Source organism: Haloferax sp. S2CR25, assembly GCF_031624535.1.
GTDB lineage: Archaea > Halobacteriota > Halobacteria > Halobacteriales > Haloferacaceae > Haloferax > Haloferax massiliensis.
The window spans coordinates 1-115,343 of sequence record NZ_JAMQOO010000003.1 but is presented as its reverse complement, the minus strand read 5'-3'; the positions used below and the strand labels follow the sequence as shown (position 1 = coordinate 115,343).

Genomic DNA, 115,343 nt, shown 5'->3' with positions numbered 1-115,343 from the left:
AGAAGCCGACGTTGGTGACTTGTCCGAACAGGAGCAACGCGAGCAGGTATTTGCTGACCTGCGAGAGCGCGGCGAGCGCGAAGGCCGCCGCGAGCAGGATAGCCAGCGGGAGCGTGTCGTAGAACAGCCACGGGATAATCATGAACAGCACGGTCCACAGCAGGACGACCCGCGGGTCGAAGCTGTTCAACAGCGCGTCCTCGTTGTCGTAGGCGGTCCGCATCAAGTCGACCTTGACGTCGGCGACAGAGATGTCGGTGAGCGCGTCGACGTACTTCATCGCGCCCCTCCGTTCGGCTCGGCGTCGCCACCCACGTCGCCGACACCGCCGTCGGCGAACGCGTCGTCCTCGAACGAACGAGCCAGCGTCTCGCACATCGCGTCGGTGCTGAGCGCGGGGGATTCCAGCCCGAGTCGCCGGCTCAGTTCGACCACCTGCGGCTGTCGCAAACCGGTCTCCGCGAGGAGGTCCGGGTCGGAGAACACGGCCGCCGGCGGCGCGTCCGCGAGCACCTCGCCCTCGCCCATGACGAGGACGCGGTTGGCCCACGCCGCGACCAGTTGCAGGTCGTGCGAGGCGACGACGACGGTCTCGACGCGGCTCTCCGCCTTTCGGAGCATTCCGGTCACCTCGCGGCGGCTCTGGAGGTCGAGGCTGCCCGTGGGTTCGTCCAGGAGGACGACCGTCGGGTCGGTCGCGAGGCCGATGCCGAGCGACGCGCGGCGCTGTTGGCCGAGGCTCATCAGGCGGCCGTCGCGGTCGGCGAGGTGTTCGAGGTCCAGATACGCGAGAATCTCGTCGACGCGTTCGTCAACGTTCGGGGCGTCGCGGTTTTCGAGGTAGTAGGCGACGTCCTTGCGGACGGTGTCCTCGACGAACATCTCCTCGGGGTTCTGGTGGATGTAGACGGTGTCGTCGGCCAGTTGCTCGGGGAGCGTCTCGCTCGTGTCGCGGCCGAGGACCGTCACCCTCCCTTCGTCCGGGGACTCCAATCCCGTCATCAACCGCAACAGCGTCGACTTGCCGGAGCCGTTGGCACCGACGAGCGCGACCCGGTCGCCCGCGTGCAGTTCGAGGTCCAGCCCATCGAGGACGCGGTTGTACCCCTCTCGAAGCGTGGGGTAGCCGTGGCCGACACCGCGCATCGTCACCAGCGCGTCCCCGTCCCGCTCGCGCCCGGTCAGCCCGGCCGCGGCGTCTGTACCTGTTGCCACCGCGCCACCGTCGACGGCGGCCCGCGACTCGCGCGTCGTGGCGGGCTGAAACGCCGTCGCCGCCTCGTCGACGGTCACGGGGTACCGTCCGTCGGGCAGGGTCCCCACCTCGGGCGGCAGGCCGTCGGCGATTTGCGTGACCTGCGGGGGGTGGATGTCGTGTGCGAGTAAGTCGTCGAGCCTGTTGAGTCCGACCTCGACCGGTTCCTTCCAGGCGACTCCGCCGTCGGAGACGAGCACCATCTCGTCGCAGTAGTCGGCGATGAACTCGGAGTGGTGTTCGATGACGATTATCGTCTTGTCGCGCTCCTCGTTGAGTCGTCGGAGCTGTTCGTACGTCTCGCGGGCGTTTCGGGGGTCGAGCTGTGCGGCCGGCTCGTCGACGAAGATGAACTCGGGGTCCATCGCGAGCACCCCCGCGAGGGCGACGAGGTGTTGCTGGCCGCCGCTCAGCTCCCAGATGAATCGGTCTTCGAGATGATCGAGACCGAGGGTTTCGAGCGCTCGCGTCGCCCGTTCGGCGTAGTCGTCGAGCCCGTGGTTGAGGGGCGCGAACTCCACGTCGTCGCGGACCGTCTCCTGGACGAGTTGGTTCTCGAAGTCCTGGAAGACGTAGCCGACCGTCTTCGAGAGCTCGGCGACGTCCGACTCGCGGGTGTCGGTGCCGGCGACGGTGACTCGCCCGTCGAACGTCCCCTCGAAGAAGTGCGGGATGAGGCCGTTAAACGTCTTACACAGGGTCGTCTTTCCGCTTCCGTTGCCGCCGACGACGGCCGTGAACTCGCCCGGCTCTATCGTCACGCTCGCATCGCGCAATACCGCCTCGTCGCCGCCGGGGTACTGAAACGTCAGGTTCTCGACGACGATGTTGTTGCTGCTCATAAAATCAAAGCGATGGGGTTCAGTCCTGTAGGCCGTCGACCTTGCGCTGGCGGTAGGCGACGAGCCCGAACGAGACGACCGCCGCGATGACGATGGGCACGAACAGGAACGCTTGGCCGTACGTTTCGACGAACTCCGGCGTGAACGTGATGAGCCCGCCGCTGGTCTCGCTCAGCGTCTCGAACGCGAACGCGACGGGAATCAGCGCCACCCACGCGATGAGTCGCTTCAGAGACGTCCGCGTGAACATCGGACCGTCGCGGCCCTCGACGGGACTCATTCCGAGCAGCGGCTCGATTTTCCCGCGGAGTCGCGGGTAGAGGAACAGCGTCGGAATCGCCCCGAAGACGACGCCGGCGATGATAATCTGCAGCAGGGCACCGATTCCCTCGGTGGCCCACACGGTCTCGGGGAGCCACGAAATCGCTTCGAGCTCTTCGACGCCGACGTAGAACTTCCCGACGTCGATGAACCACGCCGCGGTCTCCTCCATCGCCTTCGCGAGGAAGCCCAGCGCCGCGATTTGTTTGACGTCTTTCGGGTCCGTGATGAGCGACATCACGAAGAACCACGACAGCGTGACGACGATGAGCCCCTCGACCGCCCCGAGGGCGCTGAAGTCGCCGATGAGAATCTCTCCGAAGACGATGCCGCCGACCGGAATCGCGAGACAGGCCCAAAACGAGCGGAACAGAAGGACGACCGACATCGCAACGAACCAGAACGGTCCGATAGAGACGCCTAACCCGCCTATCGAGAACTCCGGAAGGAGTTCCGTAATCATACTCTGCAGACCGTGTAGCGACATGACGAGGATGAACGCCATCATGTCCCGATGGTCGAAACTGAACGCACTACCCGAGTTGTTGGACGTTGTCACCATCCGGGTGGTGGTGGTTAAGCAACCTGTTTAATCGTTGGTATGAGTATAGCGTACGACTGTATATCGAACTATACTCTGCGTATCGATCGGTGGACGTACATAGAAATCGCGGTGGTATGTTCCGCTCCGGATACTACCCGGTCGCGGCGCTCGCGGACCGATTCGGACGCTACTGAGCGTGACTGCCGGTCTCGAAAAAACCGAGCGACGGCGACGCCGACGTCGACGCCGACCGTCAGGCGTCGCTCGCGCCCACGCAGCGTTCGACGTCCGCGCGGGACTTCATCTCCAAGACGTTGTACGGGGCGTCGATGTCCGCGGCGACCGACCGGAACGACGGAAGCGGTTCGTGTGCGTCTTCGGTGCCGTCGTTGTCGTGGAGGTGCGCGACCCGAATGCGGTCGCCGAACCGCTCGACGAACCGCCGGTAGTCGACGCCCGTCGCCTTCGCGTGGCCCACGTCGAGCGTCAGCTTCAGGAACTCGTCGCCGACGCCGACGTCGTCGAGGAACGCGGCGAGTCGGTCGGGAGTCGCCGTGTGCCGACGCGTCTCCCGTTTGTCGCGCTGGTTTTCGAGGCAGACCGGAACGCCCGCCTCGGCGGCGAACTCGGCGCACTCGCGGAGCGTCTGGACCGCCTGCTCGCGGGTGTGCTCGCGGACGTGGTCGGGATAGCGGGTCCGAACCGACCCCCCGTGGACGATGACGCCGCCGGCGTCGATTGCCGCGGCGAGTTCGATTGCCTCTTTGGTCGCCGCGACCGTGGCCTCTCGAAGTCGCTCGTTGACGTTCCCGGGCGCGACATCGAGGTGTGGGCCGTGGACCGTGTACGTCACGTCGAACTCCTCGGCGACCGCCCGCAGGCGCTCGGCGTCTCGCTCGTTCGCCCGAACGTCCAGATAGCCCGCGCGGAGTTCGACGTGGTTCAGGTCGAATCCGCGGAGGAACTCGGCGAACGAGGCGACCTCGTCGGCGTAGCGGATGTCCATCGACGCGCCGAACCGCGGTCGCTGGACGGGCGTCGCCTCAGACATCGACCCGGCTCGCGGGGACGAGGCGGTCGCCACGGAGGACGGGCACGACCGACCGGGAGTCGATTGCCGTCTCGAACTCGTGGAGGTCGCGCCGCCGAATCTCGTGTTTCTCCTCGTATCGCGGTCCCTTCGCGGTCACGAGGAGGCGCGCGTAGCGCTCGCGCTCGCGGTCGGTGAGACCGTCGCCGTGGAGGTAGTCGTCGATGAGCGCCGCGCCGAGCGTGTCGTCGGGCGTCGGCTGGCCGCTCGACCCGCTGGCGACGATGGTGACCGGCCGCCCGCGGTCGTCGAGCAGGTCCGCGACCGCCGCGGCGTTCGTGTAGCCGCCGACGAACACCTCGACGTCGGACCCGCCGCGCTCGCGGAGCGTCGAGACTGCCCGCCCGCCGTTCGTGGAGGTCATCGCGGTCGGCCGCCCGTCGAGGTCCAGTCGCTGGACGTAGCTCGGCGAGTTGAAGAAGTCGTAGCCGGGGTTCGGTTCGTAGTCGTCGGTCTTGCCGCCGCCGATGAGGCACTCGGGGTGGTCCTCCCGATACGCCGGTTCGTCGCCGCGCTCGTCGGTCACGTGAACGTACTCCGCGCCGAGCGCGAGCAGTTCCGCCACGGTCGCCGAGAAGTGAGTCACGTCCACTACCACGTAGTCGCCCGGTGTCGGCTCCGGCGGGATGTTCTCACAGCCCTCTATCAACGTCTCTGCGAACGCCGCTGTCTGTCGTCCATCTGCGGACATGGCCCACGGTCTCGACAACACCTACAAGTCGATTGCTAGTAGCGATATATATCGGGGCGTACTATCCGTAGTTCGCTTCGCCCGCTGGCGGGCTCTCGACTATCGCCTTCGATGGAGAAATAGTCAGAGAGAGATACTAAAATAAAACTGGAGAATTACATAGCTAACTCACCAGTTCCATCTCGAAATCAGGTGCCGAACGCGCCGTCGGTCGCGAGGAAATCGAGCCGTCTTGACCGCGTTCTCGAACCACGACTACGAGTTCGACTCGTTCGGCATATCCCCGGAAAACGGAGTAGCTCTGGCATGAGAACACGTTTTCAGGTGCGAGCGGCGTCGGCGGATTGCTCGCACTCGGGAGCACGGTTCTCTGGGACGGGTGTGACGGGTACGCTCCTTCGAACGCCTGGAGACGCCGAAAAGAGCGGTTGCGACGAATGGAACGAGCCCGACTGCGAAGTTTCGCGCCCGTCGCGGTCGCCCGGGGAGCACGCCCGAGTGGAACCGCAATCGCACAGCGGGAGTCCTCAGATTCGGTGACGGATATGATGGAATTTCTACATCAGTACTGTACGACTATTGATTTTCGAATACGCGGTCTCGGCTCCCGGTTCAGTACCGACCGCCGCTTCGCCGAAACCGACGCCGACAGCGTCTTTGACCGCCGGTCCAACGTCGAGTCGAGATGGCCTTCGCCGCCGAACGACTCACTCGACTCAAGACGCCGCTCCGGTACGCGATGGGTGCGCTCTACGTCCTCGCCGGCGTGATGCACTTCGTCGTACCCGACGCGTACGCGCAGGTCGTCCCGCCGGTCTTCCCGGCGGCGCTCGCGCTCGTCTACGTCTCGGGCGTCGCCGAAATCGCTCTCGGCGTCGGCGTCGTCTTCCGCCGCACCCAACGCATCGCCGCGTGGGGGCTCATCGCGCTGCTGGTCGCGGTCTTCCCCGCGAACGTCTACATGGCGACGAGCGATATCGCCCTCGAAGGCGTTCCGTCGGCGCTTCGGGAGCCCTCCGACGCCGCCCTGTGGCTCCGACTGCCGCTTCAGGGCGTGCTCGTCGCGTGGGCGTGGTGGTACACGCGACCGGAGTCCGACGGCGTCGACCCGTCTCCGAGCCGGTGACCGTCACCGAGTGAATCGGTGTCGAGCCCCACGCTGTCCGGCTGTTTTCGGGACCGAACGGAACTGATTCAAGCGCGCCGGTGCGAGCCGTACCCGATGACCGAAGACGACACTCACGACCACGTCGTCCCCGGAAGCGACGAGGCCATCAATTCGGCCGACGTTCGGGGCTACGACTTCGACGGCCCGTTCGACTTCGACGAGTTCCTCGACGCGTACGCGACGACCGGCTTTCAGGCGACGCAGCTCGCCGAGGCCATCGACATCGCCGAGGAGATGCAGGAGGCGGACGCGACCGTCTATCTGACGTTCACCTCGAACATCGTCTCGTCGGGCCTGCGCGAGGCCGTCGCCTACCTCGTCCGCGAGGGGTTCGTCGACGTGCTCATCACCACCTCCGGCTCGCTGACCGAGGACGTCATCAAGACCGCCAAGCCGTTCAAGATGGGCTCGTGGGACGCCGACGAAGGCGCGCTCCGCGAGCGCGGCATCAACCGCCTCGGGAATATCTACGTCCCCTCCGACCGGTACGTCTGGCTCGAAGAGTACCTCTACGACTTCTTCGAGGACTTCTTCGCGGAGGAGAAGGTGCGGACGCCGACGGCGTTCGCCCGCGAGCTGGGCGAGACGCTCGACGACGAACATTCGGTGTTGAAGCAGGCGGCCGACAACGACGTGCCGGTCTACTGCCCGGCGCTCACCGACGCCGAGGTGGGTAACTTCCTCTACTACTACCGACAGGGCTACGACAAGGACGTCGGCATCGAGATTCTCGACGACTACGACTCGCTCATCCAAAACGGCCTCCTCGCGGACGAAACCGGTCTTATCGCCGTCGGCGGCGGCGTCCCCAAACACCACGCAATCATGACGAACCTCTTCCGCGGCGGCGCGGACTACGTCGTCTACATCTCGACGGGGATGGAGGGCGACGGCTCGCTGTCCGGCGCGCCCCCGAACGAAGCCGTGTCGTGGGGGAAAATCAAGGACCACGACACGAACTACACGCAGATCGAAGCCGAGGCGACGCTCGTCTTCCCGCTCCTCGTTGCGGGCGCGTTCAAGAGCTAGCGCGCCGCCGCGCCCTATTGTCCCCTTTGTAGCGGTATGTGGGTGTCCCAACCGTCGAAACGGCTACGTTAGGCTCATAGCAATCCCCTTTAGGGGTCGGTCGTGTTGCCCGAGTGATGGTATCAACGAGGCGAAGTTTCATCGGGGGTTCTGCCGCTGCGGTGGCGGGTCTCGCCGGCTGTCTGACGACGAGCAGTTCCGAGAGTGACGCCGACGCGACGGGTTCCGGTGGCGGCGACGCGGAGACGTACGAGGTCGGGTATCAGGACTTCCAGACGAACATCGAGGCCACCGCGTTCCCCGATATGCTGTACTTCTACTGCGTGCAGTCCGGGTGGATGAACTGGCCGTCGCTGATGCAGTCGTTCGAGGATTCCTACGGCGTGGCCGTCCACGACGACGACCGCTCGTCGGGCGAGGCGCTCCAGCACATGCGCTCGCACTCGAACAACATGACGCACTCCGGGTACAACGGCGGCTACACCTACGGCATCGTCGCCCGGAACGAGGGCTTCACGCAGGCGTACAAGCCACAGGGGTGGGACAAGGTTCCTGACTCGCTCAAGACCGACGACGGCCACGTCACGGCGACCCGCCGGGTGACGACGGCCGTGACCTACCGGAAGGACATCTACGAGGAACGCGGCCTCGACGAGCCGACCACGTGGGAGGACCTGCTCCAGCCCGAAATCATGCAGGACCTCGCGCTCCAGACCCCGCAGGCGGCGGTCGGGCTCGCGGCGGCGCTGTCGGTCAACAACGCCCGCGGCGGCAGCATGGACGACCTCCAGCCCGTCATCGACTACTACGAGCGGATTCAGGAGGGCGGCGCTGAGTTCACCGACAACTTCCTCGCGCAGTTCTCCCGCGGCGAGTACGCGACGTTCATCCGGTACGACTACTCCGGGCTCGACCTCAAGTACAACAACGACGAGGTCGCAGAAGAGAACGTCGGCGTCGCGCTCTTGGGCGGCGAGAACGGCGATAAGGGCGCGCTCAACATGCCGTACGGCTACGCGCTCTTGGAGGGCGCGCCGAACCCGGCGGCGGGGAAGCTGTTCATGGACTACGTCCTCTCGCTGGAGGGCCAACAGCAGTTCCTCGACGCCTACGTCAGGCCGATTCGCTCCTCGGAGCTGGAGCTTCCCGACGAGTTCATCGACCCGAGCGAGTACGACCGGACCGAATTTCAAGTCGACTACGGTCAGTTGGTCGAGAAACAGGAGGGCATCATCCGAGAGATAACGCGCGGCGCGAACATCTGAGGATGTCCGACCGACACGCCGGGAACAGTCCGCTCTCGACGCTCCGGGCGCTCGCGGCGCGGGTGGTCGGCGCGTCGAGAGCGTCGCGAACCCCGTCACCGAACGAGAGCGCGAGTACCGCCGCATCGTCGCGCTGTGCGCGCCGTTTTCGGTGCTGTTGCTCGTCGCGGGGCTGTACCCCCTCTCGGAAGTCGTTCGCATCAGCGTCTCGACGGCCCAGTACCGGTCGGTCGGGTTCTCGCTCGACGCCTACGCGACGCTGTTCGGCGACCCCTACTACCGCCGGGTGGCGTTCAACTCCCTGTGGCTGACCACGGGAACGACGCTCGTCTCGGTCGGGCTCGCCGTCCCCATCGCGCACGCCCTCGAAAAGTACGACCTGCCCGGCGAGGACCTCCTCGTCACGCTCGTCTCGTTTCCCATCAGCCTCCCCGGCATCGTCGCCGCGTTCATGATTCTGGTGCTGTTCGGGAACAACGGCGTCGTCACGGCGCTCGCGGCCGCCCTCACCGGGAGTCGGCCCACCGACCTCGCCTTTGCGGTCAGCGTCCCGGGGCTGTTCGTCGCCTTCGTGTACTCGATGGTGCCGCGCGCGACGCTCATCCTCCGCGGGACGTACGCCGAGGTCGACTCGGCCGCCGAGGAGGCCGCGCAAGCCCTCGGCGCGACGCCGTTCGAGACGTTCCGGTACGTCACCCTCCCGCAGATTCGACCGGGCATCACCGGGGCGCTGATTCTCACGTTCCGGACGGGACTGGCGATTTTCGGGACGCTCGTCGTCATCCAGACGCTCGTCGTCTGGACGCTCCAACTCTCGCGGGAACTCGGCGTCGGCTACGACGTGCAGGTCGCCGGCGCGATGGCGACCGTCTACTTCGCGTTCACGTTCCTGTTCACCGTCCTCGGGCTTCGGTACACCAGCGCGGAGGTCGGGATATGACGCCGTCCCTCTCGCGTCGGTTCGGACGGTCGGCCGTGACGCTGGCCCTGTTTTCGACGGTCGCGTTCCTCATCGCGCCCATCGTACTCACGATCGTCGCCTCGTTCGCCGCGAGTTGGACCGGCGTCCTCCCTTCCGGGTTCGTCACCTTCGAGAACTGGCGGGCGGTGCTGGGGCTCGCGGATACGATTGGCTCACAGCGCAGTATGGGATGGGACCCCCTGTTCAGCCTCCCGCTCGGCGGCGAGACGCTTTCGGTGTTGGTCCCGGCGGAGCTGGCGTTCAGCATCGGATTGGCGCTCGGCGGCGTTCTCATCAACCTCGTCGTCGGCGTGCCCATCGCGTACGCAGTCTCTCGCTACGAGTTCCCGGGGAAAGAGTGGGTCAACGCCGTCTCGGTGCTCCCGCTCGTTCCGGGCGTCATCTTGGGCGTCGCGTTCCTCCGGGCCTACCCGGACCTCTCGGCGACGAGCTTCGGGCTCATCGTCGGTTACTCGCTTTTGAAAGCGCCGTTCATGGTGATGGCCGCCCAAAGCGAGTTCGAGTCGATGCCGCTGCGACAACTGGAGGAATCGGCCCGCTCGCTGGGGGCGTCGTGGCCGCGGACGTTCCTGACGGTCATCGTGCCGAACGCCCGCTCGGGCATCGTCTCGGGAGCCATCATCTGTTGGGCGCTCGCGGCCGCGGAGTTCAACTTCTCGTACATCGTCTGGGCGAAAGGCACCCAGCCGCTGGCGCTCTTCTTGCAGCGACACATCTCGAACAGTTCGTTCACCAAGGCGGCGGCCGCCGTGTCGATGTTCTTTTTCATCATCGTCGCGGTCACCCTCTTCCTACAGCGGGTCGGTCGCCGCGGATTCGACACCAGAGGTAGCTAATGGCAGACGTGACACTAGACGCGGTCCGAAAGGACTACCACGACACGACGGCGCTGAACGGCGTTTCACTGACTGTCTCGGACGGCGAGATTCTGGGCGTGCTCGGCCCCTCGGGGTGCGGGAAGACGACGACGCTTCGAACCGTCGCCGGCTTCGAGACGCCGACCGACGGCGCGGTCAGGTTCGACGGCGAGGACGTGACGAACGTCCCCCCGGAGAACCGAAACGTCGGATTGGTCTTCCAGGAGTACGCCCTGTTCGACAACATGACGGTCGCCGAGAACGTCGCGTTCGGGCTGAAGATGCGGGGCGTCGGGAAGCGCGAGCGACGGAACCGAGCCGAGGAGCTGCTCGAAATGCTCGACATCGGCGAGATGGGCGACCGCGACCCGACGACGCTCTCCGGCGGCCAACAACAGCGCGTCGGGCTGGCTCGCGCGCTCGCCATCGAGCCGAACGTCCTTCTCTTGGACGAGCCGATGACGGGGCTCGACGCCCAACTGAAGGCGCGCCTGCGGACCGAAATCGGCGCGCTCCTCGCCGAGTTGGACGTCACCGGCCTCTACGTCACCCACGACCAGGAGGAGGCGATGGTGATGTGCGACCGCGTCGCGGTGCTGAACGAGGGTCGCGTCGAACAGGTCGGCACGCCCCGAGAGATCTACGAATCGCCGGCGAACGAGTTCGTCTCGGAGTTCGTCGCGCTCGACGCGCCCGACCTCCCGTTCGTCAGCTGGTGATTCGACCGTGGCGACGCGATATCGACGGCGTCCGAGGAGAGGTGCGGCAGTCGGTACACGCGGTCATCGCGTTCGAGCCGAAGCGTCTCGGTTCCGAACAGTCGGTCGGTGGCGCTCCGGACGCGCTCTAGTTCGGACCGCGGCTCGGAAGCGAGTCGCCACTGCGGCCCGAACAGCCGGTCGTAGCCGACGAGTCGCCCGTTCCCGCCGTCCTCGTCGTCGACGCGGTACTCCATCGCCAGATACCGGAACGACCAGTCGAAGACGCCCAGTGCGGCGAATCCCACCGCAATCACCACGGCTCCCCCGAGCAGTTCGACCGCGACCCCGTCGGTCGTCGCGGTGCTGAACAGGCCAATCAGCGTCAATCCGGCCACCAGCAGGACCGAAAGCGGGGAGCGAAGCCCGCGGACGACTCCGCCAACGACGACCGCCGACGGCCTCGGTCGGACGAGGTCTGAGCCGTCCCGCGTGCTCTCGATTCGCTCCCACTCGGGGAGGTCGGGAGCGAGTCCGAGTTCGACCGACGTGCGCTCGTCGTACGCTTCCAGTTGGTCGCGGTAGACGTCGACGATATCGGCGAGCAGTTTCACCGCGAGGACGAACGCCAGCACGAACGGCGGCGGGGCACCCGCGATGACGAATCCCCCGCCGATGAGGAGCGCCGAGCCGGTTCCCGCCATCGACACGAGCGCCGACTGAAGCGGTTGCTGCGGCGGGACCGACGCGTAGGTTCCGCTGAGGACGTACCGACCCACGTCGACGGCGCGGCCGAAGATAACGGCGAGCACGCCCAAGCCGACAGAGAGCGATTCGGCGTCGGTCATCGTCGTGCCCGTGGTCTCCCCGACGCCGCCGACACCGATTGCACCGAAGAGGGCCCAGCCCACGCTTCCGATGGCGAGGGCCACCAGGATGGCCGGGAGATTCGCGACCTGAATCGACAGCGGCAGGACGGGGAGACCGATTCGCCCGCGCTTTTCCGACAGAGCACCGAACACGAGCCACGAAAAGCCGTTCGCGTCGTAGGTCGGCTTGCCCTCCGCGAACAGCGCCTCCACCGCGGCACCGACGAGGCACGCGCCGAGTTCGACCCAGTAGACCGCCAACAGCGCCACGAGCGACCAGTCAAGCGCGAGCACGCCGACGAGGGGCACGGCGTTGACCGCCATCAACACCGCCACTTTCGCTCGCCGCCTCTCGCTGGGAGTGAGCATTGTTAGTGCAGAGACATTTCGCTCGGAACAGTTAGGTGGTCTGACTCGCGTCGGGCGGTCGGAACCGCGCCTCCGCGACCGGAAAACAAGATTGATACTGTCAACTAATCATCTAGAATGCGTGCGTCCCTTCATTCGATACCTCGCCTCGCTCGTCGTCGGTCTCGTTGTCGCCGGTGTGGCCGTCTCGGCCGCCGACGCGCCGGGGTTGCTTCCCGTGGCAATCGCTCCGCTGTACGCGGCGACGACCGCACTCGTCCTCCGCCACCGCGACGGTTGGGGGCGACTCTTTCGGTTCGGAGACCAACGCTGGAGCGACCGGAAGCGGGGTGCGCTCGGGGGCGGCATCTGTGCGATCAGTTTCTCGCTGCTGCTCTCCCTCTCGGTCCCGGCTGGCATCACCGGAATCGGGCTGATGCTCTTCGGACAGGCGCTGACGGTCGCCGACTACGAATCGCTCCCCGGGTAGTCGCGCGCCGTCGAGACCGGTCGAGAGCGTTTTATCAGATATATGATTGGATGGGCGAAACGGCGCGTACGATGGCCCCTCCACGGTGGTCGGCGTCGTCCCCACGCTCCGGGAGCTCGCGCACCCGTGAGGCGGGCTTCGGACCTGTCGCTTCAGGGTTGACGACGAGTGAACGATGTTAGTCACGAGTGAGCGATGAATGAGCGACGAGTGAGGAGAGAGTGCGAGGTGAACGTGAGTGGGGAGTAGCCCCGGTGGGACCGCCGCGACGGCCCGCGAACGGACTACCCTCGCGAATGTAACGAGTAGGCGATGAGGAGGACGCCGCAGAACTGGAACAGCCGCGTGACGAGCGTGAGCGGCTGCTGGTACTGGAGGCCGATGTAGCCCTGACGCAGGAGCACCGAGCCGACGAAGGCGACGCCGAACGCGACGGCCGTGAGGAGGAACAGCCCCGCGGAGAGCGCCCGCATCGTCCGGCTGTCGTGACGGCGGTAGCCGCGGTAGGCCTGATAGCCGACGTAGCTCCCGACGAGCGTCGACCCGAGGGCGAGCGCGACGATGAGCCAGTCGAGGACGGCCGACGGGGTCGCCATCTCAGAGGTCCTCCCACATCCGTTTGAAGCGGTCGGCGGTGTCGGGTTCCCCCTCGCCGGGGAACGACTCGTCGCCGGTGCGCGTCAGGGACGCCTCGAACGACCCGTCGTCTAATTCGACGGCGAACTCCGAGAGCGTGGCGGTGTAGACGCTGTAGTGGTTATTACTGGTTCGAATCTCGGTCTGTTCGTCGAGGAGTCCGTACGCCTGTAATCGTTCCACTCGGCGGTAGACCGTCGGTTTGGACATCTCACACTCGTCGGCAAGCTCTTGTGCGGACATTGGTCTGGTACTCGTTGCTGCGAGGATGTCCCGGGCGTACTCGTCACTGAGGAGATCGAGAACATCACCCAACGCCGGATCCTCACTCACGGTGGTCGAATGACTGCTCGGCGGATTAATAGGCCCACGGGTTTCCACCCCTGTTGGTCGCGGCGACCGGCTCGGGACGGGGGTGCGGTGGGGCTGTCGGGATAGCACGGTGGTTCGGATTACTGCGACGGTACTGCGGGGCAGTACGGCGATGCCGTGGAGGGACTGCCGCGTCAGCGATGACCGCGATGGGTGCCGGAGTGCTGTCAGAGGGCACAGTACGGTACTGCTCGGGAGGGCAGCCCGATATCAGTTCGGCGGGGCCCATCGCAGTTCGACCGACGCGACGTGAGATTATATAAAAAGGGGGCCAGTTTCTGACCCAGAAACTCGCGCGATTTCAGGCCGGACAGCCGACGGAGCGACCGACTTCGACGAGGCGGTCCGTCTCGACGCCGGTCCCCCGGACGGTGTAGCCGTAGCCGTCGCAGTTCCACGACAGCGACGTGGTCGGCCCGTAGTCGAGCGTCGCCGGCCGCCCGCCGACCGTCGCGTCGCGCTCGTCGGCGTCGATATCGAGGGTGTAGTTGAACTTCGCGACCGTGAGTTCGCGGCTGCCGGCGGCGTAGCGGAGTCCGACCCCCTCGATGCGGCCGGTGGTCCGCGTGGCGTAGACCAGTTCGTACGCGGGCGGGACCGTCGGCTCCGGAACAGAAATCGAACTCCGCGCTTCCAAGTCGGCTCTGTTCCGGAACCACTCCGTGTTCGGTGTCCGCTTGCGCTCTACGGTCGTGTTAGCGTCGATGTCAGGTCGGAACGCGTCGGCCGACAGCGACGCGTCGAACGTCACGTTCGTATACGTCGTCGTCACCGACCGCCGAGTCCCGTCGGCCGTCCACGCGGTCTGTTTGCGAAGCGGGTAGAACCGCTCGGTGTCGAGCCACAACCGCTGGTGGTAGCCCGCCTCGCTCCGATTCGTCTCGGGCGCGATGTCGAGGACGTACGCCTCGCGCCCGCCGACGGTATCGGTCTCGACGAACTCGACGGCGTAGCTGCGGTTCGCGTCGGCTCGCGGGGCGGCACCGGCGTGCCGCGGCACGACGGGGAGCGGTGACACGCCGATGGACTGCGGGCGACCGGCGTCGTCGGTCAGCCCCGCGGCCGCGACGAGCAGTTGGAGCCGTTCGGCCGTCCGCGACTCGGCCGGCGGGCCCGTCAGTTCGATGACGGTGACCTCAGCACCGTCTGTGTCGTGAAGCCAGAGCGTCGACCCGTTCGAGACCTGCCGGTCGTACTGTCGATTCGCGGCGCTCCGGAAGTCCACGCGCTTCCGCTCGGTCTCCGGGACGAGCGTCACGTCGGCGACGGTCCGGGACGTCGTCGTGCCGTTGGCTCGAACTTCGACCGTCTGCGTTCCGGTGAGCGTGTCGATGCCGCGGTAGCGCTCGGTCACGTTCGCGTCGACCGAGGGGTTCGCGTCACCTATCGCGCCCCCCGTCGTCCAGAGGACCGCGGAGAGCGCGACGGCGAGAAGCACGAACGCGGCGAGCGTGCGTCGGTTGAGGCGGAGTGGAGGGCGGGTCATGCTGGTTGCACCCTGACAGGGAGTTCGACTGCGTGTCTGGGAGCCGACGGCTAAATACTTCTGGACGACGGGGACGGTCGAACCGACACCGACCGACAGCGATAGCTCCGTCGCGGGGGTCAGTTCGGCCATCCCATCCACTCGCTTTCGCGGGATATCCGGCGTTCGGTCCGAAACGACGTTCGTGACGCAGTTTCCCGGCGACAAGCACTCGACGTCCGTGAACGAACAGGCATCCGAGTGGTTCACCCGCCGAGTCTCGGGTAGATTAATGCACGCCTAGGAGGTATACAAACAGTAATGTCAGACGAGCCGGTTGGATTGTTCGAACACGTCGAAGCCGACCTCATTCTCCGAGAGTTCTTTCAGGAGGTGACCGAATACGCGATATTTCTCCTCGACGCGGACGGGTTCGTGGCGACGTGGAACGAGGGTGCGAAGCGGATCAAAGGCTACGAGCGCGACGAGATTATCGGTCGCCACCTCTCCGTGTTTTACCCCGACGAGGGCGACGGCACGTCCCCCGAGACGGTGCTCTCAATCGCCGAATCCGAGGGGAGTTACGAGGAGAAGGGGTGGCGCGTCCGGAAAGACGGGTCGCGCATCCTCGCGCACGTGACCGTCCGCGCGCTGAACGACGACGCCGGGGAACTCAAGGGCTTCACGAAGATCGTCCGGGACGTCACAGAGACCTACGAGTACCGACAAGAGTTGGAGCGAAGCCGAGACCGACTCGAACGCACCGAGCAACTGGCCGATATCGGCGGGTGGGAAGTCGACTACGAGACCGACGACCTACAGCTGACCGATGGAACCAAACGGCTGGTGGATATCCCGCCCGACGCGGAACTGACGCTCGACGAACTCAGAGACCACTTTCACGAAGACGACCACGAGATTATCGACGGGGCTATCGAGGGCGCGCGAACCGACGGCGAGCCGTTCGACATCGAGATGCGAGTGGTAACGGCGACGGGGCGAACGCGGTGGGTCCAAGTCCGCGGCGAGCCGACGGGCGACCGGATGAACGTCCGCGGCGCGGTGCGCGATATCTCGGACAGAAAGGAGCGCGAAGAGCGACTCATGGTGCTGAATCGAGTGCTTCGCCACAACCTTCGGAACAACCTCAACATCGTCAGCGGCTACGCGCGGGAGCTTCGTCGGGACCTCGACGGGGTCGATATCCCGGCGCTGGGCGATGACGACCACAAACGGTTACACGAAACGCTGGAGAACATCAGCGAGACGACCAAGGGCATCGACACGGAACTGCGGACGCTCGACAAGTTGGTCGACGCGGCGAGCAAGTTCTCGGCGGACGCGATGGTGTCGAAGACGAACCGAATCATCGAGAACGCCGACGGGCTCATGGCGACCGGCGAGAAGGCTCGTCGATTCGAGAGCGTCGTGAAGGAGGACGCCGACAGACGCCCGGTTCGCGTCGACGACGTGTTCACCGACCTCAAACAGATCTACGAGCGGAAATACCCCGAGGTAGAGATTCGACTCGAACCGGGCGAACAGACCGTACTCGCGGGCGAACACTCGCTGTACCTCGCGCTCGACGAACTCGTACAGAACGCCATCGTCCACAACGACGAGGACTGTCCCGTGGTTGCGGTCGCGTCGCGCCGACTCTCCGGCGAGCGAGTCGCAATCACGGTCGAGGACAACGGCCCCGGCATCCCGCGGATCGAACGCGAGATTCTGAAACGCGGGAAAGAGACCCAGCTGGCACACGGGAGCGGGATGGGGCTGTGGACCGTCCACTGGTTCGTCACGCAGTTCGACGGCGAAGTCTCTATCGCGGATCGCGACGAACGCGGGTCGTCGGTCGAAGTGAGGCTCCCCACGCCGGAGAACTGACGACCGATTCGGACCGTGCACCACGTTCTGCACGGACGGAGAACTCGGGTCGACAACGACGGCGTTCTGGATTACGGTGGGATGATGAGGCAGACGACGTTCCCCAGATACGCTCAATTATTTAGATTATCCGGGAGTTTCTGAATTTCTGAACGATGTGGATTATGCGGATATTTCATACTATTTCGATAGCGTCGATTCCGTAGATTCGGTGCCCACGATTGAAGAGATACGTAACCAGGAACACCCCAATTATTCACATACCTCAAATAATTTGCAATATCCACTGAACTTGGATTACCCACATAATCACCGATTCAGCCGCGTCGAATCTGTGTCCGAACGCGAATCGCGGGGAGGCGCTCGATTTTCCAGAGTATCCGAATTATCCAGATACTATCGCTTATCGGGGTTGCGTAACTCGTCCGCCGTCGCCAAGAAATCTCTCCGAGAGAGATTATGAACGCAGTCTGGGAAATATACATAATTCGGATTACTTGGCTTTGTCAGATAATCCATATAGCGATGACTAGTCACGGGTGCGGAACTCGGATAACGCATTATATCTGAGTGTCGTGGATTATTCAGATTACCAAAAGTAGGTGAGTGACTCAGATACTTCTTCTAGTCGAGAAATCTATCGACTGTCGATTCTCCAGAGAACTCGGGAGCCTCGAATAACCGAGGAAATCTGCTAAATCCACGCTCTCTAGATAATCTGAAGTATTCAGATTGTTCGAGCGCCGTTCGATTTAACTCGCGTTCGAGCGTGGCAGTAGGCGACTGTGACGACTCACTTCGACGACTTCGACCACGAGACACACATGCGCGAGAGTTTCGAGCTCGCTCGGGAGGCCGCCGCTCGCGGCGACGAGCCGTTCGGGTCCGTGCTCGTCCGCGACGACGAGGTCATCATGCGCGACTCGAACCGCATCGTGACGGAGTCCGACATCCGACGCCATCCCGAGTTTCACCTCGCCTACCGAGCGTGCCGGGAGTACGACGCTGACGAGCGAGCGGCGATGGTGATGTACACCAGTACTGAGCCCTGTCCCATGTGCGCCGGCGGAATGGCGACCGCCGGGTTCGCACGCGTCGTGTACGGCGTCGGCGGCGACGAAATCGGAGAGTTCGTCGGGTCGGCTCCGGGCGTTCGGTCGGCCGCGGTTCTCGACGGCGTCACCGAAGTCGTCGGCCCTGTGCTGAACGAGGAGGCCCGGCGAGTTCACCGAGCGTACGAGTGGTAGGAATCTGCCCGGCTTTCACTGCGACTAAACACCGACTCGGCCGGAGCGCGAACGCCCGAAACCCGGGAGCTTCGAACAATAGAAAATCCGATATTATTTTCGAATACCTTGGTCTAGAACCTATTCTTACTTCACCCACAGGTTGATCCCGGATGGACGGACGTTCGGGCCCACCTGTCGAGATATTTATTCCAATAGAGGCCTGTTCTATCCCTGAAATTCACGTTCTGCCGACAAAACTGTATTTGAACTGAACGAGCCATTCGCTTTCTCACGTCGGTCTCCGAATAGCTCTCTTTTTCACGCTTAACGGGTGTTTGAGGGCTATTGTGGGTGCTTTACCGGTTCGACGATAGACGAGATGCGTTCGACAACAGTAGTCGTTCGGAAATCTGTGGTAGCTATTTGACTAGTCTCTTAGTAGTATTTGAAATTGATATGACTGGGTGACACGGAGGGGTTGGTGTCGAATTACGGACCGACCCGTAGTCGGTTGGTATCGAGATGCTCACTCGACCGAGAGGCGACGAACCGATGCCGATTAACGAGAGCTTGTTCCGAATCGCAGAATGATTTTCGGAGACGGGCCTACATCCCTCTGTGGGCCCTTTACGGCTAATAATGAGTTTGAGTGAGAAATTCATTACACCACTATATCCGTAATTTCAGGTGCGAGAATGGGGACCTTCAGACCAAATAATCAGAGTGGTACAGAGGAGTTCGCGCGGATGGGTTCTGAAAACGAGAACTAGATATCAACGTACTAACACCGCCATACGGCTCGAACAGTAGGTCAACTCAAAGATAGCTCGAACGTCTAACAACGGATAGCTCTACTGTCACCCGACGAGAGCGGCGAGGTGTCCTGCTTAGTCTCAGTTACGCACCCGGACCCGCACTCACGCACAACGGAGCCACCAGTATTCTGTAACTCAGAACGAGTGCGCTTATCTCCCGGACTGCGGAGACGACGCGTGGTACGAGTCCCACAGAACAGAAGTTCAGTAGATTCGATTATAAGCGAGGTTTTGAATGGAGTACCACCAGCTTGAGGTGTCGAGAGAGCGCCGACGCCGACCTTCGGACGTTCGGGGACGTGGCTCAGGTGGCGAGTCCCTCCCACAGGCGAAGGTCTACCACCGCTGTTGTTCTATCGGCCCGTCCGTGGTCACGTCCGAAGGTGTGGATGGCCCGCACGGATTAGCCACGAACACGAGCGAGATGGTCCGGGGCTGTGAGGAACTCGTGTCGTATGTCACGCGCCACAACGCGGTCCCCGAACTGGCGGTCATCCTCACGGGTACCTCGCTCGACCCCGAACAGCCGTTCGACCTCCAAGCGGGCGACCGCGCCGATATCACCGTCGAAGGAGTCGGGGCCCTCTCGAACTCCGTCATCACCGTATGAGTTCCACACCGACAGCTATCACGGGGGCCCAGTCTTCCGCCGGGTTGAACACACGGGGCCCACGGGACCGTCGATAGGGTCACCGCGCCCGGTCGTGTGCGCTGAATACCGACGACAGGTCGTTTGGCGACGAGTCAGGCCCGCCTCACTTGCGTCTCGCTCGGGGGAAACGCTGGTTTCAGTCGGTCATCTTCGCTGGCGCGCTGAATCGTCGAGTTGACAGGACTGCTATCGGCCTATTGGCCCGCCGCCGCCTCTAACGGCTGTTCGCCGCGAGAGAGAATGTTAATGCCGTCCGAGCGCCGAAAGAGATGCAGTCGCTCCTCGTCGAAGGCCAACGAGAGTTCCTGATTCGTGTCGGGTTTGACGTCCCCGGGCACGCGGACCCAACACTCGTCGCCGTTGATGTCGAAATGGAGGTAGTTGTCCGAACCCACCGGCTCGCGGACGTCGAGGTACGCGCGAACCGCGTTCGGCTCGCCGCCGTCTGTGAGCGTGATGTTCTCGGGGCGGATACCGAGCACGAACTCGTCGATACCGTCCGCGTATCGGTCGATGCGTTCGAGGACCCGCTCGGGGAGGTCGTAACTGAAGCCGTCGGCGACCAGCGACGACCCGGACAACTGCACCTCGAACTGGTTCATCGGCGGGTTCCCGACGAAGTCGCCCACGAACAGGTTCCGCGGTTCGTTGTATATCTCCTCCGGCGTCCCTATCTGCTGGAGTTCGCCGCCGTCGACGACCGCGATGCGGTCGGACATCGTCATCGCCTCCTCTTGGTCGTGGGTAACGTACACCGTCGTCGTCCCGAGCGTGTCCTGTAGCTGCTGAAGCTCCGTCCGCATGTGCAGTCTGAGTTTGGCGTCCAGATTCGAGAGCGGTTCGTCGAACAGGAAGACCGACGGCTCGCGCACGATGGCGCGGCCCGTGGCGATGCGCTGTTGCTGCCCCCCCGAGAGGTTCCCGGGATACTTGTCGAGTTGGTCCGTGACGCCCATCATCTCCGCCGCCTCCGTCACCCGCTTGTCGATCTCCTCTTCCGGGAGGTCGGTCGTCAACTGCAACCCGTAGCTCATGTTCTTCCGCGCGGTCATGTGCGGGTACAGCGCGTAGTTCTGAAACACCATTGCGACGTCGCGGTCCTGCGGCTGTACCCCGTTGACGACCCTGTCTCCGATTCGTATCGTCCCGTCCGTGATATCTTCCAGACCCGCAATCATCCGGAGCAACGTCGACTTACCCGACCCAGAGGGACCGACAATCGTCAGAAACTCCCCGTCTGCTATCTCGAAGCTGATGTCGTCGACGGCGACGATGTCCGAGTCGCCGCCGTAGACTTTCCGCACGCTTTCGATGCTAACAGTACTCATACTGCGTGGGTTGCCAAGAGAACTAATAATAGTTGTGGTTACGCTTTTCAGACCGAATCAATCGGGAGCAGAATGTGTTCTGAGCTCCGTCCGCTCCCGTACGTCCGCGGCGGACTACCGACGGGGACGAGTCCGACCACATCTACCGGCAGTATTAGTCACGGAAAATAGTTTAATCCATACCCCTACACGTAGGTACGACACATGGTTCGAGAAGCCTTCACTAGTAGCACCCGTCGAAAGTTTATCAAGTCGGCAGGAGTCACAGGGACCGTCGCACTCGCAGGCTGCGCCGGTAACGGCGACAACGGCGACGGCAGTGGCAGTGACGGCGATAGCAGCGGCGGCGATAACACCGACGGCGGCAGTTCCGGCGACACGAGAAGCGAATCCTACGAGATCACGTTCTGGGAACTGTTCAGCGGTGGCGAAGGGCCGATCATGGAGAGCATCGTCAACAAGTTCAACGAGGAACAGCCGCTCGACACCGACGCGGAGGTGACCATCAATCGGCAACGAACACCGTGGAACGAGTACTACAACAAGCTGTTCACCGCGCTCTCGGGAGGGCAAGCGCCCGACATGGCGGTCATGCACGCGGCGTATCTTCGAGCGTGGGACGGCGGTATCGACGCGATGGGAACCTACACCGACACGGCCTCCATCGAGAGCGATTACACCGCGAGCCACTGGGACCTCGTCACGGTCGACGGCAACGTCAACGCGCTGCCGATGGACATGCACCCCATCGGCGTGTACTACAACAAAGACCTATTCGAGCAGGCCGGACTGGACCCGGAGAGCCCGCCGACGAACTGGTCTGAGTTCCAGCAAGCGGGCAACGCAGTCGCCGAGAACACCGACGCGGCGGCGTTCACCCAGTCGCCGTACAACGACGGGTTCGGGTCGTTCCGGACGTGGAGCACGTGGGTCAAACAGCAGGGTGGGAACCTCTACGACGACGAGTGGAACCCGACTTTCGACAACGAGGCCGGCACGAACATCGCCCAACTGTTCTCAGACATGACCGGCGACATGGGCTGGGCCCCCGCCACGAGCGAGGACACGTGGGGGAACAACGCGTTCCAGAACGGGACGTGCGCGATGGCGATGAACGGAACGTGGTACGTCGCGGCACTCTCCGGTGTCGAGGACCTCAACTGGGGCTTCTTCGAGCCGACCGTCGGACCGAACAAACAGCAGGATAAGGTCTGGGCCGACGGCCACTCCATCGTCCTCCCGAAGAAGGAGGGCCGGAGCGACGCTAAGTCGGAGATCGCCGCCGAGGTCGCCCACTGGATGACCACGCAGAACCCCTCGTGGGGTGCCGAGGCCGGTCACCTGCCCGCCGCGAACAGCATCTACGAGTCCGACGCCTTCCAGAACAGCCCGTACTACGACAAGACGCTCAACAAGTACGTCGAGATGGCCGAGAACGGCGACTACTTCTACCACCCGAAGGTCCCGAACGGCGACCCGAACGCGCAGAACTGGTACACCTGGCTCGTCGACATCTGGGCGCACAACACCGACCCGCAGTCGGGTATTCAGTCCGGCATCGAGACGGTCTCCAACGGCATCTCGGAGTAAGTACACATGGGGATAGCAGAACGCATCACGGGAGGTGAGACCGCGGCGAACAGCAAGACAATCATGGGCTTCCGCAAGGAGACCATCGAGGGTGCCCTCTGGTCGCTTCCGTACCTCGCCGTATTCACGGTGTTCCTCGTCTGGCCCGCGGTGAGAGGCCTCTACATGAGCCTCCACACCTACCCGAACAAGTTCGACCTCACACAGACGGAGTGGGTCGGCCTCCAGAACTACGTCGAACTGTTTCAGGACCCGGTGTTCTACAACGCCATGGAGGGAACGCTCCTCTTCGTCGCCGTCTCGGTCCCGGCGCTCGTACTCCTCGGACTGGTGATGGCGCTCGGCGTGAACCGAGACGTCGCCGGTAAGCGGACGCTCCGTGCCATCTACTTCAGCCCGTACGTTCTGACCGTCGCGGTCGTGGCGCTGGTCTGGGGACAGGTGTACTCCCAGAGCTACGGGCTCATCAACTACTACCTCGGCTTCGTCATGGAGAACCCGCCGGGGTGGCTCACCTCGTCTGACCTCGTGATGGCGTCGCTCGCGTTCATGACGGTGTGGTGGCTCGTCGGCTTCAACTTCGTCATCTTCCTCGCCGCCCGGCAGAGCATCCCCGAACGGCTCTACGAGGCCGCCCGGCTCGACGGCGCGACCGGCTGGCGCGCGTTCAAGGACATCACGCTCCCGCAGATGCGAAACTCGGTCGTGTTCGTCGTCATGGTCCAGTTCATCCTCCAGTTCCAGGTGTTCGCACAGCCCTACATCATGACGCAGGGCGGCCCGAGCGACTCCTCGGACACGCTGGTCTACTACCTCTACCGGAGCGCGTTCTCCCAACAGCAGTTCGGCTACGGCGCGGCAATGGGGTACGTGCTGGTCGCCATCCTCATCCTCATCGCAATCGTGAACTTCAAAGTAATCGGTGATTCAAATGACTGAAACGACGCAATCGCGCTCGGTCAGCTCCTACCTGACCGAGGACGCCGTTCGAAACGCCCTGTTGCACGTGTTCCTCTACGGGCTCGCGTTCCTCATGTCGGTCCCGTACCTGTACACGCTTTCACGGTCGTTCCAGCCGAACGAGCTGTTGCGCGACCCGCAGCCCTACTGGATTCCGCCGCTCGTGGGAGAACCCATCACGCTCGAACACTACCAGTACCTGCTGAACAACACGCTCGTCGTGGAGTGGACCATCAACACGTTCATCATCGCCGGCGGGGCGACGATTCTCATCGTGGTCATCGACTCGATGATCGCGTTCTCGCTCACCCGGCTGGACTGGCCCGGACAGGGCGTCATCATGGGGATAATCCTCGCGAGCTTCATGGTCCCGTACTACATGAACATCGTCCCGCTGTACCAGATCGTCTCGGACCTCGGGCTGATTAACTCCTACTGGGGCGTGATCATGCCGGCGGCCGCCAGCCCGCTCGGCGTGTTCCTCCTGTATCAGTTCTTCAGAGACATCCCGGTCGAGTACGAGGAGGCGGCCAGACTCGACGGGTTCACCACCTTCCAAGTGTACACGCGCATCATCCTGCCGCTCGCGAAGCCGATTCTCTCGGCGCTGGCGCTGTTCATGTTCGTCTACAACTGGAACGCGTTCCTCTGGCCCCTGCTCGTGCTGTCGAACGAGACGGCCTACACGCTCCCAATCGGGCTCGTGAACCTCTATCAGGGGAACATCGACACGCCCGGTCTCCACATGGCCGTCGCGATTCTGGGGTCCCTGCCGCTGTTCATCATCTACCTCATCTTCCAGGGACAGATCGTGCGCGCGGTGCAGATGCAGGGCGCGACGGGATGACTACGAGTGACGGCGACGCCGCGGACCCCACCGTCGGCGTTCATCGCGCGCTCGCGACCGCGGCCCGGCAGGTATACCGCCACCCCCTGCCGATGGTGGCGATCAGCGTCGGGTGGGTCCTCGCGTCCCTCCCGCTCGTCACCATCGGGCCGGCGACGCTGGGCGCGTACGGTGCGGTTCGGTCCGTCCGAGAGAACGGTCGGGTCGACCGCGAGGCGGTCAGGGAGACGCTTGCAGCCCACTGGCTTGATTCGGTCCTGTTCAGCGGGCTGCTGGTCGTGTTCCCGGCCATCGCCGTCCTCTATCTGGGACAGTACGCGGCGACGAGCGACCCCCTTTCGGGCGTCTTCGGTGCGGTCGGCTTCTACCTGGCGTATCACGCCTGGGTCGTCTTCGCCTTGGCGTTCGTCTCGCTCGCCGACGGCGCGGACGCGGTCGACGCCGTCACGGGAGGATACCGGTGGTCGGTCGAGAACCCGGTCGCGACCGTGCTCGTCGGTATCGTCACCGGGACGCTCTTGCTCGCGAGTGCGGTGCTGACGATTGCGCTCCCGCTCGTGTTCCCCGCGCTCGCGGCCGCGTTCCACACGGAACTGGTCGCCTCGACGGACGACTCGTCAGACGGCGAGGAGACGGACGCGACCGAAGCGACCGTCTCGAAGGAGCGTCCTATCGCCGGAGACGGCCGAAAAAACGACGTTTCGACGACGTCCGGGCGGTAAACGCCCCCGTCAGTCGTTCAACCGTAACGAGGCCACTCCGTAGTTAATCTCACACAGCTCCGCGTCGGCCGCGGTCGACGTCAGTTGAAGCAGTTCGTCGCCGTGCCGGGAGGGAAGCAGCGGCGTCGTCCAACCGACGAACGCCCGGCCGCCGAGTTCGCTCTCCGTCTCGAACGACAGCGGGGCGTCGACCGCCTCCCAGTCGCCGCTCCCGTCGAGGTTCGAGTTCGCGAGCACGACCTCACCGTTCCCCTCGGCGAGGTCTCGGTTCCCGTCGACGAGCTGTTTTCCAGACACGAGTATCGTTCCGTCTTTGCCGCCGGCCCGCGTCCACGTCACGTACGGACCGTTGATGAACCGCCGACCGTCGGCCGTCGAGACGAGGGTCCCCACGTCGGTCGGGTCGCCCCAGTCGCGGCCGTCCGGCGAGGTCTTGACGTGGACCTCGCCGTACAGGTAGTCCGGCCCGATGACCTCGTAGCTCATCATGTACGTGCCGTTGGGGAGCGGGGTGACGGTCGGCATCCCCGGGCGCGTCGTCTCGTCCGGGACGGCCGCGACCAACTGCTCGTCGCCCCACGTCTGGCCGCCGTCCGCAGAGGCCTTGTACGCGACAAGCTGATTGTAGTCGTCGTCGCTCCCCATCCGTTCGTCGGCGAAGTAACAGACGAGGTTCCCGTCGTCGTCGAGCCCCAGTTCCGGCTCCCAGACGGGGCTGTTCCCGTCGTAGGGGACGGCCTTGCCGCCCGTGACGACGGTGCTCACGAACTCCCAGGACTCCCCGCAGTCGGTGCTGGCGTACAGGTCGATGCTCGTCTCGCCGAGTTTGCCGATCTCGCCCTCGGGGACGTCTTCGGGGTCGTCGAGTATCGGGATGGAGTTCCCGGCGGCGAGGACCGTCCCGGCCGGCCACGAACCGACCGCGTGCGGGAGTTCGAACAGCGTCGGCTGGTACCGAAGTCCCCAGTCCTTCCCGCTCGTGTCGTGAATCTCGGAGAACTTCGACCAACTCTCCCCTCCGTCGGTGCTCCGGTAGACGGGGAAGTACGGCTCCGACCCGCCGCTCATCGACGGGTAGTACTCGAAGGTCGCGAGCAGTTGCTTCTCGCCGCCAGTTCCCGACCCGTGTTTCAGTCGCGTGACTCGGGGATACAGCGCGCCGGGCGCAGGCGCGCCCGACGGGGGCGAGTACAGCGTTCCTTCGACGTCTGTCTGTTCGTCGTCGCGCCCGCGGCCCGCGATAACGCCCGTGGACCCGACCGCTGTGGCCCCGACGGCGCCGACCGCGGCGAGGTACTTCCGGCGGCTGTGCTGGCGGCTGGAATCGCGTTCGTTCATGACGCTGTTATGCGTTCACACGATACGATAATAACTGTATCCCCGCTGTCAGCTCGAAAAAGAACGACGACGGCTCCGTTACTCCGTCAGCGTCAGGCCGACGACGGACGCCGGGGGCGCGTCGAACGTGACGGTTCCGTCGCCTTCGTCGGTGACGTCCAGAGGGCTGGCTTCGAACGATTCCGCGTTCTCCTTCGTAGAGTACTCGCGGATGTCGTTGCCCTCGAACAGGACGGTGGCCGTGGACACCGAGTACGACGACGACCCGACGTCGACGGTGAGCGACTCCGGTTCGTCGTGACGGCGGTTCGAGGCCGTGACGAACAGTTCTCCGTCGCCCTCAGAGGCCGACGCCGAGACCATCGGAACGTCGTGGTCCTCGCCCTCGATAGTGCGATTTTCCGTGTCGACGCTCGTTTCGAGCGCCGTCTGGCCGATGTGGTTCTCGTAGAGGTCGAAGACGTGATACGTCGGCGTGCGCCACGCGGCCTCTTCGTCGGTCTGGACGAGACACTGCAGGACGTTGACCAACTGTGCGATGTTCGCCATCGAGACGACGTCGGCCCGCGCGTGGATGAGGTCGAGGACGCCCGCGGTCGTCAGCGCGTCCCGAACTGTGTTCTCCTGCTCCAGTCCGTTGTCGCTCCGCGCCTCGGGGTGCCACACGCCCCACTCGTCGACGATGATTCCGATTTCGCCCTCCGGAACGTACTGCGAGATGGTCTCGGCCGCTCGGTCGATGTCCCCGCCGACCTTCTGTGCGCGCGCGAAAATCTTGTAGTACTGCTCGTCGGTGAAATCGGTGTCTCCGCCCGCCTGATAGTAGCGGTGGACGGAGAAGTGGTCCATCAGGTTGAACGGCGACCCCATGCCGAGGAACGACCCCGGACCGTACTCCATGCCGCCGTTGAGGCTGTCGAAGAAGACCTCGTTCCAGTCGTCCGTGAGGTGTCCGCAGGCGATGAACTCGGTGGACTCCTCGTTCATCAGCTTATCGAAGCCGTTGAAGTAGTTCGCGAACCGGCGGTACTCGTCGGCGTACTCGTCCGGCGCGAACCGACCGCCACAGCCCCAGTTCTCGTTCCCGATGCCCCAGTACTTCACCCCGTACGGCTCCTCCTGTCCGTTCTCTCGCCGCCTGTCGGCGAGTTCCGTGTCGCCGCCGTAGTTGCAGTACTCGATCCAGTCGAGCGCCTCCTGCGGCGTCGACGACCCGACGTTGACCGCGATGTACGGGTCCGTATCGAGGAGTTGGCAGAGGCGAAGGAACTCGTCGGTCCCGAACTCGTTGGACTCTTCCGGGACGTTTTCGCGCCCCTGCGTCCACCACAGGTTTCGGCGGCGGGGGCGCTCGTCGCGCGGGCCGATACCGTCTTCCCAATGGTAGTCGTCGGCGAAACAGCCCCCCGGCCAGCGGAGCACCGGCATATTCAGTCCGCGGAGCAGCGACACGGTGTCCATTCGGAGGCCGTCTTCGGTCTCGACCCTGTCGTCATCACCGACCCAGAGGCCACCGTAGATACACCGCCCGAGGTGTTCGGCGAAGTGACCGTAGATGTTCTTCGAGATGTAATCTATCGGCTCGTGGCTGCTAACGCGTACTTCACTCTGCATACATTTTCACATTAGTAGCCGGTTAAATAACTATTGTGCCTTGTGTTCAGTGTACACGAGTCAGACCTGACACCGCGCAGTTTCGCGGCGAACGGATGAAACGCTCGCGAGTCAGACCACGGTAAGCACGCCTTGCGGCAGTCTCGACACCCCGACGGACGGGTCACGAGTCCAGACGCGGAGGTCATCTCCACACCGGACGACATGTGTAGTCGACCAGACACCGGTCCGAGACACGACCACGAGACGAATCCGCACCGTCGGAACGAGAAGACGGCCGAGCCGGACGTACGTCGCCCCCGGTCTGGACGTGATGCGCTACAGACGATAGTCCGTGACGGAGAGTCCAAACTGTCCCAAGTACGGCGATACGGTAAGAAGCCACGACTAGTAAATCCGTCGCCGACACGACCATTCTGCTCTCGATTAAATTCCCTATGTCAGAACCGGACTACACCATCCTACGACGTAGGATTACAGACTTATATGTGTAATTATCATCGGTCCACCAACGGATATTCTACGAAGATGGAGTTTTCAGTCGATGTCACGACAATCGAGATACTGTTCCGTCATACTGAACAGTCGCCGATGGTCGACGGAACGAGCAGTCAGACTGAGTTCGACAGCGTTGATGCAACTGTGATTCCATTCGAGGCGTTCCCGTCGTCGGCATCTCGTCGGCGTCCGCGAACCACCTTCAGTATACCAAAACTCCGTCAGGCCTCCAGCCCCTCACCGTCCCGTCCGAGGCGATTGCTCGATACTCCCATCGGTCGCATCAGGTAGCCACCATCTCTGTACTTCCACACCGATTTCGACAGTCTCAACCGATTCTGGGAACCGTCGTCGCCTCGGAATCGTGATTTGCGATACGCACCCGTTATTCGAAGCGTCGTCGATCGGTTGGGTCCGCGTTTCCCCGCGTCGAAACCGTTGAACACTGCGAGGAACAGTAGACGGAACCGATGTGTCGGCTCAGATGCCACGGCGATTGGTAGGCGGGGGTTCTATCATCGAGAACAATATCGCGTCTGGGGAAAACGGAACGGAACTACTATCGCGAGAGCTCGGTCGGAGTTCGACTGGTTCACGACTGGGTAGCTTTCAATCGACATCGGGGAGCGCTAACCCGACTCCGAGACTCGTGACTGAGGCCGTCGTCGATCGAGAGCAAAAGATGAGTAGCGGTGGTGTGCTGAACTCGACGTGATGCTGTCAGGCGTTCATGAGTTTCGGGACAGACCTACTCGTCGCGTACTGACACGTCGAGATATGACTGACACGCTGGCTCACGTTGGTCGGTTACGCAGTCGACCACGTACACCTAAGACTGGCCCCCATATTATTTTTTCCCCCGCCATTTTTCAGCGGGAGTACGATAAACCGGCGCGTAATCACGATAACCGCCGGTGAGTTCACGTGGTTACCGACAGTTTGGGTGCGTTCTCATCGAGACGATACCGCGACCGAGATGTAGTGACCTGCATTTCTGAGGAACGCTCGTCCGCTACAGAGAACCGAGCGTTCTATCTGCGTCTAGCACGCTGGCAGACCGAAAACGAGTAGAGAACGGCAACTCCGGGTTCTGCGATACCGTCGCGAAGACGAGCGAGCGAGCCTGTATACTCCGACTGCCGTGTTTCCACAATACCTGCGACACACCGATTCTCACTGAAAGTCAGACTCGTTCGAGATGGATATTGCGGTATACGGTTCATCGAACTTTCGGGCCTCCCCCGACTGCGACTGAGACAGCCGATATCGAACGCGAACAGGCTGAAGGCGTAGGTCCACCGTAGTATACCAAAACGGTAGTACCGTCACCGGACAGAGAGACGTTCGCCCGAGCATCGGGTAGATACAGGACGAGAGCGCCGACACGGCAGTGTCAGACAGTACTGAGTCACGATACGGTCCACGAGCGAACCGTAGGGTTGAGTCTTCGGCCCACGAACCGGGGCCGAAACCCACCAAAGTAGTTCTCCACAGATTGATCCGAGTCTAGATATGCGATTTTCGCGAGCGTCAACGATTATGTTGAATTTCTTATTTGAACACTAGTGTCGTTGTCTGTATTAGACAATGAGGTTAAGCTCTCCGTCGCCGGTTACTCCCACACCACACATAAATCACATTCTGCTATATCAAATCGGTGTCGTGAGACAGAACAGAACTTCGGAGGATGGATTATTTTTGCGTTTTTCTAGGCCTTTTCGTGGTTCGGACAGGCCACATCGGTATCGCATCAACTACCGACCTCGGTGAGACGCCGTCGAATGCTCGAAAACAGCCCAAAAATTGACCACTCGCAGAGTGTCGCCACTCACAACAGGCAGTCCGAGCTGGTGTAGAGCGCTAGTCAGGCGGGAGTAGTGCCGAGCAAACCAACTCGACACACTCACCAGCAGTCAATACCGGCGCATACTCCATCTCACCGCCGACACCAATCTTCAACAGGAAATCGGTAAGCCGCCAGATATTGTGCAACAGCACCGCAAACACGAAGTAGAATAATCTTACGCGGTAGTCCTTAGACGAGGTCTTCGCCAAGAAATCGTTCTTGATCGATTTGTATTCGTTCTCGATCTGCCACCGAGAACTGTACCGACGACACACGGCTTGAGCCTCGTCCGCGCTCACACGAAGATTCGTCGCGAACACCGCTGTTCCATCGCTCTTCGTCGAGGGCACGTAGAGAAACTGCATCGAGTGCGAGCCCTGCTCAACGTGGACAGAGGCCGATTCAACGGCGACTTCTTGCTCATCTTCATCCATCGTCTCTATGTTCTCGCGTTCGGCACTGTGAATCCGCTTCGGGATGAGATAGTTCACATCGAGGTTCGAGAGCGTCTGGTAGACAGCTTTCGAGTCAAACTCTCGATCACACAGCACCATCTCAATCGGTACGTGCTCCTGTGCCCGTCGAACGAGTCGTCGGACTACACGATGAACTCGGTTCGGCGGGTTCTCGTCCCACGACGAACTCTCACGGACAGGTTCGACAGCGAGAATCAGCGGGATGTTCCACCCGACAATCGAGAGCGTGGCGAATTTGAACGCTCTCCCCTCGCCGTCTTTTGTCCCGCTGACCATCGGCATTCCCTCTATGTTACCAAAGTAGCGAATGGTCGTGATATCAATTGCGACGGTGACAGGACGACGAAACGAAGACTCCGATTGAATCACCGAAAGCAACCGTTCTGTCGCCTGTTGAAATCCCTTGAGTAGGCTCTCTGGGTCGAATTGCTTGACGGCTCGGAGGTGGGTGTCTCCGTGAGGACCGTACTCTTTGCCTCGTCGGAACTTGAACCGGGCTGCACCCTGTGGAGTACCACAGCCGACCATCCCAATAAACGTCTGAAGCTCAAAGAATCGCGTGTCTTCATACGTCGCGTTCTGAGCTCTCTCAGAGTCGAACGGACCGAAGCCGTGCTCACGAGCGAGACGGGTTGTACGGTAGATTTCTTCGTCAGAAAATTCGGTAGCATCCTCAGCTGAGTCAGTAGTTTCTTCTGATGACTGCTTGACTTCCTCTAGTGGCCGGACTTCGGGAACTGAGAGGCCCTGATTGTGTATCTCCTTGACTAAGCAGTGTGCGCTGGCGGTGATATATCGACGAACATCGTCATCGAAGCGATTGCGCCACGTTCGAGAGATGACTGACTCGTTAGGAATTTGGCCGAGACCGAATACGTCGGCAAGCTCTGGATGGCGTGTGAGAGATCGGTAGCTGTCTCCGGTGACTTCTAGATAAACAAAGAGCTTGAGCATTCCGTGGAATGAGTACGGGGCGGGATGCCACTCTGGGTAGTCGTCTTCGAGCGTTTCGATCTGGAGCTTAAGAACGGTAAGTGCATCGCAGAACGCTGTCCCCTCACGGAGGTGTTTGCGGAGTTCGAGAGCAGCGACAAATGCGTCGGTTAGTCGGCGGCCACGCTGTTCCATCAGATAGTCTTGTCAGCGGATACTCAACAACGTTGATGACTTTTTCTCCTTGGTAGTGACTCGCCACATTCAAAATTGGAGTCAAACAACTCAGCTATCGAGACGCTGGAGCGTCAGGGACCGTCTGTAGATATTGGTCAGGATTTTCGTGGAAGCAATCGCCAACGACTACGGCATCGGCACCAGCGTCAAGAATTTCCTCGGTCTGTTGCTGACTCTTGGTACCTCCACCGTAGAGAAAAATTGTGTCGTCAAGATATTTTGCCGCTGCTTTCACGTCTTCGGGCCCCATTCTTTTTGGAGTACTTGATGTAGAATATCGAAAATCGATAGAAAGATTCAGTTGCTAGTGCGGCACCTGCTATCTGATCAGGTGTGTATAGTGTCTCAACACCAGACTCATCGGCTGCTTTTGAGTCGGGATTTTGAACGACGTACCCCTCACCCAGTATCTTATCCGAGATTTTGGCAATAGCATCGCGACCTCTAGACGCAATCAGGGCACTTACAAGTGGAAGCCCAGCACCGAATACTTCTTCGGCTTACTCCCGACCTCTGTGAAGAAATCCACGTGTTTTGCAACGAAGTTGTCGCGGTCTCCGTTGTAGACTGCTGGTACGGAAAGTACGTCTACAGTATCTATTCATTATCTGCGACAAGGTCGAGGAGACAGAAGCAAAGATGAGGACGGTATTTCATGGACGCTTCTATGAAGCAAACAAGCTCAAAGAAACTTTCGCCGATATTGAGTTCAGAGATGTTGAAATCATTGACGAAGATGGCCCAACTATCCTTCACGCCGTAGAATAGACACACCTGCTCTGTATCAAGCGTAGCAGTGTCTAAACTCTCTTTGAGCAGGTCTGAGAGTAGCATAGGAAACTAGCTCTTCGACCTGTTTATCGGTTAACTAGACGGTGCCCAAACTTATATTACATCTCAATTCAACTACAATTCATGGCACCATTCCCACAATCGCCGACTGGACTTGACCTTGTAGTTTCAGTGGTATTTTGGTTACTTATCTTGGTTGTGATCGTTTATATTATCAAAATTCTAATTTCGAAGTACGTCTCTTAGGTCAGCCGTTATCAAATTCAGTTAGTAATTTAATTATAAAAATTAGGTCTGTTGAGATCCTATTCACGTCTTGCGATGTGCGGATGAGCGAGTTCCCAGCAGAATCTGTGGAAACCCGAGGAGAGAGACACTCCACCAATGTAAACACTTCTAGATTATCAACAGATCAGAAATTAAAATTCATCGACTAGATTTCCCACAACAATAACTTCATTATGTGACAACAACTATGGATATATGGTCAACATGAAAAAGGACCTTCCCCGCCGAGAGATGATACGAAAGATTGGCATTTCTGCTGTCTCTCTATCTGCTATTAGCGGTACTGCAGCTGCGGAAAAGAGTGATTCTCAAACTCAGAATGGTACTTCAACCCCAGCCCCGACTAAGGGTGGAGAGCCAGATGATGGTCACGAAGTCACTCCACAGTTGGTTACTAACTGGACCTCGGAATGGAGCCCCTACGAGGTCAACGAAAGCGATACGTCTATTCTGAAAAGTAGGTGGAACGTGATCTCCCCCACTATCGCATCGTACCACCGATTTGACGCACTGGTTGAAGCATCAATGGCAGAACGCCCTGAGATGGTCAGTTCGAATATCGGAGCTGGCGCTGTAAAGAAAAATTGGGTATATACCGAAGATACAGCTCTTGGAGTACCTGCGTATCACTTCAAGGCGAAGATGTTAGTCGCTCAGCCAACGGGATCGGAACTGTATCTTGACTCACGGGTTAAAACCGAGAGAACGGGACAGGTCGAAGCGAGAACCGGATGTTACTTCGACCCCGCAACGAATCTCGCTGAATCATGGTCTAGGGCATACCTGACTGTAGAATAGGCTTAGAGCACCACCTGGTTTTTTGTTGTGACATCTTTGCGTGGAAAGCGTGACTGTGGTTGAAGCCGGAAGCGTAATTCCGATGACGCAATTAGTCGGGGGAATTAAGACCGAGATAGTTGAGAAGCACGTGCGAGATGGCCATATCGGGCCGACCAAACGCTTTACACAACGTCGAGGGAGACGGAAGCTCCTAAACCTCGATACCTCTCCGAATCCGAGGCATCTCGATAAGCTCGTCACAACGGGTAGTCGTATTCTTCTGCACCTTGAAACAAAACAGGACGATGTGCTGGTGGAGTGTGTACCGCCGTTTTGAGAGCTTCGAAGAATAGCGGGCAACAGCTCGCCGAGCCAAGTGAAACACTTGCTCTACAAATAGGAGTAACCGCGACTTCGGGAGGACCTGTATCTGGTCAGACTATTGGGCGGCACCAGCCTGATGGGTATGGAATGGTGCTATCGATGACGGACCCGGTCAAGATGTTCGACCGAATTCGGAGTGCCCGATCTATCAACGTGGTGTGCCAGCTATTCGACCAGACAACGTTCTCGACATGATCCACAAACTCCTCCGTTATCGTTCAAGTAGAGGAGGATTTTGTACTGGTAGCGTCTATTCTCCCCACAATGAATAAAGGGCTTAGCGTGATGGTGAGTTCCACGTAACTTGGCGAGACACATAGCGGTTAGAGACATCTATGAGAGCGGCTTCGACGAAGACGTCCGCGAGGCACTCCGTCGTCTGATAGCCGAACAGGCACAGGTGAGCGTTCCAGAGCGAATCCTCGTTGGTATCCACCACGACGCCGAGATTGGGAGCCCCGACTATAAGCTAATTCAGTCCAATACTGCAATACCGCCTAGTTGCCCTGCTGAATATACTCTCTCTTAATTAGCTAATTCATTCCCAAATACCATGGAAATAAGCCACGCAACACTTCCATCCTCCGAGGTTGTGAGGTAGTCTACGATTTTAAATTCTGTATAGCGATATTAGATATATCCACTACCCACTGGTTTTCTCGCCCCGAGTGCTAAGTCTCGTTGTCTCACAGGGACAATGAGCCAATTAAAATTTGTATTTCGATGTTATATCTGTCCTAATTCCGAAACTCTTGGTCCTTAGAACGAGCCACTAACGAGCGACCCTTGTTGCTTAGTATCGAGAAATCATTCGACCGGTCAAGGATTCGAACTGTGACCAATCCCTGTAGGCTGTCGGTTTTTGCTATCTGACAGTCTGTGAGCGCCTTTTTCAGCTAGTCGAAGGTCATCCCGTAGCCCCACTCTTCGAGGCACTCTTCCGTTTCGTCGAGGTGTTGCAGTCCAACCTTCATGAGCGCTTCACGGAGGTCGGTGAGCGAGACGTTCTCTTCGAACCGGTCTTCGAACTCTCGGAGGGCATCTCGCTCCGCGACTTTCGTCTCTTTCTGCAAGAACAGCGGAACCCGGTCACGGCCGTCTTGGACGCCGTCGCGGCGGAATTTGTATGGAATCTGGATCTGTTGGCGAGACTGTTTTTCGTCTTCGTCCTCGGCTTGGTTCGAACCACCCTCATCGTCCTGCTCAGGTGCTGGTTCCTCAGCCTCGGGCGCTGTATCGGTCTTCGATTCGGTCGACGAATCGTCCGCGAACGGGTTTTCACCAGCTCCTTTCTTCATCCCAGTCATACCGTCATCACCTCGTGGTCGACGTCACCGGGTTCCGGTGGGTTCGGCGCTTCGATGCCGACCTGTTGTTCGAGATGTCTCGCGATGCGGTCGAACTGCGCGAGCGTCTCGATTTCGTAGTCGCGGCGGCGGTCGCGATGTTCGCGAACGTACTTGAACGCCGAACACTGTTCCATCCAACAGCCTTCCATGAGGGAGGCACGCTCGCTGATGATTTCCGGAATCGGATAGTCGATTTCAGTCAGCACCTGCCGTTGGTCACGCGTGTTTTTGAATCCGGTCGGCACGGCGGCGAGCACACCGACGTCGATTTCGAGTTGGTCTTCGAAGCCCGCGACGAGGGCTTCGAGCCCTTCGACTGCCGCCCGGCCTTTGGCGCTCGGCTCGACGGGGATGACAAGCGACCGCGTCGCGTGAATCGCGTTGTAGAGGTGTGGCCCTTCAGTCGCTGGCGGGTCACAGATCAAGACATCGTACTCCTCCGGGACGCCGGCCTCGCGAAGCACGCGAAGTAGCTGTGCGTGCATTCCGAACGCTTCGCCCATGGCCTCTGCCTGGTCTTTCTCTCGCTGGAGAAAGTCGGCTAAATCTGAGAGCATATTGTGTTCAGGAACGATATCGACACCCTCGACGGTTCGAATGAGGTCGTCGAAGTCGCCGTTGGGGCGTCGAATCATATGCCGGACGATGTTATCGACTGAATCCGTCCGCTGGTCGTCAACGCCGAAGAGACGCGAGAGGTCGCCGTCCTGCGGGTCGAGCGGAACGACGAGCGGTTTCAGCCCCGCCCGAGCGTGCGCGACCGCCAGATTCGCTGCGGTGGTCGTCTTCCCAACCCCGCCCGCCTCGCTGTAGGTCGAGTACGTGAGCATACTGTCTCATCAAGAACGTCCACCTTGAATCTTCTGTACATACCACCATTGTGTTCACTACGTGGGTTCATTCGTTGTATTCACTAATGAACATTCCCAATGAACGAACAGAATGAATATTTGTGATGAGCACACTCAATGGACAGTGTGGTGTGAAGGGACTACAGTCATCCATGGCCTCGGAGGTCGCGACGGGCAACTCCGATAAACTAATGAACAAAGTTAATGAACACAATTCATGAACGACGTCACTGAATAATACTCTGGCCAAACATCTTTGCTGTGGCATTGTGTGAGAACTACTGGAGACAGATTGTGTCACATGCGTCTCTCTAATCCCGTGTGACGAGTGATCCGACGATGCTTGGCCGATGCCCTGACTGTGGCGAAGAGATAGAGTCTCACCAGTTGCTTATCGAGTTTGAGGAGGTCGATGGGACGACTGGCGTGTTTGCAGAGTGCTATTCATGGATGATGTTGTCCGCCCAGAGTGACCCCTAGTTAGCTTTTGTATGACCGTGTGGAGAGCCCACACATAGCCAGCAGGAACGTTCATGTGGTATGTAGCACGTCGTTGAGCCACGCCCCGACTCTGTCATCCCGCACCATGCGCTCCTGTGTGGCCTGTAGCGGCGGCCAAGGCAATCTATAACGAATATTTATGCCGATAGATGCGAGAGAATGTGTCGCATGCAAGCCGCGAGACTACACGAGTACACCGACGACATGAGCGAAGGACTGTCGATCGACGAGGTCGACCGCCCGGCGGCGACGGGCGCGAGCGACGTGATAGTCGAGGTAGAGGGTGCCGGCTGGTGCCAGACTGACAACCACATCATCGAGGGGATGTGGGCAGAGTACGTCCCGCAGGAGCTCCCGTTGACGCTGGGTCACGAGAACGCGGGGACGGTAGTCGAGACGGGTGAGAACGTCGACATCGTCTCACCCGGTGACCCGGTGATTTGTCACCCGGTCCAGACCTGCGGCACGTGTCGTCCCTGTCGGCTCGGCGAGACGATGTACTGTGAGAACGACAAGTTCAATGGTCTCACGACGGACGGCGGCTTCGCTGAGTATCTCCACACGAGCGAGCGCTCCGTGATTCCCCTACCAGAGGGGGTCGAGCCGATCGACATCGCCCCCCACGCCGACGCCGGGATCACCGCCTACCACGCCGCGAAGAAGGCGGTCACGGAACTGAACCCCGGCGATCACGTGGTCGTCATCGGCGTCGGGGGACTCGGTCACATCGGCCTGCAGTGTCTCGAGGCGATGAGCGCGGCGAAGATCACCGCGGTCGATCTGAAGGAGTCGGCGCTGAACCTGGCGGGTGGCTACGGTGCCGACTACCTCGTGAATCCCTCCGAGGACGACGTGCCCACCGAGATCGAGGCGATCACGGACGGCAACGGTGCGGCGCAGGTCCTCGACTTCGTCGGTGAGGACGTGACGACGGCGTACGCACCCGACATCACCGCGGCCGGTGGCGACCACCACATCATCGGCTACGGCGGCCACATCCACGAACCGGCACAGGCGCTAGTCAACGGAGAGTTCTCCTTCGTCGGCAACATCGTCGGTCGGTACGCCGAGTTGCAAGAGCTGGTCGCGCTCGTCGAGCAGGGGGACGTCGACCTCCACACGAGTCGGTACAACCTCGATCAGGTCAATGAGGTCGCCGAAAAACTCGAGCACCGCGAGATCGACGGGCGTGCCGTGATCACGCCGTAGGCGAACTCTCTCGCCTGTTCAGTGTGGACGAGGATCGAACAGAACTAATCGACTCTTTCTCCGGCAGATGATCTGACAGCCGAGAGGCGGCTTCTCGCTCCATCACCACGAGGATGACGTTAAGGGAACGTTCGATCATCGATGGGACCGCCATCCATTGGACCACAATGCTCGTGACCACACTCATCCCGGCCCAGATGCACCGACTCCGTGATGATTCATCATATCCGAGTGATTGGCGTGATGTCCCCTCGATGGCTCTTGGCGAGATTGAAGCCAGGCAGCGTGCATTCTGGGAAGGCTGACCACCTGCTATGGTGTCAATTCACTGCCTGTCGTACGCTTCATCGAGATCATCGTGCTGTTAAACGACAATCGCTTTCGTCGGGTGACGTTCCCCCCAAAGTGCTAGACAACTCCTGACGTAAGAATGAACCCAAGTAAGAGTACGACGCTGACGAGAAGACCACCAACGAGTGGTGTATTCTCCATTGCTTTCTCGTGGAGGGCCATCTGTTCGTATTCTGAACGAAATTCTTCGAGATTCTCCTCGTCGTAGAAGTACTTCGTTTTCAGCACAAATCTCTCGGTGACTGCACAGCCCGTACAGACTGGGGTGCCTTCGAGACGTTCCGTTTTGATGTGCGAGCCACAGTTGATGCTCCCACAATTTGCGCAGTAAGTGTACGATTTCGCGTTTTCTTTCTCACAGTGGACGCAGCGATGAATTCCGTCTTCAATGGCTACTCGGGAGGGTCCTGCAGCGTAGTACGAGTACGGATAGGTGTACTGCTGGAGTTGCAGTGTCTGTCGAACCCGTGGGACGTAGAGCGGTGAGATGGCTTGAACAGAGATATCCGATTGCTTCGGCTCACACTTCTTCTCGTAGGTGACATTGTTGCCTCCTGTGTAGGTGACAGTCGTCGTGTGATGTCGCTGGAGACGAGAGACTGCCCACTCTTTGTAGTCGGTTTCTGTCTGCCCGTAGCGAGTGACGTCGACGTCGTCGAACATCGTGCTGAAGCGGTCGGAATCGAGTTCGACTGCTTGCTGGCCGTTGTTCGCGATGAGGTCTGCGAGACGGCTGTCTGCGATGCTGGGTTCTCCTCGTGTTGCATGGATGACGAAGCGGTTTGATTCGTTGATGCGGTGGATGACACCGACTGAGGTTTCGAAGACAGCGTCTGTTCGTGCACTAATCGTGAGATAGGGCTGGAAGTCAACGAGCTTGTGTGGTTCCGGGAGTGTGTCTGCGTCGAGATTTTGGATGTCACGGGCTGCTTCACGTACTGGTGCATCAACGCCGCTTGCTGGATCGAACGGTCGGAGTGTTTCGTTACAGAGAATCTCGATGCGGCCGTTATAGAGGTCCAAGCCGACTTCGTCGGCGATGTCTCTCAGGTCGGTACCGTCGATGAGCTCAATTGGATATGGATCGCCGTTCTGTCTAAGGCGAGTCGCGTACTCCTCGGCGGGTGCAGAAAATTGTCCTGTCGTGACGACGATACCACGCTTTGGGCCATCGTAGTCGTACGTCGCGATGGCTGAGTGGAGCTTCTGGACGACAGGTCGTCCGACAGAGCCTGTGTGTTTGCACTCGACGACAACTCCACGGCGTGTCCCGTCGACGACTTCCTCCATGAGGATATCTCGTCCTTCGTCGGCGGTTTTGCGTGCCTGATGGACGTTTTCATACCCGAGATTCCGAAAAACGTCCTCCATCAGGTCTTCAAATTCGAATCCGGAGAAATCGTCTAAGAGTGGCATGACAATTTTACTTGACAACCAGACGTACTGTAGCTATTAATGAGTTGTCTCTTTGTCACCGGATGCTGTAACGCCCGTCAATGTGAAAGCGGTGAGCCGTCTACTCCCCCCTCGACAGAGTTCAAGCCGACTCCCCCGTGGCTTTCTGAGACACACTCCATAACTTGTCTCAGTCCGTCGGAATTCTTCTTCGACGATACACCATGGATTTAGACATGGAACCGAGTGATGGACGTTCAGAGGTGTTTTCTGCCCTCAAAGAGGCAGTCTGTTCTGACTCGGATATCGAATTCGTGGTCGCATTCGGCTCACAGATTACGGGTGAGGCGACGGCGACGTCTGATCTCGACATCGCAGTCAAGTTTGCGGACAGCCTTTCCGGCCGCGACCGATTTGAGAAGCAGTGTTTCCTGTCGGGTGATCTTCAGTGGGAGGATGCGCCATTCGTTGATGTCTCGGATATTGAGACGCTTTCGCTAGATGTTGCACACGACGCAGTCAGCGGTTCGTTCGTCTGCGGTGATGAGCAGGCATTCGAACAGTTCAAGACTGAGATTGAAGCACAGTTCGCCGAACAGCGCGACGACCTTCGCCGTCAGCAACGTGCGGTAATTGACCGCATTGCGGAGGAGGGACTGCGTGGCTGACGAGCGAGCTGTCTCAATCAAGCTTGAACAAATCGAACAGTATTATGGCGAACTGAAAGACGAACAGGAGACGCTGTCTCGTCAAGAGTTCTTGCAAAGTACGACGGAGCAGCGTGCTGTTGAGCGAATGTTCGAAAACGCGTTCAAGCATGCTCTGACCTTGCTCAGCATGTTGCCACACGCGATTTCGGACATACTGGTAGTTCTTCTAAGGGGCAGTTCGTGTCTTGTGTCGAGAAGGCATCATCGACGATAAGACAATGGCCACCCTGGTCGCTGCGATTGGGTTTAGAAATGTCCTCGCACACGAATATGGGCATGTTGATGCGGGAGAAGTCTACGAGTCGCTTCAAACAGGACTCGGTGTGTACGCGACGTATAGTCAGCAGATTGCTCAGTGGGTCCAAAGCCATTCGTGAGATGAGGAATTACTTATCCGGATAACCTCGCTTAGGTGGAAAAGTGAGGGTGTGAGTTTTGACGAACAATCCGAGGCTATTCTACAGGCAAAGGGGGTATCTTTCAGGCCGGTGATCTTGCTTCGACTGTGGGTAATTCTCGGAAGCACCAGCAGTTGTTGGTGAATCATGGGTTGAATTAGAGGTGTCATAGAACTCTGCTCATACTGTGGTGATCGTACTTCCTGGTCTCCTCGTTTGTAGTTGGTAATAGCGACGACAAGGCGAAGGCCAAGTACGAAGCAAGATGGTTGGGCAAGACCACGGCGTTTGACAAGAACCCAGCTTCGACCCGTCTACGGTCCTGCTGGAAGCGGAAGTCAAGATGGAGCAGGGATGGGCTTCGACGCGATTTCAACCCGTCTACGGTCCGGCTGGAAGACCGACGTCGTCAGCCGAGGTCTGACCCGACGAGTTGCTTCAACCCGTCTACGGTCCGGCTGGAAGCTTACAAACAATACAATGGTGCGGATTATTAAAATAGCTTCAACCCGTCTACGGTCCGGCTGGAAGGCTGCATCATCGTCGAGGCCATTACGTTCGTCAATGCTTCAACCCGTCTACGGTCCGGCTGGAAGGGTCGCCCACTTCCTCCCACGTCTCGGATGTCGTTGCTTCAACCCGTCTACGGTCCGGCTGGAAGCGGAGATATAACCGTGAGCACGTTGGATGTGACGGCTTCAACCCGTCTACGGTCCGGCTGGAAGGTCGCCGCCGAAGACCTCATCAACACCCACACGCCGCTTCAACCCGTCTACGGTCCGGCTGGAAGGAAGCGCGTCGTTGGGGTCGTGGCCGCGGCGTTCGAGGCTTCAACCCGTCTACGGTCCGGCTGGAAGACAGCGCCCGCCCCAGACATGCCGACGCTCCCGGACGCTTCAACCCGTCTACGGTCCGGCTGGAAGCGTGGTCCGCTGAGAGCATCGTCTATCGCAGCCACGGCTTCAACCCGTCTACGGTCCGGCTGGAAGACGAGGTCGGCCATTCGGGCATCCCGATGATGTCGCTTCAACCCGTCTACGGTCCGGCTGGAAGATGGAACGTCGTCGGCTACGAGACGGATACGATAAGCTTCAACCCGTCTACGGTCCGGCTGGAAGCGCCATTGGAACCTGCCTCCGAGTTCCAAGAGTGGGCTTCAACCCGTCTACGGTCCGGCTGGAAGCAACCAGATTACTAACAACGCGGTATGCCGACGCTGCTTCAACCCGTCTACGGTCCGGCTGGAAGCATCCGCAACATGGGCCGTTTCGTGCCGGGTGAGACGCTTCAACCCGTCTACGGTCCGGCTGGAAGGATGCGACTGCGGACCACAGTCTTAGGCGGTGCTCGCTTCAACCCGTCTACGGTCCGGCTGGAAGGTTTCGAGGTTGACGAACCACGGTTCCCCGTCTGAGCTTCAACCCGTCTACGGTCCGGCTGGAAGCGAGCGGCTCGCCGTGATCGACCACGCCGGGCGCGAGCTTCAACCCGTCTACGGTCCGGCTGGAAGCGCTTCCAGCGCCGCCCACGTGTGGTCGTCCCGGCGGCTTCAACCCGTCTACGGTCCGGCTGGAAGACGGCCAGTGAGATACTCGGCAAAGTCGCGTTTGACCTCGCTTCAACCCGTCTACGGTCCGGCTGGAAGCCGGACTCCTCGAAGAGCGTCATTCCTCGACCACCTCGCTTCAACCCGTCTACGGTCCGGCTGGAAGTATGCCCGATCTATGGGCGTGAGCGGCTCTTCTTTGGGGATTCACTCAAGTGTTTCTGTCGACCCCCAATTCTGGGTCAACCCCCGGGGGGTCGACAGAAGTGGTTAGGTGAAGCGGCTTCCGGGGTCTTCGGTGTCGCCGTACGTGGTGAGATCGACGGCCCCGACGCGTTCGGCTTCGAAAACGATGATCGAATCGTCGGGTTCGAGGAGATCTTCGATGTCGTTTTTGATCTCGACGAGAAGCCCGGGCGTGATGTCACCGTAGAAGACCGAGTATTGAACGTGTTCGAGGCGGCGGCGGAGCATTTTCTTGTAGCGCTCAGTCCGTCCCGCGGGAACGTCGTAGACGATGAGGACGAACATTACCACCAGCGCTCCGTTGCGTGGTATGGTTCTCCGGTGAGGATGTGTTTTTTGAGGCTATAGACGTCCGTCTGGACGAGTGTCTTGTAGCTCACGTTCCGGTTGAGGCGCGGGTGATTGACGGTTCGGTCAAGCGTGCGTTCGTATTCTTCGAGAACGGTTTGTCGGCCGTGCTCCGTGAGGAGGCAGCCATCGAGTTCGTCTTCGAAATCGTCGAAGGAGAGCTGTTGTCGGTTGACGAGTCGGAACATCACGCGGTCGGCCAGGATGGGTTTAAAAATATCCGCGATGTCGAGGGAGAGCGTGTATCGGCGTTCGCCCGGTTCGTGCATATAGCCGACGCTCGGATCGAGTGCGGTTTTCCGAATCGCAGAAACGCAGGTCGTGTACGTCATCGCGTTGAGGAAGGAGAGCAACGCGTTCGCTTCGTTGGACGGAGGGTTGTATTCTCGTTTCGTGAGGTCGAAGGGATCACGGAGGATCTCGTCGAAGCCGCGATAGTAGCGTTTACGCGCGGTGGCTTCGACCCCCCGGAGTTCTTCGATGTCCGCAGTCGTTTCCGCGCGTTCTTTGAGTGCTTGGAGCTCTTCGAGTAGGTCCGTGAATTCGTGGTCTCGCTGGTCGTAGTAGCGGATGTTGACGCGCATGTTGTGAATGCTCGCAGCGATAATTCGCTGTGCGATCTGTAGGCGACGCTCCGTGTCATCGTATGCGCGAACTTGCTCGACAACGGTGTTCCCGGAGACGTGGGTACGTTTCGGGAGATACGAACCACGATAGTAATCCTTCCAGCCGAAGACGTGGACTGGAATGCCGTGCTCGTTGAGGAGACCGAGCGCGCGTGTGTTGAACGTGATTTGCCCGTGTAAGTAGAGCGCGTCGATGCTCTCGACCTGGAGGTGTCTCGTTCGTCCGTCGAGTGTGTCGATTCGGAGCGTGCTTTCGTTACGTCGGAGGTCGCCGTCGGCGAAGACGTGGTGATTAGGTTTGACCATGAGTGTTCACATCCAGCAGATGTCCTGGTACAGACACGAGTCGCAGACTGGTTTTTTCTCGAGTTCGGGCGGCTCGTCCGCTTCGACGACTTCGATGATCCCGCGCAGCACGGCTTCGATACGTTCTCGATTCTCGTCGTCGAGTTTGACACGCTCACGCTTTCGCTCTTGGGGGTAGGCGAGAACACCGTCTTTCTCGATATCGAGAACTGTTTCGAGGTACCAGAGGTAGTAGAGGAGTTGGAGTTTCGGTGGTTCTTCGAGTTTCGACGAGACTTTCACCTCCATGATGTCGCCGGAATCGTCGAGTACGTCGATCGCGATTCGGCCATTCACTTGGAAGGATTGGCGCTTATCCCGATAGCTAGTTTCGTCTACGCGTGTTCCCCGGCGAATGTTTACTGACTCGCGGTCAATATCGATACCCCGGGACATGAACCAAAGCTCGCGCTTACAGACTTCGAAGTACTGGACCATGAGACCAGTAATTCTGATCGGTGGGTCTCGCCAGGGGTCGCGTTCGGCGTCAACGATATCCGAGAGACTCGTCACAGCCATAACCTAGTTGACACGACACACGACTTAATATCTACTATGAAATATTACTTACGGGGACTTGGCACTGCACGGAGGCTAGACATTTATGTGTCATCCAGGACAACATAGAGATATGCGACAACAGGACGACGTATGGAGTCAAATCAGCGAGCGTGATAGACAACTGCCTCTTCTGACACTACAAGAGGCAACCGCTCTACAAAGTCATTGCTCCCCCCGGAGGTGCTTGAAGAATCTCCTCCAATTGGAACGGAAGCACCTCATCAGTTTTCACTGGACTAACCAGAGTGGAAGTAAGATCATTGTTATTCAGCCAATCAAAAGCGATCGAGGGGATTCAGAGGTGTCAATATGAATAGCGAAATTGATAGGTGGCATTGGTACATACAGTTGAACGTCTCGTGGACCCGCTATTCCAGTAGGTCCACCGATGGCCAATTCGACCATCGGATAGATGGGTTGAAGCGGGGACCTTGGTACTGCGAGACCCGACGCTTCCAGCAGGCCCACCGTTCGGTGGGTATCTTTCTTTTGTTCGTCCATACTTTCATATCACGAGACACGAAATTGTTGGCTGTCATGTCCGGGAATGCTTTCGGACGGTTTGGCAGGGGAGGTGAGGAGTGCGGCTTTTAGTTCGACTCCGAGCTGACGCTGACGCAGCATACGATAACCAGTATCACCGGGGGCTCGCAGGTCGCGTGTGGCGTGCACTCGACGGCGAACAGTTCGACGAACTCCACGACCAGAGCGAGCCGACTGGGCTCTCGATGAGCAATCCCTTTCCGGTCGGGCCGATTGAAGAGGGAGACCGGAGGAACGTCCTTATCGCCTCTGCGCGTGACGATGTCCTGCACGCGGTCGCGTCCAGTCTCATCGAGGACCGTGAGTTCAATATCAAGCAGATGCCGTTCACTGTCGAGGAAGTCACGGGTATCGAGCCGGACGTCGGAGAGCCAGGAACGGAGGGAATGCTCACGACCGACACCGGGCTCGTGGTTCGGATTCCTCACTGGAAGTTCGACGAGTACGGCATCGACGCACCGAGCGACGCACCGGAGTTCTGGAGGGCGAAGCACACGCTCGAGCCACTGAAGGAGCAACTCGAGAACAACCTGGACCGGAAACACGGACTATATTGTAACGACTACCTTCCAGGGCCGAGCGACGTTGGGGGCGACCTCTTCACGAGTTACGAACACATCAAGACGTACGCACTCCCTGTGACTGTCACAGAGGGCGTGACGGAAACCCATATCCTCTCGAAGTTCCGTTTCGGGTATCGCGTTCGAGATGACGACCACCGACGTCATCTCAATCTCGCACTGGACTGCGGACTCGCCGAGCGGAATAGTCTGGGGTTCGGCTTCGTGAATATCCGCGAGGACAAGCGCGTCCCGCCGGGGGGCCGTCGTGTCTGAGTCGTTTACTGAACGATTCGACCGCTACTGGGATGAGCGTCCGGTCACGTCACTTCGTCGCGTCCAGACGCTCTACGGTGCGATCGCCGAAGCACGGAGCGGCGGAGGCTCGGTCGTCCCAGAAGAGTTCCAACTTTACGTCACACCCGGGGAACTCGACGGGTTCACCACGGCGGAAGGCGGAAGCGACGGCCCAAAACTCGTCACGGTCTACGTCGATCTGACGGACGAACCGACGCTCGACGGCGTGGAAGCGACGACGTTCCGTCAGGATGACGTGCCGAAACTCGGATTCTCCCGCTACCCGTGGGGTCGCGGTATCGACCACAGTATCACGCGACGTGGTGCGAAAGGCGGGTCGCCCGTCTCGACAGCGACGACGTACTGTGTGGATTGCCTCCGTCGATGGACGAACGCCGACGACAGAGAGCCTGCAGTCGGTCGGGTCGTGGACGAGCATCCAGACGGATGGATCATCGAGGGGCTACAGTCCATTGGCCAGCGTGATGGTCTCAAAGACGACCTCGAAGGGCTTCTCAAACAGTCGTTCGACGGCGGGGCACGAGTTACAGCGACCGTCGCCATCAAGCTCGATACAGATGGGCTTGAACACGCGCCCTCGGGCGACCCAGACGACGGCTACTACTATCCCGGACAACTCCACGTACTCAACGCGGGAATGCGAGCACGGAAAGAAGAAAAACTCGCGCGAAAAAACCTCGAGAAATCAGACCCACCGTCGCGCGGTGAGGCCGCATGCCTCGTCACGGGTGAAACCGAGACGGTCTTCGGGACGGCTGAGGACCCGCTCGCCTTCTTCACGGTGCAGCACGCGGAGAAGTTCAACGGTCTCAAGAAGCCCGAAGCGTGGCGTGCACACTCGATTTCCGCGGAAGCCGCATTACTGATCCAATCCGGGAGTTCGATGGTCGAGGGATGTCGAACGACACGTCGCGGGCGAAGCATCTACACGATCCCGTACTTCACGCAGATGGACGGGACGCGAGCCCAGTACCTCGACTTCGCGCTCGGCGAAACAGCCATCGAGACGCAAGCAGACCTCGTCGAAGTCCAGAAAGCGATCGAAGCACGGGACGAGGGTGCCGTGGCCGACCTCCGGTTCTACGTCGTCGTCGTCCGGAATGATAGCGGCGACATCAACGTCCTCACCGAGACACCTGACCTCTCAATCCAGCCCGCACGTGAACTCGCGGAAGCCCACATGCAGGTCCTCGAAGGCTCGACATTCGACAAATCCGCCGGATTCAACCAACCTCCAGAGTGGGTTCCCATCTCGGACGGGATCACCACCGAACCAGTCCTCTACTCGATCGTCGATGGACTGTACGCGTACGGTACGCTCTCGACGCCGGGCGGCGACGCGCCACCGGCGGACGACCCAGCAGACTGGCTGACGTTCACGCTCCTCTCCGGCGATGGGGAAGCGATCCCCGTCGAGCGACTCCTCGATGAATACGTCGAACGTATCGTGGCAGAGCAACGTGATGACGACGAGAACCGCCTGCCCGAGTCACATCTCAAGACGCAGTTCGCACAACTCGAAGCGCTTGCCCGTGTCGACCGACTCACAACGAATACCACCAACGACGCACTGACCGCCCTTACACGCATGCCAACAGCAACGACCGATACCGACGTAGCCACGGATGAGTTCCTCGACGAGGACGGAAACCTCGTCGCTTTCTGGAACTTCCGCAAGTACCGTCTCGACCGATTCATTGAGGAGCGCCCGGCGTTCGAAGAGCCCGACCGACTCGGCGCCTTCCTCGCGGGGGTTCTCGTCGGCCAAGTCGGGGACTATCAGGCCCAAACCCGAGAGATGAATCAGACCGTCCTCCAGCAGTATCCCGCAGAACAGATGACTGGCGGCCGGATCAACCAGTTCGTCCCCAAACTCGTCGACAAGATGAACGCGTACGCGAGCGACACCTCGTATGGGTCGTCGCTCTTCCCCGAACTGGAAGAGCGCCTCACGGACCTCCTGGGAGCACAATGGGAGATCCGAACGTCCGACCTCCGATTCCACTACGCAATCGGCCAGCTGTACGGGAAGCGAGCCAGGAACCGAGCGCACGACCTCCGAGAGGACGTCGCACGACAATCTGGAATTGAGCTCGAGAACAACCAGTAACCACTCACCATGACCGAAATCACAGACACCGTCGCGAACCGCTCCGAGATCGTCTTCATCACCGACGCCCAGGACTGCAATCCGAACGGGAACCCGCTCGGCGAGAACCGACCCCGACAAGACCCCGTCACTGGCCAGGGCGTCATCACAGATGTCCGTCTGAAGCGCTACCTCCGCGACCAACTTGAGGCCGACGGACACGGAGTCTTCGTGAAGAAGACTGCAGAAGGAACAAGCGGGAGTCGTGCTGCGCTCGCACTTGACGTACTCGGAGATATCACGACCGAGGAAGAACTTGAGGAGATCGACGACATCGCCGAGCAGTTCCTCGCAAACGCGCTTGACGTTCGCTACTTCGGTGCGACGCTCAGTTTCAACAAGGACGCAGAAAACGCCGTTCACGAAGCTCTCTATGAGCAGTTCGAGGGAGGAAACTACACGGGCCCCGTCCAGTTCAGCCCCGCTCGGTCACTGAACGCTGTCGAACTCAACGAGGAGTCGAACACACTCACGAGCGTCATCTCAACGAACGAAGGGAAGGACGTCGGTGGGTACGGACTCGACGACCACCGCATCAAGTACGGGATCTTTCCGTTCCACGCGATTATCGACGAACACGGCGCGGAGAACACGGGCCTCACCGATTCGGACGTCGAACGTCTCGATACGCTCTGCTGGCGTGCGCTGAAGAATCAGACGGTGAGTCGTTCGAAGGTCGGACAGTCCCCACGGCTCTATCTCCGTGTCGAATACGCGAAGGAGGGCTTCCAAGACGGCGACCTCCACAACGCGGTCACGCTCGACCGAGAGAGTGCGGGGAACAGTGAACCGATGCCTGACGAAGAACTCCGAAACGTCAACGACGTTTGTCTCGATGTGACGACGCTCCTCAACCGGCTGGAGACGCTCTCTGACGCCGGTCAGGTCGAGTCTGTCGCCGTGATCGGGAGCGAGTACCTCTCGGTGAGTGTCGACGGCGATGTTATCGGAACCGCTGCCGACCTCGGGAGCGAACTCAACGCGCGTGGTGTTCCGACCCACGAGGTCGACGTGTACGAGGATTTTCAGGAAACGCTCCCGAGTGAGTGATGGCACGCCGAGATACGAACGGGGCGTACCGGGGTCCCACGGTGACCGCGGACGACCCACCGACAGTAGACGACGGCATCCCATCGAAGTGCCTGACGTTCGCGCTCACGGGAGACTGGGGGCACTTCCGGAGAATCGACCGGACGGTGACGAAACAGACCTATCGAGTGCCGCCACGAACAACGCTCGCCGGTCTGCTCGCCGCCGTCGTCGGTGTCGGCCGTGACGGCTACTACGATATCTTCGCCGACGATACGTCGGCTATCGCGGTCGAGTTGCTCTCCCCACCGCGAACGGTGTCGCTGCCGTCACTCGGCCTCGGGACGAATCCGAACGAGACGTTTTCGAGCAGTGGCGGTACGGGGAACAAGACCGTCAAAGTCCAGTACCCGGACAGCACGGACGCACGACAGCTACACAGCTACCACTATCTCGTCGAGCCCGCGTATCGGGTGTCCGTCGCCGTCGAAGACCCGGTCTTCTACGGAACGCTCCGCGACAGACTCGAAGAAGGAGTCGCGTACTATCCACCGACCCTCGGACTCTCTGAACTTCACGCCGCAATCGGATACGAGGCGAAACAGACCGGTGAACACGCTGTTGAACGCGTAGCGTCACTGGACCGCTGTACAGTCGACTCACTCGTTCCGAACGGCGTCGACGCAGTTATCCCCGAAACCGAACAATCCTATGCGGTTGAACGCGTCCCTGGAACAATGACTGCCGACGAGACATCCCGGAAGACGACTTCCTACGTCGATTACGCGTTCCGGGAGGACACCGGTCAGTTGACCGTCGACGCGTCGAAGGTTGAGGTTGCGAAGGTTGATGGTCGAACCCTGGCGTTCGTCTAGATGTACGACGACATCATCGCTCGACCCGGTGAGAACGGAGCTGAGGACGAACTGCTGACGGTGCACAGTGAGGATGTCGCCGAGCTCGCGCCCGCCCTCTGCGGTGACGACTTGCGTCGCCTCGCATCCATTATCGGCCGTCTCCACGACTTCGGGAAAGCGACGACGTACTTCCAGCACCACGTCCGCGGGAAACCAGTCAAAGATGTCCGGAGTACGTATCACGCCCGGCTTGGCGCGTTCGCCGCCTTTCACGTTCTCAACGAATGCGGATACGATGACCGCGACTGCCTCGCCGGCCTGCTTAGTATCCTCCGCCACCACGGTCGACTCCCCGACACAGCCGAGCAGCTAGTCAAAACGACCAAAGCAGAACGTGCCGAGGAAGGCAGCGCGTATTTGGCTGGCCAACTATCGGATATCGAAGACGGCGAAGATCGGACGGCAGTCGCTCACGAGTTACTCCAGAACGCCTCCGGTGGCACTGTCTCCTGGACGTCATTCAGGGATGCGATGCGTGAGGGCGACATATACGACAGAGTCCTTGATCTGGTCGGAGAGGCGAAAGGGGACATTAAGGCGTTAGTGCTGCTGGTTGAGCCGTCTCCGGATTCCCTTCCCGACGCGCTCTACGACCGGACGGTACGGCTCTGGAGTGTCCTCACGTTCGCAGATAAAACGTGTTCCGCTGGACTCGAAGACGACCGCCGGCTCCGTCCAGAAGCTCTCGAACTCGACGATCTGGAGGACGCTATCGAAGCGAAACGACGCGGCCTCTCACCCCCTCCTAAATTCGCAGAGCACGACACCGACCTCGGCGGTGACGCGTCCGACGAAGCGACGCTCAATCAGCTTCGTGAGGGCATTCGACGCCACGTCAAGGAGAACGCACGGGCGTTCGCAGACCGAGACGACCACGTTGCGACACTCACACTCCCCACTGGCCTCGGGAAGACCTTCACCGGAATCACCGCCGCGTACACGATCCGTGACGAGACACGACACGAAGAACTGGGCAAGCAGCACGCGCCCCGTGTTGTCTACGCTCTCCCCTACACGTCGATCATCGAGCAGACACGGGACGTTTTCGAGAACGCGCTCAACGCCGACCCGTTCGGACGAGCGTTCACGGTCCATCACTATCTCAGCGACACCGTCACCTACCCATCCATCGCCGAACTCGAATCGATCCCAGACCAAGCGACCGATGACAGCGCGTACTTCAATGCGTCTCGCTTCGCGGAAAGTTGGCGCAGCGGAACCGTGCTCACGACGTTCGTCCAGCTGTTCGAGAGCCTCACCGGTCCGACAAATGCACGCGGCCTCAAACTCCCAGCGCTCCATGACGCCGTCATCATCCTCGATGAACCCCAAACCCTTCCGAAGGAGTGGTGGCCCGCGATCAGATACCTCGTCGATCTGCTCATTACCGAGTACAACGCCCGCGTCGTCTCGATGACCGCGACGCAGCCGAGCCTCTTCGACAATGCACCCTTCGACGTCTCGTCGCTGCTCTCAGCATCTGGACAGTCAGCACCCCCGATCGAGCGAGCGGCGTTCGATGCTGTTTCCCGTACAACGTACGAGATCGACGAGTCGGTTTCCGTCGACGAACACACTGGGGACGTAGACTACTGCAGTCACACCACCGCTGGAACCCGACTCGTCGAAGCCATCACTGGAAATGACACTAACACATCAGCGCTCGCTGTTTGCAACACGATCGAAAGCGCATCCACGCTCACAACCGCGACAACGGCCGCAGCAACCGCGGCTGGAGCGCGAACGAAGCACATCGGCGCAGTTTATCAATCTACTCTCAACGAACTCTCCGCATCGCAACGGGCCACAGAATCAGTTAGCATCGAAGTACTCGACCAGGAACCAGATACGTCGGATCTCGCAGTAGCAGTGCTCGAGAAACTCGGCTTCGAAGCGACAGCCAAGTCGACTGAGGACATCACGGATTGGACGTGGCAGTACAGCGGTCCGTCCGACAGACTCCTCATTGGTGAGTTTTCCTCGCGGTACCGTCCACGGGATAGACGCGTGCTAGTGACTGTCGCCACAGTTATCGCACGCTCGACCCAGCCATTCGCCTTCGTATCGACACAAGCAGTCGAAGCTGGTGTCGACATCAGCTTCAGCGCGGTCTTCCGTGACCTCGCACCACTCGACAGTCTCGTGCAGGCCGCCGGCCGATGTAACCGCTCGTTCGAATGGGGGCTCACTAGCGGTGATGTCACCATCTGGTCACTCGGACCGACTGAAGATGGCGCAGAGCCACCTGCGAACTACATCTATCCGCAAGCAGAACTCACCAAAGTCCGCCGAATTCTGGACGAACTCTGTGAGATGCGGGGTTCACGGACAGTCCCCGATACTGCCGTCGAGACAGACGCTATTCCCGCGTACTTCGACTGGGTCGCAGCCGAGAACGAAGCTGATGTCGAAGACCGAGAACTCACGCACGCCCTCGAGACTTGCCAAGGAGAGGTTCTCGCACGCCGAAGTCTCATCGATAGCGGATACGAAACCCGCGACGTCATCGTCGCACACACCCCGGTCGAGCGCAGAGCAACCAAGCGCCTCACAGAACTCCTCAGTGAGAATTCTCACGAACAAGCAGCGGGGTTCGAACTACTGAACCACCTCAGTGGTCTCCGTGTCTCCGTCCCTCTCAAGAGCCTCGAAGGAGTGACCACGATCACCCGAATCGACGGCCGACCACTCAACGACCCCGAAGGGGTCAACGTCCTCACCACCACCCGAACCGGAAACGGTCAATTCTACGATCTCGCCGACGGCGGCCTCAGAATCACCGACCTCATCAGCGACCGCTTCTCCATCTAATCACTTCTGTCGACCCCCCGGGGGTAGACCCAGAATTAGGGGTCGACAGAAACACTTGAGTGAATTCCCCGAAAAGAACCGTTCACGCCCGCATATCGGGCATACTTCCAGCAGGACCGTAGACGGGTTGAAGGGACACAGAACTCGCCGAGGATTGGCTTGCGAACCCACCTTCCAGCAGGACCGTAGACGGGTTGAAGGTCGACGGCCGCGACGAGAGCGACCTCACCGAGGCCTTCCAGCAGGACCGTAGACGGGTTGAAGGACGTCAAGGTTGAGTTGGGACTTGCCACGGTTACTTCCAGCAGGACCGTAGACGGGTTGAAGGACGTCAAGGTTGAGTTGGGACTTGCCACGGTTATTCACTTCCAGCAGGACCGTAGACGGGTTGAAGGGTGGTATAGCGGTCGGCTTCGGAGAGGTCGGCCTCCTTCCAGCAGGACCGTAGACGGGTTGAAGGGGAATCTGTTGAACGTCGACCGGGCCGTTGAGCGCCTTCCAGCAGGACCGTAGACGGGTTGAAGGTGACTATCGTCGCGCGGGTCGTTGACCAGCTCGACTTCCAGCAGGACCGTAGACGGGTTGAAGGGGTTCGAGGCCTTCCCATCGCAGTTGGGCGTCGCCGCTTCCAGCAGGACCGTAGACGGGTTGAAGGGACCTCTCGGTGCAGGAGTTCGACAACATGCTTGCTTCCAGCAGGACCGTAGACGGGTTGAAGGGCCGAACTCGCGGGAGCGACCGAGAACGCCGACCCCTTCCAGCAGGACCGTAGACGGGTTGAAGGAGACGAGAAGGACAACATCGGACGCCCCTCCGAAGTCTTCCAGCAGGACCGTAGACGGGTTGAAGGGCCGACGACGCTGTGGCCGACGTGCAAAGCGACCTCTTCCAGCAGGACCGTAGACGGGTTGAAGGGTCGCCTGCGACACGGTTGTCTCGCCGCATCGACTTCCAGCAGGACCGTAGACGGGTTGAAGGAACGCCCACTGTCTCGGAAGGTGATTCTAAACCGCCCGCTTCCAGCAGGACCGTAGACGGGTTGAAGGGAGATCCACGCTGCGGGCTGATCCGAGAGTGTCCCGCCTTCCAGCAGGACCGTAGACGGGTTGAAGGCGACGGAACCACCGATTTCGTCAGCGCCTCAATCGTCTTCCAGCAGGACCGTAGACGGGTTGAAGGGTCGGCGTCCCGTCGGCCGTGGCGGCCGAATAGCTCCTTCCAGCAGGACCGTAGACGGGTTGAAGGCGACTCGACGACGATTACTTCGCGCTCGAATCTCGTCTTCCAGCAGGACCGTAGACGGGTTGAAGGGACCTCGTCGCTGACGGCAGCGGGTACGACGTCGACGGCGAAGCTTCCAGCAGGACCGTAGACGGGTTGAAGGCTCGAACGCCGCGGCCACGACCCCAACGACGCGCTTCCAGCAGGACCGTAGACGGGTTGAAGGGCGAGCGAGTCGTCGTCGAGTGACTCGGCGAACGCCTCTTCCAGCAGGACCGTAGACGGGTTGAAGGACACGCATCGAGTTCGACCGCAAGGACGTCCAAGACGCTTCCAGCAGGACCGTAGACGGGTTGAAGGATGGCCATCGGGACGGTCTGCAAGCGGGGGAGCACCCTTCCAGCAGGACCGTAGACGGGTTGAAGGGAGGCCATCGGCTGGCTCGCCATCGAGGTGCTCCGGACTTCCAGCAGGACCGTAGACGGGTTGAAGGGGCGAGGCCGGCGCGTCCGACACGGACACGCTCGACTTCCAGCAGGACCGTAGACGGGTTGAAGGATCATGGTGGTCTGGTCCATGCCGAAGAGATCGTCCTTCCAGCAGGACCGTAGACGGGTTGAAGGGTGGGAAGCGATCTTGTTGTTCCCCACGGTCTGGCTTCCAGCAGGACCGTAGACGGGTTGAAGGGCGATTCAGCCCGGCGAAGAGGTCGTGACGGGAATCCTTCCAGCAGGACCGTAGACGGGTTGAAGGTACCTCGTCGTGAGCCACGACTCGCACAACCGCGGCCTTCCAGCAGGACCGTAGACGGGTTGAAGGGAACCGACAGCGCCGCTTCCTGCGCCGACGGCGTCGCTTCCAGCAGGACCGTAGACGGGTTGAAGGGACGCGCCGTTCCTCCGCCACGACCCCGAAGCGCTTCCAGCAGGACCGTAGACGGGTTGAAGGACGGCCGTTTCGACGAGCACGAACGCATCGGCGAGCCTTCCAGCAGGACCGTAGACGGGTTGAAGGAATGTCGTCTCCGACCGCCTCCGCGTCGGCCAGTACTTCCAGCAGGACCGTAGACGGGTTGAAGGGACATCATCGGGGTGCCCGAATGGCCGACCTCGTACGCTTCCAGCAGGACCGTAGACGGGTTGAAGGCGAGGACTTCCTCACCCGCATGCAGAAGGAAGTCCCCTTCCAGCAGGACCGTAGACGGGTTGAAGGCATTAGCGTCGATAGTGTGAGAGGCATTTATATCGCCTTCCAGCAGGACCGTAGACGGGTTGAAGGGGGCGGAAGCGGGGGCTTGACCCCCGACCCGACCGCTTCCAGCAGGACCGTAGACGGGTTGAAGGGTCCTCAACCGCCTGGAGGAACTCATCGGTGCCGTCTTCCAGCAGGACCGTAGACGGGTTGAAGGTGTCCACCGTCGGTCACGACGCGATTGACGACGCTTCCAGCAGGACCGTAGACGGGTTGAAGGGGAATGTCGTCGCGCTCGCGGCCGTGGGGTGTCGGCTTCCAGCAGGACCGTAGACGGGTTGAAGGGACGACATCCAGCAGATGCCGCACGAGGCGGTCATGCTTCCAGCAGGACCGTAGACGGGTTGAAGGGCGGCTGATAGCGGGAGAGTTCCCCACCCCCACACTTCCAGCAGGACCGTAGACGGGTTGAAGGCCTCTTTGGCGGCTGCGACACGAACCTGCATCCGCTTCCAGCAGGACCGTAGACGGGTTGAAGGGATCGCCGTTCCCAGCCCCGTATCGATCATCTTCTGGATCTTCCAGCAGGACCGTAGACGGGTTGAAGGAGCAGCGCGTCGACGACCTCCAGGAGGAACTCCACTTCCAGCAGGACCGTAGACGGGTTGAAGGTCGTTGTTCGCGAACGCTTCCTTCACCTCGCGGAGCCTTCCAGCAGGACCGTAGACGGGTTGAAGGATTTCCACGACTGCGGGAGGGTTCAAAAACGATACTTCCAGCAGGACCGTAGACGGGTTGAAGGATCGGCTAACTTGTCGTTGACAGTCTGCGCATAGCCCTTCCAGCAGGACCGTAGACGGGTTGAAGGTGTTTCGGCTGGCTATCGCAGCCATAGCCATACACGCTTCCAGCAGGACCGTAGACGGGTTGAAGGTTCTTTGTGAAAGTCGCATTGGACGCACGTGATTGTTGCCTTCCAGCAGGACCGTAGACGGGTTGAAGGTCTCGCCACCCCACCCGAGAATGGCAACTCTGCCGTTCTTCCAGCAGGACCGTAGACGGGTTGAAGGAAAGCGGAGGACCCGACCACCCCCGAAGTCCCGCCGCTTCCAGCAGGACCGTAGACGGGTTGAAGGGTCGTTTGGGCGATGTCACGCCAGTTGACCGTCTTCCAGCAGGACCGTAGACGGGTTGAAGGATCTGAGGGCGGCGAAAACGACCCTCTCGGCGGTTCGCTTCCAGCAGGACCGTAGACGGGTTGAAGGGGCGTGTGCGTGTTGATGAGGTCTGCGGCGGCCACGTGCTTCCAGCAGGACCGTAGACGGGTTGAAGGTGCCGTGGTTCGGTGGGCGTGTTGTGGGCGCGACCTTCCAGCAGGACCGTAGACGGGTTGAAGGACGGAGATGCTCCGGTGCGCGGTCTGTCGTGAGGTCTTCCAGCAGGACCGTAGACGGGTTGAAGGGAGGCGAGACGGTTCGACCTGAAGCTCGAGTAGCCTTCCAGCAGGACCGTAGACGGGTTGAAGGGCCGCGTGGGTGACCGCGTTCTGGTTGCCATCTTGCTTCCAGCAGGACCGTAGACGGGTTGAAGGCGCCCGTCTGTGGGCGGAACCGCCGGTTCGTGGATGCTTCCAGCAGGACCGTAGACGGGTTGAAGTCAATGACAATCTGGATAACCCGCGCGAAGAACCGAACTTCCAGCAGGACCGTAGACGGGTTGAAGTTCCCGCAGCTCCCGGAAGGACGCGGTCGCGTCCGGCTTCCAGCAGGACCGTAGACGGGTTGAAGTACCAGCGCCGCTCCAACGACCAGCGCCAGCCCGACTTCCAGCAGGACCGTAGACGGGTTGAAGTCACGGGATTATTCGTTTTCGGATAGTTCACGCTTGCTTCCAGCAGGACCGTAGACGGGTTGAAGCGAACGGCGGGTTCACCGCGAGTTCTTCCCGACCCTCTTCCAGCAGGACCGTAGACGGGTTGAAGCCGTATCATGACACTATTCATGAGTTTTTCCCCAAGCTTCCAGCAGGACCGTAGACGGGTTGAAGCAAGGCGGTCTTCAACCGTATCGACGACCGCGACGACCTTCCAGCAGGACCGTAGACGGGTTGAAGCTGTATGAGTAAGCGCGACCTGAAAAGCGGCCAGTCTTCCAGCAGGACCGTAGACGGGTTGAAGCTGAGGGTCACCCTGGAAGACGGGGGACGCGATACCCTTCCAGCAGGACCGTAGACGGGTTGAAGCGGGAGATCGTCGACCGACTTCCCGCAGTTCGTGCTTCCAGCAGGACCGTAGACGGGTTGAAGCGCCGACGACGGGAAGAACTTCGTCGACGGCGACGACCTTCCAGCAGGACCGTAGACGGGTTGAAGCGTGTTCTGCCCGGAATGCTGGTTCGACCTATCCGACTTCCAGCAGGACCGTAGACGAATTGAAGCGAAACCGTCGGCTTCGACACAGTGCTGGGACCCCTGATAGCGCAAACGCCGAGTTGATTTAAGCACGTATCACCAACACCTCTGCACAGATGGCTCGTGTCGTCTACTATCACCATCCCCAAGCCGAGAACTTCTCGCTGAAGTATAGCTCGGCCTCGCAATCCGAGATTCTGTCCCGTCGTGAAGATTCAAACGGCGCGACGAAGCTCATCGGCTATCCGTTTGATACCCCAGTCTATGTCCTCTATGAGAGCGACACGGAGATCAAAGACGCAAACGAGGTTGATTTCGACCAGAAATGGCTCAGCGGTCGAATCGCCGAGCTTCCCCGGGAGGGGCAGGTCGTCGCGTTTCGATTAGTGGAATTACTCGAAGCGGCTGTAGACGTGAGAGAAGAAGAAGAGTTCCGCCTCTATAAGGAGTTTGAACCACAGAAGATTCGGCAGGCACTCGACCACGTCTCGTGGGGCGCACCACTCCCACAGGTCGCCGGTGAGCTGATGTCAAATCTCATTCTCCGGCATTCGCTGCCGAATGCGAATCATCGGACGGGGATTGCAATGCTGCAGTTCTGTATCGAGAGTGTGAATCCAGATTTCGAAATGCCTCGCACTCACCTTGATGATGAAACCTGGCAGGAGTGGGTTGATCCCTATATCGTCGACTCGAAGCGCCTCATCACTGTTCGACGGAACAACATTCGATTCAAGCAACTGCAAGAACTTGGCGTCGACCTTGTGGAGCGAAAAGACGGGATTCAGATTCAGTTAGACGAGTTCGAGCTGGATATGCACTGGCGTGACGCACTGTCGACGTACGCCGCTCGGCACGAAGATCACTGTACAGAGTTTGCTCGTGCAGTATTGGAGCGCACAGAGCGGGATGATCTCCTCGAGAAAGCGGAGCCGACAAAGCAGGAGTTCATCGACTATCTGGAGTCTGGGCTCGTCGAACGGGATTTCAGAGAACTGTTTTGATTTGATCAGTCGCGAAGCTCTGCGACCGACTGACCGACCTCTCGGACGTGGGCACTTCGCTCAAGGTCAAGTTCCTCAGCGAGGTAATCAACCGTCTCTTCGAGGCTCATACCTGAAGGAAGCGCTCCGATCAGTATAAATCTAGTGCTGTACCATGACTACGGAGGAGATGACCTGACTGTCTAATAACTGGATGGAGCTACCGCTGCGAGAATCCGGTCGCCTCAACTGGAAATCCATCGGCCTGTTTTGCGACATGGCTTGGCAGCTGGTAAACTCCGCCCTCTACCCGCTCCATCGGTGCTTCGAGCGCCCCCTCTGAGAGCGACCGTTCGCTCCACTCGGTGTGCGAAACCGCGACTTCAAATCCGGCGACTCGTGGTGGAACTGCAGGCAATGCCTCGGCATTCTCCGGGTACTCCTCCAGAAGCGGTGCGTATCGGAAGGGAAGACGAAGCAGATGACTCCGGGTTGTTTTCCCGGAGTAGAAACACCGATTCGGATCTGCAACGAGTACATCCTCAACGCGTTCCTCGTCAGTCGGATAGTCGATACCGTAGTGGTCCGGGTTGTCACCCGATTGTGCTTGGATTACCCGATCGATCGCCTGCCCGAGACTCATTGGGTCGGTCGCATGCGAGAGCCAGCAGGCTGCTGCAAGAGCGTCGTCTGCGTCGTTGGTGAGCGTGTACGTCGAGATTTCTGGGGAGTTGATTGGCGCGTAGTACGCACGCACTGCGAATAGACAGGGCTCGTAGACTCGTCCACCTGCCTCATTCGCTTCGGCGGCGACGTCGTCAACGGCGAGTTCGAAGAAACCGTTGTCGATGACCGAGAGGCCCTTGTCGACCACATCCAAGACGACGATGCGCCCGACTCGGGTGACGAGCGAGCCACCGCCGACGGTGGAGTAACCGTCCGTTCGGTCGTGAGCGAGGTGCTTGAGATTGACCCCGACGGTGTTGTTGACCACCTACGAGCCGGTGAACTAAGTGACTAGGTCGACCGAATCAACGGTGCGATCGATGGAATCGAGAACCACGATGAGGTCGACAGACGTGACACGTACGGACGAATCACGTTCCGGCACGTGGCGTATCGTTACTACTTCACAGAGGCCGTCGCCGCGTACCTCCACTAGAGGCAAGCGGAGTACATCCCATTTTTCTGAGGCTCACAGTTGTTACAGAGTCGCATGAATATCCTGCTCAATCAGTATTAGGAAGGGAGGAGTGGACTCAGGATTCAAATGCCGCTTCCAACTTCTCATACATCCTCCTTCGCCGGGCCTTCCGCTCTTGCTCTCTCGACAAGTAATTCCGAAGCACAACCTCCGTTGACGAACTCCCCTGATCTTCAGCAACCCCCTCTAATCCTTCAAGTACCTCCCCAACAGCCTCCTGATACGCCGAGTACCAGAATCGCCGCCCCATCTTCGGTGTGGGCGTATCTCCATCAACAACTACTTCAGCAGTGTCAGCAAGCTGTTTAAACCGACGACGTATCGTACTAACTGACACATAGCCTGTCGACGACGATCGAGACGGGAACAGATACCCGTTCCACATCTCACGGTCAGAGAGCGTATCAATCCGATCAGCAACGACATCGACCCCATACAGTAACGTCACCTCACCAGGTCCGTTCTTCCGCTCTCCATCACCGAACGACAGATGCGGGTCCTCAGCATCCAAAACAACCTGGTCGACGTGCAACGCGGCAACCTCAGAGGGGCGTAGCCCCCACCCAGCAAGTGCAACAACGAGCAACTCCGCTTCGGAGGAAGCTACCTCACTGTAGATCCGCCGCACTTGCGACGCGGACAACGACTGTGGGTCTGGTTCGCTGGCTTCCCAGCCGAACTCTTCGCCAGCCTCGGCGAGCGGATTGTACTTCGCGTACTTTCGGCGTTTCACGAACGCGTACCACGCCCTTGCGACGTGCAGATATTCGAGCTTAGACCGATCCGTCGATAGCTCCTCGTCGAAGACGTCGAGGACGGCGAGACAGTGCTCTATTTCTCCCGGTTGCTGGTCTAACTCAGATAGCGGTTCGAGCAACGCATCAGTCCCGTGCAGTTCTCGATAGGTCCGAACCCACTTCGCCAACCGTGTCCGGTGGGTCTCGACGGTACTCTCTGCCCGTCCACCACGAGTTCCTATCGAGTTGAGATACACTTCTAGAGCGTTAACAGTATCCGTGTGGTCGACGTTCCATTCCCACTCATTTGAGTCCTCGTCTTCAAGGCCGACGACGTCGACGAAGAACTGCGTGGGCGTCAGGTCGTGGTGCTCTCGCAGCGCGTACGCGATTCCACTGTATCCGTGTTTAGTGAGCCACTCGTAGGTCGGAACGTCTCGATCTTCGTCGAACCCGTCGCGATATCGCTTCGGTGCGATGTCTTGCCAGTAGACGTCGACGAGTTCGTCGAGGCTCATTTGTGACCACTTGTAGCGCTTTTCTCTCGTCTCGTTCTCTGAAGCCCCATCTTTCGCGTCCAAACCCTCGGAGTCAGACTGCTGACTCACACCTGCTCACCGGGGAGTAACCCGCTCGCTGCGTATTGGGGTGATTCTGAATCGGAGATTTTCATTACTCACTGACTTTCTTCCATTGAGTTAATACTTTGGCTTGTGAAGGAGTGGTCCACACACAACCGCATTTAGTAAAATAGTGGCGTAAGGAGGCGACATTTATATAAATCATATATCGCTATATCAATTCCCTGGAATAGAAGGTGCCAGAGTTTCGGAGGATGGGTCAGTTTTGGGTCGAATCTCCGCCGGTTCGGGTCCATCCCCCAATGAAGTGCTCGATTCCTGTGCATCCTGAACGAGATAACCGAGCAAGCATGGGAAATTGCGCGGTTTTAGCTGCTTCTATAGAGCGTCGCCACTCCCAAGCGGCGACCCCGGTGGGGAATCGGTCGCTCAGTCAGGCGGTATCAATGCCGAGGCGACGATCTCGACACACTCACCCGCGGTCAACACGGGCGCGTAGTCCATCTCGCCGTCGACATCCGCTTTCAGCAGAAAGTCCGTGAGCCGCCAGATGTTGTACAGCAGCACGGCGAACACGAAGTAGAACAGCCGCACGCGGTAGTCCTTTGAGGACGTCTTCGCGAGGAAATCACCTTTGATGGACTTGTACTCGTTCTCGATCTGCCAGCGCCGACTGTAGCGCTGACAGAACGTCTCGGCCTCGTCTGGCCCGACTCGGAGATTCGTCGCAAAGACGGTCGTTCCCTCGCCGCTCGTCGACGGCACGTACAAGAACCGCATCGGGTGCGATCCCGCCTCGACGTGGACGGACGCTGATTCAACAGCGACCTCCTGATCATCCTCTTCCATCCGCTCTAGCACCTCGCGTTCGGAGCTGTTGATGCGCTTTGGAATGAGGTAGTTCACGTCGAGATTCGAGAGTGTCTGAAACACGCGCATGGAATCGAACTCGCGGTCACAGAGCACCGTTTCGATAGGGACGTGCTCTTTCGCGCGCTGGACGAGTCGTCGCACAGTACGATGAATCTGATTTGGAGGGTTCTCGTCCCATGCTGAGCTCTCTCGCACCGGCTCAACTGCGAGGACGAGTGGGATGTTCTGTCCGATGATCGAGAGCGTCGCGAACTTGAACGCGCGGCCCTCATCATCTTTCGTCCCGCTCACCATCGGCATCTCCTCAACATCGCCGTAGTACGGAATGGTCGTGATGTCGATAGCGGCAGTTACGGGCCGGCGGAACGAGGCTTCGGAGGCGATGACCGAGAGCAAGCGGTCTGTGGTTGTATTGAAGCCCTCTATGAGCTCTTCAGGGGCGAACTGTTTGACTGCACGGAGGTGAGTGTCGCCATGTGGCCCATAGTCCTCGCCTCTTCGATACTGGAAGCGTGCGGCCCCTTGTGCGGTGCCGCACCGAACCATCCCCATAAAGGTCTGCAACTCGAAGAACCGCGTGTCCTCGTAGGACGCGTTCGCGGCCCGGTCAGACTCGAAGTAACCGAAGGCATGATCGCGGGCGAGTCGCGTCGTCTGGACGATCTCGTCCTGTGAGAATGACTCTTCTTCTACTGAATCCTCCTCTACTGAAGGCTCGTCGACGATTTCCTCCTTGGGCCTCGCCTCCGGTGCAGGAATGTCGAAATCGTGGACTTCTTTGACGACGAAGTGAGCGGCTGTCTGCACGTACTCCTGAACAGCGTCGCCGAATCGATTCCGCCACGCTCGGGAAAACGCCGATTCGTCCGGAACACGGCCGAAGCCAAGGGCTGTGGCGACTTCGGGTTGCCGCGTTAGTCGTTCCGTGAAGCCGGCGTACGAGTCACCCGTAATCTCCATGAAAATGAACGCGAGCACCATCGCGCGAAAGGAGAGGGGAGCAGGATGCCACGCTGGATAGCCATCTTCGATCTCGTCAATCGAGTGGTCTAAGTTCTCGAACGCGGTAATGAGATCGGTATCGTGGAGATCGTTTCGGATAGCGATCCCAAGCTGGTACGCTTCACACAGATAACGCATTCGAGGTCTCTCATCTGAGTGTGTCCCGCTAGAACCACTCATACATGTTACTAGGAAGAAAATAATATTAACTATTCGAGAGATCGGTGAGGTGTGCTGCGGACGGTCTGTGCCTGACCGCTACGAAGCACCACATATCCCTGAGATAGAACATGTGGTAGAGATTAGTTAGACCTATAACCAGCGTTGAACGATCTCGTGAGCTATCGCCATTGGTAAAAACACAAAAAGTATAATAAATAGTATTTCATCCGTACTCGGTCCAGAACCAGTTATTGCAGTGTAAAAAAATAGAAAACCAGTTGCCAGAACACCAACAATAGCGGCGACATAATCCGGATTATTCCACGGGGCCGAGGATTCATTGGCGGGCATGGTCCCTCATACGGTACCAAGTCCGTTAGTCATTTCGACATCTTCGTGTCTATTTGACGAGGCCGAATGAGTCCCCGGGTCATTCGTCTCTCTCAAGAGCGGTATGCTATGATGGATCGAAGCGTTCGAATCGCTGAATCGCGTATCGGTACGACCCGAACGTGACGATCACCCCACCAATTAAAAGAATGCCGCCACCGACGAGTCGGAACTGACCGACATCCGTAGTCCGGATGATCCGACCTAACTGATCGAACCACGCCGCAGCCTGCGAGAGCATCCCACTCGATCCACCGACCAGCCCGAGGATGATAGCAGGGAGCGAACCGAACAGCCCGGCGATGAGCGCCCGTGCGAGCTCAGGGGCGACGACGAGCAGAACGAGGATCGACCCAGGAAGGATCGTCAGTCCCAGGTGGAGTACGACCGTCGTGATTCGCGGGGGGAGCACTGCTCGACTCTGTCCGATGCTGATCGCACTGAAGCGCGGGAATCGCATCCCGATTGCCGGCGCGATGGCGGCCGCAACGACCGTGAGGTAAACGCTCAAAAGAACGAGCACGAGGCTCGGCACGAGTCCATCCGGAGAGAAGAGAGCCGCTCCCGCTGTCACGACGACCACGACCGGAAGCCCGAAGAGCAGTCCCGGTAGGATGAGCCCCCGGACGTACTGCACTCCGGAGACGGTGGTCAGCGTCACCGGGAGAACCGCTCCCTCGTCTCCGAAGGGGTTCATCGCGACCAGTACACCGGCCATCCACGGGAGGACAACCGCACACAGGGGCGCGGCAAGCGTTCGAAGCGAACCAGACTGGACGCCCGTGCTGATGAACGAGCTTCCGAACAGAACGACAGGCATGAGGAGGAACATCAGCCGGCGTGGATCACGTCGCGTCCGGAGTAGCGTCCACTCGGCGACGTGACGCGTCGGGGCGGCGACAACGCGTGGAACGGCAAGCGGTCGGATCGCAGCTGCCAGCGTATCACGACGAGGTGTGTGCGTGTCCGAGTCCGTGCGTCGAGCCTCGGACTCACCAACCCCGTCGTCAACGCTCACCGGATCGGTAAACCAGAGCGCTGCCGTCACTTTCTCTACGACAACCACCCCACCAACGAGGATGACGACGCTCCCGAGCAGCGCACCGACTGCTCTGCTACGGGACCCGGTGATCGGTGTACCAAGGGCGGCGAGATCAACGAACCACCCGACGGGGAGCCACGCAAGGGCTTCCTGCCCACCGAAGCCGGTCTGTGGGAGTAGCGTCAGCGCGTACCCACCCATCGCAAGGAGGACGACGACTGAACCGAGCGCCGTCTTATGCCGCGCGACGAACCTCGAGATCGCGACGAGCCACGCAACCGCGTAACCGACTATCGAACCACCGACCACTGCGGTGGCCGCGAACAGCACTGCAGCGAGCGGGAACGAGACGAGACTCACCGACGGTCCGAAGAGGTAGAGGACGACGATTGTCAGCGTGAGTGCTGGCAGCCCGAGATAGGCGAGGACGCGAAGCGTCTCCGCGACGAGTAATCCGCCAGCGGCCGTGCGCGACGACACTGTCGTCAGCATCAACGGCTCGGCGTCGATGCGTGGTCGGGCCGACGCGACCCGCTGGGCGACGATGAAGACGGCGAACAGCCAGAACAGCGCGACCATTCCGCTGACCTGCTCCGGGAGCGCAATCGTGCCGACTCCGCGAATCGCGTCCGCAAAGAGAATCGTAAATCCGACGAGAATCACCGACGGGAACACCAATCCCAATGCCATCAGTCCGAACCGGGCTTTGTCTCGCCAGATCGCCCGGACCGACCGCCGAAACTCGAAGACACCGACCTGAACTGCGTGGCGAAGCCACCCCGGTTCAACCATCGATTGCCTCCGAACCGTCGTCGCTGACGGGGTCGGCACTCGTCACTTCGAGGAATGCGTCTTCGAGCGTTCGCGTCTCTCCGGTTTCCGCCCGCTGTTTGAGTTCGTCCGGCGTGCCTTCGGCAACTAGTTGCCCATCGTACAGGATACCGACCGTCTCGGCGGCCTCCTCGACGACGGGGAGAATGTGCGTCGAGAGGAACACCGTCGTCCCCTCACTGGCGAGTTCCCGAATCATCTCGCGGATAGTGCGGGCCGCTCGTGGGTCGAGTCCCGACGTCGGCTCGTCGAGGAAGACGACGTCGGGCTCGTGGAAGACGGCCTGGACGTAGGCGACTTTCTGACGCATCCCCTTCGAGTACTCCGCGATACGCGTCCGGGCGTCTTCCTCGGGGAGATCAAGCGCGTTGAGGAGTGTGTCGATGCGCTTGCGTGTCTGCTCGTCTGGGATGTCGCGGAGCCCAGCGACGTACTCGAGTTGCTCGTAGGCGGTCGCCTGCTCGTACAGCGGTGGTTCCTCGGGAAGATAGCCGATGTGGGGACGAAGGGCGTCACGGTCAGCGATGTCCGCACCGGCGACAGTCGCCGTTCCGCTGGTAGGTTGCGTGAGCCCCGTGAGCAACCGCATGGTGGTCGTCTTCCCGGCTCCGTTCGGACCGAGAAAGCCGTAGACCGATCCTTCGGTGACGGTGAGATCGAGGGTGTCGACGGCGGTCGTAGTTTCGTAGCGTTTCGTCAGAGCGCCGGTTTCAATTGCGTATGTCATCTGTGAGCCGGAGAGGATCTGTCAATTTAATCTACTGATAGTTGGGTCTTGTTCGAGCTCCTCTGCATCTTTGTATTTAGTAGTTATCATGTAGTACAGGTAGACCGACCAATCCGTCAATAATGGAATGTAAGAGAAGAAATAGCTACCTGCAGAGATTGCAGTCAATACTGACGAACCCAATCCCTTCGGCAACGCAGATGATACATGCTGGCACATTCAGCGAGGCTGCACAGATCGCACAAGAACCGAAAAGGATGGCACCAGAGGTTGCAAACGCTGTTACGCAGTTCCAGTTCCAAGTACAGTTAGGGAAGCCTCCGGCTGCCTGCACGTCTTGTGCATTAAATTGCTCTGACACCTGCTCCTGTCCTTGAGCTTCTCGGAGGTCCTCGGGAGAGACCGTTTGAGTTTTCGAAGTGACCGCACCATCTTCCACTTCATAACGCGTGACCGTGCGGTACACGCCGTCATCACGAGTTTCACGAACGAGATGTGATCCCCATGTTGAAATTTCTGCGTTAGTTGACCATACGATGTTCGCTTCTTTACGTTCGTCGTTTTCGCCCGTCTCGAATGGAATGCTGACCGTATGGTACTCGACACCCCCACCTCCTTCTTCAAAGGTCCTCAAGACGTGACCGCTCTTCAGTCTTGGAGTCCAGCCGTTCTTTGCGAACGATTTCCAGATGAGTTTTACCTCATCATCGGCTAAGGCTTCTGCTCGAAGCTTGTTCCGCTCGGCCGGATCGTCGACTTCTTCGATATTGATTTGCCGATCGGGTTCTGCTGCTTCGACTTTCGGCACGACTCCGATTCCAAACGCGAGTGCGCTGATGCTCGCTGCACCCTTGAGTATCCCACGGCGAGTACTCGTCGCATCAGCACTCCGCTGTTGGGAAAGGGCTTCCCACATTTCTGCACAACCACTGCCGTCTTCTACGGCGTTGCTCAGTTCGTCTTGGTACCGCTCGATATCGTGGTTATCATCTGGCATGTGGATACACCACACTTGGCACACACTCAGCTATTGTATTCATCTCACCGACTGATGAATCCATCATGCGACGGGGGGTGCCCCCATTGGTTGCGACCCCACCCCAGTTCATACCCCCCACCCCCACGAGCTGACCCCCACCCCCACGACATGAGTTTTTCCGTCGTGGAGGGACCGATAGTTATCCTGTTAATTAGATGCAGGAAATTAAGCCCATCCGGTAGAGCGTGTCATAGAACTCTTCACATACTACAATCAATTTGATTACTATTATAGCGGATCACTTGTTCATAGATGCGTGCACCAAGTGCACAGCGTTTAGAGCCGGTTAGAGAGTCCCCTTTCGTTTCCGAATAATGATTTCTCTCACCCGTTCAACGTGGTTCGTCTCGGATTGAACGAATGCTGTGAGGATGGCTTCGACGATCTCGGAGCGGCTGGCTCCGAGATCGTCACACTCAGCGACCAGTTCATCCACTTCTCGCACGATTTCCTCGTCAACAGCGACTCCGAACTTCTCTTTCGCCATAGCTACGACAAGCTAAGAACAGCGTGCACCAAGTGTACGGCGTTTTCAAATCGTTAGAGCTGATTCAGCAAACCATGTGAACTCTTCTATGACACCCTCACGTCGTGTTGACTGGTCCGGGTGCAAAAAAAGCCGAGTCATGGGATCCACCCAGTCGGTACGACGAATTGTCTCATCTGACTGGACGGTAGTTACGCTTTATCGCTGTCCTGTTCGTTTGTGTCGTCCTCCGCCCAATCTCCGTCGACAAGGCCTAGTCGTATCGTGCCGCCGTCAACGGAGCGTCCGGCCGTTTACGCTGGTCTTCGTCGAACGCTCGCCACTCCAGTTGCTGGGTGGAGTTGCTCTACTTCGGAAAATGAGGTTCTGTAAACGAGTTATATTTCCATCATTTCGGAGGAGGACCCAGTCAAACAGTCTCTGTGAGTGGCTGAGACAGTGTTATACAGGAAAGTGACATTCTTCGGGCCAAGTCTGTTACTCCGATTCTCTGTAGTTCTTTGAACCAGAGTTGGTTGACTCCCGACACCAATATGCGATAGCAAGTCGTTCGGCAACCAATCCTCCTAAGATAATGATAAGTAAGGCAACGGCCACAGCGCCTATTGCTCGTTGATATGAGGCTTCGATTGGAGTGCCAAGAACTGCAAGGTCGATGAACCAACTAACTGGTAGCCAACCGATACTTGAGATAGTTGATTCTCCAATATATGATGATTGAATCAATATATAAATAATTACAGTGACGATAAATAAAAGGACACCAAGGTCAATTATGTTTCGAGCAGTGTATCGTGAATGGGCAATCAGGAGTAAGCGGGCAAACCCGACGACGTAGCCGAATACGATTGCGCTTGCGACAAACAGACAGACAGTAAGAGGAATCAGTAGTACAGTTATTGGGGCGAAAAATGCGGCTCCAATGACCCCTGTAAAAATTAATGTTGGAAGGATTAGGAATAACCATGAGCGAAAAAAATCGCCAATGAGCCGGCCGACGACAACTGCTCGTAATGTTACTGAGGTAGCGGACAATCGCTCACGACTAGGATTTGGTCGAAACGAAAGTGCTCGAAGGATAAGGTAGCTCGTACCAAACCACAGAAACGCTACAACTCCCCGAGAATAGCTGGATATTGGGACAGTACTTTCAGTTGAGCGAAGTGCAATTATATAAAGAATTCCGATACCACCAACTCCAATCCCCCCCGCAAAAAAACTGAAAGTCAGAAGCCGTAACCGAATCGGGTTATTCCGTATCGCTTGGATGGTATCAGTGAATTCATCAAGTCCGATACGAACGCTTTGTCGAAGCCAGATTGGAGGACCCATACTTTTTGAATTGCCAGATAACTATTCACTCTTATTTTGTGGATCTGGGTCCCATCCGAGACGTTTTAGAGCAAGTAGACCAACTGTGATAGCGAGTCCTGCAAGCAAGGCATCGAGAACAACATTTATGATAAGAGACGTTCCTTCCAAATCAAGCTGATACCAAGCCATGAATCCTGCGATCACTATCACTCCCAATATTGCGGATATTTCTACGTCTGTGAAGTTGAGTTGGGGCATAGCGTCCAATTAAGTAATGGTCGTGTGTAGTATAAATGATTGTTGTGCTATCACTTGGTGGTCTTCTCTAATGCACCTCGTTGAAGCACGTTGAGTAGCAGGCGTTGTTTGCAAGACCGAAACAAATAATTCCACAGGTTGGGGCAACGGGAACGGTCGCAACGTACGCGACACAGGCAGCGACACAAGCTGCTCCGGTGAGACCTGCCAGAACAGAACAGAGCGCACCGCAGTAGTCGATACAGATACCGAATGAACAATGCACGTGGTTGCTGCCCTCTGCTTGAGTGAGGCTGACATCCGCAGTTGCCGGGTCGATACCGACCGCTTGGAGGTACTGCTGGAACTCCCCGTCTTTTGACAGAGCAACGCGGTAGATGAACTTGTCTGTGGCAGGTACCTCACGAAGGAGATACGCCTTGTCCGTGTGAAGCTCGAATTTCTCAGGACGGTTTTGTAGGTTCTCTTTGAGCTGTCTGAATCGCTTGTTTTGTGCCTCTAGTTTGTCACGAGTTTCTTGAACTAACGGCGTATCACCAACATCGAATTGACTGCCCAGTTGACCGTCAACGACACGCAGTCCGTTATCGATCTGCTTTGATCCGAGAACTTTGACATTCTCGCTGCCGATAGTTTCGTGACTGTGATCGGTTGAGAAGTTGTCTTCTTGGTAATAGTGGATGACGGGTTTGGATGTGTTCTCCGCAGTTCCAAACTGTACACTCACACCTTGGTTATTACCGACTTTGTACTCAACCGCTGCTTCGACCGGAGGGACTCCGTTGAGCGTCTCAGAAACAAGTCGTGTTTGTTTCGATTGACGTGCGTTTGCAATGACTCGATCACGTCGCTTACCTGTTAGCCTCTCAGAGTCGATAGGTGGTTCTGCGACTGTGGTTCCGCTCATTACACCAGTCCCGAGAGTAGCTGCTCCTACAGTGAGCCCTGCTTGTTTTATGAACTGGCGTCGCCTTCGAGCGTTCGTGAGAATTTCCCACGTCTCTGTACATCCGCTCCCCTCACTTGTTGCTTCATTTAGTCTGCCTCGATACTCGTCGAGAGTGGATTCCTCGTCTTCAGTCATGGTATGACACAACATCTGGCACATATTCGGCAATTGTATTCATCTCACTGGCTGATGAATTCTTCATGTGATGGGGGTCACCCCCACGATCTGACCCCCTCCCCCACGGCGTGAGTGGCCCCCGAATCCGCTACAAATGAATCAACCTACTTTACTCTAAGAAGAATTTAACCGTCGCCGGTGTGTGTGACTTATTCGCATGGTCTCCTCAGCCGGCGACGACCTCGGCGCCGTCCTTACCGAACGGCACGCTTACCTCCGCGCCCTCATCGAACACCCTCGCTCGAAGCGTGACCTGGAAGATGAGGTGGATATCTCGCGTTCGACGCTGGACCGTGCTCTCCGCGACCTCGCTGATGCCGACCTCGTCCAGTATGAAGATGGCGTCTGGACCCCCACGCTGCTCGGGTGGTGTAGCTACCGAGCGCAGGAAGCGTATCGTGACCACCTCACGACACTCGCTGACGCAGCCCCACTCCTCGACCACCTCTCGCTCGACGGCCCGGTTGGCTGTGCGTTCCTCGACGACGCTGACGTCTACGAGGCCGACCCGTCGATGCCAGACGCAGTCATCCAAACACTTCTCGATTCCGTTGAGCACGCAACGGAAGTGTGTGTCGCTACTCCAGTCGTCGTGACTGGCTTCGCCGAGAAGTTCTACGACTGCGTACGGATCGGCGACAACTACACGCTGGAGATGATCCTGCCAGCCCAGGTGTTCGAACAGGTTCATACGGCGTTTCCGACGCTCACAAACGAGCTGATGAGCGACGGGAACGTGCGTCTGTATCGAGCGTCGATCCCGTTTTCGTTCGGGCTCTGGATTGCGGATGCGGACGAGGTTGGAATCGTTGTCTTCACCGAGCAAGGGCTGGGTGGCATCTTGGTGAACGATACCGACGACGCGCTCGACTGGGCGACAGACCAGTATGAACGCGCGAAACAGGACGCCGAGCCGGTCTTCCTCCGAGGCCGCCTCTGAATAGGAGAGAACTTACCCCTCCAATTTTTGATTCAGTTCTCGATATTTTGAATAGAAGGCACGCATCAAATCCATCCTCCGAAGTTGTGAGTTCCACAGTTTCGGAGGATAGGCCAGTTTTGGAGTAAATCTGCGTTGGCTCGTGGTTTTCTCGGCGGTCAACGGCCGATATCGAATCGATATAGGCGTAATTCTCGGATAAGCGTGAGAAATTGCGTGGATTCTGGAGATGCAAAGCAGCGTTGCCACTCCCGAACAGCGGACTCAGCGGGAGTCAACCGGTTAGTCGGGCGGGATCAACGCCGAGACGACGATCTCGACGCATTCGCCCGCGGTCAACACGGGCGCATACTCCATCTCGCCATCGACCCCCGCTTTCAGCAGGAAGTCCGTGAGTCGCCAGATATTGTACAAGAGTACCGCGAACACGAAGTAGAACAAGCGAACGCGGTAGTCCTTCGAGGACGTCTTCGCGAGGAAGTCTCCCTTGATGCTCTTGTACTCGTTTTCGATCTGCCAGCGACGACTGTACCGGCGACAGAACGTCTCGGCCTCATCCGGCCCGACTCGGAGATTCGTCGCGAAAACGGTCGTCCCCTCGCCGCTCGTCGACGGCGCGTACAAGAATCGCATCGGGTGTGAGCCTGCTTCGACGTGCACGGACGCCGATTCTACAGCTACATCTTGGTCGTCTTCGTCCATTCGCTCGATTACTTCGCGTTCGGAGCTGGTGACCCGTTTCGGGATGAGGTAGTTCACACCGAGGTTCGAGAGGGTCTGGAAGACACGCATCGAATCAAATTCACGGTCACAGAGGACCGTCTCGATCGGAACGTGTTCCTTCGCCCGTTGAACGAGTCGCCGCACGGTACGATGGATCTGATTCGGCGGGTTCTTATCCCACGCTGAACTCTCGCGCACTGGCTCGACCGCAAGGACAAGTGGGATGTTCCGCCCGATGATCGAGAGGGTCGCAAACTTGAACGCCCGCCCCTCGCCGTCTTTCGTGCCGCTCACCATTGGCATCTCCTCGACATCCCCGTAGTAGGGAACAGTCGTGATGTCGATCGCAGCGGTCACTGGCCGGCGGAACGAGGATTCGGAGGCGATGACCGAGAGTAAGCGATCAGTCGTTTCATTAAACCCATCCACAAGTTCTTCAGGTTCGAATTGTTTGACAGCGCGGAGGTGAGTGTCCCCATGCGGCCCATACTCCTCACCGCGTCGATACTGAAAGCGTGCGGCTCCTTGTGCGGTGCCGCACCGAACCATCCCCATGAAGGTCTGCAACTCGAAGAACTGTGTGTCCTCGTAGGACGCGTTCGCACCACGCCCAGAGTCGAAGTAGCCAAAAGCGTGATCGCGCGCGAGCCGTGTCGTCTGAAGAATTTCGTCCTGGGAGAACAACTCTTCTTTTACTGAGTCTTCCTCTACTGGAGCTTCTTCGACGATCTCCTTCTTAGGGCGCACTTCGTGCGCAGGGATGTCGAAATCATGGACTTCTTTGACGACGAAGTGAGCTGCAGTCTGCACGAACTCCTGGACAGCGTCGTCGAATCGATTCCGCCACGCTCGCGAGAACGCTGATTCGCCGGGCACGCGACTGAAGCCCAAGCTGGAAGCGACTTCGGGGTGCCGCGTCAGCCGTCGAGTGAATGCGGCGTACGACTCACCCGTAATCTCCATGAAAACGAACGAGAGAACCATCGCACGAAAGGAGAGCGGGCCAGGGTGCCACGCCGGATAGCCATCTTCAACTGAATCAATCGAATGGTCTAGGTTCTCGAACGCGGTGACGAGGTCGGACTCATGGAGATCGTTTCGAATGGCTATCCCGAGCTGGTACGCTTCACACAGATAGCGCATTCGCGGACTCTCACGAGAATGCGAACCGCTAGAACCACTCATGCGAGGTACTGAGAAAGATTACAAAATCAACGCTTCGAGAGCTTGGTAAGGGTTTGCGGGTGGTCTGTAACTGAGCGTTTCAGGTCATCACATACCTATGGGCGAGACGGATTGCAGAAATGAAAAAGAATCATTCGTGTGATGGTACCCTCAGCAAGTGATGTTCGGGTTGAACTTGGCAAACTGTCCGTTAGGATTCTCGGAGAATAACCAACCGTGGAGTCCGTAATGGCGTGGTTGGTCTGGGTAGTGGCCTTCCATTGGCCCCTTGAGGGTCATCCGATCTTCCTCACCGAACAGTTCCGGAGGCTCATCGGTCGATTCAGCCGGTACAAACCACTCTGCACCGGCCAGTTCAAGTTCTCCGCTGGTAGTCTTTTGGTAAAAGAGAACTTGAGGTTGGTCGTAGGAGAGCTCCGTAAATTCAGGATTGACAAACGGTTTTCCTAATTTGTCTATACACACATCTAAATTCTGATAACCATCATCTAACGCTTTCTGGGAAGACTGGTACTTCTCCAGAACAGATTTGGTGGTCTTGATGTTCACACCTGAACCGCTTTGGGCATTACTATTCGAAGCATCAGTACATCCAGCAAGGCTAGCAGCAACTGTACTTCCGATAACACGTAGGACGTTTCGACGCTTCATGATTAGAGTATCGTATCGCTGTTCAAAATAATGTTGGAAACCACAAGAGCGGTTTTAGTGATGAAAAGATGAGGGGCGTTACTGGTAAATTAGCACTCATTAGTCATGTAGTCGTTGATCGTTGACACCGCACAATTAGAATACGTAGACACGGATTCTTGTGGAGAACCGGAGTCCTCACACTGAGGGCCTTCGTTGTCAAACATGTAGGTCACGAGGCCGTCCACAGTGTTCACGGAATCTTCCGGGTGTTTTGCACCGTAGATATGTCCCGGTTCCATGCCGAGGTAATGTCGGATACCGATTCCGTTGGTGTCGAAGGAAGGAAGATGACCGCCGGTCGCAGCCTCGTAATCAACGAGAGCCGTTTTGTTGTCCTCGGTCCATCCATTAATGCCACCGACGAAGGCACACCCATAGTAATCGCCATCCCAGTAGTGATCTAGGACGACACACCCATCGTTACTTCCGTAGTAGTCGAAGTTGTTCTTGAGCCACTCGTCAGCCTCCACGAGCCGGTCACCCGACTGTCCGCAGGTAGTGGTAGCGCTGACTGGAACCTCGAGGTTCCACGTGTTTGCTACGGGATCGGTACTGACCTCGTTCCAGACGTTGTTCTTGAACCACGCAGCTTCTTGATCAAGCTTTGACTCAGCGTTACTTCCGTAGTGATTGTAGAAGTCATCCGTGCCGAAGAAATCCCAGATGCAGGTCATTATTGGCACCTCCTCTGACCGAAGAGCGGACCATGGTCGTAATTACGATGCACGACGAACAGATCGCTGTTTGGGACGGATTCGACTTTCATATTGTCTGCTGCGATGTTTCCTTTGAGAATCCCGAGTATCGGATACTCCGGGATGTCCGGTATGACGGCTACCTTCGGCGCTCCGAACAGATCAAGAGTTCCGTTATTTCGAACGGTAAGCTCGGGAGTTACTGTGGTCTTTTCGGTCCCAACGACAGGACGGACTGTGTAAGTCCCCTCATGGCCGGGACGTTTGATCTCTCGTTCTACCGGATCCCCGTATTTCTTGACTGTCACAGTCTGTTCAGAAAGTCCCTGAGTTGCTTCCGACTCCGGGGAAACACGTAGGACTGGATTGCCATCCTGGGACACGACTGCGGTCCCTCCCTCCATCTTGACGTCGAATGTGAATGGAGTGTAACCTTCGACGGGCTGAAGCTGAGTTACGCTTTTGCCGTCGTAGTCGCTCTGCTGGTAGAGCATCTCTGTCTGTTGGAACCCAGTCTGATCAGAGAACCGGGTGATATTCAACGGACTTCGGAGGAGGGCGTTGTGGGGGCCTCGAAGCTCCGCTGGATCGACTCTCAGAAGGAAAAGCCGATTCTTGTGCGTGTACGTGTTTGGAACCGCATTCGCAGGACTAACTCTCGGGATTCGATCTGATGCCGCAGGGTGGTTGATCTTTAGGTCAACCACCGTTTTCTTGCCTTGCTTAAGATCGGATTTACTCCGATCACCCTCCCGAAGGTCGAACATCGGTAAGGTAGCGAACGCGCCGGCCATCCCGGACTTCTTGAGAAAATCACGGCGTGTGTTTTCTCTATTGCCTTTCATTGGTGTAGATTGCTGTGTCATGTCTGTGTCTCCTTTCCCGGTTATGAGTTGGTGTCGGACCCAACTGTGGGCGGACTTCAGTTTCGTTGTTTGAGGGTTGTGCGTGCACGTGGTTGTCATCTGGCATGTGGACACACCACACCCGGCACATAACCGGCGGTTGTATTCATCTCACCGACTGATGAATTCTTCATGAGATGAGGGGTGCCCCCAGTTGATTGTACCCCCTCCCAATCCATACCCCCCTCCCCCACAGGTTGACCCCCACCCCCACACCGTGAGTAAACCCCCGCATCTGCTACTAATGAATCAACCTACTCAGCTATAGGGAGAATTTAACCGTCGCCTATGTGTAAATAGTTAACATGGCTCTCTCATCCGGCGACGATCTCGACGCCGTCCTCACCGAGCGCCACTCCTACCTCCGCGTACTCATCGAACACCCACGCTCGAAACGCGATTTAGAAGACGCGGTGGATGTCTCGCGCTCCACGCTGGACCGTGCCCTGCGCGACCTCGCTGCTGCTGATCTCGCCCGGTATGAAGACGGCGTCTGGATGCCTACGCTTCTCGGGTGGTGTAGCTACCGAGCGCAGGAAGCGTATCGTGACCAGCTCTCTACACTCGCCGAAGCCGCCCCAATCCTCAACCACCTCTCGATCGACGAGCCGATTGGCTGTGCGTTCCTCGATGGCGCTGACGTCTACGAGGCCGACCCATCGATGCCGGACGCAGTCATACAGACACTTCTCGATTCGGTTGAGCACGCAACGGAGGTGTATGTCGCTACTCCAGTCGTCGTGACTGGCTTCGCCGAGGAATTCTACGAATGCGTGAAGATTAGCGAACGCTACTCGCTCGAGATGATCCTGCCAACCCAGGTGTTCGAACAGGTCCATACCGCGTTTCCGACGCTCACGAACGAGTTGATGAACGACGGGAACGTGCACCTGTATCGAGCATCGATCCCGTTTTCGTTCGGGCTCTGGATTGCGGATGCGGACGAGGTTGGAATCGTGGTCTTCACTGAGCAAGGGCTGGGTGGCATTTTGGTGAACGATACCGACGACGCGCTCGACTGGGCGACAGACCAGTATGAACGCGCGAAACAGGAGGCTGAGCCGGTCTTCCTCCGAGGCCGCCTCTGAATAGGAGAAAATCACCCCTCCAATTTTTGATTCAGTTCTCGATATTTTGAATAGAAGGTACGCATCAAATCCATCCTCCGAGATTGTGCTCCGTCCACAGTTTCGGAGGATAGGCTAGTTTCAGGCTGACTCTCCGTCAACTCGTAGTTCTTCTCCCCGATAGAGAATCGAATTTGAACCCTTTCGGGTGCACTATCGGACGGGCGTGAGAAATTGCGTGAATTCTGGCGCTGCCGAGCAACGTCGCCACTCCCGAGAGGTGGACTCAGCGAGGGATCAGCCTGTTAGTCAGGCGGGATCAACGCCGAGACGACGATCTCAACACACTCGCCCGCGGTCAACACGGGCGTGTAGTCCATCTCTCCATCGACGCCTGCTTTCAGCAGGAAGTCCGTGAGCCGCCAGATGTTGTAGAGCAACACCGCGAACACGAAGTAGAACAACCGCACGCGGTAGTCTTTCGAGGACGTCTTCGCCAAAAAAATCACCCTTGATGCTCTTGTACTCGTTTTCGATCTGCCAGCGCCGACTATACCGGCGACAGAACGTCTTGGCCTCATCCGGTCCGACTCGGAGGTTCGTTGCGAAGACAGTAGTTCCCTCACCGCTCGTCGACGGCACGTACAGAAACCGTATCGGATGCGAGCCGGCCTCGACGTGGACGGACGCTGATTCAACACCGACGGGTGGGGGAACTCTCAAGTCTCAGAGAGAAATGGTCCCCGTCCGAAGAATCACGATCATCCTCACTCAAACAGGTCGTCGAAGGCTCCTTTCTCATCGTCGGTTGCTCTGCCTGCGAACATGGCTGGCTGTTCGGGCTCCTTCAGTTCACCCACGTCTACGTCTTCCTCATCGACGTCGAGCGCCTCAGCTACCTTGTCCGGGAGCGCTGGACGGGGGGCATCCTCGTGGCGCTGGATTCGTTTCGGCTTGACTGTGTTCTCATGAATAGCGCGGAGAACGGGGACACCACGGAGGTACTTGAACTCCTCCAGCACCGCGACGCCCCGTTCGGTCAGTCCGTAGAACTTGCTCGGCTGATCTCGCGTTCCCTCGCTCCCCTCATGGGTATACGCCGCGATGATGCCGTGATCGATCAGCTCCCCGAGCTGGTCGAGGATCGCAGACTCGCTTTTCTGGCTGTAGTACCCGAGTTCTGCGAGGGAGGTCAGGTGGGCGGGATGCCCGAGGATTGTCTGGAGGATGTGGTGGCGAGTCTCCTGAGAGAGGAGTTCGTGCATCGCCCGCTGGGCCTCGAAGGGAGCAGTGGGATCGGCCGGGGGCGTCTCGCTCATACACTTACCTCAGCGCCACAGCAGTATAATAGTTCGGTATAACCCAGTGGGCATATCCAAGTTGGTCAAATTCAATATAGCCAAGTTATTTCGGCAGCATTAAGTGACGCTCACACCCACGTCGGCCCGAATGGCTCCCTCCGGGTCGTCTGATGCTGCACGGGTCAAGCAAGCGCTCAACAGAGCGTTGACCGACCCGCTCGAAGTCGACGAACGGAAGGCAGCGATCGAGTTTATCCGCACAGAGTTGCCTGCTTTCCAGGTATCCGGGCGCACGACCTACCTCGTCCTCGGGAGCTACCGCGACGGGTTCGAGCGAAATCTCCGAATCGTTCAGAGTGAACTCAACAAGCGGACCGACACGTTCGCAGCTGTCGTCGGTGATCTCCGTGACCCCGACTTCGCCGACCGATCGCCGTTCGCGGTCAAACTGCATCTGCTGGCCACGTACGCCGACTGGATCGCGGGTGTCTACGAGAAGGAATCTGGCGGCGAGAGCCCCGAACTCGGTGTCATCCATACTCTCTATTTCACAAAGACTCATGTCCTGCCGAAAGATTACGTATGGATGACCGACGGGAACGTGGACACTCCCGACGCCGTTCGACGTGCAGCCCTTGAGATCTACTTCAACAACGATATCGACGCCGAGGACAAGAAAGCCGAACTGGAGGGGCTCTATCACACGGCCAAAGAGAACGATATCAGTATCACGTCTGAGGAGATCAGAGAAACGATCAACGAACGGAGGCAGTCAAACGAATCTCCAGCGACGTATAGTTGGGTTCATCTCAGCTTCTTCCGTGATTTCGAACGCGCCGGGCAGTGTCATCCCTGGTTCATCGATAGCGAGCTGAGAGAGCAGGCGGCTCGCGTTCCTGGTCCCAGTCTGCCACGGTGGGCAGCTGACTGGGAACCGGACGGCGCTCTCTAAGCAAATCGGTCGATATCGCCATTGTCGGAACTCAGAGCTCGTTCACGACGAGTAGAGGAGCGAGAAGGAACGTCCAAGACGGCCTCCGAATCATGCAGCACATGTAGGGACTGTCGCCTTGAGTCACGTTTCGAGATTAGAACTCAATTTCTGCGAAATGAATTTCGCGGAATGCCTTTTCCTCGGATGGCTGACGGAGGATTGGGGGGGCTCTTCACATCAGAAGGTTGACTTACTGCACCAGAAGTTCGTTTCGCCGTCGAACATTACGCTCTGGAATGATTTGGAGCGCAAATGGATGTCCATCGAACGCGAAGAGGTATCCACGAAACCTATCGAAGATAAATACTGAAATTTTTCTTTGTATTCGTTTGGTTCATATTGACGCCCGCCGAAGGTACACTCACTAATGGCCGCTGAGACCGGGCCCACGACGGCAGCCCCTGATGAGGGAGAGCTCGAACAGTACGTTGACCAGCGGCTGTTCGATGACAGTATGGGTGCGCTCGCTGACCACACTGCCCGAAAAGCAGCACTCGGTGACGAGCGGCGCTACGCGATTTTGTTCCTCCTCTGGGAACGGGAGGAAGTCGCTCGGAAAGAACTCGCTGTCGCTATCGACGATGACAGGTACGACCTCAGTCATCACCTCGGAGAACTCGTCGATGCTGGGCTGATTGCTCGGACGGGTGCGCCTGAAGATGCTGACGGGCGACAGACATTCTACACGATCACGCATCTCGGACGGCAAGAGATAGAGTCGGACTATCGAAGCATCACTGGCTTCGATCACTCACAATAAGCTATCGAGCGAAACGGAGGGCTTCGCTGACTGTAGCTGCTCCATTGTTCGAGCGTAAGCGACGAGTAGTCCGTTTGACACCCTTTCGATGTTCTCGCAAGTCTGGGATCACATTCAATCTTGATCTATCTATGTGCCTCAAAGCAATCATCGATTACTCTATGAGTACGTTCAGCCCGCTCGTTTCCTCGGAGAGATACTTGTTTTCCCAGGTCCGCCGCCCCCGAAGTACTCGCCGTGCCTGTGATGTCAGCGTGTAGCTGTTCGTTCGGTCGTCGAGTTTGCCCTTCTTGATGAAACCGTCCTCGACGAGCGCATCGAGATTCGGATACAACCGTCCGTGGTTGATTTCCGACTCGTAGTACGTGTCCAGTTCGTCCTTGATTGCGAGCCCATGCGGTTCATCAAGTCCAGCGAGCACGTACAGGATGTCACGCTGGAAGGCTGTCAAGTCGTTCATCTGTTCTCACTTTGAACTACGGCATCGTAGTCGTTATGACATCGCAATCGGTATTACGACCGATTGCCAACGCTCATGTGGCACGTTCCGAGACAGCGTGCCATCCCGATGACAGCACCCCCTGTCCCACTCCCTTGCAGTCGGCCCATTATCCGCTCCCGACTGTCATCGGGGCTTCTCTCTTCACAGTCGCATTATCGGAATTCGGGTAATACTGCCTGCGATATTGGTTGCTTGTGAGAACCCCCGAATTCGGTCGGTCTGTCTCGGGTGACTGTATCCGACTGATTGTACATCGTCACTCACGACCGTAATCGATACCGGATAATCGTCAATACCTCACTTCGGACTCGGTTATAGAGACCTGAGGGGAATACCTGCGTCTTTAGACGACAGAGGATGTCAGTCAGTGTGAAGCTGATCTGGCGTGAGCCGTGAGAGTCGCATCGCATTCCCGGTGACCGCCGTTGTCATGCCAGCGTCCCCGACGAGGACGGCCGCCCAGATGGGGACGAGGCCGAACGGAACTCCCAGAGCGAGTAGTGCCTTCGCACCGAGGCTCACCCAGATGTTCTGTCGAATGACGCTGTTCGCGTCGTGAGCGAGTTCGTAGAGATACGGCAGCTTCGACAGATCGTCGCTCATGAGGGCAATATCGGCGGTTTCGAGCGCCGTGTCCGTTCCGGCTGCCCCCATCGCAACACCCACGGTTGCCGTTGCGAGTGCGGGGGCGTCGTTGACGCCGTCGCCGACCATCGCGACCCCGTCGTACTGCTCGTCGAGTTCCTTGATCGCTTCGACCTTCTCGTCGGGGAGCAGTTCGGCGCGGAACTCGTCGACGCCCACTTCGGTGGCGATTGCCCGTGCAGTCCGCTCGTTATCACCGGTAAGCATGATGATGTGCTCGACGCCAAGATCGTGGAGGCGCTGGATCGTCTGCTTCGACTCGGGGCGGATCTCGTCAGCCACGGCGATGATGCCCTCGATCTCGGCTTTGGTTCCGACGAGCACGACGGTCTTGCCCTGCGACTGGAGTTCGGGAACGGTCTCCTCGAGGAGGTCGAGACAGTCGTTACGCTCGCACATCTGGCGACTCTTCGTCGTGACGACGCCGCCGTCGGTCGTTGCGTGGACGTGTGACAGGTCGAAGCCCAACTCGTTGAACAGCCCCGGCTTGCCGGCGTAGTGTGGCGTGCCGTCGAGGTCAGCCTTGACTCCTTTTCCGGTGATGCTCTCGAACTCGTCGACCTCGCGTTCCGCGACGGCTGCCTGTTCTGCACGGCCGACGATGGCCTCCCCGATGGGGTGTTCGGACCGCGACTCCAGCCCGCGGGCACACCGGAGGACGTCCTCCTCACTGTTACCGTTCAACGGAACAACATCCGTTACCGTGAGTTCGCCCTTCGTGATTGTCCCGGTCTTGTCCATCGCGATCGCTTCGACCGCGCCCATCGCTTCGAGGTGGTTCCCACCCTTGATGAGAACGCCGTTTTTCGCGGCACTGGTGATCCCCGACACTACGGAGACGGGCGTCGAGATGACGAACGCACACGGACACGCAAGCACGAGCAGCGTGAGGCCGTAGACAATGAACGTCGGCCACGACACCCCGAATAGGAGGGGCGGGATAACCGCCACCAAGATCGCGAAACCGACGACGACCGGCGTGTAGTATGAGGAGAACCGCTCAACGAACTGCTCGCGTTCGGTCTTGTTCGATTGAGCATCCTCAACCATCTGGACGATGCGCGAGAGCGTGTTGTCGCCCGCTTCAGAGGTGACCTCGACCTCGAGATACCCCTGTTCGTTGATCGTGCCGGCGTACACATCGTCCCCCGGTGTCTTGTCGACGGGCACGCTCTCGCCGGTAATGGGGGCCTGGTTGACGGCACTTTCACCATCGAGCACGTCTCCGTCCATCGGGATTTTTTCGCCCGGACGCACGACGACGACGTCACCGACAGCCACGTCGTCGACAGGAACCGTCACCTCTTCACCGTCGCGCTTGACCGTCGCCTCGTCGGGTGAGAGGTCCATCAGTTCGCGCAGCGAGTTCCGGGCGCGATCCATCGAGTAGCGCTCGAGCAGTTCGGCGACGCTGAACAGGAAGGCGAGCGTGGCGGCCTCGAAGTACAGTGACTCCCCGAAGACGAGCCCGGCGATGACGGCCCCGCTGATGGCGATGCTCATCAACAGGTCGATATCGAGATTCAGGTTCCGTGCAGAGTAGTAGCCGTTCCGGAAGATGACCTGGCCAGCGACCCCGATGGCGACGAGGAAGAGGATGTCGGCGATGAATAATTCCCGGCCGACGATCTCAGCCACAAGCACGTTCTGGCTCGTAAGGAGGAACTCGAAAAGGAGCCCGAGGGTGACGAATCCACCGCTGATCCACGTTTTGATCGCCCGCGAGCTGGTCCAGACGCTCTCGCGGTCGTCGGTGGGGCTGTCTCCAGCGTCCGCGTCAGTCGCCGTCGAGTCGGTTACCTCGTAGCCAGCGCTCTCGATAGCATCGACGATGTCCGGTGGTGAGAGGGATTCCGCATCGTACGTGACGACTACCTTTCCGGTGGTTGGCTGGGTATCGTAGCTCGATAGGCCCGAGAGATTATCTAGGGCATTCTCGATTTTCCCTGCACAGGATGGACAGTCCATCTCGGGGACAGAGAACTGGGCGACTTCGCCCTCGCTCGACGATGTCGCGGTTACGTCGTCGGCTCCGTGTCCATCGTGGTCGTGGTCGTGGGATTCATCATCTGACTCGTGTGAATCCCGGCCGGACGATGTCATTACCAGAAGCTAGGCAATGGCGAATTATTAAATTGGCTGCTATAAAACCGCCTCTAAATAAGTATCCTTAGCAATTTTCTGGAGTTGAGTTATTAACAATCTCGCTCCGACTACATCAAGATCCCGTTGTGCTTGTTCGGGAACTGCACCAGAGGGTCCATGTCTCGCGTTGAGAGATACCCATGTATGCTCCGCTGGAAAGCGCTTGCTCTTGGGAGTGCGGTTGGGCTCGTGACGCTCGGAGCAGGACCGTTTATTTCTTTCCCCCAGATGTTCTGTGGGCGGAGTAGTACTGCTGTTGAGTACGGGATTCGTTGGCGGGTTTGTCGCCGGTCGGTTCCTGAGTGACGGGTGGCGAACAGCTGCCGTGCATGGCGGCAGATGCCAAGGCGTAATCAGCGAGTCCCGGGATGAGAATCGTCGCGACGACTGTGAGCCCGAACTGTGCTTCCTTGGGGGAGCATCATCGGTGATGGTTTGCCCGGTATTCGCCATGTTTGACGCCGAGGGCGAGCGACAGGACGCCGAAGACGACGAGGCCGACGCTCACCATCGCAACGGTACTCGTACTCATCGGACTCATCGCCGTGCCGCCAACGAGAACGGCGAGCAGGATAATGAACGCGATTGCGGTTGTCGTCGTGTTGAATTCCATGTGTGTTGTAGTGATCTCAATCAGATGTTGTTTCTGTCGATTCGGTCGTCGCCTTCGAATCTCGGGCACGTGTCCGGATGAACCCCACCCAGAGGAGTGCACCGAGGAGACTGAGGACGCCGGCGATGGCGATCGACTGTCCGCGAACCGTCGTCCCGGTCTGATTCTGCAGTACCAACGTAATCCCAACGCCGACTAGTGCAACTCCTTGCACCCCAGCCGCACGCGCAGGTCGAGAAACATACCCTGCTTCCGTCAGGATTCCAGCAACCGATCCGACGAACAGCAGCAGTCCCGCGACAGATACTGGACGAAGTCCAAGAACCACGCCAACCTCAGAGAGTGCTAAGCCGAGTGCAACGAAGGGCGGCCATGGGCTAGTCCCGGTGAACTGGTCGCCGGAGTCGCAGTCATCACTCATCGGTGGTTCGTCCGTCAGCCCCGAATTTTATCTGTTGATGATGAGGCGAGGACATCTCTTTCACGTTGGGTTGTAGAGTACTACGTAGCCTCTGCATGTTAAGTGTCGTTATTTTCTGTTGTGGGTTGGAGGAACAAGACATTGACCCGTCCGACGGCGTCGAAATCACGGAGGCGATACACTAATTCTCGGATGCGTCCTGCCGGACCGCGACAGAAAATCGTTTCCAGACACCAGTCACCGTGCGTGTGGTGAGTCGTCTCGATCACGTCCTGAAACTCGTGTTGAACGGTATGGAGTTCGCCGATAACGAGCGTGTGTTCGTAATCGAACGCGAGGGCCGCTGTAGCGTCGCCTGATACTTCCTCCAGTTGTCTATGCCGTTCGACGTATTCCTGGATGGCTTCTCTGACGGCCCGTGACCGCGACTCTAGCCCCTCGGCTTGCCATGTCTGGTCGAACGTTTCGAGGACATCTGACGGAATGTTCAAACTCGTCCGCATATCCATATGTGGAACTGCGTGGTTGAAAGCTCTCGTTATTACGAATCCCTGGATTCAAACATAACAACCGTCTTCAGCGGCTCGTTCCTCCATCAGGTAATGGCAATTGGTTCGGGTGTACTCATCGGTGTGATTGCGATGGGACTCTTTCACGGGCTTGAGCCGGGACACGCATGGCCGGTCGCCGGCGTCTACGCGCTCAATCAGCGGCGCAAATGGCTCACGGGGCTGGCCGGTGGGCTGCTCCTCTCGATTGCCCATATCCTCGCCTCGAGCGCGCTCGTGCTCGTGTTCATCCTCGTGAGCACGCAGATCGATCTCTCGCCGTTTACCACGCTGATTCGTGCTGGTGCGGGTGTGTTGTTGCTCTATCTCGGCTATCGGCTGTACACCCACGGACACGATCACGACCATGGTGGCTATTCTCACCACGAGTCCAGCGACGGCCACGGGGATGATTCCGAAGGAGCACATGACCACAGCCACGAGCACGATGAGGGATTCGCGTTCGATGCAGACGCTGACGACGTCTCCCAGAGCGCCTTGTCAGCGTTTCAGGTTGGCGAGAATAATGGCTTGCTCGGGTTCGCTGGCTTCGCCTTCCTCATCGGATTCGCCCACGAGGAACAGCTTGCCCTCCTGAGTTTCTGTGCAGGTGCTGGGAACTGTCTCACCCTGGTGCTCGTCTATGGTGTCGCCGTCACGGTCTCGATTACAACGATGGTGCTTTTGACAGTACTCGCGTACAACCGGGTACAGGGACGCGTTGAGAATATCGACGAGTACCTGCCGCTAGCGAGTGCAGTGATCCTGTGGGTGATCGGGGGCGTGTTCCTGCTGGATGCGGCCGATCTAGTGCAATTCCTCTGATATGAGTCACACGTCAGTATAGACGACAACGAAGTGGTTCTCTATTTCATCTAGTACCTCACACGACGCTGTGGGAGGCGTCGTCTGTACCAGTCATTGGTGGTGGTTTGTCTGCCCGGTCAGGACCGCCACCGTCGCGTAGCTGCCAGGCCGAGTAGTGTCGATATGAGTATCACCAGGATACCACCAGCTACGATCGGGACGTCTGGCAGGCGACTAGGTGGCGTCTTGAGCGCGTTGTCGTTGTTGCCTAGTGTCCGACTCGCTGTCGCAGTCGAATCGGTGTCGGCCGGCTGCGTCGTTGCGAGTTCCTCAGAGGGGACGAGCTGGCTACCTCCACTCCAGTCGGTCAGGTATGCATAGCAGGCTTCGGTCCGACTCTCGTCGACACCTGCGCTGCCTGTTAGCTCGTGGACACCGGTCGCATTTAGCTGGCGAGCGGTCGGTGCTGTCGACCCGTCGCCAGTGCCAATTCGCTCGGCGTCGTAGGGCTGCCACGGCGCGTAAAACTCCCAGACGACGTCACCCTGTGGAGTCACTTCGAGCAAGCGGTCACCGCGGCGGTCAACGACCAACGTGTTCCCGTTGGGGAGGCGGTCGGCGTCACGAGGCTCGTTTAGCCCACCACCACGCAACACCCAAGTGCGGACCCATTTGTCGTTCTCCCGAGAATACTCGACGACACGGTCATTGCGACTGTCGGCGACGATGACTGTGGCCGTCCCATTCTCGCCCTCAATGTAGTCGGGATTATGCTGTTCGAACAGGATATCGCGGTTATCGTCGTTGCCGAGCGTCCAGCGGATCTCCTTGGTCTCGCGGTCGATGGCAACGACTTGGTCGAAGTTGCGGACCGACACCATGAACACGCCAGGTCGGATCTGGTCAATGTCGTTGTTGTGCGTCCAGTCGCCACCGTACTCGCCACCACCCTCCTTCGGGAAGGCGGTAGGATAGTCGTCGAATCGGTACTCCCAGACAATCTCCTCACTGCTGAGGTTGTAAACGATGACGCGGTCGTTACCGTTCCGGCTCATGTCGTTTAGAAGCAGTTCGTCACCGTTGATCAGGTCGGCATCGTGGGAGTCCAGTACATTCGGGAATCGCCGAGTCGAGACGTGTTCGCCGGTCGTAGCGTTGAGTTCCTCGACGATCGAGATGCCCGGTTCGGTCGTCGACAGCAGCAGGTTGTCGTTCGCCAGTCGCTCGATATCGTAGACCCACCAGCGACCGTTCGCCGAGTCGTTGTGGACGCCAACGACTTCGCCACTTGGGCGAATTCCCACGAGCATCGCGGCGGTTTTCTCACCGCCTCGGGCTCCTTGAATCGACAGCAGAGTCGTCCCGTTTGGGCGGTCAGTGACCGTCCCGACACAGGGATTCCGGGTGACTTGCGAAGCGTTACCAACGGCGGTGAATCCTGTGTTCTTCGGCTCTGTCGGACCCCCTGGTCGCGCTGTGGAGAGCTGAGTGATTACTGGCGCGAGCACGAGAAGCAACAGGAGGAGCGAAACGAAGCCTGCATGACCGAATCTGCGGGGCATCTGAACGAAGGTTGCACAACCCCTCATGTTAACTGTTGTTTTTCCAAGTGGGTACTGAATACACCTCGGGAAATGACTCGAAGATCAGTTTTCAGCGGTTCGTGAGATTCACTACGGCTGCATGGATGCCCTGGCGGCGATAGACGATCTCCGCGAATCCCCATCCTGCGAGGAGGAGTCCCACGAATCCTGTGCTCGCGAACGCCCAAGAATCCATCCAGACCGGGCGAATCTACGGCGTGACGTGCGACCAGCGCTCAGCCGCAGACGACAGTTCCGCTTCGAGGGGTGTCGCTGTTACGAGACTGGCAAGCCACTGCGAGACCGTCTGCTCCTCCCCTGTTCTGGGAGCCAGGCCAACGCTGCCCCTCACGCCGTAGTCTCCGGTGAGGTTCTGGTCCCTCATCGTCGGCCCGCCCGGGTCGTCGCCGAGCTGCATCCGTTCGGCTTCGTACGTGCCCCACCGCAGGTAGAACTTCCAGATGACCTCTCCGTTAGGAGTCACCTCCATAACTCGGTGGTTGAGTGTGTCCGTGACGAGCGTGTCGCCGTTCGGGAGCCGGTCGGCATCACGAGGCCAGCTCAGCGACTTGCCCGAGCCCAACGTCTAGGTTCACGTCCACGTCCCGTTGGTCTTCGCGTACTAGACGACTCGATCGTTCTCGGTGTCCGCGACCAGTACGGTCGGCGTCCCGTTCTGTCCGCGTAGGTACTGGGGGTTGCGCTGTTCGTACAGCATCTTCAGATCACCATCGGATCCCAGTCGGCGCTCGATTTCGTTCGTCGACCGATTGACGACGATGACCTGATCGAAGTTCCGGTTGGAAACCAGCTATTCGCCCCGGGCGATCTTATCGACGTCGTTGACGTGGGTCCAGTCGTCAGCATACGTGCCGCCACTGTCCGAGGAGTAGTGGCCACGAAACCGCCACTCCCAGGTGATCCGATCGGACGTCCGGTTGTAGATGAACACTCGATCGTTGTTCTCGCCGGCCGATTCGTTGTAATTACGCATGTTCGCGACCAACAGCTGGTCACCATTGATTACGTCTACGTCGTGCGTGTCTTCGAGGTCGAAGCGCTCGGACCAGGTGACCTCGTCCATCCGTGGATTCCACTCGTAAATGATTGTCTCGCTTGGGTTGACACCCGTGATGAGCAGATCGCTCCCGTTTATCGGATCGACATCATAGAACCACGATAACTCGAGAGCCTCACCATTATGGACTCACTTGATCTCTCCGGCAGGTCCCACCCCGACGAGTCAGGCTGGCTTCTTCCCGCTGGCCCATCCAGATAGTTTGAACCCCTGGACGGAGATGACTGTCGTTCCGTTCGCGGGGTCTGATATCGTTCCGGCTTCCAGATCCTGTGGTTCGCTCGTCAACGCACCAGTTCCAGCGGGAACGAGGAGAAGGACGATGATCGACAGCGTCACGAAGCGAAGAACCAACCCCCTCGATCTCGCGGGGTACTCCAGCTGCATGTCTCGACACACCCTCACGCCGAGTATGAAACTTCTCACATCACCCTGCTCCGTTCGCTCGTCGGGCATTTTGGTTTCGCTTCTTGGCCACGCAGCTCGAGAACGGACGAGACTCTCTTCCCCGAAGCGTATCGGCGCTCATGCCGTCAATCGGACTGGCCTCGATCCTATATCCTAACCCACGCTCCGTAGAGGCGTACCAGTGACTGGGTCGTAGGCACACACACCCGTATGAGTGATTCGATCTTTCGAACGGCCGTCGTCGCCCATCTTCGCTGGAGTGCCTCTGGTTTCGATACTGGTTTCTATCCGGGACTCCTCTCGTCCACGTCGACACATGCCAGAACAGACGCCCGGTCCTCGACTGAGAGCGTTGGGAGCGTCGATCGGGTTAGCTCTCGGTGCCTTCATCGTCGGAAATATCGTCGTCCTCGGGACTGGCATCGCACTCGAGACGCTCAGTGTTCCGGTCTTTTCCCGCCCAGCTCGCATGATCTTTCTGAGTACGGTCCTGTTGCAGGGCGTGACGTTCGGCGGTATCGCACTCGTCTACCTTCGTATTCGGGGGATTGGTCTGGACTTCGTCCGCGTTCGGTTGCCGACTCTCCGCGATCTCGTCGTCGTTGTCGGGGGCTCTCTGGTCCTACTGTCGCTCCTCGTCGTAGTTTCGATACTACTCTCATTTTTAGAAATCGAATCCGCACAGAATCAGATTATCGAGCTCGGTCAGCAGAATCCCCTGGTTTTCCTCATACTGGTCCCACTTTCTTTCTTGCTGGTGGGTCCTGGCGAGGAACTCCTGTTTCGAGGACTCATTCAGGGTCGACTAGGGGAATCGTTCTCTACGTGGCAAGCGATCGTGCTTGCCAGTGGAATCTTTGGCATCGTCCATATCACGTCGCTCGTCGGGCAGGGGAAGTTCGTCTACATCGGAGTCGTCTTCGCGCTCGCGCTCGTGCTCGGAGCGACCTACGAATATACGGATAATCTGGTTGTCCCAGCCCTCGTCCACGGCGCGTACAACGCGGTGCAGTTCGGTGCTGCGTACCTCATGGCGACTGGATTCCTCTGAGCACGTCTCCCGATAGGGTCGCAGACGGTGACCGTTCGTTCCCCATCGTTGACAATCTCACCGATGACGTACAGTTGGCCGTCGAGCGCGACCGACGTCGTCTGTGTGCGCCGGTCCGGTATATCGGGGCTATGCTCCCACGTCACCAGAACTCGCTCGACATGAATGTCCTCGCCTCTGAGTTGCTCTTCGCAGAGCCCGTCGGGGAATCGGTAGCTGGCGGCTGTCCTGACCAGCCCGGTCCTTGACAGCCACCTAGGGGCGTGAGGCTCATTGCGGCACCGTAGGGGAACTGCAGTCGATTGATGCTCATGCGTCTCGGTATCGTATCGATCCTAGGCAGGTCTCGTGACATCCTCCCCGGCCTTCATTCAGGCCGGGATTCCCTCCTTGTAGAAAGATGGCTACCCATGTCTCTCGTTTGAGTGATTCTTGCAGCAGGCCACTCTCCCGTTTCCCAGTCGTTCCCTCGGTATCGATTCGCCCCGTCTATAGACTGTCTTAGGGGGCAGATGACGTTCGAACGAAAAATTCGTCGGGACGGTTGACAGACTTAGGTCTCGCCCGCTTATGAACCGTACAATGAGCGATCCCGACGCAGTCCTTCTGGCGGGGGCGAGCGGCGATACCGGTCGGGAAGTGCTGACCATCCTGGCGGAAACTGACATCACCGTGCGGGCCCTCACTCGTTCTCGGGAGAAGGGCGAACGGTTACGTCGCTCGGGCGCCGACGAAGTTGTCGTCGGTGATCTCCTGAATCGGGACGATGCCACACAGGCCGTCGAGGGCGTGGACGCTGTCCTGACTGCTGTCGGGACGCATCCATCAAAGGTATTCTTCGCGGACGAGTTTGTCGACGGTCGCGGGAACGTCAACCTCGTCGACGCGTCGGTGGATGCCGGCGTCGAGACGTTCGTCATGGAGTCGTCACTGGGCGTCGGTGGAGACCGCGGGAGTATCATGGCTCGCACGTTCCGGGTGTTCATCGGGCCTGTGATCGAGGCGAAGACGCGTGCCGAGCGGGCGATCCGGGAGTCCGGACTCGAGTATACTATTTTCCGTCCGGGGATACTTACCGGGAACTGGGTCATCGGTGACGTGCGAGTGGCCAATGCTGGAACCGGACTGTGGGGAATTGTATCCCGCAGAGATGTGGCTCGGATGATGGTCGCCGCTCTCGAAACGCCAGCGGCAACGGCTCGAACCTTCGAGGTGGTCAGAAACCCGCTGCTCCGTGATCGTGGGCTCGATATCGAGTGGCAATTCTCACATCGCTAGAACCTCGATGAGAGGAGTAAACGCATCTCGACGGTCGCCCTACGTACGAAGCTCAGAGAGAGTGGCCCGCTCCGCCTGCTTCACTCATCGCGCCGCTTCGAAGTATCCGCCTTCCTGAGGGTCAGTCGTCAGCTTCGCCCGTCTCGATTGGAGCGCCGACGAGGTTGCCCCATTCGGTCCACGAGCCGTCGTAGTTGATGGTATCCTCGTAGCCGAGCAGCTCGTGAAGCGCGAACCATGCGACCGACGAGCGCTCGCCAATCCGGCAGTAGGCGACGGTGGTGCCGTCGCCGTCGATGCCCCTTTCGGCGTACAGCTCCTCGATCTCCTCGCGGCTCTTGAACGTCCCGTCGTCGTTGGTGACGGCGGCCCACGAGATGTTCTGTGCCCCAGGGATGTGGCCGCCGCGCTGAGCAGTCTCCTGCAGTCCGGGCGGGGCAAGAATCTCGCCGGAAAACTCCTCGGGCGAACGGACGTCGACGAGTGGAAGACCACGGCCGATGGCGTTTTCCACGTCTTCTCGATAGGCGCGGATGCTCTCTCGCGGGCCGGAGGCGGTGTACGTCTGCGCCGAGAAGGACGAGACCTCGTCCGTGGTCGGATAGTCGTTGTCGAGCCAGTAGTCGCGGCCGCCGTCCATGAGCTTCACATCATCGTGGCCGTAGTATTTGAACTGCCAGTAGGTGTAGGCAGCGAACCAGTTGGAGTTGTCACCGTAGAGCACGACCGTCGAGTCATCGGTGATGCCGTGGCTGCCCATCAGGTCCTCGAAGTCGTCCTTCGTGAGGATGTCTCGCTGGGTCTGGTCCTGCAGTTGGGTCTCCCAGTTGAAGCCGATTGCGCCGGGTGCGTGCGCCTCGTCGTACGCTTCAGTGTCCACGTCGACCTCTACGAGGCGATACTCGGGGTCGTCACTCTGGAACTCATCAAGATGCTCCTCGACCCAGTCGGCCGAGACGAGTACGTCCTTGGCATAATCGCTCTCGCTCATACACGAGGATCGTTTCCACGCATCTGTAATACGTCTACCGGAATGATCCCCTCTTCACCAAGTGTCATCCTCACCGATTCGGTGCGGACATTACTCGGGGTCCTCCGGGTCAGCGACCTCGGTTGTTTCGGGCCCCGACAGATCTAACGGCCGTATCCAAACGTACCAGATGATCAAGACGATCTGTCCGTATCCGAGTATCCAGACACCGGTTGCGAGCATTTCGTAACCCATCTTGGTCAACGTATTGTCGATCAACCCCGTGAGGATGAACGCTCCGAACAGAACGAATGCTAAGCGCCGCTTGCTGGTAATGTCTATTGATATCATCTCTCTTGTGTTATGCAGTAGTTGAATAGTGCCCCTCCTAAATGGTGGGATGGAAGCCATTTCGTTTCGGGCACCATCTTTCTCTGAGTCAAGGTTTTCACAGCTATATGCGTGTGAAACACCGTCCAAGTTCGTTTCGTCACGCAACAGTTGTTTCGGTTAAAGGCGGCCAAGGCTCCCACAAGTGCCAGTCCACCATCGATTCCTCCGGTTCTCTTCACACCATTTTCGGGCGGTCCATCGGCCGGTACCGTATCCAGAATCTCACACCCCCATAGTTACCCGCAGCATTCCACGGACACCCTGCGGGAGCCCGACAGCGGTCGCAACGAAGAGGATGATCCAGCTCCAGCGGGACGTGAGGTCCTCGTCTCCGGAGCCGACGGTCCAAACGATCAGCGCGACCGCTGCGAACTTGAGCAGGAACGTCGATCCGGAGAAGTTGGTCGCCTCGTAGACGACTTGGGTGATGAACAGCTTCGGCGTGTATCCGAAGAAGGTGACGCCGAGCAGGTTCTGGGCGGCGTCGAGCATCTGGCCGAACACGAGCAGTAGCGTTAGTGGGTGCTGGAGGTAGCGACGGTCCAACCGGTCACCTGTAAGATAGAACCCGGCGACGAAGAGCGCGGCGATCCCGACGGTCGCTACCGGAACGAGTGGGCGGAAGGGTCGTCCCGACCCGAGACCGAACGAGAGGGCGACCACGACCCCGGCAATCGACCAGACGGTCCCGACGGTTCCACACGCGAGTGGAACGGCGTGTTCGCTGTCGAAGTGCTGACGGAGAAGAACCCCGATAAGGAGTGCGGCGGTGGTGATCGCAGCGACGGTGAAGTAGATCGGTGGGGTGATGAACAGCAAGTTGAGTGGCCGGAACAATAGCTCCGCATCTTCAAGTGCGCGCATCACCCCTCCGGCAACGAGTATCGGGGCGAGTCCGTATGCGAGACCGACGTCGAGGTCGATATCGAACGCAGTGAAGAACTCCCGCACGCCTGGGAGCGCGTACAGCATGATCGTCACGTAAGTAATCGTGTTCACCGGGTTGTAGCCCTTGACTGCACGAATCCCCTCGTGAGTCACCGGTTCGCCGGCGCCGTCCGCAACGACCGGCCCCCAGAGGTACTGCCAGATGTATCGGTCGTAGACGAGTTCGGGGACCAGTGCGAGACCGAGGACGACGAGGCTAACCGGCGCGAGCAGATACAGGAGCCACCACGAAACCGTGCCCGTCGGTGGTAGCCGGGCCTCTATGTGATTCGATACTGATGATGTCATGGATTCCCAATTTTCACGTCCTGCAGCAGGGAGATGTGAGATGTGACACTCTGACCCTCGTACTCTTGATACCGACTCGCTCCTCCTATTCTTTTCGGATGCTTGGTCGGTGACGTTCGAGACCCCATGTTCTCAAGTCTGTCCCCTGAGTCCTATCGATATGAGCGAGCCAGCAACATCGGTTGTACGCGTCGACGTGGACGCTCACCGATCCCTTCTCGAAGGGCTCTTGGCCGAGTATCACAGGTGGATGGAGACGGTGGTCGGCCGCGAGACAAGGGTGTCCTACGACGCCGACGCGCGCGTCGACTCCGACCTTCGGGACGTACTTGATCCCGCGATGGCTTGTCTCGGCTGGCTCGCCTTTCGAGGAGATACCCCGGCCGGGTGTGTCCTCTTCTACGGCGTGGCCGACGACAAGGCCGAACTCAAGCGGCTGTACGTTCGGCCCGCTCACCGAGGTCATGGACTCGGACAGGCCCTCACAGAGACCGTCGTTGATGTGGCCGCCGGACGTGGCTACGGGACTCTCGCTCTTACCACGCCGCCGTGGAGCGATGCAGCGCACGCGCTGTACGACTCGCTCGGCTTCGAGCGCACGGGGCCATACCCGGAGACGCGACTCCCCGAACAGTATCACGACGATGCGATTTTTATGCAGCTGGATCTCACTGACTGGGCCGACTAGCAGGTCTGATCATTCGACTACCAGCCTCAGAGCCACCGGCGAACGCTGTCGCGGTACTGGTGGAACTCATTGCCGAATGTTGCTTCGAGATACGCCTCCTCTCGTTCGATGACTCGGTCAAGATACCAGAGAAGAGGCACGAGCGTCACCAGTGGCCACAGCGTGTCGAGAAGCAGGCTTGCTCCGACGTACGCTAGGCTCTGGCCGAGGTATATCGGGTTCCGGCTGTATCGGAACACGCCTTCGGTGAGGAGTTCCGGTGATTCGTCGTCGTGGGCTGGCGTCGTCTCGATGCGTCGCATCGCAAGGATCGCACCGACGAATAGGGCAACGCCTACGATGACTAACAGCACACCGATCGGGAGGTTCCGTGGCTGGATGACGGTTCCAATATGTGCGATTCGATCGAGACCGATACCGACGACGAACGCGATGAGAGCTAACATCGGAGATGGTGCGAGGATCTCCCCAGGTTCCGCTCTCCCGTGTTCTGGCTCGTGACCAGAACCTGGCTGTTCGGTCATAATGGGTATGTCCGTTCGGACCCACTAAGGATATTCGCTCGCGGGGTATGTTTCACTCCGGGGGTGTCTCACGAACCAGTAGAATCCACCTATCCGGCGAGGCGAAGCCCTTCCCATCCGTAGATGTGGTTCAACATCAGGTAGGTAACAATGCCCAGCGCGAGGCTCACGGACCACGTCGCGACGGCTGCCTTCCCGACGCGTGGGTGAATGGTGTCACCGAGTTCGGTCGGGGAATAGCTGAGTCCGAGGACGACGGCGTGCAATACCACGGGGACGGCGACAATCGAGAGTAGGATATGCACCGCTAGCATCCCCCAGTACGCATACGTGATGAGTGTGGCGAACTCCGCGAGGAACTGGCCCTGGCTGACGACGAACTCTTTCGTAAACCCGCCGGCCTGCTTCCAGATGTAAACGACGAGGAAGAGCAGGATAAGCGCGAACGATGTGAGCATCGACCACTTGTGTTTCTGGACGTCACCGCGCCTGATGAACAGCCAGCCAGTGATGAGCGCGGTGAGCGCGGCCGTGTTGATGACCGCGATAAGGTCACCGAACAGGATTACCGTGTCACGCCCCAGTTCGGGGAACGGAACAAGCCCGACGAACGATCCGATGACGACCACGTAGCCGATTATACTCAGTACAGCCGTCACCACGCGCGGATGGGTGCGTGTGCGCTTCCGAACGGTCTCAGCAATCGCCATGGTGGTCCATCACAGTGGAGGGTGAATGGTTTTACGGTGGGTTCTTGACTGTTTGTGAATGGTGGGAAGATAGGATTGAGGAACGGCTATCACTGCGGTTCGCAGTCTCGGATTCGGGTAGACCTCTTTTGAGCCGGCAGGCATTTGTGGATTCCGGAGGTTCCACCCGATAATGGCAAGCAGTAAATCCGTCGTCATCGCCGCGCTTGTCGCGAACGCCGCTATTGCGGTTTTGAAATTTATCGGGTTCACACTAACAGGGAGCCCGGCCATGCTGTCGGAGACGTATCACTCCATTTCCGATACGGGCAACCAGGTATTCCTCCTTGTCGGAATCCGGTATAGCGAGAGGACGGCGGATCGAGCCCATCCATTCGGATACGGGAAAGCGCAGTTCTTCTACCCGTTTCTGGTATCGGTACTCCTGTTCGGTATCGCTGGCTGGGAGTCAGCCAAACAGGGCTTCGAGGCGATCCTCAACCCGCACTCACCGGGCACCGGAACAGCGACCATACCGTTTACGACGATCAGCTTTGACGCCGTGTTCGTCAATTACAGTGTCCTGCTAGGTGCGATTCTCTTCGAGTACTTCGCGCTCCGGAAGGCCTACGCTGGTCTCACCCGACAGATGCAGGAAAATGACTGGGAAAGTCTCTGGGAAGCGTTTCAAAAGACCAGCGACGTAACGACGCTCACCGCGTTCACGGAGGACACGATTGCAATGGCCGGTGCCGGGCTTGCCCTGTTTGGGGTCTTCCTCTCACGACAGACTGGAAATCCGATCTTCGATGCTGTCGCGTCCTTCCTCATCGGGCTCATGCTGATGGGGTTTGCGATCGCGTTGGCGTGGGAGAACAAGCGGCTCTTGCTGGGCGAGAGTCTCCCTGAAGCGGACGAGCAACCACTCCGAGAAATCATCCGATCGACTGCTGGCGTTGAGCACATTGACGATTTTCGGACGGTGTATTTCGGCCCAGAGGAGGCGGTTCTCACCGCCGACGTCAGCTTCACGCCGAACCTAGACACGGTCGAGATGGACACCCGAATCACTGAGATGGAGGATGCGATCATGGAACGCCAACCGAGCATCACGAAAGTCTACATCGAACCCGAGCGGTAGCCGCCATCGTCCGGTGAGGAACGAACCTGCTACGACCACGGGTTCTGTTTCCCGTGAAGTCCGCTTTTGTGCCTCTCGATCACGGCATTTATACTGGTCAGCGAGGCGAATACCCCGACCCACCGTGGTCGGGGATGAAGCCGACAACTCGTGATACAAATCATTAAGTGAATATATCTCTAATCAAGAGACAGCGATGGAATACAGTCACCGCTACCATGCCTACCCGACACAGGAGGTAGCGGATGAACTGGAACACCATATCGACGTTCATCGCCAACTCTACAACCACGTCCGATGGGACTACGAGAACAGCCCAGAGGACGACAAGCCGAGTGAGTACGGCCAGAACAACAAACTCCCCAAGTGGAAACGCAAGTGGCCGGTGTTCAGCGAGTTGCACTCGAAAGCCGCACAAGCCACTGTCGCCCGTTTCCACCGCAACCTCTCGAACCTTCGCAAGAAGAAAGAGAAAGGATACAAGCTTGGTCGGCTCAAGCGCCAAGAACCCACAGAGTATCGGAGCGTGACGTACAGTCAGTCTGGTTTCGACCTCGATGAAAAGAGGGGCCACGACAAGTACGCATACGTTCGCTTCAGCAAGATTGGATGGGTTAAAATTCGATACTCTCGACCGATTCCCGACAACGCCACCATCAAGGAAGTCACGTTCAAGAAGGAAACGACCGGCGAGTGGTTCGTCTCCTTCGGGTTGGAAACCGACGACGCCAACCTACCCGAAAAACCCGATGTGGACTCACTTAATACAAGTAACAGCGTTGGGATTGACCTCGGAATCCTGAACTACATCCACACGTCTGATGGGAAGACCGTGGATTGGCTCGACCTCGAAGACGACTACGACCGTCTCCGGCGTGAGCAACGCAAACTCTCACAGAAGGAGAAGGGGTCGAGAAACTACGAGAAACAACGTCTGAAAGTAGCCAAGGTGAAGCGTCGGATTCGTCGCAAAGTGCTGGATTACCAGCACAAAATAACGACGTGGCTCGTCAGAGAGTACGATGCCGTGTTCGTGGAAGACCTGAACGTCCAGGGGATGCTTCAGGGCGATGGGAACGCTCGCAACAAGCAGGATGCGGCGTGGCGACAGTTCATCACGCTCCTCAAATACAAGGCCGACTTGCACGGCTGTCACGTAGTTCAGGTTGAAGCGCGAGGGACAACGAAGGAGTGTGCGTCGTGTGGCGTGGAGACGGCGAAACCCGTCTGGGTCCGTGAACACTCCTGTCCGAGTTGTGGGTTCGAGACGAACAGGGACGCAAATGCGGCGATGAACGTCCTCAAGAGAGGCTTTTCTGAACTAGGGCTGGGATGGCCCGAATCAACGTCCCCAGAAATCGCAGATTTCTGGTGTGCGAACGAATCGCTCCGCGATTCGTTAACGCCTGTGAAGACTGTGACCGCTACGGACACCGCTGATTTCCAGCGCGTGTCTGCAAGTCACGTCCTCGAAACAGGAAGCCTGCCCTCGTGAGAGCAGGATTCCCCGCGCCACCGTGCGCGGGGTAACATTCAAGCGCCGAGGTTTCCTTGGTACAGGGTAGCAGAGATTCAACTGGCTGTCGCCGTTCTGCCCACTACACACGATGCCAGCACGATATCGCTCATGAGCACGAGATTCTCCACTGACCGCTGGGCTGAGCTTGTCACTGGCACTGAGAAAGAAGCGCAAGCGGTGTCTGTGTGGCCGCGTCGACTCACGCTCCTCGCCGGACTCGTGTTGATAGGGTCGTTCTTGAGTCCCCTGTATCATATCACCGATGTCGTCGGCGGTGTGGGCTGGCTCGTGCTCGCTGTCGCGAGTGCCTTCGGCGTGGGCACGATTGCAGCACGTGTCCTTCCAGCTAAAATCGGTCTCGGAGTTGGAGTGTTCCTGTTCGTCCTCGGACTGGGTGGCTATCTCTGGGCGATTCCCAACGCGTATGTCGCGCTTCTCTCCTTTCGACTCCTCTCGGATTTGGTGGTACTCGTCCTGGGTGAGCTATCGGTGTTGCAGATCGTCCGAGCGGATCTGTGGGCGATTGCAATTGCCCCCGCACCGGTGTTCGGGACGTGGTATTTATTAGTCCGACGTCGATATGATCTGGCTGCTTGGGTTGGCGGTCTCACACTGCTGTTCTTTGTGCTCACGGGCGATGCGAGTGAGGCGCTCACACTTGTTGGAGTGGCGGGTGCGATGGGCGTCCTCGGGTTCGGTTCGCTCGATCGCGCGGGAGCGTCGTGGCCACAGATACGGGAGATCGGGCTCGTACTCACAGCCGTGATCGTGGTGTCACGTCTCGCTTTACCAGTGACTGCTCGACTGACGACCTCTCCATCCGATTCTCCTGTTTCAGGATTATCTGGTTCGTCGCAGACACTGACCCTTGAGGGGAGTCTCATCAACGCTCCCGACCGGGTGGGCATTCTGGGAGGTATCTCTCTATCACCGGAGGTTCGATTCACCGTCACAGCTGATAGACCGGCGTTCTGGCACGTCGCTGCGTACGATCGCTTCACCGGTGGGAGTTGGGTACGCTCTGGCGAGACGACGACGTATTCCGGACCTTTGCCTACACCACCCGGCGAGACCCAAACGCTCGAACAAACCTTCGAAGCGGCTGCAGCGGTCAACACGATGCCAGCCGCGTGGAAACCCGTCCGCGTCGGAACTGACATTGCCCAACGGACGCGCGTGACCGATCTCGGGGGGCTCCAACCGACGCGATCTCTTTCGGACGGAGAGGCCTATTCGGTTACCAGTGAACGTCCGCAGTGGACAACGTCCCAGCTCCGAAACGCGGACGAAGACATCCCTGATCCCATTCGAAATCGCTACCTCCAACTGCCGACCAGTACGCCCGAACGTGTCGGCCGCCTCTCCGCCGAACTCACGGCCGATGCTGACACGTGGTTCGACAAGGCAGCTGCAATCGAGCAGTGGCTGGAACGAAACAAGGAGTACTCGCTGGACATCACACGCCCCGACGGCAATATCGCAGACAGATTCATTTTCGAGATGGAACGAGGCTATTGCGTCTATTACGCGACTGCTATGGCGACCATGCTTCGGACACTCGGTATTCCAGCCCGATTCACGGTGGGATACACGACTGGGCAATCGGTCGCTGACAACCAGTGGGTGATTCGAGGATTCAATTCCCACGCCTGGGTCGAGGTGTTCTTCCCGGAGATTGGCTGGGTATCCTTTGACCCGACACCGAGCGGGCCACGGCAGGCAGCTCGACAGCAGCAGCTCGAAGACGCTCGAGCCGCGAATACGGACGGTATCGACACGAGTCGAACACGACCTACGACTACGCCCTCACTGTCGACGGTGTCGTCCTCACAGAACAATACGACCACGGCAGAAACTGGAGCGTCACAGGCACCAGATATCGATTCCTCAGCGTTGGGGAATGATTCTGATACCAATCTGACGCAGGTCGACGAACAACGGGGAGCGGTCGCGTCGGACCCCGAGATGACAACGATAGGAGCGGGTGCCCTCCGGCAGAACGGCCAAGAGACGACAGGGGTTAGCCGGCGTTCACTATTCACCAACTTTTCAGATACTGATCAAGTAGCAATTGTCGCGGGCGTCATCGGTGCTGCTCTCGGAATCAACCGATTTAGCCTGCTACGACGAGGCTATGAATTCGTCGAACTCGGGTGGCAAGCTTCGACAGATTCTCCTCAGGCGGATGTCGAACGGGCTTTCGATCGTCTGGAACAGGTACTGGCTCGTCAATATCGAGCGCGTCGGTCGGGAGAGACGAGGCGAGAATACATACGAATGCTTCGGACTACCGGACGGAAAGACGACCGACTGCAGCGGATACTCGCTATCTATGAGCTCGCTGTATACGGCGGCGAGGTGTCTCCTGCGCGTGCAGACGAGGCCATCGGACTCGTCGACGACATCGTCCGGGAGCGGCTCTTCTCGATGAATCATCGAATCTCGTAATCTCGTGATCAGAGTCCCGACATCTGCTCAGGTGATCTCTTTCCCCGACGGTACGCTTAGCTCGGATGTGTGCTCTTCCTCGGCTTCGATTTACAGCGGTTCAAGGAGAATGCCTCGCGGCTGCCCCCCGAGCCGACTCGCACCCTGCGCACACCAACACCGCTGGGAACCCGAATCGACAGACAGGAAGGTACAAGCGTCGCTAACTCAAACCCCGAGGTCATGGATACGGAGCTACGGCAACGAGGCCGGAGCCTACTTACGGCCATTGCGTTAGCCGTGAGCGGGTTCACTGTTGGAGCAATCGTTGTTTTTCTCACAGCCCAGGTACTCATCGTCGCAGGTGTCGATGTGATGAACTCGCCAGCAGTCCTCCTCGTCATTTCGACGGTGATGTTACAGGGAGTCACATTTGGTCTTCTAGCGATTGGCTATCTCAAACTGAGTGGCCTCGGTTTTGGTTTCCTTGCACTTCGCCGCCCGACCGTCCGAGACGCTGGCTGGACTGTCGGGGGACTCGTCGGCTTTTTCATCCTCTACGGTGCATTGAATCTCGTCATTTCGACGCTCGGTGTCCCCGTCGCGGAGAATCAGGTCGCACAAATCGGAGCACAAAATCCGGAAGTGCTCTTACTGTTGGTCCCGTTCTCTTTGCTGTTCGTTGGCCCCGGTGAGGAACTCCTTTTCCGGGGACTCGTGCAAGGAACCCTTCGACGAGCCTTTCGACCGTGGAGTGCGATCGTCATTGCGAGTGCGATTTTCGCTGTGAGCCACGCAGCAGCCCTTAGTGGAGACGGCCAACTCACATACATGGCCGTCGTGTTCGTCCTCGCACTCGTTCTCGGTGCCGTATATGAATACGCGGAAAATCTCGTGATTCCGGCGGTGATACATGGAGTTTACAATGCAGTGTTATTTACTGCGCTCTATTTTCAGGTCACGTGATTCTCCTCTTGTTTGCCGGTGTCCGCTGGATTCGTGCATAGCGTTGTGCCTCCTGTAGGTGTAGCAACTCTCTCGGCCGTATCGTGCAGTAGCCGTGTCGAACAGCACCAAAACGAAGACTCGAGTATAGATCTTGAGCCAGGGCCAGTCGTATTGGTCGGGATCATTCTCGTGGCCGGGATATTCGTCACGTATCTCACTGTATTTAGCGACCAAGGACAGCAGGCAGGCCCCACCCATATCCACGGTACGATCACCATGATCATCGATGGTGAACGTGTTCCCACTGCACAACAGCAGGGCTCGGCAGTCTTCCATTTCCACGGAGATAGTCAGCAGTGGCACGTTGAGACTGCAGATGTTTCTCTCGAACAGGGGATGAACGCCGTTGGGGTTGAGATCAGCGAGGAACGTGTGGTATACGATGGAACGACATACCGCGAGGCCGATCAAAACACGACGCTCACGTACGAAGCCAACGGCCAGCGGATCGTTCCCGGTGAGTACGTACTCAAAGACGGCGACGAGATTCGTATTTCCATTAACACTGATACTGGCTCATGATCCTCACATCGGTTAGATCACCGTAATTCAGATCCCAAATGTGGCCCGGACCATATCTCGAGTACCAGGACCTAATCCGACTGCGAGGATCGCGATCAACAGCAGGACTGCATATCGCGGGCTTTCTTCGAAGATGGCTTCGTCGAAGATCCAGATGACGCCGACTGCCGCGATGAGCTTGATGAGCAAGAACGGCCAGGACGTTCCGATAACCGACGTAATCGATGGTGGGAGGAGCTGACCCGTGATGTCAATAACGGCTCGGTTCACTGGGTGCTTGGGAAAGTAATTCGAAGGAAGGCCCAGTGCCGTTGCCCAATTGGTGAGAATGACGTTCGCGGCCCCGTCGACGGAGTGGCCCCAGAGCACGGCCAGACCAATATAACCGGTTCCATGGTTGACTGTCGGCGCGTATCGTTGGAGCCCGATCCAGACCCCACCTGTCGTAATTGTAGCCACGAGGAGTGTGATGAGCGTAATCTGCGGATAGAGCTGGACGTACTCCGTCGCTATTGCGAGCCAGAGAAGATAGACAATCGTCGCGCCTAGCACTATCGTCCCGATGGCAGTCAACGGCGACCGATAGCTGTCGACCCACTCTCGTCGGGCAGGGACGACACTCCCGACGAGTGCCACGAGCACGATCACGAACATCGTGAAGTAGATAATCGGACTGATAATGAGGGTGTTCCACGGATATGCGATGAGGGGGTCGAATCCGGACGGAACGGCATCGTTGGCATCCTCAACGACGCGGAGTACACCACCGAAGAACATGAACGGAATGAGTGCGAAAAAGAGTTCCCTGTCTCGACCGACATCGAGTCGCCGAAGCAGGAATAGGACGCCCACCAGCATGAACAGGAGAATGACCATGTAGCCGATCTCGGAGACGACTGTGTATCCAGGCTCGGCGACCACAGCTCCCTGATTGATCGCGGTTTGGCACGCATCGGCGCTGTTCAGCAATCTCACGCTGCCGCCGTCTGAGACGGCACATTGTGCACTCTTCGCGTCCGCATATACCGGACCCCAGAAATACTGCCAGATGAATCGGTCATACACCCATCGGGGAAACGCGAGTGATCCACCAACGAGGGCGACGATACTGACTATAGTCGCTCCGAGCCACGCCCACTCAGGCGTGATCTGCTCGCTACGCGTAGCCATATCGTCTCTGAACTGGTCAGTGCCAGGGCTTCAACGTTCCGGGAGAAGCTACTCCATCATCCTGATTGGATCAGGTTGCACGTGTTTTGGTCATTCGCGGCGTATTTTCCGGAAGCTCCTCGTCGAGGAGGGCAGCCCACTCTGCAAGTCGTTGGTGTGAGATGTCGGATATCTACCTCATCGGTTCGGAACTCATCTGCGAACGGAATAGACGTGTCGATCGGGGGTGCTGCACCGTCCTTATTGTACCACTCAATATCTACATAGAAGAGTGATAGTGAAATGACAATCAGAATCACTGCTACCTCCGGGACACGATGTTTGACTCGTAGATCATGGGTGATCGTTGCTCTCTGGGAGAAAAAGGCTTACTTGAACGTAGGTTCTTCGGCTCTAACGTCACGGAGAGACGTTGTGGCTACAGGTATCAGCGGATGTGAACGCTCCAACTGGAGCCATCCGGGGCTATCAAATCGATGGTGGCGTTGGAGTGCTTGATTAATTCACGGAAGGCCTCATCGATACGGTGTGACTGTTTACCGGTATTCGCCGACCTCGGAACAGCAAAGATTGGGAACGATTTCCGCCCATTCTTATCAGAACTGACCCCGAGAGGTTCACTCACACGGTAGGCTTTCATCCAACGAGACATCTCCAACGAGGACGACCCCGCATTGATTTGATTGACCATGAATCGTGCAGTAGTATTCGTAAATCCCTTCGGACTCGAACGTGTTCGAGACGGTTGCACCGCCCGGCAGGTCCATCGCGACGTCCCAATCGGCCGCCACGTCGTGGAACTGCTCGCTCGTCACGTCGTGGGCGAAATCATCCTCGTTTACCCACTCGACGGTCGTGCCCGGCTCGACTTCCAGTCGAAGTGGATCAAACGTAACGTCTACCGCCGCAACCGTCGCGTCGGACTCGGAGTCACCGCCCCTGTTTTGCCCTTCGTTGTCAGTTTCTGTCTCTCCGCCTCCATTGTTGCCACCTGTACAGCCAGCAACCGACGTTGTAACGAGCGCTACTGACGTGGCTAGGAGCGTCCTCCGCCTCATGTTCCCAAGCATGGTAACACGGATTATAAAGATTCACATCTATCCGTTGGGTGCTCGGGTATCCGCCAAAGGGGGATGCGATCCGGAAACCATGCTACTGCGTCAATGACTGGGTTCGTTTGCATTCTACACTTGGTCCTGATGGTGGTTGAGATTTCTACAGTGTATGCAGGCCGCAATCATTCATCACGCACAAAGCGGCTATTTTTCACATCGAGACGTGACTAGACCTCTCGTGGCTTGTCGCTTTTTCGATGGACACGAGGCGCGAGTATCCGCTACTGGCGTGTTCGTCTGTAGCGGGACTGCTTTCGGCACATGGTAGATTCTAATAACTACATCGGTAAGGTGCGGGCGGGCGACCCAAACACACGACCAACATAGTGTTTTGATTTTGGTCTCCGATGCTCAGATCATGTCGTTTGATCGACGAACCGTTCTGAAGGCGCTTGGTATCACCGGAACCATTGGACTCACAGGGACTGCGCAGACACGGCAGCGCAGTCATGAGGGAGATGACAATGATCGAGCGAGGAGAGAGACACAGATCGGGCTTGATGTCCGGGTACGCCAGAAACGAGACCGTTCAGTTCACTGGATTCTACCAGGCGAACGCCGTCTCAGTCCAAGGGTATTCGGTACACCCGACAATCCACAGTTTGGCTCGGCCCGCTTAGCCAACAAGATTGATCAGAGCGACAACGACAACGTCACTGACCTGTTGTCGACATTCCCTCTACAGGTGGGGGTTCCTGACGGTGCCAGAAACGTCGAAGACGGGGCGTTTACGACTACGAAAATACCGACGCCGTTCAGCGACTCGGCCGCCGCCACTGCGGGCGAACTCGACGTGACGTACATGGACCGCGGAGGCGCCAGCCACGGGCCACCGCCGGGCGACGATGTGCGCTTCGACGTGCGCTTCGAGGACCCTGCGGGTAACGTCTACGAGGCTGACGTGACGGGACTCGAGGTCGAGGGACCCATCCACGAGACTGGCGGCGGTGTGATGACCAACGCCGTCATTCATGGTGACACCGGCATTGGGACGCCCCTGGAGCCCCGACAGTATCTCTACGGCGCGTTCTGGGGAGTGTGCGATCTCCACGTCAACGGCGAGCTGTTCGACGAAAAACGCGCAGTCCACTTCATGACCACTGAGGTCGTCCGCGACCGCGACTACCGGCTGGCCATCGACGAGGAACTCCCGCTCGGCGACCAGGCGTTTGCCGGGCGCGAACACCATACTCATGGTATCTTTCCCCCGGTCAAGGCGACGGCAGATGGTCCCGTGTTCGACCCCGTAGCTCCACCCTTCGAACTCCCGAACGGGAACAAACAGCCGTTCATCCACGTCATGTTCGACGAGGACGAACTCCACACCGTCCGCCCGCCCCATGGGAAGGGTGGACAGGAAGAGAAACAACATCCAGACGAGCGGGAAGACGACGAACACGAAGACAACCGATAGCCAGAGGCTCGTACGTATTCCTGCGTGGACACTGTCCGTTCGCAATCTCGGTTTAAGAGATGAATATACTGGATCCGATGATTTTGTCCCCGCAACCATCTCTCAACGAATTATGACTCGGGAGCTAGACGTACGAGTTCGTTGGCGAGTATTTCGCGTTCTCAACACTACGCGATAGCGTACTAGGGTAAACAGTACAGAATGGTGAGTATAGTCTAACGATTTTCTTGCACTCACTCTATGTACGTGATTCGAACTACATCACCGATTGAGATATTTTTTGAGGTGGTATATCCACAAGGAACTTCGAGTACCCACTTCGCTTGGCCACGATAGGGCGTGAGTTCTCCCTCGCTCGTATTCGGTGGGGGTACGGGAGCGGGGTGGATCTGTGTGATCCGGCCATCGGCATCAATAAAGATGATATCGAGTGGAAAATCCATGTCACGCATCACGAACGTGCGCTCGCCTTCACGGTCGAACACGAACAACATGCCAGTTCCGTTCGGGAGGCGCTCCGTATCGCTCAAGCCACGATAGCGCTCCGCCGGTGTGTCGGCTACCCGAGCATCGACTGTGGCTAGCGTTGTTCCGTCCTCATTCGAGATCGTTACTTGAGCGCGTTTCTGATCGTCTGAGAAGGGTGTAGACAGGAGCCCTAGATTTACCCCTACGAGCACCGCCGCCGTGACGATTAACAATCCTCCCACGATTATCCAGATGCGTCGCCACGAGGCCATAATCAAACCACGCACGGTAGTCAGGTAACAATTGCGAACTGATCTACTTGGCTTTTCACAGAACTTCTGCTGTCTCCTGTTCGGTTAATCTCGAAACTCTTGCGACGATAACCTCCAAGGCTCTTACCGAACTCAGTGAAACAATAATATCTGATTTGCATCATACCTGCTTGTGAAGAATAAGGCGCGTATCTTGCAGATTAGAGAATCCAAATGTTGAACATCAAGAGCTACGTTAGATATTCTATTAGTGCGAGATCAATTGCGGGTGTATCGGAAGCGAGTGTGGAACGGGATCAAGCGGGCGCTTGCCGAGGATCACACACCACATGAGATTGCCGCAAGTTTCGCTCTTGGGACATTTGTTGCGGTACTGCCGACCGGTGGAACCGCTCTTGTGCTTTTCGTCATCGTAGCGTACTTTTTCGAGCGGGTGAGCAAACTCGGGCTTCTCGCGTCAGTGATCGTGTTCAATCCTCTCGTGAAATGGAGTATCTACGGGGTGAGTGTGGGACTTGGGATATGGCTGCTCGGTCCAGTTCCGGGTGTGGCGCTGTCAAAACCCACACCTGGTGACCTCTTCACTGCTGCCCCGGATCTCCTCATCCGACACCTGCTTGGGAACATCATCTTCGCAGTTAGCCTCGCAGCCGTAGGATACATTCTAACTCTCTATCTCATCCGAGCGTACGTCCGAAGAGAGGGTGGGTCCCTCGAACAGCGCGTCTGAACGCCAAGTCAAAGCGATATGTACAGCCTCTAAGTCTTGTACGCCACTCTGTACCAATATCACCCACACAACAGTTGTTTCACTAGATTCGGCAAGAGCCAAAATATCGGGCTGCGCTACGCCCGGAAGCGGACACACAGACTCCGTTCCTCGCCCAAGCCGGGGAACGGAGACGCACCAGTAGACGTGCGTGTGAATGGTGGGACGTTGAACGGCGAGAGTCACCGGCCTATCGCCGGCGACTGATCGGCGGGAGTCCACATCAAAGCCCCACCCTCCGGGAACGAGCGGGGTATCCCGCGAGCGAGCAGGGTGGGGTAGTTTACATACCTGTATTAGCTTCCGACAACCGCCTCGGGATCAAGCCCAGTAGTATCCGTCTCGACAGCTTGTGAGTCTCCTTCTTGCGGATTTTTCACTATCCCCTCGAAACACCATGTTCCAGTCCGTGCATCGACGATGAGCGTATCGTCCTCATACGAGATCGAGTTCACCCTCTCTACAGGGAGGATCGTTGCTTGTTCAGTCGTTTCAAGACTAGCCAAGTCAAGTGAGATATTGGCCATCGTAACCTCGTCGGATGTCTTCTGGACACGAGTGAAATCGTACGTGCCCGCCGCTTCAAGCCCGTATCGAGAGTCAACCCCCTTCAGGGGTGTGAGCCATATGTCTTCGTCTCCGGTTCGGGTTGCTTGCGACTCGTAGAACTGTTCAAGCACCTCTTGATACGCGTCTCTGACGTGTCCAACCGACAGTTTCCAGGCGATGACTCCGCCAATCGCACCCACTATTGGCAAAAGGACCGCGACGAGGAGAGCCACACTCCCGAGCAAGATCCCAAGCGGGAGTAAGGTTATCGCACCGGCGAAAAAGCCGAGGAGAAACCCGTTCAAAACAATCTGCCCTGGATCCCAAGCAAAGCGCCATCTCCATCCGTTGGTACCTTTGTCGTGAGAAGCTACCACTGTCACATGTGACTCTACGAGTACCACTACGAATCAGTTTGGATATCACATAGGCGATGTGAGAAGTCACATATTGGTCGAACTCTGTGTTCGTAGGTGGCCAGCGAAACAACTGTAATGTTGACTCGGGATCAGTGGAGGCGAGCGATACATACAATATGGCGGACCCACTCGCATCTGACACGGTAAGCAAAATACCGGTCTCAAAGAGGTTGATATTCATACATGCGCTATACTGTCTACATACTATTCGTTGGCGTACTGATCGGTGTGTGGCTGCTAGTTCTTTCTCTCTTCGATAACTCACTTGTGATCTCCGTGTCGACTGTCGTAATCATGGGTGCGCTGATTGCCCTTCTGATCTATTATAATTCGAATGGCACCGATACCGATGGATGAGAGCTGTCTGGGCTCACGCAGGTGATGCCGTTTCGTTTGTCTCGATGACGTACTTACGGCCGAGCATCGGATCGAGTAACTGGGCGACTGGAGCCTTATCATCCCGGAGGACTGGAACGTCGCCTGTCTTCACGTCCGTCCGGTAGAAGCTGATTTCGTGACTGAGGTTGAGGCCGATGTCGCGCCGCCGGTTTCGCTCCGAGAGTTCAGCCTTCGATACTCGTCGAGAATTTTTGGTTGCAATCAGCTCGATGTTCTGGACGAATCCCGTCCGAGACGTGGGGAAACTGTAGACCTGTGGGAACACCTGTGCCATCGTCTTGTACTCCGCTCGGTAGAATTCCGAGCCTGGGCCGCTAGGTGCCGAAATCACGTTCGCAAACAGGATGCCGTTTTCGTCTAATTTGCTGGATGCAAGCTGCATGAACTCTTTCGTTGTCAGATGAAATGGGACTTTGTCCTTCTGGTAGGCGTCGAGGATGATCAGGTCGTACGTCTTGTTCGTCGATTGGAGGAACTGGCGGCCATCGGCGTTGTAGATGTTCAGTTGCTCTGATTCTTGGACACGGAAGTACTCTTTCGCGGTTTGGATGACAACCGGGTCGATCTCAACGACGTCGACGGTAACGTTGTACTTCTCGGCAAAGATTTTCGGACCAGTGAATCCGCCGCCACCAATGAACAACACTCGGTCGATATCTTCACGCATCAGTAGAGGGAGATGGAAGTACCGGGTATAGTCAAAAACGTGCTCGTTCGGCTGATCGAGATCCATCGCACTGTGTCGCTGCCCTCCGAGATAGAGGGTTCGGACGCCATCGCTATCGACAACTCGCAACTCCTGGTAGGGTGTTTGGGTTTGGGAGACGACGTCTCCGGAGACAACCACTCCGGCCGAGCTCCCGGCGACCGCTCCGACAAGAAGTATGGAGACGAACAGGATCGTGGTCAGTGTCTGCCGAGGAATCGTTGGAAGCGCAACCCGAATTGCGGCGAGGATCAAGAGGCTACCGAACAGAAACCCGATTAGGTCGACGCTCAGTGATGGAATGAGAAAGAAGGTCGTCGCGAACGCGCCAACGATACTCCCGAATGTCCCCAGAGCAAACACATGCCCGGCAGCATCACCTGTGTTTTGTTTCTCTGAGAGTTCTGCTGCGTACGGGCTGATGAACCCGAGCATATACACTGGGGGCCCAAAAAGGATTGTGACTGGAACGAGTGATGCAAATCGGGCGGGGACGGGAACGACACTGGAGGCGCGTAGCATCAGTTCGCCAGCGAAGATGAGGAAGGCGACATAGGCGGCGGCAAAGAGCAGCAGCGACGTTATTCGGCCGTAGGTAGCGTTTGTCTCGGCCTCTTTGCCGCCACGATAGTATCCGAGGCTCAGTGCTGCCAGAAAGACACCGATGATGCTTCCCCACGTGTAAATGCTACTTCCGAATTGGGGTGCGATAATCCTCCCCGCGAGAATCTCTAGCCCCATGCTGGTCGTTCCAGCAATGAGGACTGCCAACTCGGCTCTCGTCAGTCGAAGGGAACGCTTGAACACGGCTCGCATTACGATATCACCGGACTGAATCCCTATAAATACCCCCTGTCCTGGCCTAGGCCTTCAATCCCTACAGATCAAGGCGTGAGCCTCGGGGTCGTTTGGAAGACCGCAGATCTTCCGTGATGACGAGACACCGTCGGCGTCTCGAACCACTCGGCCCGGAGGCGGTTCGCGTGTCCTGTTTCCAGTTCTCGCGAGGAATCAACGTACAGAAGATTGGCTCTGCGACGTGAACGGGTTGTAAACCAAATCTATTCAAAGATACAAGGCAGGATTCCACGGGTCACCCGACCCGGGGTTGTTGATCTCTTTTGAGTTGGGTGATGTTGGAGTCTCCGTTCTTCGGTGTTGCGATCATGCACTCGGAATTCGCTCACGGACGGTTTGGGCAATACCCGCCGTCGCCGAACAGTTCGGGCAAGCCAATATCCGTCCCTGTGTGTCAGCAAACACGCGAGCGAACCGCTCAGAGACGTGCCTGCCGCAGTGGTTGCAGTTGGGCATGACCTCCACCTAGTACACGTTTCTCTTTCATCTTCCGGGACTAAATATGTTCTCCAAGCTCCGACCCAATTTCGAACATTCGAAGTCAGATTCCATCTATCCGTATAGATCTTGGAACCTTTGCTGTCCCGAAATCGAGTGTGGGATGGGCCATGGTGGGGGAGAGGGGCTTCGGGGCTTGGGGTGCAAGACAGCGGTCAGCCTACCAAGGGATGGCCGTCCCACATCCTCTATTGGAACACGGGATTTATTAGCGGTCAAGGCGATTACCCCGAGGCTTGACCTCGGGGATGAAGCCGACACTTAGGGATACAAACCATTAACTGACAATACGCCTAATCAAAGGATAGCGATGGAATACAGTCACCGCTACCACGCTTACCCAACACAAGAGGTAGCGGAGAGGCTGGAACATCATCTGAACGTTCATCGCCAACTCTACAACCACGTCCGATGGGACTATGAACAAGCCCCGGAAGACGACAAACCAACCGAGTTCGACCAGAACAACAAACTCCCCGAGTGGAAACAAAAGTGGCCGATATTCGCGGACACATACTCGAAAGCCGCACAAGCCACCGTCGCACGCTTCCACCGCAACCTCTCGAATCTTCGTAAGAAGAAAGAGAAGGGGTACAACGTTGGTCGGCTCAAGCGGCAAGCACCCACCGAGTATCGGAGTGTGACGTACAACCAGTCCGGGTTCGACCTCGATGAAAAGAGGGACCGTGACAGGATTGCATACGTCCGCTTCAGCAAAATCGGCTGGGTGAAGATTCGCTATCACCGCCCGATTCCTGACCACGCCACCATCAAGGAGATCACGTTCAAGAAGGAAACGACTGGCGAGTGGTTCGTCTCCTTCGGCCTCGAAACCGACGATGCTGACCTACCCGAGAAGCACGATGTGAACTCGCTTGATGCGAGCAATAGCGTTGGAATTGACCTCGGCATCCTGAACTACATCCACACGTCGAACGGTACGACCGTTGACTGGCTCAACCTCGAAGACGACTACGACCGACTCCGACGCGAACAACGGAAGTTGTCTCGTAAGCAGAAAGAGTCGAACAACTACGAGAAGCAACGCTTGAAAGTCGCCAAGGTCAAGCGTCGGATTCGACGCAGAGTGCTGGACTATCAGCACAAAATCACGACGTGGCTCGTCAAAGAGTACGACGCTGTATTCGTTGAGGACTTGGACGTGAAGGGGATGCTCGAACAGTCGCATAACGCTCGCAACAAGCAGGATGCGGCGTGGCGACAATTCATCACCCTGCTCGAATACAAAGCCGACCTGTACGGCTGTCACGTCGTACAGGCCGAAGCACGAGGAACCACCAAAGAATGTGCGTCGTGTGGCGTGGAAACAGCGAAACCAATCTGGATTCGAGAGCATTCGTGTCCGTCGTGTGGGTTTGAAACGGATAGAGACGCGAACGCGGCGATGAACGTTCTCAAGAGAGGCTTTTCTGAACTAGGGCTGGGATGGCCCGAATCAACGCCCGTGGAGACTGTGACCGCTACGGATACCGCTGATTTCCAGCGTGTGTCTGCAAGTCACGTCGTAGAAACGGGAAGCCTCGGGGCTTGACCCCGAGGCGATTCACCAACCTTTGTCCGCCAGATCGTCCGACTCGTTCGAATCCATGGTGGTCCAATCAACGAATTCGCCTATCGCACTCAGCGTTTCACACTCATACAGTTGTGAAGTATATGTCTCAAAGGTTTCAATCCACAATAGCATTGGAATAGAAAGTCTTTTGAGATCAAGTCCCGCAATTGCTTTGAGAAGTCTGTAGATTTCCGCCGCTAGTGGGGCATACTTCTCAGTTAATTTTTTAAACTCTACCCCATATAAACTAGGCACGAGAAATGCCGAGCGTACAACGAATGGAGAATCGCACTGGAACTGCCTGTGGATGTAAGATCAGTCGGGCCGCCGAACAGTATCAGCTCGACGAGCTGGACGAACGACTGTACCACGCCCATCAGATCGAAGGAGCCAGCCTCCGCGAACTCGAAACCGTTGTGAACAGACGGATTCTGGAGAGTGCCTTACAAGACGTAGGTGTCGAAACGCTCGGTGATGTCAGCGACCTCTATCAACGGCTGACCGACGACGATGTCAGTGCTGGCGACCGAGCAGAGCTCAGAACACGTCTCGAACAAGCTGGAGTCGATCTCTCCCAAGTCGAATCGGATTTCGTCACTTACCAAACGGTACGCAAGCATTTGCGTCAATCGCTCGGTGTTGACACCAGTGGCGGGACGGACCTCACCGTCTCCGATGCCCATACACGGATTCACCGGCTCCAGTCTCGAAGTGAAGCCGTCATTACGGAGACACTTGAACACCTACGTCGGGCCGAGACCATTGAGGCGGGGAAACTCGATGTCGTACTCTCGATGCGCGTGTCCTGTGAATGCTGTGGTGACTCATATCGTCTCGCAGACCTTCTGAACCAAGGACACTGCCAGTGTCGTGGTAAAACTAGCCAAGAGCCCGAAGAATCCATCCAATGAAACCAACCGTGATCAGATTCGAACATGAGCTGCGATCGAATCAGAACCGACATTCGCCTCGAATCCTGCAGTGCATCGTGAATAATCCATTCAGAACGACGACCCAGTAACATGCCACAACAGATTGACAACAAATCAGTGTCAGTTTCCGTTCAGAATCTCGGCGGTATCGACACCTGCAACGTCGAGTTCGGACCAGACGTGACGATTCTTACGGGCCACAATGCGACAAATCGAACGTCATTACTCACTGCGGTTGCAAGTGCATTAGGTGGTTCGGCCGGGGCGCTCAAAGGCGACGCCGACCGGGGCGAAGTCACACTAGAACTCGACGGGGACACCTACACCCGACGATTCATTCGTGAGAACAGTGGGGTCCGTGTCGAAGGAGAGCCGTATACGACCGACGAGACGCTGGTCGATCTCTTCGCCTGCCTTCTGGAGACGAATCCTGCGCGACAGGCCGTCGAACGTGGTGATGATCTTCGAGAACTCGTAATGCGGCCAGTCGACATTGATGAACTACAGACGCAGATTCGAGAACTCGAGGATGAACGGCGCGAACTCGAAGAGCGTCTGTCTACAATCGAACGTCAACGCGACCGTCTGCCTGACCTAGAGCAACGACGGACGACCCTCGAGGAGGAATTGGAAGACGTCGAAGAGCAACTCTCGGCCCACCGTCAGGAAATCGAGGCACACGAGGCCGATCGAGAAGAGGCGAGTGCCGCCCAAGATGTCGTCGAGACACACCAGGAGACGCAGGCGAAGCTCTCTGATGCCCGTCAAGAACTCGAAACACAACAGACGAGTCTGGAGGCACTTCGGGACGAACGCGACGAGGTCGAAGCTGAACTCGAGGAGGTGGATGGCGACGTATCCGGGGAGGTGCAGGAGATTGAGACGGAATTAGAGCGACTCCGGGAACGAAAGCGCATTCTGGCCGACGCTATCAGCGATCTCTCGGCCATCGTCGAATTTAACGAGGAATTGCTCGAAGGCGGAACCAAAACGGACGAACTACTGGGTCGGACGGAGTCGGACGATGTCACCGCACAGCTTGATCCAACGTCCGAAACGATCGAATGTTGGACGTGTGGGAGCGACGTCAAGCGCCAGGAGATCGGTGAACGCGTCGACGAATTCCGACACGTGATCGAAGAACGACGGGCGGATCGCAAGGCTGCTCAGGAGCGGATCGAAGAACTCAGTGATCGACAAGCAGAGCTCGAAACGCTCTCTACGAAGCGGGAACGGCTCGAACACCGACATCAGGAGATCGAGACCGAGATTCAGGATCGACAGGACCGGATCGCGGAACTGCAGGAACGAGAAGCCAACTTCAAAGAGCGGGTAACCCAGCTCGAACAGGAGATCGCGGAGACGGAAGACCTCCGCGACAGCGATCTCTTGGAAAAGTACCAAACCGTCAGCGAACTGGAGTACGAACGTGGTCAGGTAGAGCAAGAGCTGACTGATGTTCGTGACGAGTTGCAGCAGATTGAGGAATTAGCGGATGAACGCGACCAACTCGAAGTACAGCGCGATGAGCTCCAGACTGAACTCTCGTCGCTCCGGACGCGAGTCGAGGATCTCGAACGGGAGGTCGTTGAGATCTTCAACGACCGGATGGCAGACATCCTCGAATTACTGGAGTACGAGAACCTCGAACGCATCTGGATCGAGCGGAAAACCGATGGGTCTGGTTCCGGAACCGGTATTCCTGATAGTTCGTTCGATCTTCACGTTGTTCGAACGACAGAGGATGGCACCGTGTACGAGGATACGGTGGACCACCTGAGTGAAAGCGAACGCGAGGTGACTGGCCTCATTGTTGCGCTGGCGGGCTATGTGGCTCACGATGTCTACGAGACGGTCCCTATGATCCTGTTGGACTCGGTTGAAGCGATCGACGCATCCCGGATTGCTCGGCTGGTCAAGTATATTGCTGAGATCGTTCCGTATCTCATCGTCGCCCTGCTCCCCGAGGACGCAGCTGCGCTTGATGACGAATATGCACGCCTCTCAGCCGACGAACTCCAGACATAGGCTCAATCAATACTCGGTTCATATCCGCCTTTGCGAAGTAGGTGAGCTGCCTTGATGTCGAAAGGTTAGAGACTCTGAAGGCCTTGTCATCCCGGAGAGCAGAGTTTTCTGCTCTGTAGGATCGGTATACGGCGCTTGATTTCATGGATATCTCACGCTCCGGCGAAGATTGTAGACGGTGCATTTGAGCACCATTTCACGGAGCTCCAGGTGCCAGCTTCGCGCACGCACGGCTG

At 58.4% G+C, this 115,343-nt stretch carries 93 protein-coding genes, 8 pseudogenes and 2 CRISPR repeat arrays (1 of these 103 running past the window's edge); of the genes and pseudogenes, 45 read left to right on the top strand and 56 right to left on the bottom strand.

From position 1 onward, the window contains the following. From NDI65_RS09000 to NDI65_RS08980, 5 genes are all read right to left on the bottom strand, one after another. Positions 1-280, bottom strand: partial view of an energy-coupling factor transporter transmembrane component T gene (locus NDI65_RS09000; RefSeq protein ID WP_089780320.1) — the start only. 680 nt of this gene lie to the left of the window's left edge; only the first 280 of its 960 coding nucleotides appear in the window; it begins with the start codon at positions 278-280; the stop codon falls past the left edge of the window. Next, positions 277-2,097 carry an ABC transporter ATP-binding protein gene (locus NDI65_RS08995; protein ID WP_089780321.1) on the bottom strand — a complete coding sequence of 607 codons (1,821 nt, stop codon included), beginning with the start codon at positions 2,095-2,097 and terminating at the stop codon, positions 277-279. Before NDI65_RS08995 ends, NDI65_RS09000 begins: the two co-directional genes overlap by 4 nt. Positions 2,098-2,116: 19 nt before the next feature. Next, entirely contained in the window at positions 2,117-2,980 is an 864-nt protein-coding gene (locus tag NDI65_RS08990; RefSeq protein WP_226908759.1) for a hypothetical protein, read from the bottom strand. Between the two features lie 235 nt (positions 2,981-3,215). After that, a complete protein-coding gene (locus NDI65_RS08985; protein WP_089780536.1) occupies positions 3,216-4,013 on the bottom strand; it encodes a sugar phosphate isomerase/epimerase in 798 nt (265 codons plus the stop codon). After that, positions 4,006-4,743, bottom strand: coding sequence for a 2-phosphosulfolactate phosphatase (locus tag NDI65_RS08980; RefSeq protein ID WP_089780323.1), 738 nt, complete (start codon positions 4,741-4,743; stop codon positions 4,006-4,008). Before NDI65_RS08980 ends, NDI65_RS08985 begins: the two co-directional genes overlap by 8 nt. A 685-nt stretch (positions 4,744-5,428) precedes the next feature. On the opposite strand from NDI65_RS08980, the gene NDI65_RS08975 reads away from it, so the two are divergent. From NDI65_RS08975 to NDI65_RS08950, 6 genes and pseudogenes are all read left to right on the top strand, one after another. After that, positions 5,429-5,869 (top strand): DoxX family membrane protein, encoded by a 441-nt coding sequence (locus NDI65_RS08975; RefSeq protein ID WP_089780325.1) that lies wholly within the window; start codon positions 5,429-5,431, stop codon positions 5,867-5,869. Positions 5,870-5,965: 96 nt separating this feature from the next. Then, positions 5,966-6,940 (top strand): deoxyhypusine synthase, encoded by a 975-nt coding sequence (locus tag NDI65_RS08970; RefSeq protein ID WP_089780327.1) that lies wholly within the window; start codon positions 5,966-5,968, stop codon positions 6,938-6,940. Positions 6,941-7,101: 161 nt separating this feature from the next. Then, complete coding sequence (locus NDI65_RS08965) at positions 7,102-8,205, top strand: extracellular solute-binding protein (RefSeq protein WP_089780329.1); 1,104 nt, start codon at positions 7,102-7,104, stop codon at positions 8,203-8,205. Positions 8,206-8,207: 2 nt separating this feature from the next. Continuing rightward, positions 8,208-9,145: pseudogene (locus NDI65_RS08960) on the top strand (ABC transporter permease subunit). After that, positions 9,142-10,023: an ABC transporter permease subunit gene (locus NDI65_RS08955; RefSeq protein WP_089780331.1), complete on the top strand. Its 882-nt coding sequence runs from the start codon at positions 9,142-9,144 to the stop codon at positions 10,021-10,023. The pseudogene NDI65_RS08960 and the gene NDI65_RS08955 overlap by 4 nt, the downstream one beginning before the upstream one ends. Further along, complete coding sequence (locus tag NDI65_RS08950; protein ID WP_089780333.1) at positions 10,023-10,763, top strand: ABC transporter ATP-binding protein; 741 nt, start codon at positions 10,023-10,025, stop codon at positions 10,761-10,763. Before NDI65_RS08955 ends, NDI65_RS08950 begins: the two co-directional genes overlap by 1 nt. On the opposite strand, the gene NDI65_RS08945 is transcribed toward NDI65_RS08950, so the two are convergent. Continuing rightward, positions 10,685-11,980: a DUF6498-containing protein gene (locus NDI65_RS08945; RefSeq protein WP_226908761.1), complete on the bottom strand. Its 1,296-nt coding sequence runs from the start codon at positions 11,978-11,980 to the stop codon at positions 10,685-10,687. The two genes, NDI65_RS08950 and NDI65_RS08945, sit on opposite strands and share 79 nt — an antisense overlap. Positions 11,981-12,101: 121 nt before the next feature. Between NDI65_RS08945 and NDI65_RS08940 the strand changes: the two genes are divergently transcribed. Continuing rightward, a complete protein-coding gene (locus tag NDI65_RS08940) occupies positions 12,102-12,449 on the top strand; it encodes a hypothetical protein (RefSeq protein WP_089780337.1) in 348 nt (115 codons plus the stop codon). Between the two features lie 284 nt (positions 12,450-12,733). Here the strand turns inward: NDI65_RS08940 and NDI65_RS08935 are convergent, their stop codons facing one another. The 3 genes from NDI65_RS08935 to NDI65_RS08925 all read right to left on the bottom strand — a co-directional run bounded on the left by NDI65_RS08935 (position 12,734) and on the right by NDI65_RS08925 (position 14,943). After that, positions 12,734-13,045, bottom strand: a complete 312-nt coding sequence (locus tag NDI65_RS08935) for a hypothetical protein (protein WP_089780339.1) — start codon at positions 13,043-13,045, stop codon at positions 12,734-12,736. Position 13,046: 1 nt separating this feature from the next. After that, complete coding sequence (locus NDI65_RS08930) at positions 13,047-13,418, bottom strand: helix-turn-helix domain-containing protein (RefSeq protein WP_089780340.1); 372 nt, start codon at positions 13,416-13,418, stop codon at positions 13,047-13,049. Between the two features lie 340 nt (positions 13,419-13,758). Beyond that, the gene (locus tag NDI65_RS08925) at positions 13,759-14,943 is read right to left on the bottom strand and encodes an outer membrane lipoprotein carrier protein LolA (protein ID WP_089780538.1); all 1,185 of its coding nucleotides are present in this window, start codon (positions 14,941-14,943) and stop codon (positions 13,759-13,761) included. Between the two features lie 300 nt (positions 14,944-15,243). Between NDI65_RS08925 and NDI65_RS08920 the strand changes: the two genes are divergently transcribed. The 3 genes and pseudogenes from NDI65_RS08920 to NDI65_RS08910 form a co-directional block, all read left to right on the top strand. Beyond that, entirely contained in the window at positions 15,244-16,809 is a 1,566-nt protein-coding gene (locus tag NDI65_RS08920) for a PAS domain S-box protein (protein ID WP_089780342.1), read from the top strand. 785 nt (positions 16,810-17,594) lie between these two features. Further along, positions 17,595-18,056: a nucleoside deaminase gene (locus tag NDI65_RS08915; protein ID WP_226908762.1), complete on the top strand. Its 462-nt coding sequence runs from the start codon at positions 17,595-17,597 to the stop codon at positions 18,054-18,056. Between the two features lie 1,107 nt (positions 18,057-19,163). Next, positions 19,164-19,463: pseudogene (locus tag NDI65_RS08910) on the top strand (fumarylacetoacetate hydrolase family protein); the annotation flags it as partial. Between the two features lie 236 nt (positions 19,464-19,699). On the opposite strand, the gene ugpC reads toward NDI65_RS08910, so the two are convergent. Beyond that, a complete protein-coding gene (gene ugpC, locus NDI65_RS08905; RefSeq protein WP_082256299.1) occupies positions 19,700-20,833 on the bottom strand; it encodes a sn-glycerol-3-phosphate ABC transporter ATP-binding protein UgpC in 1,134 nt (377 codons plus the stop codon). A 204-nt stretch (positions 20,834-21,037) separates the two neighbouring features. Here ugpC and NDI65_RS08900 point away from each other — a divergent pair, with 204 nt between their 5' ends. From NDI65_RS08900 to NDI65_RS08885, 4 genes are all read left to right on the top strand, one after another. Next, complete coding sequence (locus NDI65_RS08900) at positions 21,038-22,423, top strand: ABC transporter substrate-binding protein (protein WP_089780346.1); 1,386 nt, start codon at positions 21,038-21,040, stop codon at positions 22,421-22,423. A gap of 63 nt (positions 22,424-22,486) precedes the next feature. Then, positions 22,487-23,362, top strand: a complete 876-nt coding sequence (locus NDI65_RS08895; RefSeq protein ID WP_052367789.1) for a sugar ABC transporter permease — start codon at positions 22,487-22,489, stop codon at positions 23,360-23,362. Continuing rightward, positions 23,355-24,230: a carbohydrate ABC transporter permease gene (locus NDI65_RS08890; RefSeq protein WP_042662769.1), complete on the top strand. Its 876-nt coding sequence runs from the start codon at positions 23,355-23,357 to the stop codon at positions 24,228-24,230. The genes NDI65_RS08895 and NDI65_RS08890 overlap by 8 nt, the downstream gene beginning before the upstream one ends. Continuing rightward, entirely contained in the window at positions 24,227-24,952 is a 726-nt protein-coding gene (locus tag NDI65_RS08885) for a hypothetical protein (protein ID WP_089780348.1), read from the top strand. The genes NDI65_RS08890 and NDI65_RS08885 overlap by 4 nt, the downstream gene beginning before the upstream one ends. Positions 24,953-24,961: 9 nt before the next feature. Here NDI65_RS08885 and NDI65_RS08880 read toward each other — a convergent pair whose 3' ends face one another. The 4 genes and pseudogenes from NDI65_RS08880 to NDI65_RS22215 form a co-directional block, all read right to left on the bottom strand. Beyond that, positions 24,962-26,290, bottom strand: a complete 1,329-nt coding sequence (locus NDI65_RS08880; protein WP_089780350.1) for a glycosyl hydrolase — start codon at positions 26,288-26,290, stop codon at positions 24,962-24,964. A gap of 78 nt (positions 26,291-26,368) precedes the next feature. Then, on the bottom strand, positions 26,369-27,904 hold the full coding sequence (locus tag NDI65_RS08875; RefSeq protein ID WP_089780352.1) for an alpha-L-arabinofuranosidase C-terminal domain-containing protein: 1,536 nt from the start codon (positions 27,902-27,904) through the stop codon (positions 26,369-26,371). Positions 27,905-30,262: 2,358 nt separating this feature from the next. Continuing rightward, positions 30,263-31,852, bottom strand: a complete 1,590-nt coding sequence (locus NDI65_RS08870; protein WP_089781026.1) for a transposase — start codon at positions 31,850-31,852, stop codon at positions 30,263-30,265. 94 nt (positions 31,853-31,946) lie between these two features. Beyond that, positions 31,947-32,495 (bottom strand): annotated as a pseudogene (locus NDI65_RS22215) (geranylgeranylglyceryl/heptaprenylglyceryl phosphate synthase); the annotation flags it as partial. 674 nt (positions 32,496-33,169) lie between these two features. Between NDI65_RS22215 and NDI65_RS08860 the strand changes: the two are divergent. After that, positions 33,170-33,772 (top strand): hypothetical protein, encoded by a 603-nt coding sequence (locus tag NDI65_RS08860; RefSeq protein ID WP_310893601.1) that lies wholly within the window; start codon positions 33,170-33,172, stop codon positions 33,770-33,772. A 121-nt stretch (positions 33,773-33,893) separates the two neighbouring features. Here NDI65_RS08860 and NDI65_RS08855 read toward each other — a convergent pair. Beyond that, positions 33,894-34,184: pseudogene (locus NDI65_RS08855) on the bottom strand (IS5/IS1182 family transposase); the annotation flags it as partial. Positions 34,185-34,442: 258 nt separating this feature from the next. Between NDI65_RS08855 and NDI65_RS08850 the strand changes: the two are divergent. Beyond that, a complete protein-coding gene (locus tag NDI65_RS08850) occupies positions 34,443-34,667 on the top strand; it encodes a hypothetical protein (protein WP_139043140.1) in 225 nt (74 codons plus the stop codon). 367 nt (positions 34,668-35,034) lie between these two features. Here NDI65_RS08850 and NDI65_RS08845 read toward each other — a convergent pair whose 3' ends face one another. After that, positions 35,035-35,445, bottom strand: coding sequence for a hypothetical protein (locus NDI65_RS08845; RefSeq protein ID WP_089780689.1), 411 nt, complete (start codon positions 35,443-35,445; stop codon positions 35,035-35,037). Next, the gene (locus NDI65_RS08840) at positions 35,442-36,317 is read right to left on the bottom strand and encodes a ParA family protein (protein ID WP_089780688.1); all 876 of its coding nucleotides are present in this window, start codon (positions 36,315-36,317) and stop codon (positions 35,442-35,444) included. Before NDI65_RS08840 ends, NDI65_RS08845 begins: the two co-directional genes overlap by 4 nt. A 690-nt stretch (positions 36,318-37,007) precedes the next feature. Here NDI65_RS08840 and NDI65_RS08835 point away from each other — a divergent pair. Beyond that, positions 37,008-38,048 (top strand): NAD(P)-dependent alcohol dehydrogenase, encoded by a 1,041-nt coding sequence (locus NDI65_RS08835; protein ID WP_042665289.1) that lies wholly within the window; start codon positions 37,008-37,010, stop codon positions 38,046-38,048. An 85-nt stretch (positions 38,049-38,133) separates the two neighbouring features. Further along, a pseudogene (locus tag NDI65_RS22210) lies at positions 38,134-38,353 on the top strand (hypothetical protein); the annotation flags it as partial. A 103-nt stretch (positions 38,354-38,456) separates the two neighbouring features. Here NDI65_RS22210 and NDI65_RS08830 read toward each other — a convergent pair. Then, positions 38,457-39,815, bottom strand: a complete 1,359-nt coding sequence (locus tag NDI65_RS08830; protein ID WP_089780686.1) for a restriction endonuclease — start codon at positions 39,813-39,815, stop codon at positions 38,457-38,459. Between the two features lie 215 nt (positions 39,816-40,030). Between NDI65_RS08830 and NDI65_RS08825 the strand changes: the two genes are divergently transcribed. Together NDI65_RS08825 and NDI65_RS22205 are read left to right on the top strand one after the other, a co-directional pair. Further along, positions 40,031-40,462: a nucleotidyltransferase domain-containing protein gene (locus tag NDI65_RS08825; protein WP_187367385.1), complete on the top strand. Its 432-nt coding sequence runs from the start codon at positions 40,031-40,033 to the stop codon at positions 40,460-40,462. Positions 40,463-40,722: 260 nt separating this feature from the next. Next, the gene (locus NDI65_RS22205; RefSeq protein ID WP_345784709.1) at positions 40,723-40,881 is read left to right on the top strand and encodes a HepT-like ribonuclease domain-containing protein; all 159 of its coding nucleotides are present in this window, start codon (positions 40,723-40,725) and stop codon (positions 40,879-40,881) included. A gap of 323 nt (positions 40,882-41,204) precedes the next feature. Then, positions 41,205-42,614: direct repeats of the CRISPR family, unit length 30 nt; unit sequence GCTTCAACCCGTCTACGGTCCGGCTGGAAG. Between the two features lie 104 nt (positions 42,615-42,718). On the opposite strand, the gene cas2 is transcribed toward NDI65_RS22205, so the two are convergent. The 3 genes from cas2 to cas4 are packed head-to-tail and all read right to left on the bottom strand — an operon-like array spanning position 42,719 to position 44,532. Beyond that, entirely contained in the window at positions 42,719-42,979 is a 261-nt protein-coding gene (gene cas2, locus NDI65_RS08820) for a CRISPR-associated endonuclease Cas2 (protein ID WP_042661967.1), read from the bottom strand. Further along, positions 42,979-43,974 (bottom strand): type I-B CRISPR-associated endonuclease Cas1b, encoded by a 996-nt coding sequence (gene cas1b / locus NDI65_RS08815; protein ID WP_310893600.1) that lies wholly within the window; start codon positions 43,972-43,974, stop codon positions 42,979-42,981. The genes cas2 and cas1b overlap by 1 nt, the downstream gene beginning before the upstream one ends. 6 nt (positions 43,975-43,980) lie before the next feature. After that, on the bottom strand, positions 43,981-44,532 hold the full coding sequence (cas4, locus tag NDI65_RS08810) for a CRISPR-associated protein Cas4 (RefSeq protein ID WP_233514300.1): 552 nt from the start codon (positions 44,530-44,532) through the stop codon (positions 43,981-43,983). A gap of 623 nt (positions 44,533-45,155) precedes the next feature. On the opposite strand from cas4, the gene cas6 reads away from it, so the two are divergent. The 6 genes from cas6 to NDI65_RS08780 all read left to right on the top strand — a co-directional run bounded on the left by cas6 (position 45,156) and on the right by NDI65_RS08780 (position 58,726). Further along, entirely contained in the window at positions 45,156-45,953 is a 798-nt protein-coding gene (cas6, locus tag NDI65_RS08805; protein WP_115820204.1) for a CRISPR-associated endoribonuclease Cas6, read from the top strand. Continuing rightward, on the top strand, positions 45,946-48,105 hold the full coding sequence (locus tag NDI65_RS08800) for a TM1802 family CRISPR-associated protein (protein WP_310893599.1): 2,160 nt from the start codon (positions 45,946-45,948) through the stop codon (positions 48,103-48,105). The genes cas6 and NDI65_RS08800 overlap by 8 nt, the downstream gene beginning before the upstream one ends. Before the next feature lie 9 nt (positions 48,106-48,114). Next, positions 48,115-49,194: a type I-B CRISPR-associated protein Cas7/Csh2 gene (cas7b, locus tag NDI65_RS08795; protein ID WP_310893598.1), complete on the top strand. Its 1,080-nt coding sequence runs from the start codon at positions 48,115-48,117 to the stop codon at positions 49,192-49,194. After that, on the top strand, positions 49,194-50,048 hold the full coding sequence (cas5b, locus tag NDI65_RS08790; protein WP_310893597.1) for a type I-B CRISPR-associated protein Cas5b: 855 nt from the start codon (positions 49,194-49,196) through the stop codon (positions 50,046-50,048). The genes cas7b and cas5b overlap by 1 nt, the downstream gene beginning before the upstream one ends. Continuing rightward, the gene (locus NDI65_RS08785) at positions 50,049-52,901 is read left to right on the top strand and encodes a CRISPR-associated endonuclease Cas3'' (RefSeq protein WP_310893596.1); all 2,853 of its coding nucleotides are present in this window, start codon (positions 50,049-50,051) and stop codon (positions 52,899-52,901) included. It begins immediately after the preceding gene. A 104-nt stretch (positions 52,902-53,005) separates the two neighbouring features. Then, a CRISPR array of direct repeats spans positions 53,006-57,749; the repeat unit is 29 nt; unit sequence CTTCCAGCAGGACCGTAGACGGGTTGAAG. A gap of 89 nt (positions 57,750-57,838) precedes the next feature. Further along, positions 57,839-58,726, top strand: coding sequence for a hypothetical protein (locus NDI65_RS08780; protein WP_115820199.1), 888 nt, complete (start codon positions 57,839-57,841; stop codon positions 58,724-58,726). A gap of 199 nt (positions 58,727-58,925) precedes the next feature. On the opposite strand, the gene NDI65_RS08775 is transcribed toward NDI65_RS08780, so the two are convergent. The 9 genes from NDI65_RS08775 to NDI65_RS08735 all read right to left on the bottom strand — a co-directional run bounded on the left by NDI65_RS08775 (position 58,926) and on the right by NDI65_RS08735 (position 70,436). After that, the gene (locus NDI65_RS08775) at positions 58,926-59,699 is read right to left on the bottom strand and encodes a hypothetical protein (RefSeq protein ID WP_199519550.1); all 774 of its coding nucleotides are present in this window, start codon (positions 59,697-59,699) and stop codon (positions 58,926-58,928) included. Between the two features lie 265 nt (positions 59,700-59,964). Next, the gene (locus tag NDI65_RS08770) at positions 59,965-61,164 is read right to left on the bottom strand and encodes a site-specific integrase (RefSeq protein ID WP_115820214.1); all 1,200 of its coding nucleotides are present in this window, start codon (positions 61,162-61,164) and stop codon (positions 59,965-59,967) included. Positions 61,165-61,656: 492 nt separating this feature from the next. Beyond that, the gene (locus NDI65_RS08765; protein WP_310893650.1) at positions 61,657-63,240 is read right to left on the bottom strand and encodes a transposase; all 1,584 of its coding nucleotides are present in this window, start codon (positions 63,238-63,240) and stop codon (positions 61,657-61,659) included. Positions 63,241-63,721: 481 nt separating this feature from the next. After that, positions 63,722-65,488 carry a TetR family transcriptional regulator gene (locus NDI65_RS08760; protein WP_310893595.1) on the bottom strand — a complete coding sequence of 589 codons (1,767 nt, stop codon included), beginning with the start codon at positions 65,486-65,488 and terminating at the stop codon, positions 63,722-63,724. After that, entirely contained in the window at positions 65,481-66,254 is a 774-nt protein-coding gene (locus tag NDI65_RS08755; RefSeq protein ID WP_310893594.1) for an ABC transporter ATP-binding protein, read from the bottom strand. Before NDI65_RS08755 ends, NDI65_RS08760 begins: the two co-directional genes overlap by 8 nt. Positions 66,255-66,399: 145 nt before the next feature. After that, complete coding sequence (locus NDI65_RS08750) at positions 66,400-67,251, bottom strand: hypothetical protein (RefSeq protein WP_310893593.1); 852 nt, start codon at positions 67,249-67,251, stop codon at positions 66,400-66,402. 328 nt (positions 67,252-67,579) lie between these two features. After that, positions 67,580-67,780 (bottom strand): ribbon-helix-helix protein, CopG family, encoded by a 201-nt coding sequence (locus tag NDI65_RS08745; protein WP_246989728.1) that lies wholly within the window; start codon positions 67,778-67,780, stop codon positions 67,580-67,582. Between the two features lie 1,353 nt (positions 67,781-69,133). Then, entirely contained in the window at positions 69,134-69,352 is a 219-nt protein-coding gene (locus NDI65_RS08740; RefSeq protein WP_310893592.1) for a hypothetical protein, read from the bottom strand. A 67-nt stretch (positions 69,353-69,419) separates the two neighbouring features. Beyond that, complete coding sequence (locus NDI65_RS08735; protein WP_310893591.1) at positions 69,420-70,436, bottom strand: twin-arginine translocation signal domain-containing protein; 1,017 nt, start codon at positions 70,434-70,436, stop codon at positions 69,420-69,422. A gap of 199 nt (positions 70,437-70,635) precedes the next feature. Here NDI65_RS08735 and NDI65_RS08730 point away from each other — a divergent pair, with 199 nt between their 5' ends. Further along, a complete protein-coding gene (locus NDI65_RS08730; RefSeq protein WP_310893590.1) occupies positions 70,636-71,418 on the top strand; it encodes a helix-turn-helix domain-containing protein in 783 nt (260 codons plus the stop codon). A 282-nt stretch (positions 71,419-71,700) separates the two neighbouring features. Here NDI65_RS08730 and NDI65_RS08725 read toward each other — a convergent pair whose 3' ends face one another. The 4 genes from NDI65_RS08725 to NDI65_RS08710 all read right to left on the bottom strand — a co-directional run bounded on the left by NDI65_RS08725 (position 71,701) and on the right by NDI65_RS08710 (position 75,580). After that, a complete protein-coding gene (locus NDI65_RS08725) occupies positions 71,701-73,284 on the bottom strand; it encodes a transposase (RefSeq protein ID WP_123623101.1) in 1,584 nt (527 codons plus the stop codon). 192 nt (positions 73,285-73,476) lie between these two features. Further along, a complete protein-coding gene (locus NDI65_RS08720; protein ID WP_123623064.1) occupies positions 73,477-73,977 on the bottom strand; it encodes a hypothetical protein in 501 nt (166 codons plus the stop codon). A gap of 89 nt (positions 73,978-74,066) precedes the next feature. Then, the gene (locus NDI65_RS08715; RefSeq protein WP_123623067.1) at positions 74,067-74,693 is read right to left on the bottom strand and encodes a hypothetical protein; all 627 of its coding nucleotides are present in this window, start codon (positions 74,691-74,693) and stop codon (positions 74,067-74,069) included. Continuing rightward, positions 74,693-75,580 (bottom strand): twin-arginine translocation signal domain-containing protein, encoded by an 888-nt coding sequence (locus tag NDI65_RS08710; protein ID WP_164471140.1) that lies wholly within the window; start codon positions 75,578-75,580, stop codon positions 74,693-74,695. The genes NDI65_RS08715 and NDI65_RS08710 overlap by 1 nt, the downstream gene beginning before the upstream one ends. Positions 75,581-75,924: 344 nt before the next feature. Between NDI65_RS08710 and NDI65_RS08705 the strand changes: the two genes are divergently transcribed. Then, positions 75,925-76,707, top strand: a complete 783-nt coding sequence (locus NDI65_RS08705; protein ID WP_123622727.1) for a transcriptional regulator — start codon at positions 75,925-75,927, stop codon at positions 76,705-76,707. A 284-nt stretch (positions 76,708-76,991) separates the two neighbouring features. Here NDI65_RS08705 and NDI65_RS08700 read toward each other — a convergent pair. Together NDI65_RS08700 and NDI65_RS08695 are read right to left on the bottom strand one after the other, a co-directional pair. Continuing rightward, a pseudogene (locus tag NDI65_RS08700) lies at positions 76,992-77,385 on the bottom strand (transposase); the annotation flags it as partial. A 68-nt stretch (positions 77,386-77,453) separates the two neighbouring features. Beyond that, the gene (locus tag NDI65_RS08695) at positions 77,454-78,005 is read right to left on the bottom strand and encodes an ArsR family transcriptional regulator (protein WP_310893589.1); all 552 of its coding nucleotides are present in this window, start codon (positions 78,003-78,005) and stop codon (positions 77,454-77,456) included. A gap of 130 nt (positions 78,006-78,135) precedes the next feature. Between NDI65_RS08695 and NDI65_RS08690 the strand changes: the two genes are divergently transcribed. Then, entirely contained in the window at positions 78,136-78,939 is an 804-nt protein-coding gene (locus NDI65_RS08690; RefSeq protein WP_310893588.1) for a hypothetical protein, read from the top strand. A 409-nt stretch (positions 78,940-79,348) separates the two neighbouring features. Continuing rightward, on the top strand, positions 79,349-79,741 hold the full coding sequence (locus NDI65_RS08685) for a winged helix-turn-helix domain-containing protein (protein ID WP_310893587.1): 393 nt from the start codon (positions 79,349-79,351) through the stop codon (positions 79,739-79,741). Positions 79,742-79,895: 154 nt separating this feature from the next. Here NDI65_RS08685 and NDI65_RS08680 read toward each other — a convergent pair whose 3' ends face one another. The 5 genes from NDI65_RS08680 to NDI65_RS08665 form a co-directional block, all read right to left on the bottom strand. Beyond that, a complete protein-coding gene (locus NDI65_RS08680; RefSeq protein WP_220619668.1) occupies positions 79,896-80,201 on the bottom strand; it encodes a helix-turn-helix transcriptional regulator in 306 nt (101 codons plus the stop codon). 402 nt (positions 80,202-80,603) lie between these two features. Then, positions 80,604-82,991, bottom strand: coding sequence for a cation-translocating P-type ATPase (locus NDI65_RS08675; protein WP_220619667.1), 2,388 nt, complete (start codon positions 82,989-82,991; stop codon positions 80,604-80,606). A 463-nt stretch (positions 82,992-83,454) separates the two neighbouring features. Beyond that, positions 83,455-83,646 carry a hypothetical protein gene (locus NDI65_RS08670; protein WP_220619666.1) on the bottom strand — a complete coding sequence of 64 codons (192 nt, stop codon included), beginning with the start codon at positions 83,644-83,646 and terminating at the stop codon, positions 83,455-83,457. Between the two features lie 16 nt (positions 83,647-83,662). After that, positions 83,663-84,067 (bottom strand): hypothetical protein, encoded by a 405-nt coding sequence (locus NDI65_RS22200; protein WP_345784708.1) that lies wholly within the window; start codon positions 84,065-84,067, stop codon positions 83,663-83,665. A gap of 98 nt (positions 84,068-84,165) precedes the next feature. Continuing rightward, a complete protein-coding gene (locus NDI65_RS08665; protein ID WP_220619775.1) occupies positions 84,166-84,570 on the bottom strand; it encodes a CopG family ribbon-helix-helix protein in 405 nt (134 codons plus the stop codon). 99 nt (positions 84,571-84,669) lie between these two features. Between NDI65_RS08665 and NDI65_RS08660 the strand changes: the two genes are divergently transcribed. Next, positions 84,670-85,440: a hypothetical protein gene (locus NDI65_RS08660; protein ID WP_310893586.1), complete on the top strand. Its 771-nt coding sequence runs from the start codon at positions 84,670-84,672 to the stop codon at positions 85,438-85,440. Between the two features lie 119 nt (positions 85,441-85,559). On the opposite strand, the gene NDI65_RS08655 is transcribed toward NDI65_RS08660, so the two are convergent. The 4 genes from NDI65_RS08655 to NDI65_RS08640 form a co-directional block, all read right to left on the bottom strand. Further along, positions 85,560-86,984 carry an aryl-sulfate sulfotransferase gene (locus NDI65_RS08655; protein WP_310893585.1) on the bottom strand — a complete coding sequence of 475 codons (1,425 nt, stop codon included), beginning with the start codon at positions 86,982-86,984 and terminating at the stop codon, positions 85,560-85,562. A gap of 232 nt (positions 86,985-87,216) precedes the next feature. After that, complete coding sequence (locus tag NDI65_RS08650; protein WP_310893584.1) at positions 87,217-87,588, bottom strand: hypothetical protein; 372 nt, start codon at positions 87,586-87,588, stop codon at positions 87,217-87,219. A gap of 228 nt (positions 87,589-87,816) precedes the next feature. Further along, positions 87,817-88,089 (bottom strand): hypothetical protein, encoded by a 273-nt coding sequence (locus tag NDI65_RS08645; RefSeq protein ID WP_310893583.1) that lies wholly within the window; start codon positions 88,087-88,089, stop codon positions 87,817-87,819. Positions 88,090-88,248: 159 nt separating this feature from the next. Further along, positions 88,249-88,470: a hypothetical protein gene (locus NDI65_RS08640; protein WP_310893582.1), complete on the bottom strand. Its 222-nt coding sequence runs from the start codon at positions 88,468-88,470 to the stop codon at positions 88,249-88,251. A 337-nt stretch (positions 88,471-88,807) separates the two neighbouring features. On the opposite strand from NDI65_RS08640, the gene NDI65_RS08635 reads away from it, so the two are divergent. Next, a complete protein-coding gene (locus tag NDI65_RS08635) occupies positions 88,808-89,542 on the top strand; it encodes a type II CAAX endopeptidase family protein (protein ID WP_310893581.1) in 735 nt (244 codons plus the stop codon). A gap of 582 nt (positions 89,543-90,124) precedes the next feature. Then, a complete protein-coding gene (locus NDI65_RS08630; protein WP_310893580.1) occupies positions 90,125-90,820 on the top strand; it encodes an NAD(P)-binding oxidoreductase in 696 nt (231 codons plus the stop codon). 121 nt (positions 90,821-90,941) lie between these two features. On the opposite strand, the gene NDI65_RS08625 is transcribed toward NDI65_RS08630, so the two are convergent. The 3 genes from NDI65_RS08625 to NDI65_RS08615 form a co-directional block, all read right to left on the bottom strand. Further along, positions 90,942-91,811 (bottom strand): sulfurtransferase, encoded by an 870-nt coding sequence (locus NDI65_RS08625; protein ID WP_310893579.1) that lies wholly within the window; start codon positions 91,809-91,811, stop codon positions 90,942-90,944. A gap of 90 nt (positions 91,812-91,901) precedes the next feature. Beyond that, positions 91,902-92,201: a hypothetical protein gene (locus tag NDI65_RS08620; protein WP_310893578.1), complete on the bottom strand. Its 300-nt coding sequence runs from the start codon at positions 92,199-92,201 to the stop codon at positions 91,902-91,904. 204 nt (positions 92,202-92,405) lie between these two features. Next, positions 92,406-93,419 carry a DUF63 family protein gene (locus tag NDI65_RS08615; protein WP_310893577.1) on the bottom strand — a complete coding sequence of 338 codons (1,014 nt, stop codon included), beginning with the start codon at positions 93,417-93,419 and terminating at the stop codon, positions 92,406-92,408. Positions 93,420-93,579: 160 nt separating this feature from the next. Between NDI65_RS08615 and NDI65_RS08610 the strand changes: the two genes are divergently transcribed. Continuing rightward, positions 93,580-94,107 carry a GNAT family N-acetyltransferase gene (locus tag NDI65_RS08610; RefSeq protein ID WP_119712943.1) on the top strand — a complete coding sequence of 176 codons (528 nt, stop codon included), beginning with the start codon at positions 93,580-93,582 and terminating at the stop codon, positions 94,105-94,107. Between the two features lie 26 nt (positions 94,108-94,133). Here the strand turns inward: NDI65_RS08610 and NDI65_RS08605 are convergent, their stop codons facing one another. Both NDI65_RS08605 and NDI65_RS08600 read right to left on the bottom strand, forming a co-directional pair. Then, positions 94,134-94,631, bottom strand: a complete 498-nt coding sequence (locus NDI65_RS08605) for an isoprenylcysteine carboxylmethyltransferase family protein (RefSeq protein ID WP_310893576.1) — start codon at positions 94,629-94,631, stop codon at positions 94,134-94,136. An 89-nt stretch (positions 94,632-94,720) separates the two neighbouring features. Next, the gene (locus NDI65_RS08600; RefSeq protein ID WP_310893575.1) at positions 94,721-95,341 is read right to left on the bottom strand and encodes a DUF420 domain-containing protein; all 621 of its coding nucleotides are present in this window, start codon (positions 95,339-95,341) and stop codon (positions 94,721-94,723) included. Positions 95,342-95,513: 172 nt separating this feature from the next. Here NDI65_RS08600 and NDI65_RS08595 point away from each other — a divergent pair, with 172 nt between their 5' ends. From NDI65_RS08595 to NDI65_RS08575, 5 genes are all read left to right on the top strand, one after another. After that, a complete protein-coding gene (locus tag NDI65_RS08595; protein WP_310893574.1) occupies positions 95,514-96,461 on the top strand; it encodes a cation diffusion facilitator family transporter in 948 nt (315 codons plus the stop codon). A gap of 196 nt (positions 96,462-96,657) precedes the next feature. Next, positions 96,658-97,956 carry a transposase gene (locus NDI65_RS08590; RefSeq protein ID WP_310893573.1) on the top strand — a complete coding sequence of 433 codons (1,299 nt, stop codon included), beginning with the start codon at positions 96,658-96,660 and terminating at the stop codon, positions 97,954-97,956. A gap of 132 nt (positions 97,957-98,088) precedes the next feature. Next, on the top strand, positions 98,089-100,428 hold the full coding sequence (locus tag NDI65_RS08585; protein ID WP_310893572.1) for a transglutaminase domain-containing protein: 2,340 nt from the start codon (positions 98,089-98,091) through the stop codon (positions 100,426-100,428). 69 nt (positions 100,429-100,497) lie between these two features. Beyond that, entirely contained in the window at positions 100,498-101,373 is an 876-nt protein-coding gene (locus tag NDI65_RS08580) for a lysostaphin resistance A-like protein (RefSeq protein ID WP_310893571.1), read from the top strand. A gap of 153 nt (positions 101,374-101,526) precedes the next feature. Beyond that, the gene (locus tag NDI65_RS08575; protein ID WP_310893570.1) at positions 101,527-101,937 is read left to right on the top strand and encodes a hypothetical protein; all 411 of its coding nucleotides are present in this window, start codon (positions 101,527-101,529) and stop codon (positions 101,935-101,937) included. Positions 101,938-101,964: 27 nt separating this feature from the next. On the opposite strand, the gene NDI65_RS08570 is transcribed toward NDI65_RS08575, so the two are convergent. Continuing rightward, positions 101,965-103,107, bottom strand: a complete 1,143-nt coding sequence (locus NDI65_RS08570; protein ID WP_310893569.1) for a DUF63 family protein — start codon at positions 103,105-103,107, stop codon at positions 101,965-101,967. 617 nt (positions 103,108-103,724) lie between these two features. Then, entirely contained in the window at positions 103,725-104,165 is a 441-nt protein-coding gene (locus NDI65_RS08565) for a plastocyanin/azurin family copper-binding protein (protein WP_310893568.1), read from the bottom strand. A gap of 415 nt (positions 104,166-104,580) precedes the next feature. Here NDI65_RS08565 and NDI65_RS08560 point away from each other — a divergent pair, with 415 nt between their 5' ends. Next, positions 104,581-105,636, top strand: a complete 1,056-nt coding sequence (locus NDI65_RS08560; protein ID WP_310893567.1) for a hypothetical protein — start codon at positions 104,581-104,583, stop codon at positions 105,634-105,636. Between the two features lie 233 nt (positions 105,637-105,869). Here NDI65_RS08560 and NDI65_RS08555 read toward each other — a convergent pair whose 3' ends face one another. Further along, positions 105,870-106,376, bottom strand: coding sequence for a DUF192 domain-containing protein (locus NDI65_RS08555; protein ID WP_310893566.1), 507 nt, complete (start codon positions 106,374-106,376; stop codon positions 105,870-105,872). Between the two features lie 283 nt (positions 106,377-106,659). On the opposite strand from NDI65_RS08555, the gene NDI65_RS08550 reads away from it, so the two are divergent. Both NDI65_RS08550 and NDI65_RS08545 read left to right on the top strand, forming a co-directional pair. Continuing rightward, entirely contained in the window at positions 106,660-107,106 is a 447-nt protein-coding gene (locus NDI65_RS08550; protein WP_310893565.1) for a DUF2062 domain-containing protein, read from the top strand. Positions 107,107-107,202: 96 nt separating this feature from the next. Continuing rightward, positions 107,203-107,352: pseudogene (locus NDI65_RS08545) on the top strand (RNA-guided endonuclease TnpB family protein); the annotation flags it as partial. A gap of 89 nt (positions 107,353-107,441) precedes the next feature. Here the strand turns inward: NDI65_RS08545 and NDI65_RS08540 are convergent. Together NDI65_RS08540 and NDI65_RS08535 are read right to left on the bottom strand one after the other, a co-directional pair. Continuing rightward, entirely contained in the window at positions 107,442-108,098 is a 657-nt protein-coding gene (locus NDI65_RS08540) for a hypothetical protein (RefSeq protein ID WP_147374897.1), read from the bottom strand. A 385-nt stretch (positions 108,099-108,483) separates the two neighbouring features. Further along, entirely contained in the window at positions 108,484-110,034 is a 1,551-nt protein-coding gene (locus NDI65_RS08535; RefSeq protein WP_119712986.1) for a fused MFS/spermidine synthase, read from the bottom strand. Positions 110,035-110,884: 850 nt separating this feature from the next. On the opposite strand from NDI65_RS08535, the gene NDI65_RS08530 reads away from it, so the two are divergent. From NDI65_RS08530 to NDI65_RS08520, 3 genes are all read left to right on the top strand, one after another. After that, a complete protein-coding gene (locus NDI65_RS08530; RefSeq protein ID WP_310893564.1) occupies positions 110,885-112,126 on the top strand; it encodes a transposase in 1,242 nt (413 codons plus the stop codon). Between the two features lie 281 nt (positions 112,127-112,407). Then, positions 112,408-113,058 carry a rod-determining factor RdfA gene (gene rdfA / locus NDI65_RS08525; protein WP_310893563.1) on the top strand — a complete coding sequence of 217 codons (651 nt, stop codon included), beginning with the start codon at positions 112,408-112,410 and terminating at the stop codon, positions 113,056-113,058. Positions 113,059-113,169: 111 nt separating this feature from the next. Then, positions 113,170-115,107 (top strand): archaea-specific SMC-related protein, encoded by a 1,938-nt coding sequence (locus tag NDI65_RS08520; RefSeq protein WP_310893562.1) that lies wholly within the window; start codon positions 113,170-113,172, stop codon positions 115,105-115,107. 141 nt (positions 115,108-115,248) lie between these two features. On the opposite strand, the pseudogene NDI65_RS08515 reads toward NDI65_RS08520, so the two are convergent. Further along, positions 115,249-115,343: pseudogene (locus tag NDI65_RS08515) on the bottom strand (IS5/IS1182 family transposase); the annotation flags it as partial.

Coding starts and splice junctions, on each gene's coding strand:
- NDI65_RS08675 (WP_220619667.1), bottom strand. CDS start 82,991: ATGACATCGTCCGGCCGGGATTCACACGAGTCAGATGATGAATCCCAC.
- NDI65_RS08530 (WP_310893564.1), top strand. CDS start 110,885: ATGGAATACAGTCACCGCTACCACGCTTACCCAACACAAGAGGTAGCG.
- NDI65_RS08630 (WP_310893580.1), top strand. CDS start 90,125: ATGAGCGATCCCGACGCAGTCCTTCTGGCGGGGGCGAGCGGCGATACC.
- NDI65_RS08950 (WP_089780333.1), top strand. CDS start 10,023: ATGGCAGACGTGACACTAGACGCGGTCCGAAAGGACTACCACGACACG.
- NDI65_RS08705 (WP_123622727.1), top strand. CDS start 75,925: ATGGCTCTCTCATCCGGCGACGATCTCGACGCCGTCCTCACCGAGCGC.
- NDI65_RS08725 (WP_123623101.1), bottom strand. CDS start 73,284: ATGCGCTATCTGTGTGAAGCGTACCAGCTCGGGATAGCCATTCGAAAC.
- NDI65_RS22200 (WP_345784708.1), bottom strand. CDS start 84,067: ATGAGTGATGACTGCGACTCCGGCGACCAGTTCACCGGGACTAGCCCA.
- NDI65_RS08615 (WP_310893577.1), bottom strand. CDS start 93,419: ATGACATCATCAGTATCGAATCACATAGAGGCCCGGCTACCACCGACG.
- NDI65_RS08665 (WP_220619775.1), bottom strand. CDS start 84,570: ATGCGGACGAGTTTGAACATTCCGTCAGATGTCCTCGAAACGTTCGAC.
- NDI65_RS08555 (WP_310893566.1), bottom strand. CDS start 106,376: ATGGCCTCGTGGCGACGCATCTGGATAATCGTGGGAGGATTGTTAATC.
- NDI65_RS08570 (WP_310893569.1), bottom strand. CDS start 103,107: ATGGCTACGCGTAGCGAGCAGATCACGCCTGAGTGGGCGTGGCTCGGA.
- NDI65_RS08620 (WP_310893578.1), bottom strand. CDS start 92,201: ATGGCTTCCATCCCACCATTTAGGAGGGGCACTATTCAACTACTGCAT.
- NDI65_RS08690 (WP_310893588.1), top strand. CDS start 78,136: ATGGCTCCCTCCGGGTCGTCTGATGCTGCACGGGTCAAGCAAGCGCTC.
- cas7b (WP_310893598.1), top strand. CDS start 48,115: ATGACCGAAATCACAGACACCGTCGCGAACCGCTCCGAGATCGTCTTC.
- NDI65_RS08895 (WP_052367789.1), top strand. CDS start 22,487: ATGGGCTTCCGCAAGGAGACCATCGAGGGTGCCCTCTGGTCGCTTCCG.
- NDI65_RS08935 (WP_089780339.1), bottom strand. CDS start 13,045: ATGGCGACCCCGTCGGCCGTCCTCGACTGGCTCATCGTCGCGCTCGCC.
- NDI65_RS08870 (WP_089781026.1), bottom strand. CDS start 31,852: ATGGAACAGCGTGGCCGCCGACTAACCGACGCATTTGTCGCTGCTCTC.
- NDI65_RS08825 (WP_187367385.1), top strand. CDS start 40,031: ATGGAACCGAGTGATGGACGTTCAGAGGTGTTTTCTGCCCTCAAAGAG.
- NDI65_RS08560 (WP_310893567.1), top strand. CDS start 104,581: ATGTCGTTTGATCGACGAACCGTTCTGAAGGCGCTTGGTATCACCGGA.
- NDI65_RS08955 (WP_089780331.1), top strand. CDS start 9,142: ATGACGCCGTCCCTCTCGCGTCGGTTCGGACGGTCGGCCGTGACGCTG.
- NDI65_RS08845 (WP_089780689.1), bottom strand. CDS start 35,445: ATGACTGGGATGAAGAAAGGAGCTGGTGAAAACCCGTTCGCGGACGAT.
- NDI65_RS08880 (WP_089780350.1), bottom strand. CDS start 26,290: ATGAACGAACGCGATTCCAGCCGCCAGCACAGCCGCCGGAAGTACCTC.
- NDI65_RS08740 (WP_310893592.1), bottom strand. CDS start 69,352: ATGCCCCAACTCAACTTCACAGACGTAGAAATATCCGCAATATTGGGA.
- NDI65_RS08695 (WP_310893589.1), bottom strand. CDS start 78,005: ATGAGCGAGACGCCCCCGGCCGATCCCACTGCTCCCTTCGAGGCCCAG.
- NDI65_RS08660 (WP_310893586.1), top strand. CDS start 84,670: ATGGCAATTGGTTCGGGTGTACTCATCGGTGTGATTGCGATGGGACTC.
- NDI65_RS08730 (WP_310893590.1), top strand. CDS start 70,636: ATGGTCTCCTCAGCCGGCGACGACCTCGGCGCCGTCCTTACCGAACGG.
- NDI65_RS08875 (WP_089780352.1), bottom strand. CDS start 27,904: ATGCAGAGTGAAGTACGCGTTAGCAGCCACGAGCCGATAGATTACATC.
- NDI65_RS08590 (WP_310893573.1), top strand. CDS start 96,658: ATGGAATACAGTCACCGCTACCATGCCTACCCGACACAGGAGGTAGCG.
- NDI65_RS08625 (WP_310893579.1), bottom strand. CDS start 91,811: ATGAGCGAGAGCGATTATGCCAAGGACGTACTCGTCTCGGCCGACTGG.
- NDI65_RS08585 (WP_310893572.1), top strand. CDS start 98,089: ATGAGCACGAGATTCTCCACTGACCGCTGGGCTGAGCTTGTCACTGGC.
- cas2 (WP_042661967.1), bottom strand. CDS start 42,979: ATGTTCGTCCTCATCGTCTACGACGTTCCCGCGGGACGGACTGAGCGC.
- NDI65_RS08835 (WP_042665289.1), top strand. CDS start 37,008: ATGCAAGCCGCGAGACTACACGAGTACACCGACGACATGAGCGAAGGA.
- NDI65_RS22205 (WP_345784709.1), top strand. CDS start 40,723: ATGGCCACCCTGGTCGCTGCGATTGGGTTTAGAAATGTCCTCGCACAC.
- NDI65_RS08595 (WP_310893574.1), top strand. CDS start 95,514: ATGGCAAGCAGTAAATCCGTCGTCATCGCCGCGCTTGTCGCGAACGCC.
- NDI65_RS08765 (WP_310893650.1), bottom strand. CDS start 63,240: ATGCGTTATCTGTGTGAAGCGTACCAGCTTGGGATCGCTATCCGAAAC.
- NDI65_RS08760 (WP_310893595.1), bottom strand. CDS start 65,488: ATGGTTGAACCGGGGTGGCTTCGCCACGCAGTTCAGGTCGGTGTCTTC.
- NDI65_RS08600 (WP_310893575.1), bottom strand. CDS start 95,341: ATGGCGATTGCTGAGACCGTTCGGAAGCGCACACGCACCCATCCGCGC.
- NDI65_RS08655 (WP_310893585.1), bottom strand. CDS start 86,984: ATGCCCCGCAGATTCGGTCATGCAGGCTTCGTTTCGCTCCTCCTGTTG.
- NDI65_RS08670 (WP_220619666.1), bottom strand. CDS start 83,646: ATGGAATTCAACACGACGACAACCGCAATCGCGTTCATTATCCTGCTC.
- NDI65_RS08990 (WP_226908759.1), bottom strand. CDS start 2,980: ATGGTGACAACGTCCAACAACTCGGGTAGTGCGTTCAGTTTCGACCAT.
- NDI65_RS08780 (WP_115820199.1), top strand. CDS start 57,839: ATGGCTCGTGTCGTCTACTATCACCATCCCCAAGCCGAGAACTTCTCG.
- NDI65_RS08785 (WP_310893596.1), top strand. CDS start 50,049: ATGTACGACGACATCATCGCTCGACCCGGTGAGAACGGAGCTGAGGAC.
- NDI65_RS08980 (WP_089780323.1), bottom strand. CDS start 4,743: ATGTCCGCAGATGGACGACAGACAGCGGCGTTCGCAGAGACGTTGATA.
- NDI65_RS08735 (WP_310893591.1), bottom strand. CDS start 70,436: ATGACTGAAGACGAGGAATCCACTCTCGACGAGTATCGAGGCAGACTA.
- NDI65_RS08920 (WP_089780342.1), top strand. CDS start 15,244: ATGTCAGACGAGCCGGTTGGATTGTTCGAACACGTCGAAGCCGACCTC.
- NDI65_RS08745 (WP_246989728.1), bottom strand. CDS start 67,780: ATGGCGAAAGAGAAGTTCGGAGTCGCTGTTGACGAGGAAATCGTGCGA.
- NDI65_RS08890 (WP_042662769.1), top strand. CDS start 23,355: ATGACTGAAACGACGCAATCGCGCTCGGTCAGCTCCTACCTGACCGAG.
- NDI65_RS08680 (WP_220619668.1), bottom strand. CDS start 80,201: ATGAACGACTTGACAGCCTTCCAGCGTGACATCCTGTACGTGCTCGCT.
- NDI65_RS08970 (WP_089780327.1), top strand. CDS start 5,966: ATGACCGAAGACGACACTCACGACCACGTCGTCCCCGGAAGCGACGAG.
- NDI65_RS08565 (WP_310893568.1), bottom strand. CDS start 104,165: ATGAGGCGGAGGACGCTCCTAGCCACGTCAGTAGCGCTCGTTACAACG.
- NDI65_RS08840 (WP_089780688.1), bottom strand. CDS start 36,317: ATGCTCACGTACTCGACCTACAGCGAGGCGGGCGGGGTTGGGAAGACG.
- NDI65_RS08520 (WP_310893562.1), top strand. CDS start 113,170: ATGCCACAACAGATTGACAACAAATCAGTGTCAGTTTCCGTTCAGAAT.
- NDI65_RS08985 (WP_089780536.1), bottom strand. CDS start 4,013: ATGTCTGAGGCGACGCCCGTCCAGCGACCGCGGTTCGGCGCGTCGATG.
- NDI65_RS08755 (WP_310893594.1), bottom strand. CDS start 66,254: ATGACATACGCAATTGAAACCGGCGCTCTGACGAAACGCTACGAAACT.
- NDI65_RS08610 (WP_119712943.1), top strand. CDS start 93,580: ATGAGCGAGCCAGCAACATCGGTTGTACGCGTCGACGTGGACGCTCAC.
- NDI65_RS08885 (WP_089780348.1), top strand. CDS start 24,227: ATGACTACGAGTGACGGCGACGCCGCGGACCCCACCGTCGGCGTTCAT.
- NDI65_RS08605 (WP_310893576.1), bottom strand. CDS start 94,631: ATGACCGAACAGCCAGGTTCTGGTCACGAGCCAGAACACGGGAGAGCG.
- NDI65_RS08860 (WP_310893601.1), top strand. CDS start 33,170: ATGGTCAACATGAAAAAGGACCTTCCCCGCCGAGAGATGATACGAAAG.
- NDI65_RS08535 (WP_119712986.1), bottom strand. CDS start 110,034: ATGCGAGCCGTGTTCAAGCGTTCCCTTCGACTGACGAGAGCCGAGTTG.
- NDI65_RS08975 (WP_089780325.1), top strand. CDS start 5,429: ATGGCCTTCGCCGCCGAACGACTCACTCGACTCAAGACGCCGCTCCGG.
- NDI65_RS08720 (WP_123623064.1), bottom strand. CDS start 73,977: ATGAAGCGTCGAAACGTCCTACGTGTTATCGGAAGTACAGTTGCTGCT.
- rdfA (WP_310893563.1), top strand. CDS start 112,408: ATGCCGAGCGTACAACGAATGGAGAATCGCACTGGAACTGCCTGTGGA.
- cas4 (WP_233514300.1), bottom strand. CDS start 44,532: ATGGCTGTGACGAGTCTCTCGGATATCGTTGACGCCGAACGCGACCCC.
- NDI65_RS08685 (WP_310893587.1), top strand. CDS start 79,349: ATGGCCGCTGAGACCGGGCCCACGACGGCAGCCCCTGATGAGGGAGAG.
- NDI65_RS08635 (WP_310893581.1), top strand. CDS start 88,808: ATGCCAGAACAGACGCCCGGTCCTCGACTGAGAGCGTTGGGAGCGTCG.
- NDI65_RS08710 (WP_164471140.1), bottom strand. CDS start 75,580: ATGACACAGCAATCTACACCAATGAAAGGCAATAGAGAAAACACACGC.
- NDI65_RS08995 (WP_089780321.1), bottom strand. CDS start 2,097: ATGAGCAGCAACAACATCGTCGTCGAGAACCTGACGTTTCAGTACCCC.
- NDI65_RS08945 (WP_226908761.1), bottom strand. CDS start 11,980: ATGCTCACTCCCAGCGAGAGGCGGCGAGCGAAAGTGGCGGTGTTGATG.
- NDI65_RS08715 (WP_123623067.1), bottom strand. CDS start 74,693: ATGACCTGCATCTGGGATTTCTTCGGCACGGATGACTTCTACAATCAC.
- NDI65_RS08645 (WP_310893583.1), bottom strand. CDS start 88,089: ATGGACGAGGTCACCTGGTCCGAGCGCTTCGACCTCGAAGACACGCAC.
- cas5b (WP_310893597.1), top strand. CDS start 49,194: ATGGCACGCCGAGATACGAACGGGGCGTACCGGGGTCCCACGGTGACC.
- cas1b (WP_310893600.1), bottom strand. CDS start 43,974: ATGGTCAAACCTAATCACCACGTCTTCGCCGACGGCGACCTCCGACGT.
- NDI65_RS08925 (WP_089780538.1), bottom strand. CDS start 14,943: ATGACCCGCCCTCCACTCCGCCTCAACCGACGCACGCTCGCCGCGTTC.
- NDI65_RS08750 (WP_310893593.1), bottom strand. CDS start 67,251: ATGCCAGATGATAACCACGATATCGAGCGGTACCAAGACGAACTGAGC.
- ugpC (WP_082256299.1), bottom strand. CDS start 20,833: ATGAGTACTGTTAGCATCGAAAGCGTGCGGAAAGTCTACGGCGGCGAC.
- NDI65_RS08900 (WP_089780346.1), top strand. CDS start 21,038: ATGGTTCGAGAAGCCTTCACTAGTAGCACCCGTCGAAAGTTTATCAAG.
- NDI65_RS08770 (WP_115820214.1), bottom strand. CDS start 61,164: ATGAGCCTCGACGAACTCGTCGACGTCTACTGGCAAGACATCGCACCG.
- NDI65_RS08830 (WP_089780686.1), bottom strand. CDS start 39,815: ATGCCACTCTTAGACGATTTCTCCGGATTCGAATTTGAAGACCTGATG.
- NDI65_RS08640 (WP_310893582.1), bottom strand. CDS start 88,470: ATGCAGCTGGAGTACCCCGCGAGATCGAGGGGGTTGGTTCTTCGCTTC.